Source organism: Bradyrhizobium sp. HKCCYLS3013 (assembly GCF_051167615.1).
In the GTDB taxonomy this organism is placed as follows: Bacteria; Pseudomonadota; Alphaproteobacteria; order Rhizobiales; family Xanthobacteraceae; genus Bradyrhizobium.
Window position 1 is genome coordinate 1 of sequence record NZ_JBNPTK010000002.1, and the last position, 115,343, is coordinate 115,343.

Below are 115,343 nucleotides of genomic sequence, written 5' to 3' on the forward strand. Positions count from 1 at the left end.
CTTGCCAAAAACCCACAACAGTTGAGCCTCGCAATATGCGGAAGCTGAACCGGACAGCCGTGGGCTTGTCCCGGGCACCCACGCTGCCTCCGCACGACGTGGATGGCCGGGACAAGCCCGGCCATGACGGGAGGAGGGGGCGGGGCGTCAAACGGCTGTTGGTGTGTACGCTCCTGTCGATCGTTGCAATCGTTCTCGCACTCACCGCCTACGCCATCTCCCTCGGCCCGCTGCCGTTGCGCGAGGCCGAGGCGCTGTCCACCACCGTCGTCGACCGCCACGGCAAGCTCTTGCGCGCCTATGCGATGGCGGACGGGCGCTGGCGGCTGCCGGTCAGCGCGAAGAAGGACGTCGATCCGACCTATCTGAAGCTGCTGTTCGCCTATGAGGACCAGCGCTTCTACGACCACCACGGCGTCGATCCACGCGCGCTGGCGCGGGCCGCGATCCAACTCGGCTCGCATGGCCATATCGTCTCCGGCGGCTCGACCATCACGATGCAGCTGGCGCGGCTGCTGGAGCCGCGACGGCAGCGTTCGCTGCACGCCAAGCTCAGGCAGATCGTGCGCGCGCTCGAGCTCGAGCATCAGAAGAGCAAGGACGAGATCCTTGATCTTTATCTGACGCTCGCGCCCTATGGCGGCAATCTCGAAGGCATCCGCGCCGCCTCGATCGCATATTTCGGCAAGGAGCCGAAGCGGCTGTCGCTGGCAGAAGCGGCCCTCTTGGTGGCGCTGCCGCAGTCACCGGAGACGCGCCGGCTCGACCGCCATCCCGAGGCCGCTCGACGCGGCCGGGACCGCGTGCTCGACCGCATGGTGTCGGAGAACGTGATCTCCGTCGAGGACGCGGCGCAGGCGAAGGCGCAAGCCGTGCCTACCTTCCGCAAGCCGATGCCGATCCTGGCGCCGCATGCCGCCGACCAGGCCTCGGCGGCCGTCAAGGGTCAGCCGATGATCCGCCTTACGCTGGATGCCTCGCTGCAGAAGGTGCTGGAGCCGCTGGCGCGCGATCGCGCCATCGCATTGGGACCAAACGTCTCGGTCGGCATCATCGTGGTCGACAATGACAGCGGCGACGTGCTCGCCCATGTCGGATCGGCCGACTATTTCGACGAGAAGCGGGCAGGGCAGGTCGACATGACTCGCGCGGTGCGCTCGCCCGGCTCGACCTTGAAGCCGTTCATCTACGGGCTCGCCTTCGAGGACGGCTTCGTGCACCCGGAGAGCCTGATCGAGGACCGTCCGGTGCGCTTCGGCTCCTATGCGCCGGAGAATTTCGACATGACGTTCCAGGGCACGGTGCCGGTGCGCAAGGCGCTGCAACTGTCGCTGAACGTACCGGCGATCGTGCTGCTGGACCGCGTCGGCGCCAGCCGGCTGTCGTCGCGGCTGAAGCAGGCGGGTGGCAATCTGGTGCTGCCGAAGGACGAGGCCCCGGGCCTCGCCATGGGCCTTGGCGGCGTCGGTGTGACCCTGCAGGACCTCGCCCAGCTCTATACCGGCTTTCCGCGGCTCGGCACCACCAGGCCGCTGCGCGAGATCATGACGGCTGACGGTGCGCAGGATAACGCCCGCGAGCCGATGCGGCTGATGGACTCGGCGGCCGCCTGGCAGGTCGGCAACGTGCTGCTGGGGACGCCGCCGCCGGAAAACGCAGCCCGGAACCGGATCGCCTTCAAGACCGGCACCAGCTACGGCTATCGTGACGCCTGGTCGGTCGGCTTCGACGGCCGCATCACGATCGGCGTCTGGGTCGGCCGGCCCGATGGCGCGCCGGTGCCCGGCCTGATCGGCCGCGTCGCCGCGGCGCCGATCCTGTTCGACGCTTTTGCCCGCAGCGGCAAGCTGCCGGCGACACTGCCAAAGGCGCCCAAGGGGGCGCTTGTCGCCAGCAATTCAAAGTTGCCAATGCCCCTTCGCCGGTTCCGGCCGGTCGGGGAATTGGTGCGGACCGGCGCAGAGCAGGCGCCGCACATTCAGTTCCCGCTGAATGGCTCCCGCATCGATGTCGACCGATCCGCGGGACGCGAGGCTTCGGTGATGCCGGTGAAAGTGTCCGGGGGCGTGCTGCCGCTGACCATGCTGGTCAATGGACTGGCCGTTGGCGAGATCGACAGCCGGCGCCAGCGCCTGATCGATCCGCCCGGGCCGGGCTTTGCCCGCCTCACCGTGATCGATGCCACGGGCGCTGCGGACACAGTTGTGGTCAGAATCCAGTGAGGGTTCGCTAAGCGGTTGTCGGCATGGCGGTTTCAGCGTATTCGGAACCCCATGGTCGAGACCTATGCCCGCCCCCGTTTTGGAGAGCCGCGCGAGCCGAAGAACCTGGTCAATCCAGGCAATCGGCTGGTGCGGATGATCGATGCCGTCACCGTGAGCCACACCAGGGCGGTGGCGTTCCTGCTCGTCTGCGGGCTGCTGTTGTTCCTGCCGGGCTTCTTCACCATCCCGCCGATCGATCGTGACGAGGCGCGCTTCGCCCAGGCGACCAAGCAGATGGTCGAGAGCGGCGATTACGTCGACATCCGCTTCCAGGACGACGTGCGCTACAAGAAGCCAGTCGGCATCTACTGGTTGCAATCGGCTGCGGTCGAGACGGCGTCGGCGATCGGGCTGCCGCGTGCGCAGCTCCGCATCTGGGTCTACCGCATTCCCTCGCTGATCGGCGCGATCGGCGCGGTGCTGCTGACCTATTGGACCGCGCTCTCCTTCGTGACACGGCGCGGCGCGGTGTTCTCCGCCCTGCTGATGTGCTGCTCGGTCCTGCTTGGGGTGGAAGCCCGGCTCGCCAAGACCGACGCGATGCTGCTGTTCACCGTGGTGGCCGCGATGGGCGCGCTGGCGCGCGTCTATCTGTCGTGGCAGCGCGGCGAGGATCCGGTGCATCCGCCGTGGGGACCGCCTGCAATCTTCTGGACGGCGCTCGCCGGCGGCATCCTGATCAAGGGCCCGCTGATCCTGATGTTCGCAGGACTGACGATCTTGGCGTTGGCGATCATGGATCGCGGCGCCGGCTGGCTGTCGCGTCTGCGCCCTCTGTGGGGGCTGATGTGGATGCTGGTGCTGGTGCTGCCCTGGTTCGTGCTGATCTTCCTGCGCGCCGGCGACACCTTCTTTGCCGATTCCGTCGGCGGCGACATGCTGAGCAAGATCGGCGCCCAGGAGTCGCATGGCGCACCGCCGGGACTTTATCTGCTGCTGCTGTTCATCACCTTCTGGCCGGGCGCGCCGCTGGCCGCAATGGCAGCCCCCGCCGTGTGGCGCGCGCGGCGCGAGCCCGGTGCGCAGTTCCTCCTGGCCTGGCTGGTACCGTCCTGGATCATTTTCGAGGCGGTGCTGACCAAGCTGCCGCACTACGTGCTGCCGCTGTATCCGGCGATCGCCATCCTGACCGTGGGCGCGCTGGAGCGGCGGGTGCTGTCGCGCTCGTGGCTGCGCCGCGGCGCCGCCTGGTGGTTCGCGATTCCCGCCATCACCTCGGTGGTGGCCGTGATCGGCGCCATCATCGTGACGCACCAGCCGGTGTTCCTGGCCTGGCCATTCGTGGCGGCGTCGCTGATCTTCGGCCTGTTCGCCTGGTGGCTCTATGACGACGGCCGTGCCGAGCGCTCGCTCTTGAATGCCGGCGTGGCGGCGATGTTCCTGGCGTTCGTGGTGTATGGCGCCGTGCTGCCGGCGCTGACGCCGCTGTTTCCCAGCGCGGAGATTGCGCGCGCGCTGCGCAACGTGGTCTGCGTCGGGCCAAAGGCGGCAGCGGCAGGTTTCCACGAGCCGAGCCTGGTGTTCATGACGGGAACCTCGACCCAGCTCACCGACGGCTCGGGGGCGGCCGACTTCCTCAACCAGGGCACGTGCCGCTTCGCGCTTGTCGAGCAGCGCACCGAGCGGGCGTTCGTGCAGCGCGCCGAGGCGATCGGGCTGCGCTACAACGTCGCCAAGCGGATCGACGGCTACAACATCTCGCAGGGCCGCCCGGTCTCGATCGCGATCTATCGCTCGGAGGGCACCGAATAGATGTCGGCGCCCGACACCTCTCCGTCTTCCTCAGGCTATGTCTCGCAGCTCGCGCTGGTCGGCAAATTCTCGCTGGGACGGCTGGTGCGCCGGCCTCAGACGGCGCCCGATGCAGCAAGCCGGCAGCGTCTGTGGCGCGAACTTCTCCTGCTGATTGGCATCGGTTTGGGCGCGATCGTGATCCTGATGGTTGCCTTCGATGCCTATGAGATCGGGTTGATGCCCGCCCGCGGCACCCCCAGCATGTGGCCATGGCGCATCGTCACCGAGTTCGGCCAGGATGAATACGTGCTGGGTCTGCTGGCAGTCGGCGTCATCGTGACGATCCTGATCGCGCCGCTATGGCCCGAGGCCACGCGCAGCCGCCTGCTGAATTTCGCCACCCACGTTCAGTACGCCTTCTTCGCGGTGCTGGGCTCGGTGCTCGTGGCTCAGGTGCTGAAATACATCATCGGCCGCGGCCGCCCCTTCGTCGGCGGCAAGGCGAATGCCTTCAACTTCGACCCGTTCAACGGCACACCTGCCTATTTCAGCATGCCCTCCGCGCATGCGGTGACGGCCTTTGCGCTGGCCTTCGCCGTTGCCGCCGTCTGGCCGCGATGGCGCGTTCCCGCGTTCATCTATGCCGTCGTGATCGCCCTAAGCCGGCTGGTGCTGCTGGCCCATCATCCAAGCGATGTGGTCGCCGGCGCCGTGGTCGGATTGGCCTGCGCCATGCTGGTCCGCTACTGGTTCGCAGCCCGGCGGCTGGGTTTCCGCCTGGGCAAGGACGGCCAAATCGTACCGCGCTAAAGGGGTTGATAGGCGGCCCCAAGCCCCATAAGAAGCCTCCGCCGCAGCGCCCGGGGCAGCAACCGGTCCAGTCACGCCATTACGAGTTCTCATCTTGTCGACCGAAACCCTCGTTGCCGTCTCCATCGTCGTTCCCGTGCGCAACGAGGCCGGCAATATCGTTCCGCTGATCACCGAGATCGCGGCGGCGCTCGATGGTCTGTGGTCCTACGAGATCATCTACGTCAACGATGGCTCGACCGATGACACCGCGCAGCGGCTCGCCGAGGAAATGGCACGGCGGCCGAACCTGCGTGTGCTGCGGCATGAGAAATCGACCGGCCAATCGGCTGCGGTTCGTAGCGGCATCCGCGCGGCCCATGGCGCCATGGTGGCCACGCTGGATGGTGATGGCCAGAACAATCCCGCGTTCTTGCCCGACCTCATTGCCGCGCTCGAAAAGGGCGGTGCAGGCGTCGGCCTCGTCGCAGGGCAGCGCGTCGGCCGCAAGGATACCGGCTTCAAGAAGCTACAGTCGCGGCTGGCCAACAAGATCCGCAATGCGGTGCTGCATGACGGCACCCGCGATACCGGCTGCGGCCTCAAGGCGGTCCGTCGCGACGTGTTCCTGATGATGCCGTATTTCGATGGTCTGCACCGCTTCCTTCCCGCCCTGGTGCGGCGCGAGGGCTACGACATCGCCTATATCGACGTGATCGATCGTCCCCGGCATTCGGGCGTGTCGAACTACGGGTTCTTCGACCGGCTGTGGATCGGGATCATGGATCTCGCCGGCGTGTGGTGGCTGATCCGCCGCAAGAAGCCGACGCCGGTTGCGATCGAGGTGAAGTCATGCTGATTCAATTCGGGCAGGCGTTCAGCAACTATCTCTATGACATCTTCGTCGCCAAATTCGATTTCTGGCTGGTGTTCGGCCTTGCCGCCCAGCTGGCCTTCGCCGCGCGCTTCGTTGTGCAGTGGATCGCCAGCGAGCGCGCGGGCAAGAGCGTGGTGCCGATCGCCTTCTGGTTCTTCTCGATCGGGGGAGGGCTGATGACGCTGATCTACGGTCTCGTGAAGCGCGAGCCGGTCATCATCTTCGGCCAGCTGCTGTCGAACATCATCTACGTCCGCAACGTGATGTTGATCTTCAAGAACCGCCAGCGGGAATCCCAGACGCTGAGCAATTGATCGGGGCCGTCTTCAGGTTCACAGGGCGGATGTTCGCTGGCGCAGGACAGGCATTGCCTCTCCCATCGCAGTTCGCGCCCAGCTCTCTCCGCGCCGAAGGCGCTTCGGCCCAGGCGCGGGCATGCGGAACAACCGGTTCGTAGCGCCGTCCTACGCTCAGCGCGGCAGCGGCTTTGCAGAGGATGCGGGCAGGGCGACGGTGGCCCCGCTGTCTGCCGCCTCGCTGCGGCGGCTGGCCGCTTCGCCGGCCGCGTCCAGGACGGGATAGGCGACCGAGCAGATGTGGGAGTGGATACGCCTGAGGTCACGCAGCACGTCGAGATGCAGTGAGGTGGTTTCGAGCGTCTCCGAGCGGCCCTCGCGCAGACGTTCGAGGTGCCGCTCGGTCGCGCCGAGCTCTGCGTTGCGGAGCTCGGCTTTCTGATCGAGCAGTTGGTGGGCTTGCTGCGCATCGCCGGACATGAAGATGCCGAACGCGACGCGGAGCGCCTCCATGATCTGGCGGTGAAAGGCCTGCAGCTCGTCGGCGCCCTCCGCAGAGAACTGGAACCTGCGCTTGATCTTCTTGGTCGCGAGCTCGCTCAGGTTCTTGTCGATGATGTCGCCGATGTGTTCGAGGTTGATCGCGAAGGAGATGATCTCCATCGCGCGCTTGCCCTCACGGTCGTCCAGGCTGCCCCGCGTCAGCTTGGTGATGTAGAGCTTGATGGCTTCGTCGAGCCGGTCGACGACATTGTCCGCGCGTGACACCTGATCCACGAGGCCACGGTCGTTGGTCATCATCGCGGTCATGACATTGCGCAACATGGTCTCGACCAGATCGCCCATTCGCAGCGCCTCGCGCGCGGCGTCCGCAAGCGCCAGCGACGGTGTCTCCAGCGCGGTCTCGTCGAGATAGCGCGGTTTGGCCGGATCGACCTCCGCCGGGCGGTCGGAGAACAGTCTGACGAGCAGCTTCTCCATGACGCCGAGCAGGCCGATGAACACCACGGCCGTGCCGAGATTGAAAGCCATGTGGAACTGGGCCGTCAGCTTCGACAGATCGGGCTGAAATTGCTGCAATTGCGCTGCGAGCGGATGCAGGAACGGCGCGATCAGCGCGACTCCGATGACACGGTTGAGGAGATTGCCGACGGGCAGGCGATAGCTCGCCGGGTTGTCACGGCGCGCGCCCTCGAACACCGGATTGACGGCGCTGCCGAGATTGGCGCCAAGCACGAGCGCCAACGCGGCATCGGCCGTGATGAAGTGCGCATAGGCCAGCGACATCACCAGCAGCACGCTGGCGACGCTGGAATGCACGATCCAGGTGACGACGGCGCCGAAGATGATGCACAGCGTGACATCGGCCGTGATCGCCTGCATGAACACGCGCATCGCCGGCGCTTCTTCAGCGGGCGCCAGGGTGTCGATCAGGATGTGCAGCGACAGCAGCATCAGGCCGAGGCCAATCGACACCCGCCCCAGGTCCTTGATGCGCGATCGCGGCCCGCTGCGGAACGCCACCAGGCCGAGCACGAACAGGATGGGGGCGACCGCCGCCACGTTGAACGACAGGACCTGCACGATCAGCGTGGTGCCGATATTGGCGCCGAGCATGATCGCCAGCGCCGGGATCAGGCCGACCAGGCCTTCCGCCGCGAAGGAGGTCGTGATCAGCGCGGTCGCCGTGCTGCTCTGGAGCAGAGCGGTCAGACCGAGTCCGGCGGCGAGCGCGCTGAAGCGGTTACGCAGCGCCCGCGATAGCAGCAGCCGGAGATCCGGGCCGAAGGCGCGAAGAATGCCGCTGTGGACCATGTGAAGGCCCCACAGCAGCAACGCCACGCCGCCCATCAGATCGAGCAGAACCATGATTTCCGTTCGTTCCAGCTTTCCTTGCCGCGCAGGCTACCCCCAATCGGCGGGACATCAACGCCAATTTGTCAGCCCAGGCTGCCCGATCGCGCGACGCTCCGCTTGCTGCGGGCGTGCTTAAGCTGCGTTGAACGCCGCAAAGCCTCGGTCGAGATCCTCCTTGAGATCCTCTACATTCTCCAGGCCAATATGCAGACGCAGCGTGGGGCCGCCGGGCGCCCAGGTGGTGGCCGTGCGATAGCTCGCGCAGTCGAACGGAATCGCCAGGCTCTCGAAGCCGCCCCAGGAATAGCCCATTCCGAACAGCGTCAGCGTGTCGAGCATCGCATCAACCGCGGCTTGCGGCTTTGGTTGCAGCACGATGCTGAACAGGCCGGAGGCGCCGGTGAAGTCCCGCTTCCAGATCGCATGCCCCGGATGGCTCTCCAGCGCAGGATGCAGGACCTCGATCACCTCGGGGCGGGCGGCGAGCCAGCGTGCCATCTCCAGGCCGGACCGATGATGCTGCGCCAGCCGCACGCCGAGCGTCCGCACGCCGCGCAGCGCCAGGAAGACGTCGTCCGGCCCGGCGCAGACGCCGAGCAGGCGGATGCCTTCGGAGATCAGCGGCCACGCCTTCGCATTGGCCGAAATCGTCCCGAACATGATGTCGGAGTGGCCGCCGATATATTTGGTGGCCGCCTGCATGCTGACGTCGACGCCCTGATCGAGGGAGCGGTGGTAGAGCGGCGTCGCCCAGGTGTTGTCGTCGATGACGAGTGCGCCATGCGCATGCGCAACCGCCGCAATGGCGGGGATGTCCGGCATTTCGAACGACTGCGAGCCGGGCGCCTCGACCACTACCGCGCGTGTATTTGGTTTGAGCAGTTGCTCAATTCCTGTGCCGATCAATGGGTCGAAATAGGTCGTCTCGACGCCGTAGCGCGCCAGCATGCCGTTGCAGAAATTGCGGGTCGGGCGATAGATGCTGTCGCAGACCAGCACGTGGTCGCCGGCCTTGAGCACCGACAGCAGGGTCGTCGAGATCGCCCCGAGACCTGACGGCGCGATGCCGACGCCGGCGCATTGCGGGCCCTCCAACGCCATCAGCGCCTGCTGCAATGCCTTGGTGGTCGGCGTGCCGTGGCGGCCATATTGGAATTCGCCGCGGTGTGCATGCAGATCTTCAGCCGTTGGATACAGGACCGTCGACCCATGAACGACCGGAGGATTCACGAATCCGTGCTGCGCTTTCGTGTCCCGCCCCGCCGTGACCAGCCGTGTCTCGACGTTTTGTCGCACCGCCGCAGCGGGGTCGTTCGATAATGCCATTCGCGTGTCTTTTCTCTTTGAGCCTGCCGGGATAGCTGGAAATCAGGCTGCACTGCGGTCGTTAATAACAGAATGCAGAACAGGCCCGTCAACCCCTTGACCCGGACCGCCAGTCGTTCTGTGATGCCGGCGCAATTCGATCGCTGCACGTTGAGGGGCTTGCCGCGATTCCCGCTTCATCTCGCATGCACGGCTCCGTTGTGCATTGCGTGCGCCATATTCTTGGTATGGCGTTTGCAAAGGCGGATTCAGGTCGGCCCCATCTTCGCGCTGAGATTTCATCGCTCCCCAAGGACGACCGCGAAAGGCTGTATTTATGAAACGCGTCACTCTGGCTCTCACTCTTGCTCTCGCCCCGATGCTGGCGAGCGTCGGCGCCCAGGCCGAAACGCTCAAGACCGTCAAGGATCGCGGCATGCTCGCCTGCGGCGTCAGCCAGGGCCTGCCCGGTTTCTCGAACCCGGACGACAAGGGCAACTGGACCGGGCTCGACGTCGACGTCTGCCGCGCCATTGCCGCCGCGATCTTCAACGATCCGACCAAGGTCAAGTTCGTGCCGCTCTCCGCCAAGGATCGCTTCACCGCGCTGCAATCGGGCGAAGTCGACGTGCTGTCGCGCAACACCACCTGGACCCTGTCGCGTGACACCTCGCTCGGCGCGAACTTCGCCGGAATTACCTATTATGACGGCCAGGGCTTCATGGTGAAGAAGGCCCTCAAGGTCAACTCGGCGCTGGAGCTGAACAGCGCTTCGGTCTGCGTGCAGACTGGCACCACGACCGAGCAAAACCTCGCCGACTACTTCAAGGCCAACAAGATGAAGTACGAGGTGATCGCGTTCGCCGGCGCCGACGAGACCGTGAAAGCCTATGAATCCGGCCGCTGCGACGTGTTCACCACCGACGTCTCCGGCCTCTATGCCGAGCGCCTGAAGCTCTCCAATCCGGCCGACCATGTTGTGCTGCCCGAGGTGATCTCGAAGGAACCGCTCGGCCCGATGGTGCGCCACGGCGACGACCAGTGGTTCGACATCGTGAAGTGGACGTTGTTTGGGCTGATCACGGCCGAGGAAATGGGCGTCACCCAGGCGAACGTGGACGAGATGGCCAAGTCGGACAAGCCTGATTTCAAGCGCGCCTTCGGCACCGATGGCAATCTCGGCGAGCAGCTCGGCCTCACCAAGGACTGGTTCTCCCGGATCGTGAAAGCGGTCGGAAACTACGGCGAGATGTATGACCGCAACGTCGGCGCGGGCTCCAAGCTGCAGATCGCGCGCGGTCTGAACCAGCTCTGGAACAAGGGCGGCCTGCAGTACGCGCCGCCGATCCGCTGATCACTGCACGATAGCGGGGCTGCGGCGAATGAGTATCGAAGCGAGGTTACCGCCTGCGCAATATGGGCTTCGGCTGAAGCGCATGCTGGGTGGCAAGGCAGGATGGAACGGCATCATCCTGCAGATCCTGTTCGTCGCAGTCCTGGTGTGGGTTGGCTACGAGATCGTGGCCAACGCACGCAGCAACCTCGCCGCCCAGCGCATCACGTCGGGCTTCGGCTTCCTCAACAACACGGCCGGCTTCGACGTCAACCAGACCCTGATCAGCTACTCCGGCTCCGACAGCTACAGCCGCGTGCTGATCGTCGGCGTGCTGAACACGCTGCTGGTCTCCGTCATCGGCATCGTGCTGGCGACCATCCTGGGCTTTCTGGTTGCGCTTGGCCGCCTGTCGCCGAACGCATTGCTGTCGCGGGTCTCCGGCGCCTATGTCGAGCTGATCCGCAACCTGCCGTTGCTGTTCCAGATCCTGTTCTGGTATCTCGCGGTGCTGGCGGCTCTGCCCGGACCGCGACAGAGCATCTCTCTTTTCTCGACCTTCTTTCTCAACAACCGCGGCTTCATCGTTCCGCGCCCGATCGAAGAAGCCGGCTTCGTGCCGTTCGTGATCGCGCTCGGTGTGGCGATCGTGCTCTCGGTCGGTCTGCACTATTACGCGCGGCGCGAGCTGTTCCTCCGCGGCCATGTGATGCGGATCTGGCCCTGGGTGCTGGGCCTGCTGATCGGCCTGCCGCTGATTGCAGCGCTCGTGTTCGGCGTGCCAATTTCTTTCGAGGTACCGGCGCTCAAGGGATTCAACTTCGCCGGCGGTTCGCGCATCATTCCTGAACTCGTCGCGCTGACCCTGGCGCTGACCATGTACACGGCGTCGTTCATCGCCGAGGTCGTGCGCGCCGGCATTCTCTCGGTCCATAAGGGACAGATGGAAGCGGGGCTCTCGCTTGGACTGAGCCGCGGCACCGTGCTGCGCCTGATCGTCGTGCCGCAAGCGCTCCGCGTCATCCTGCCGCCGCTGACGAACCAGTATTTGAACCTCACCAAGAACTCGTCGCTCGCGGTCGCCATCGGCTATCCCGATCTCGTGTCGGTGTTCGCGGGCACGACGATGAGCCAGACGGGTCAGGCCATCGAGATCATCGGAATTACGATGGGCGTCTATCTGGCGCTGTCGCTGATCACGAGCGCGATGATGAGCTTCTACAGCTGGCGGCTTGGGAAGAGACTTGGCGCATGAAGAGACCTGGCGCATGACCGACATCACGGCCTCAACCTTCATCCGTCAGGACATGGCCGGAGAACGCCCGGCGCCCATCAAGACGACCGGTTTCGTCGGCTTCGTCCGCACGAGGCTGTTGAACTCCCCGACCAATATCCTGCTTACCTTGGTGAGCGCGCTGTTGATCTGGTTCACCGTGATCCCGGCGGTCAAGTTCCTGCTGGTCGACGCAGTGTGGGTCGGCAAGGACCGCGAAGCATGCCTGGCGCAGAACGCCGGCCATCCGGTCGGCGCCTGTTGGCCCTACATCTCGGCGAAGTTCGGTCAGTTCATGTACGGCTTCTACCCGGAGGCCGACCGCTGGCGCGTCAATCTGACCTATGGGCTGGCGGTGGTGCTGCTGGTTCCGCTGCTGATTCCGCGCCTGCCGGCGAAGGGATTGAACGCGGGTCTGTTCTTCTTTGCGCTTCCGGTGGTCGCGTTCTTCCTGCTCTATGGCGGTGGGCTGGAAGGCTTCGGCGTGAGCTGGACTACAGGCGCCCTCCAGCTATTCGTCGAGAGCATCGATACGGCCGGTGACGCACTGGTCCGCGCCGGCGACAATTTGCCGGTGGTCGGCGTGCTGCTGTGGCTGCTCGGCAAGCTGGTCGTGCTGATCGGAACGCTCGCATCGCTCGTGATCTGGCCACTGGTCTGGATCCGCAACGAACTGCAGCAATCTCACCAGCCCGTGTGGAATGATCTCGCGCTCTCGGCGATCATTGTCACCGCGCTGGTGTTCATCGTCGGCGGCGGGAGCAGGGCGCTGCGCAGCGTCATCGCCACGGCCGCGACCTTCGCTGGCATTGCCGTCGTCATTGCGATCATGGGCCTCGATCGCGGCGGCCTTCCCATCGTCGACACAAGGCTGTGGGGCGGAATGCTGGTGACGCTGGTCGTCTCGGTGATCGGCATCGTTGCGTCGATGCCGATCGGCATTGCGCTTGCGCTCGGCCGCCGCTCGACCATTCCACTGATCCGCATCTTTTCGATCGCCTTCATCGAGCTGGTCCGCGGCGTGCCGCTGATCACCGTGCTGTTCTTCGCCACCTACATGCTGCCGCTGTTCCTGCCCGGCAATGCCAGGGTCGATGGCCTGGTACGGGCGCTGATCGGCGTTGCGCTGTTCTCCGGCGCCTACATGGCCGAGGTGATCCGCGGCGGCCTGCAGGCCATTCCGCGCGGCCAGGCGGAGGCGTCGAGCGCGCTCGGCCTGTCCTGGTGGAAGACGACGAGCTTCATCGTGCTGCCGCAGGCGCTGCGCCACGTGATCCCCGGCATCGTCAACAGCTTCATCTCGCTGTTCAAGGACACCTCGCTGGTGTCCATCGTGGCGCTGTTCGACCTGCTCGGCAGCCTCAAGGCCTCGTTTGCCGATCCGGTCTGGGCGACGCCGACCACGGCCTTCACCGGCTTTGCCTTCACGGGGCTGATCTACTTCGCCTTCTGCTTCGGCATGTCACGCTACTCCCTGCTGGTCGAGCGCCGCGTCAACGCGCACCGGCGCCATTGAGCCAGAGATCATCGAGAGATCCATGACTGCAAATTCGATCGTCAGCATTTCCGCCCTCAACAAGTGGTACGGCGAATTCCACGTCTTGCGCGACATCAATCTCTCGGTCGGGAAGGGTGAGCGCATCGTGATCTGCGGGCCTTCGGGCTCAGGCAAGTCGACCTTGATCCGCTGCATCAACGCGCTCGAGGAATTCCAGGAGGGCGAGATCAATGTCGACGGCATCGACCTCGGTCCGAACCTCAAGCGCGTGGACGAGGTTCGCCGCGAGGTCGGCATGGTGTTCCAGAGCTTCAACCTGTTTCCGCACCTGACCGTGCTGGAGAACTGCACCCTGGCGCCGATCTGGGTGCGCAACATCCCGCAGAAGGAAGCCGAGGCGACCGCGATGAAGTTCCTGGAGCGGGTCAAGATCCCGCATCAGGCGCAGAAATACCCGGGCCAGATGTCGGGCGGTCAGCAGCAGCGTGTCGCCATCGCGCGCGCGCTGACGATGAACCCCAAGGTCATGCTGTTCGACGAGCCGACCTCGGCGCTCGATCCGGAGATGGTGAAGGAGGTGCTCGACACCATGGTCGATCTCGCGAAGGAGGGCATGACCATGCTGGTCGTGACCCACGAGATGGGCTTCGCGCGCGAGGTCGCCAACCGCGTCGTGTTCATGGACGCCGGCCAGATCATCGAATCGAACACGCCGCAGGAGTTCTTCGCCAATCCGCAGCATGCGCGCAGCAAGCTGTTCCTGAGCCAGATCCTGCGGCATTGATGGGGCGAATTGGGAGATGCGAATAGCGAATAGAGGTCGTTTCTCGTTCGCTACTCGTCTTTCGCGTCCTACATGAACGGCGGCTTGATCCCGCTGCGCTTCTCGAGCCAAGCCGGCACCGGCAGGTTCTTCGAACGCATGAACTCTGGATTGTACAGCTTCGACTGATAGCGCGTGCCGGAGTCGCACAGGATGGTCACGATGGTGTGGCCGGGGCCGAGCTTCCGGGCGAGCTGCACCGCGCCGGCGACGTTGACGCCGGTCGAGCCGCCCAGGCACAGGCCTTCATGCTGCACGAGGTCGTAGATCGTGTTGACGGCATCCTCGTCGGACACCAGGAACGCGTCGTCGACCTTGGCGGTCTCGATCACGGGCGTCACGCGACCGATGCCGATGCCTTCGGTGATGGAGTCGCCGGGCGTCGACTTGACGACGCCGTTCTTGAACCATTCGTACATGGCGAAGCCGTGCGGATCGGCGCAGGCGGTGACGATATCCTTGTTCCTGTCCTTCAAATAGCGGCTGGTGCCGGCAATCGTGCCGCCGGTGCCGACCGCGCAGATGAAGCCGTCGACCTTGCCGTTGGTCTGCTCCCAGATCTCGGGTCCCGTGGACTCATAATGCGCCTTGGCGTTGTCGAGGTTGTTCCACTGGTCGGCGAACAGCACGCCGTTCGGCTCGGTCTTGCGCAGTTCGTCGGCGAGCCTGCGGCCGACATGCTGATAGTTGTTGGGATTGCTGAACGGCAACGCCGGCACCTCGACCAGCTCCGCGCCGCACAGCCGTAGCATGTCCTTCTTTTCCTGGCTCTGCGTCTCCGGAATCACGATCAGCGTGCGATAACCGCGCGCGCTGGCGACCACGGCCAGACCGATGCCGGTGTTGCCGGCAGTGGCCTCCACCACGAGGCCGCCCGGCTTGAGATCGCCACGTCTCTCGGCCTCCAGGATCATCCACTTGCCGGCACGGTCCTTGACCGACTGGCCCGGGTTCATGAACTCGGCCTTGCCGAGAATGGTGCAGCCCGTCGCCTCCGAGGCGCGCTTGAGCTTGATCAGCGGCGTGTTGCCGATCGCCGCGACGACGTCGTTATGAATGGTCATTTTGCAGATACCGTAGGAGTTTCCTCGAGCACACTTAAGAGGACCCTAGCCTGATATCCAGGGGAGCGTAAGCCGGCTGGATCAGCCCCCTGATTTCGCAAAGACCACCTGGCGAACATCGATGTTCCCAGAGAGGAAACCTGCTTCGCAGTAGGACAGATAATATTCCCAGAGCCGCCTGAAGCGCTCGTCGAATCCGGCGGGCGTGAGGTCAGGCCAAGCCTCTCGGAAGTTATTTCGCCAGATCGCCAGCGTCCTGGCATAATCTTCCCCGAAGATGCGCTCGCGGATGACGGGTATGCCAAAGCGGTCGCCGAGCGACTTCAGGATCTGCGGTGTTGGCAACATGCCCCCCGGGAAAACGTAGCGCTGGATGAAGTCGACCTCGCGGCGATAGTGCTGGAACAGGCTGTCCTGGATGGTAATGGCCTGGACACCGGCCAGTCCGCCCGGCAGCAGACGGTCTCGCAGTTGCGAGAAATACTTCGGCCAGAACTGCTCGCCGACCGCCTCGATCATCTCGATCGAGGCGATACGGTCGTAGCGGTCGCGCTCGTCGCGATAGTCCTGCAGGCGGATCTCGACTTTCTCGGCGAGCCCGGCCTCGTGGATGCGGCGCTGTGCAAAATCGCGTTGCTGCTGGCTGATCGTCAGCCCAACGACCTTGGTGCCGAACGTCTTGGCGGCATATTCGGCAAAGCCGCCCCAGCCGCAGCCGATCTCGAGCAGCTTCTGCCCGGGCTTGAGATCGATCGCCTCGGCCAGCCGCTTGTACTTGTTGGTCTGCGCAGCGGTGAGGTCGGTGGTGTGCTCCTCGAACAAGGCCGAGGAATAGGTCATGCTCGGATCGAGCCAGGCCGAGTAGAACGAATTCCCGATGTCGTAATGGGCGTAGATGTTGCGCTTCGCCTGACGTTTGGTGTTGCGGTTGAACCAGTGCCGGACCAGCTGGGCAAACCGGATCAGCGGCTTGTCTTCCAGCATCGACTGCAGCAGGTGCTGGTTGACGCAGAACAGATAGAGAAACTGCGTGAGGTCCGGCGTATCCCAGTCGCCGTTCAGATAGGCTTCGGCGATGCCGATGTCGCCGCCATTGAGAAGGCGCGATGCGAAGCCGTAATTGGCCAGGATCATTGCGGCGGCCGGCCCGGGCTCAACGCCGCCGAGCCGGATCACCCGTCCGTCCGGCAGGGTCACGTCGAGCGTGCCTTTTCGCAACCGCGATCCGAAGCCGAGGGCAAGGCGGGGCAGGCGGGGAAGATCGGCAAGCACCTTGTCGATGGTATCAGGGGTGACTGGGATGACGTCCGGCATGGCAGGTCCACTCACGCAAACGGCTCCAGCCCACGTCCCCGTCGGCTGGCCGGTGTGGCACCTGTGCGGGCAGGGAATCACGGACGCAGAGCGAGCCGGCCGTTTCCGGTCAGCGTCGTGATATATAAGCGTGGCTGCCGTTCCCCGCCAAGCCGGTATTGGTTCCAGGGCCTGCAATGATTTCGCCGCGCGGCACGAGCCGGACGCCTTTGGCCCACAGCCGCAGTGCCTCCCAATGGATCGCGGCGAAGATTTTGACAGTCACCAGCGGGAGCGAGACGAAGGCAGCGAGCAGGGAGCCGGACGTCATTCCGCGACGACGGCCGGAGAAGGTTGCAGCGAGCAGGGGCCCGTCGGCGCCAGTTTCCAGAATCCGCAACTTGACCTCGTCGCCCGGCGGCATGATGCGGAAATGGTAGCGCATCGCCATGTCGATGAACGGCGAGACGTAGAAGGTCTTGTCCTGCGTCTGGCGCAGCCCTGCCGCGGACAGCTCATTGGGCCTGACCGGCAGCACATAGGGCTTGATCTCGCCGAAGGTGTTGCGGACCTCGTAGATCATCAGCGCCAGGGTGCCGTTGCTGCGATAACAGAAATAGACCGACAGCGGATTGAACACGTAGCCGAGCAGCCGCGGATAGCACAGCAGCAGCACGCGTCCGCCGCTGAGATCGATCCCCTGATCCGCCGCACAGGTCTGCGCATAGGCCAGCAGCGATGAGCCGTCGCGCGGACCGTGGTCGGCCTCGTGGAAGCTGTAGAGCGCGCGCCGATTGACCCCGAACAGCGGTGTCTGCCGGTCCGCCTGGTCGAGCCGGCCGAGATCGATCAGCAGGCTCATCACGCGATACTGGAATCGATGCGTGGTGGGCCGCATGCGGGCATGCATGACATCTCCGACATAGAGCGCGGCCGCTTCCATTCGATCATCCGGTCCCGAGTGATCCATGCCCATATCGCGCCTATTCCGCAGCCTCGGCGAGCTCGGCTGGAAACCCGCGCCATGGCACGCTCGCGCCGAGCGCCTCTGCCACGGCGAGACCCGAGCGCAGCCCGTCCTCATGGAAGCCATAGCCGGTCCAGGCCCCGCAGAACCAAGTATGGCGCTGCCCCTGAATCGCTGCCAGACGCTTCTGCGCCGCAAAGGCGGCAGCCGTATATTGTGGGTGCTCACAGATATATTTGCCAAAGGTCAGCTCCGGAGCCGGAGCGAAGGGTGGGTTGAGGCTGACGAACAGCGGCCTGGCGTCGTCGATGTCCTGCAGGTTGTTCATCCAATAGGTGACGGCGACATCGTTCATGGGAACGCCCTCACGCTGCCAGCGCAGGAAATTCCACGAAGCCCAGGCGCGGCGTCGCTTCGGCATCAGCCTGCTGTCACGGTGCAGATAGATCGTGTTGGGCGAATATTTGATCGCACCGAGGATGCCGCGCTCCCGCTCGTCCGCGTCGGCGAGCATCGACAAAGCCTGGTCGCTGTGCGCGGCAATCACCACATGATCGTAGGTATCCCGACGTCCGCTGCTATCTTGGACGACGACGCCGTGGCCGGTGCGTTCGATGCTCGTCACAGCGCTGCCGAGCCTGATGTGGTTGCGGAAGCTCGACGTCAGCTTCTCCACGTAGCGGCGGCTGCCGCCCTTGACGGTGCGCCAGACCGGGCGATCATATTGCAGCAACCTGTGATTGCTGAAGAACGCGACGAAGTTCTCGGCCGGAAAGTCAAGCATCTCGGATGCCGGGGCCGACCAGATCGCGGCACCCATCGGCGCCAGATAGTCGGTCAGCAGGCGCGGCGCGAAATGGTTGCGGCGGAAATAGTCGCCAAGCGTCAGGCCCTCGAGACGACCGGCCTTGAAGTCCGCTGTACTCTGCTCGTTGAAGCTCAGGATGTCCCTGAGCATCCAGAGATAGGATGTCGACAGCAGGTTGCTCGGCTGCGCGAACAGCCCCTTGGCGGTGTCGAGCCAGGTGTTGCCGCCACCTTTCCATTCGAACCGGCCGGCATCCGCGGTGACGGCAAAGCTCATGCTGCTGTCGACCGTCTCGACCCCCAGATGATCGAACAAGGCGGTGAGCTCAGGATAGTTCAGCTCGTTGTAGACGATGAAGCCGATGTCGACGGAGACCGGAGCGCCGTCATAGTCGATCGTCACGGTGTGGCTGTGGCCGCCCGGACGGAGATCGCGCTCGTAGACGGTGATCGGATAACGCTTCGCCAGGGACCAGGCCGCGGCGTTACCCGCAATACCCGTTCCGACCACCGCAACTCGCATGAATGCCCCCTGAAGTTCACGTGCAAGTTACGGAGTCCCCGCCAAAGGGTTTCACGGGCGCGCTCGCCGCGTCACACCCCGCGCAAAACGGCATTCGGCAGATGAAATCTTGGTAAGGCGGCAGCCGGTGGCCCCTGGCCAGGCCTGCACGAAACTCCGCTGATTTACGGGAGATCTGTCGATTCGGCGGACTTTATCGGCACCATCGCTGCTGGGGGGGACGTGGGCTGCAGGGCTGTCCGGCGCCGTGGGCTGCGGCTAGAATGATTCCCCAAGACTACAGGGAAGCATCACGCCAGTGTCCACCGTGCCGATCGCCGTCGACGAGCTTTGCCGCGCGTCCGCTGACCCGCGGATCGTTGCCGGGAAGCGGGAGAATCGCGCTCCGGCGAGCCTGCGGCATTTCGTCCGCTGGATCGCCGCGATCGGCTTGGCGGTAAGCTCGGCCGGCTGCCTGCTGACGCAGGATATTCCCGACCCGGCCCTCGACATGCCCCGGCGCTACAAGGCGGCGTCCGGTTCCGAATTGGCGGCGCCACCGCCGCTCGATTGGTGGCGCGGCTTCGGATCACGCGAGCTGACCCAGTTGATGGAGGAGGCGCAGAGCGTCAACCTCGATATTGCCGCTGCTGTGGCCAGGTTCAGGCAGGCCGATGCGCTGGCGCGGCAGGCCGGCGCGGCGCTGCTGCCGAGCCTGTCGAGCACGGGGCAGGAGACCTATTCGCGCACGTCCGGGTCGAGCTCCAGCGGGCTCACCAATGGCGGCCGTGAGGTCGTCAATTACCAGGCCTCGCTTTCTGCGAGCTACCAGCTCGACTTCTTCGGCCAGAATCGTGACGCGCTGCAGGCGGCCGAGGAAACCGCATTGGCCAACCGCTTCGACCGCGACGTCACGCAGTTGACGACGCTCGCCACCGTCGCAAATGCCTATTTCCAGGTGCTGGCCGCGCAGGATCGGATTCGGACGGCGGAGCGCAACATCGCCAGCGCCACGCGTGTGCTCGATGCCATCCGCGAACGGCAGAAGGCGGGCACCGGCAATGATCTCGACGTCGCGCAGCAGGAGAGCGTGCTCGCCAATCAGAAGGCGGCGGTGCCGCCGCTGCGCCAGACGCTCGATCAGAACGTCAATGCCCTGGCTGTGCTGGTCGCGCGATCGCCCGAAGGCATTCGGGTCATTGGCGGCTCGCTCGACCAGATCAGGACTCCGCGGGTCACGCCTGGTCTGCCGTCGGAGATCCTGACGCAGCGTCCGGACATCCGCCGGCAGGAGGCCCAATTGGCGTCAGCCACCGCCAATGTCGGCAGCGCGCGGGCGCAATTCTTTCCGAGCATCCAGTTGACCGGAAACGGAGGCTATCAGAGTGCAGCGCTGACCTCGCTGTTTCAGCCGCATGCGGCGTTCTTCAGCCTGGCCGGCAGCCTGACCCAGCCGATCTTCGACGGCGGCCGCATTCTCGGCAATTTCGAGAATGCCAAAGCGCGCCAGGATGAGCTGCTGCAGACCTACCGCAAGACCGTGATCCAGGCCTTCACCGACGTCGACAATGCGCTGTTCTCGATCAAGCAGACCACGATCAGGCTTCAACTGCAGCGCCAGGTCGTTACCGCCTCGCGTCGTGCGTTCGAATTGTCCGAGCAGCAACTGCGCGCGGGAACTGCCGACATCGTGACAGTCTTGAATACGCAATTGACGCTGTTCCAGGCCGAGGACGCGCTATGGCAGGCGCAACTGGCGCGCCTGCAGGCGTTCGTGAGCCTCTATCAGGCGCTCGGCGGCGGCTGGGAGCCGCGCATGGAGAAGTCGGCCGATGCTCTTTAAACCGGACGAGAAGGGAGCAGGGGCAGTGAAGCGCGCGCGGTCCAGCGTGGCGCGGCGGCTGGTGTCGATCACGATCACGCTGCTGATCCTGGGCGGCCTCGGCTATATCGGCTGGTCGGCGATGCAGCAGAAGCAGCAGGCCAATAACCGCTTCGCGCGGCCCGACCTTCCCGTTCCGGTCCTGGCCGCCTCGCCTGCCATCAAGGACGTGCCGGTCTATCTCGACGGCGTCGGCTCGGTCCGCGCGCTCAATACCGTCACGGTTCGCTCCCAGGTCGACGGCAAGCTGATCGCGGTCAATTTCGTCGAAGGGCAGGACGTCAAGAAGGGCGACGTGCTCGCCGAGATCGATCCGGCGATCTATCAGGCGCAATACGACCAGGCCGTCGCCAAGAAGGCGCAGGACGAGGCGCAGCTCGCCAACCAGAAGCTCGACCTCGCCCGCTACGAGCAGCTCGCCGCCAGCAATGCCGGCACCAAGCAGCAGGCCGACACGCAGCGCGCGGTGGTGGCGCAGCAGCAGGCGCTGATCAAGGCGGATCAGGCCGCGATCGACAACGCGGCGACGACCTTGAGCTACACCAAGATCGTGGCGCCGCTCTCCGGCCGCGCCGGTCTGCGCCAGGTCGACCAGGGCAACGTCGTTCATGCCTCTGACGCGACCGGCCTCGTCGTCATCACGCAGCTGCAGCCGATTGCGGTTCAGTTCAGCCTGCCCCAACAGCAGATCATGCGCGTCAATGCGGCCGCCGCCAACGGACCGCTCGCCGTCGACGTGTTCGGCAATGACGGCGTCACCGTCATCGACACCGGCACGTTGCGGGGCATCGACAACCAGGTCGATCAGACGACGGGCACGCTGAAGCTGAAAGCCGAATTCCCCAACGGCAAATTCCAGCTCTGGCCAGGACAGTTCGTCAATGTCCGGCTCAAGGTCGAGACCCTGTCGCAGGCGATCACGGTGCCGACGTCGGCAGTACAGCGCGGGCCGGCAGGTACGTTCAGCTACGTGATTGGCGAGGGCGACATCGTCTCCGCGCATCCGGTGGCGGTCGTGCAGCAGAATGAGAGCGAGGCCGTGATCGCGAGCGGCTTGAGCCCCTCGGACCGTGTGGTGACGACAGGTTTTGCCAACCTCGCCGAGGGCGTCAAAGTGGTGGTCGGGCGCGCCGAGCAGACGCCGCAGGCCGATCTGGCGCCTCGCAAACGCGGCCGCAATCCGCAAGCAAAGGATCAAGGCAAGGACCAGGCGAAGGAGGGCGGAGCGCCGCCTGACGGCGCGCCGAAGGACGGCGAGCGGCGTCGCAGGCCTCAGGCCGCGGGCCAGACCGATGCCGGTGCAGCGCCCCAGGGAGGGAGTGAGGCAGGTCGCGGCGCGAAGGCGCAGCCATGACGCGACCGCAAGAGTGACGAGCAGTCGCGATGAGCGTCTCCGAACCCTTCATCCGCCGTCCTATCGCGACCTCGCTGCTCGGCGTCGCGCTGCTGATCGGCGGCCTGCTCGGCTATCTCGCGCTGCCGGTCTCGGCGCTGCCGCAGGTCGACTTCCCGACCGTCCAGGTGACGACGCAACTGCCGGGCGCCAGCCCGGATGTGATCGCCTCGCTGATCACGGCGCCGCTGGAGCGCCAGCTTGGGCAGATCCCGTCGCTCTCGGCGATGAACTCGACGAGCTCGTTCGGCGTCAGCCAGATCTCGTTGCAGTTCGATCTCGGACGCGACATCGATGGCGCCACGCAGGACGTCCAGGCGGCGATCAATGCCGCCGCCGGCGTCTTGCCGAAGTCGCTGCCCTATCCGCCGACCTATGCCAAGGTCAATCCGGCCGACGCACCGGTCATGACGCTCGCGCTGACCTCGGACACGATCTCCCTGCGCGCGATGAGCGACATGGCGGACACGATCATGGCCCAGCGGCTGAGCCAGGTCTCGGGCGTCGGCCGTGTCTCGGTGCTCGGCGGACTCAAGCCCGCGGTGCGCGTGCAGGCCGACCTGGCGCGGCTCGCCGCCTATGGCATCTCGATGGAGGACCTGCGCGCCGCCATCGCAGGCGCCAACGTCTCCGGTCCCAAGGGATCGCTCGACGGGGCGCAGCAGGCCTATCTGATCACGGCCAACGACCAGATCGCGGCCGCCGACGCCTATAAGCCGATCATCATTGCCTACCGCAACGGCTCGCCGGTCACGATCGGCGATGTCGCGACGATTATCGATGGTTTGGAGAACGATCGGACCGGCGGCTGGTACCAGGGTGTCCCTGCGGTCATCCTCGACATCCAGCGCCAGCCGGGTGCCAACGTCATCGAGGTCGTCAAGCAGATCCGTGCCGAGATCCCGAAGCTGCAGCGCACGCTTCCCGCCGGCGTGAAGCTCGCCTTCGTCAGCGATCGCACCGTGACCATCCGCGCCTCGGTGCACGACGTGCAATTCACGCTGGTGCTCAGCGTGGTCCTGGTGACGCTGGTCGTGCTGCTTTTTCTGCGCTCACTGCGGGCCACGATCATCGCTGGCGTCGCGCTGCCGCTGTCGCTGATCACGAGCTTCGGCGTGATGTACTTTGCCGGCTTCAGTCTCGACAATCTCTCGCTGATGGCACTCACCATCGGCACCGGCTTCGTCGTCGACGACGCCATCGTGATGATCGAGAACATCGTGCGCCACATGGAGAATGGCGAGAGCGCGATGAACGCCTCGTTGCGCGGCGCGCGCGAGATCGGCTTCACCGTGATCTCGCTGACCGTGTCGCTGATCGCGGTGTTCATTCCGCTGCTGTTCATGTCGGGGCTTGTCGGCCGCATGTTCCGCGAGTTCGCTTTGACCTTGACGATCGCAGTGGTGACGTCGGCGGTGGTCTCGCTGACCCTGACACCGATGATGTGCTCGCGGCTTTTGAAGCATGCCAGCGAGGAGTGGGTGCTGCCGGGGCTGAACGCTATCAGCCGCTTCATCGACCGCACGGTGGCGGTCTATCACCGCAGCCTGCTCTGGGTGCTCGACCGCCAGACCGAGACGCTCGTCGTGACCTTCGCGACCTTGGCGGCGACCTTGGCGCTCTACGTCGTCGCGCCCAAGGGCTTCCTGCCGCTGCAGGACACCGGCTCGATCACGGCGGTGACCGAAGCCGGCGCTGACGTGTCGTTCGCCGAAATGCAGAAGCGCCAGGCGGATGTCGCCGCCGCGATCCGGGCTGATCCCGACGTCGTCGGCGTCGTCTCGGTGATCGGCGCCGGATCGGTCAACCCGACCACCAATGTCGGCCGTCTCGTCATGACCTTGAAGCCGCTCGGCGAGCGGCAGGATGGCGTCGCCGAGGTGATCGACCGGCTGAAGCAGAAGACCTCGGGCGTGCCCGGCATGACCGTGTACTTCCAGCCGGTCCAGGATGTGCAGATCTCGACCCAGGCGAGCCGCTCGCAGTACCAATACACGCTGACCGGTGCCGATGCCGCGGAGGTGTCGAAATGGGCGAGGCAGCTTGTCGGAGAAATGCGCCGCGACCCTCTGTTCCGCGACGTCTCATCCGAAGCCCAGGAGGGCGGCCTGCGCGCTGAGCTGACCATCGACCGCCAGCGCGCCGGCCAGCTCGGCGTCAGCCTGCAGGGCGTCACCGACACGCTCAATGACGCCTTTGCGCAGCGGCAGATCTCGACGATCTATGGCCAGGCCAACCAGTACCGCGTCGTGCTGGAGGCGCTGCCGATGTATCAGCGCGATCCCTCGATCCTGTCGAAGCTCTATCTGCCTGGCGCCGGCGGCCAAGTGCCGCTCTCGGCGGTGGCAAGCCTGAAGCGCACCACCGCGCCGCTGGCAATCTCGCACGAGGCGCAGTTTCCGGCGGTGTCGCTGAGCTTCAATCTCGCGCCCGGCGTGGCCCTGAGCGAGGCGGTCGACGCGCTCCATGCGACCGAGAACCGCATCGGCATGCCCGGCAGCATCATCGGCGTGTACTCGGGTGATGCCGCCGAATTCGCCAAGTCGCTGGCCGGCCAGCCCTGGCTGCTGCTGGCGGCCGTGGTCACGATCTACATCGTGCTCGGCGTGCTCTATGAGAGCTACATCCATCCGATCACGATCCTGTCGACCTTGCCGTCGGCGGGCGTCGGCGCCATCCTGGCCCTGATGCTGTTCGGCCAGGATCTCTCGGTCATCGGCTTGATCGGCATCATCCTCCTGATGGGCATCGTCAAGAAGAACGCGATCATGATGATCGACTTCGCGCTCGAGGCGGAGCGTCACGAGAACCGCACGCCCTACGACGCGATCGTGCAGGCGTGTCTCCTGCGCTTCCGCCCGATCATGATGACGACCCTGGCCGCGCTGTTCGGTGCGCTGCCGCTGGCGATCGAGAGCGGCACCGGCTCGGAGCTGCGCTTTCCGCTCGGCATCTCCATCATCGGCGGCCTGCTGCTCAGCCAATTGCTGACCCTGTACACGACGCCGGTCATCTATCTCGCGCTCGACCGCATCAATCGTCGCTTCGAGCGCGCGCTGCCGCCGGCGCCGAACCTGCCGTCGCCGCCGATTGCAGGTGCGACCGAAGGCGTCCAGTGATGGCCTCGATCTCCGAGCCGTTCATTCGCCGGCCGGTCGGCACCACACTGCTCTCGATCGGCCTGTTCCTGGTCGGGATCGTCGCCTACATCTTCCTTCCGGTCGCGCCGGTGCCGAACGTCGATTTCCCGGCGATCTTCGTCAGCGCGTCGCGCCCGGGCGCGGACCCGTCCGTCATGGCGGGGACCGTCGCGGCGCCGCTGGAGCGGCGACTCGGCGAGATCGCGGGCGTCAACCAGATCACCTCGACGAGCTCGCTCGGCACCACCAACATCCAGATCCAATTCTCGATCGGCCGCGACATCGACAAGGCCGCGCGCGACGTGCAGGCGGCCATCAATGCCTCGCTGTCGGACCTTCCGAGCGACCTTCCGGCGCTGCCGCGGTTCCGCAAGGCGAACACGGCCGCGGCTCCCGTATTCGTTCTGGCGCTGACCTCGAAGACGATGACGACGAGCGCGATGTATGACGTCGCCGACACCGTGCTCGCGCAGCGGCTGTTCCAGGTACCCGGCGTCGGTAACGTCACGGTCAGCGGCGCCGATCAACCCGCCGTGCGCATCGCGCTCAATCCGGTCTCGCTCGCCAATGCCGGCATCTCGACCGACGATGTCCGGACGGCGATCATCAATGCCAATCCGATCGGGCCTGTCGGCATCTTCGAGGGCGGCCGCCAGAGCGAGACCATCGCCATCAACCGGCAGATGCGCAGCGCGGCCGAATTCCGCGACATCCTGATCAAGAGCAGCAATGGCAGCTTCGTACGGCTGTCGGATGTCGCCGACGTCGAGGATTCCGTGCGCAACGTGCGTTCGATCGCCTGGTTCAACAAGCAGCCGGCGGTGCTGATCCAGATCGCCAAGCAGGGCGATGCCAACGTGATCGAGACGGTCGACCGGGTGAAGGCGCTGATCCCGGAGCTCAAGCAATGGCTGCCGGCGGGGATCGAGATCTCCACGCTGGTCGACCGCACCGGGACCATTCGCGCCTCGGTCGATGACATGCAGTGGACCTTGCTCGCGACCGCCGTGCTGGTGATGATCGTCGTGTTCCTGTTCCTTCGCCGTCTGGTGCCGACGGTCGCGGCCGGCGTCTCGGTGCCGCTGGCGCTTGCCGGTACCTGCGCGGCGATGTGGCTCGCAGGCTTCTCGATCGACAATCTGTCACTGATGGCGCTCGCGATCTCCGTCGGCTTCGTCGTCGACGACGCCATCGTCATGATCGAGAACATGTACCGCAATCTCGAGCATGGCCTGTCGCCGATGCGCGCCGCGCTCGATGGCGCCCGCCAGATCGGCTTTACCGTGTTGTCGATCAGCCTTTCTCTGATTGCAGCCTTCGTGCCCTTGATCTTCATGGACGGCGTCGTCGGCCGTCTCCTGCGTGAGTTCTCGCTGACGCTGACCTTCGCGATCGTCGTGTCGACATTGGTATCGCTGACGGTGACGCCGATGATCTGCGCGCATTACATCAAGGAGACGCTGTCCGATCGTGCCACCTGGTTCGACCGTATCGTCGAAGGCGCGCTGTCCGGCATGGTCCGCTTCTATGCCTGGACGCTGCGCGGCGTGCTGGTTTATCCGTTTCTCACCCTGATCGTGTTCTTCGCCACCATCGCGCTCACGGTGACGCTCTACATCAAGGTGCCCAAGGGCTACTTCCCGACCGACGATTCCGGCTTCGTCATCGGTGCGACGCGCGCCTCGGCCGACATTTCGTTCCAGTCCATGCTGGGCCTGCAGCAGCGGCTTGCCGACATCGTGATGGCCGATCCCGCCGTGGCCGGCATCGGCTCGACGGTCGGGGGTGGCGGCGGGCCGGGCGGCGCGACGTCCAACCGCGGCACCATGTTCATCAACCTCAAGCCCCCGGCGGAGCGCGAGGGCGTCTCGACTGAGCTCGTGATCAACCGCCTCAGGCGGAGCCTCGCGATGGTCCCCGGCATTCGGCTCTTCATGTTCGCCGCGCAGGACGTTCGCACCGGCGGCCGCCAGAGCGATTCCGACTACCAGTACACGTTGAGCAGTCCCGATCTCGACCTTCTGCAGAAATGGGCGCCGATTGTCGCCAAGCGCCTGGAGTCGGTCGACGGCATCACCGACATTTCAAGCGACCGCGATCCCGGTGGCCTGCAGCTTGCGCTGCGGATCGACCGACAAACGGCGGCGAGCCTCGGCGTCCGCGTCCAGGATATCGACAACGCGCTCAACAACGCCTTCGCGCAACGCCAGATCTCGATCGTCTACAGCCAGCGCAACCAATACATGGTCGTGCTGGAGATCGACCCGAAGTTCCAGACCGATCCCTCCAATCTCGACCGCATCTATGTGGCCGGGGCAGGGGACGCGCAGGTGCCGTTGTCGGCGCTGGTCAAGGCCGAGCGCGGTCTGTCACCGCTGGCGGTGTATCATTCACAATCGTTCCCTTCGACCACCGTCTCGTTCAACCTGCTGCCGGACGTGCCCTTGCAGACCGCGACCGCCAACATCCAGCGCGCCGTCGACGAGCTGCACATGCCGGAGGGCATCCGCGGCAGCTTCGACGGCAATGCCGGGGACTTCAACAAGAGCAGCGGCCGCCAGCCTCTCTTGATCCTGTTCGCCCTGGCCGCGATGTATATCGTGCTCGGCGTGCTCTATGAGAGCCTGGCGCATCCGCTGACGATCATCTCGACCTTGCCGTCGGCCGGGCTCGGCGCGCTGCTCGCCTTGCAGGTTACCAACACGCCGCTGACGGTGATCGCCTTCGTCGGCATCATCCTGCTGATCGGGATCGTCAAGAAGAACGGCATCATGCTGGTCGATTTCGCGCTGGAAGCCGAGCGGCAGCGAGGCATGTCATCGGCCGATGCGATCTTCGAGGCCTGCCGGGTGCGATTCCGCCCGATCCTGATGACGACCCTCGCCGCGCTGTTCGCCGGCCTGCCTCTGGTGATCGCGACCGGTCCCGGCACCGAGCTGCGCCGCCCGCTCGGCATCACCATCATCGGCGGGCTGCTGGTGTCGCAGATCCTCACCCTCTACACCACGCCGGTGATCTATCTGCTGATCGACCGGCTGCGCCGCCGCTCGGCGCCGGAGCCGCTCGCAGCTCCTGCCGAATGAGCCGTTGTCGCGACGTTCAGCGGCGCGTATAGGCGCGCCATGCCAGAGATACACAACCATCCGCCGCTCGCCACCGAGGCGCCACCCGACTGCCCGCGCTGCCAGAAGCCGCTGCCGCTGTGCATCTGCGACAGCGTCACGCCGCTGGAAAGCCGGCTGGGGCTCCTGATCCTCCAGCACCCGCAGGAGCAGGACCGCGCGCTCGGCACCGCGCGGCTCGCCGCCCAGCATTTCAAGAACGCGGTGGTCAAGGTCGGGCTGTCCTGGCCGAGCCTCGCCAGGGCGCTGGGACGGCCGGTTGCCGATCCCGCGCGCTGGGCCATTCTCTATCTCGGCTCGGCCAAGGCGGCCGAGCTCGATCCTGAGACCGAGGTGGTCGCGCTGACCCGCAAGGGCGAGGTGGCCGACAACCAGCGCGCCATCCTCAAGTCGATCGAGGGCGTGATCCTGCTCGACGGCACCTGGAGCCAGGCCAAGGCGCTGTGGTGGCGCAATCCGTGGATGCTGAAGTGCCAGCGCGTGATCCTCGGGCCGCGGCAGCCGTCGCGCTACGGCCGGCTGCGCCGCGAGCCGCGCCGCGACGGGCTGTCGACCATCGAGGCGGCGGGGATGCTGATGGCCGCGCTGGAACGCCGGCCGGAGATCGCCACGACCCTCGACGCCAGCTTCGAGCGCATGCTGGCGCGGTATCGGGAGGTGGAAAAAGAGCAACCGGAGCTCACGCCCCGCCCAAAGGCCCGCAAGCCGGATTGGCGCGGCCGTAAACGCCGGGTTTAGGAACCGGGGGTACGCTTCTTGCATTGCAGCATGGAACGAGGATCAGAGCCATGCAGGAAGCAGAAAAATCCAATGTGGTGCAGTTCAGGGATTACGCGCCCCGGCTGGCCGGCAGGTCCGGCTCGGATCGGGGCGGCGTCTCGGCCGGTGAACGAGGGGCAATTCTGACCTGGCCGCGCGCGCAGGTCAGCTATCCTGGCGGCATCGACGATCTGCCCATCTAGCGCCGGCCGCGGCCAATGGGTGGTCCAACCCGCTTGATCTTGATTGAGTGGAGGCCACGACCAGAATTGAACTGGTGTAAACGGTTTTGCAGACCGCTGCGTAACCACTCCGCCACGTGGCCCCTGTGGGCGGAGCAATATAGGCAATCGGTCGCTTAGGCAACCACTCTCGTCGCGAAGCCGACTCCATCGATCCGGGCCCTCAGCCAGCCGGACGTTCGATCCGCCGAGCCGCGTTTCGATCGGGTCGGCACCCGGCACGGCAGCACGTAGGGGTGTTGTCGCGCTGCTCTCATCCCGACCCTGGCGCACACCTTGCGTGGTCGAAATTCCAGACGGAGCTGGCGACACCGTCGCTGCCGATCACCAGCAGCTTTCGCCGAACTGTTGCATCGGCAATGACGCGCAGCAGCGACGATAGTTGAAAACATCGCGGCGAAATCGCGCAACGCGCCTTGATTTCGTCAGGTTGTGTTGTTCTAATTGTTCTATGTCAGGGTGCGCTGCGGGACGCCGGACTTTAGAGCAGCATTCCCACGACTCACGCACACAACTTCACACGCAAAGATCTGTCATGGATGATCACCCGACACGCCGCTCGGTGGTTTTCGGCACGCTTGCCGCATGCGCAACAGTCGCCGGCGCAGCGGCCGACGACGATGATCCTCGCAAGGAGAAGCGGCCGCAGAAAGGCGACCTGATCGTGTTCTCGGAAGGGGAGCGCGAAGGGCAGACGATCACGCCTGACGACTTGAAGCTCGGTGAGCCACCGGTTCACGCGTGGCCGAAGGATCCAGCGAATGCGATCGTGCGTGACGGATCGCGATTGAACGAGGTGGTGCTCGTCAGGCTCGATCCGAACGAACTCGACGACGATACGCGTCAGCGCGCGGCCGAAGGCATCGTGGCCTACTCGGCCATCTGCTCGCATGCGGGATGCCCGGTCACGGCCTGGATCAAGGCGACCGAGGGCAACGACGATGTCTTCAAATGCATGTGCCACAATTCCGAGTACGACCCGAGGCGCGGGGCGCAGGTCGTGTTCGGCCCCGCGCCGCGGCGGCTTGCCGCGCTTCCCCTCGCGATCAAGGACGGCACGCTCCTGATCGCCGGGCCCTTCATTGGGAAGGTCGGTGGCCAACAGGGCTGATGAGATCCCATGTCCTTATCGGAACTCGCATCGTCTCGACACCCGTCACGACAACAAGTGAATCGAAAAACGAAGCAGGGGAGGTTTGTCCATGTCCATCACGTCCAACGCGATCAAGCAATGGCTGCTATCGAGCACCGTGGCGTTCACCTGTCTCGCCGCACCGGCAGCCTTGGCCGGCACGATCGACAACTATAGTCCCGTCACGCCCGCGCGGCTCGAAAATCCCGAACCGGGCAACTGGATGCTCTACCGCCGGACCTATGATGGCCAGGGGTATAGTCCGCTCGACCAGATCAACACCGCGAACGTCAAGGACATGGTGCCGGTCTGGACCTTTGCCACCGGCGTGGTCGAGGGGCACGAGGCGCCGCCGCTGGTCAACAACGGCGTCATGTTCATCACGACGCCGATGGGGCAGGTCATCGCGCTGAATGCCAAGACCGGCGATCAGTACTGGCGCTACAAGCGCGAGCTCCCCGAGGATCTGTTCCAGCTGCATCCGACCAATCGCGGCGTCGGCCTCTGGCAGGACAAGCTCTACCTTGCCACGACGGACGATCATCTGGTCGCGCTCGACGCCAAGACCGGCAAGGTGCTGTGGGACAAGAAGGTCCAGGACTACAGGAAGGGACAATATCTCACGCTGATGCCGCTGATCGTCGACGGCAAGGTGATGGTCGGCGGCTCCGGCGGCGAGTTCGGCGTCCGCGGCTACGTTGCCGCTTATGACGCCGAGGACGGCAAGGAGCTTTGGCGCACCTTCACGATCCCGGCCGAAGGCGAGCCCGGGCATGACACCTGGAGCGGCGACGACTGGAAGAACGGCGGCGGCTCGGCCTGGATGACCGGCACCTACGACAAGGACACCAAGACGGTGTATTGGGGCGTCGGCAACGCCGCGCCCTGGCCAGGGGGCCTGCACCCCGGTGACAATCTCTACACCAGCTCGGTGATCGCGCTGGATCCTGCGACCGGAAAGATCAAGACGCATTTCCAGTATCACCAGAACGACTCGTGGGACTGGGACGAGGTCGATGCGCCGATGCTGGTCGACCTGCAGCGCGACGGCCGCAGCTTCAAGAGCCTGATCCATCCCGGACGCGACGCCATCTTCTGGGTGCTCGAGCGCACGCCGGAGCGCATCAACTACGTCAATGGCTGGAACTTCGTCCACACCGATGTCTGGAAGGGCATCGAGCCCGAGACGGGACGGCCGATCGTTGATCCCGCGCACAAGCCGACGCTCGGCAAGCGTGTCGACTTCTGTCCCTCGTTGTGGGGCGGCAAGGACTGGCCGTCCGCGGCCTACAGCCAGAAGACGCGCTTCGTCTACGTGCCGGCGAACGAGAATTTCTGCGGCGGCTTCACCGGGGAAAAGCTGCCGCTCGTTCCCGGCCAGCTCTGGCTCGGCACCAAGGCCGAGGACATCGGGCTCACGGTGCGGCCCGGTGCCGACCATTTCGGGGAGCTGCAGGCCTGGGATCCCGCGACAGGCAAGAAGGTGTGGTCGCACAATTTCCCGAAATCCCAGCTGTTCGGGTCGGTGACCGCGACGGCGGGCGATCTCGTTCTGGTCGGCGGCACCAACGACCGGATGTTCCGGGCCTTCCATGCCAAGACCGGCGAGCTGCTGTGGGAGCAGAAGACGAACTCGGGGATCATGGGCATGCCCGTCGCCTATGAGGTCGATGGCACGCAGTACATCGCGGTGCAGTCTGGCTGGGGCGTCGATGCGCAACGCATTCAGGATGCGCTATCGAAAGGCAACATCGGTCTGGAGGACAACGTCCCGCAAGGCGGCGTCGTCTGGGTATTCGCAGTCAAGAAGTAGCGCCGGCGATCTGAAGGGCGGCGGCCTCGGCCGTCGCCATCTCAGAAGATGACGACCGCAGCAGTGTTCCGGCGAAGACGGGCCGATCCCCCGGCTTGCATGACGACAGACGATCGCACGTCAGCAGGCCGCGAACCAGCCGTCGGGAAACGGGATCAGCGGCCAGGCGCCCTGGTTGTCGTTGGCTGCCGTGGGGACATGCAGAATTGCGAACAAGCGGGCCATGGAATCGGTCTCGGTCTCGGGCGCAATAGCGGTTCTCACAACGTCCATCAACAGCTCGTATTCCGCTTCGCTCATCTCGCCCTCGCACAAACTGCGAGCCAGGATGGCAAAATTCCACTTTGTTCAAATTGAGCGGATCGCTCAAATTCTAACGATCGGGCACGACGGACCCAATTGGTTACCGGTGCCCTTCGTTCCAAAGATACCGCGGTCCACGCCGTTCCAGTGTGAACGGGCTCACATCCCAAGGCTTCTCGTCATCCCTCGACCGGTCTGCCCGCGCGGCAGGTGTGCCGTTCAGCGATCACGAGGCCGCCCGTAGCCGACCCTGAGCAAGAGATCCACAACGCCTGCTGCGCGTCGCAGGCTGCCTCGCCTACCAAGGCCACAGAGGCGACCCGCTCCAAACGCCCGGCTCGACGCAAGCAGCAGAATCGCTGGCGGTCAGACCGCCACGGCGAGAAGCTCGGTGTCCTGCGCCAGAATGTCACGCATCAGCTGCGACAGGTCTTTCGGCTTGAACGGCTTCGCCAAACGATGAAGGCCGACCACTTTGGGCGAGGGGGAGAGCAAGTCAGGCGCCCCCTGTCCTGACTCGAGCACCATGCCCGACATCATCACGATCGGCATCGTGGGCCGGGCCGCGCGCGCAGCCCGGATGACGTCGTTGCCGTCCATGTCGGCCAGGTTGAGATCGATCAGGGCCGCAGCGAAATCGTCGCGGGACACGGCATCCATGGCCAGCCGACCGTCGGTGACGGCCGTGACCGCGTAGCCCTCGCGAACCAGAAGATGCTGGATGACACAGCAAACGCCGACTTCGTCATCAACGACCAGGATGTTCATCATGAGCCCTTCCTGACAGACGTGGATGAGGAGCCACGCGCCGCGCCTCGGTCAGAAGTCGTTGCCGCACCTCGATCGCACGATCGACCGCTTCGAGCAGATCGAGGATGTCGAACGGCTTCTGCAACGCTGCCGTTGCTCCGAGCTTGATTGCCATACCGAGGAAGTCTGGAGCTCCCAGTTTCTTATCGGTGAACGCGTAGCCGGAGATTGCGATGAACGGGACCGTGGGATCGAGCTTGATGAGCTCGCGAATGGTTGCGATGCCGTCCATGCCCGGCATGAACATGTCGATCACGACGGCATCGAAGGACACGCTGCCGATCAATCGAATGCCGGTCGGACCATCCGGCGCGAGAAACACGCAGAACCGCTTCTTCTTCAATAATGTTTCCAGCGCAGCGCGCGTGGCACAATCATCGTCAATAATGAGGACAGTAGGCATGGGCCACCTCAGTATCAGCGGGACTGAAGGACTCTCACGCTACAAGGACAATAGGCTGAGGCTCAAAAATGGCAAAGTAGTTAACACTGAATTAGTTGCTGCGATTCTGCAACCAGGAGTTTTACGGAACTTCCCTGTCCGGACCGCAGGCAGATCTTCTGTTGTGCATCATGCGATGAAGATGGAACTATGATGTCCGGGTCGATGGCTCCGGCTGTTTGACGAATCTCAATCCGGCTTGAGCAAGGCGACGATGACCAGCCCGACTGCGATCAGCGCCGCGCAGCAAAGCCGTTGCGGCGTTGCACGCTCTTTCAGGAACAGCACGCCGATCAGCGTCGCAAACAGGACGCTGCATTCGCGAAACGCGACCACATTGGCGATCGGATTGCGGCTCAAGGCCCAAAGGAATACCACGAATGACGTCAGCCCCAGGGTGCCTGCGATCAGCACCGGAGTCCGGGCGTCTCGGATCTCCAACACCAGCGCAGGTCCTCGCAACATCATTGCGACGAGAAAGAACACGACACTGTCGAGCACGATCATCCAGACCGTGAACGAAGCCCAGCCTTCGGTCTGCCGAGTGCCTGCCGCATCGACGACCGAATAGCCGGCGACCAGTGCGGCGGCGCAGACCGCAGCCCAGAACGCGCGGCGGTCGATCGGACCGTGGATGCGGTCGCGCGCCAGGCCGGTGATTCCGAGGACGATGACGGCAATTCCGATCAACTGCCCGCTCCGTGGCAGTTGCTGCAGACCCAGCGAGGCAAATAGCGTTGCGAACAGCGGAACGGTGCCACGCGCGATCGGGTAGGAACGTCCAAGCTCGGCCGAACGGTAGGCCATTGCGAGGCTCGCCTTGTAGCCCGCGTGCAAGACCAGCGAGGCCACGATGAGCGGCCAGGTCGAGAGCGCCGGAATGGGAACGAGAAACATGAAGGGCAGGATCAGGGCGCTGCTCACCAGACCCATGCCAGCCAGAAGGGAGAGGCTGCTGCCGGTCTTGACGATGGCATGCCAGCTCGCATGAAGCAGACCGGCCATCAGCATGAGAATTGCGGCGACAGGATCCAAGGACTCGAGTCCGGTTCAGCTCTCGGGCCGCCAGCTCGCGGCAGCGAAGTAGGGGACCGGGTCGTGCTGGAGCGCCTGACGCGAGATGATCCGGCTCGATGGCGACACCGGGAGCTGGTCCCATTCCCCACGATCGACGAATCGGAGGCTCGCGATCTCCTCGCCGTCAGGCGCAAGCGCGCCGCCTTCGATGACGGCTTCGAAGGCGATGACCGTATAGTAGGTCAGATCACCGTTGGGATAGCGGATGAGGAACTCCGGGCCGCCGAACACCCCGAGCAGACGTTTCGGGCGGACCACGAGGCCGGTCTCCTCAAAGCATTCGCGGGTGGCGGCGTCGGCCGGATGCTCATTCGGATCGATGGCGCCGCCGGGCAACGTCCAGAGGCCCGTCTCCGCGTCGCGCCCGAGCAGAATGCGGCCCTGGTCGTCGAACACGGAGATGGAAACCGCCGTGGTCGCCAACAGATCATGGCCGATCTTGCTGCGGACGGCTCTCAGATGATCGGAAATCGGCATCGCTGGTCGTCACTGCAGAAGGAGTGCCCCCGCTTGCCCGACGCCCCATGCGCGGTCAAGGGAAGACAGTGAAGATCGGCGAACGTTCGCCGCCAATCGGCGGATGTCCCGCGTCACAAGAAAGAAGGATTGGGAGGATAAAGAACCATTCGGCATGGCCAGAATGGCTCCCCGGGCTGGATTCGAACCAGCGACCATTCGATTAACAGTCGAATGCTCTACCGCTGAGCTACCGAGGAACAGGCGAAGCAATGTTCGCGAATGCGGCTGCGTATAACAAAGCCGTTTCGCCTTGCATAGAACGAAATCGCATCTTTGCGACGATTGCGGGCTCAGGGATAAAATACCGAAATTTCATATGGTTAGATTGATTTTGAACGCTTGCTGGGCAGCGGCCGCCCACAGTTCGATGACAGGAAATTCACTTGGAGGGGAGCAAACCGGCCCCGATAGTTTGCTGGAACCGGCCAGTCCCCCGCGGTCATGGAGTGTCGTAGATGCCAAACACCGTCATCCCATTCGCTGAAGAAGTCTCCGCGCCCTCGTTGATTCCCGACCAGGTCGAGCGTCTCAGCGACGACGAATGTCTCACGCGGTTGGCCGACATGATGACGCGCGGTGATTCTGAACATATTGACGAGATCGTGCAGTTGCTCGGGCGACTGGCCGTGGTGATCGAGTAGCCGGCGGTCGGCGTCCTCACAGGCGGTGTCCCAGCGGCTCCGTTGAAACCCGCATGTTGCCTTTTCGAGGGCCTTGTACCAAAAGATTGCGCAGATCGTCCGCGGTCCATCCGCTTTGCTTGCAGGTCTGCTCATGTCTTCATTCGCGACGGCGCGCCAGAAAATGGTCGATGGTCAGGTCCGGACCAACGACGTCACCGATCACCGCGTGCTGGATGCGTTGTTGACCGTGCCGCGGGAAGCCTACGTTCCCACAGATCGGCAGGCGCTGGCCTATCTCGACCTGGATCTCGACGTCTCCGAATCCGCTTCGACCAAGCGGTATCTGATCAAACCGATGCTGACGGGAAAACTGCTGCAGGCTGCCGAGATCAAGCCGACCGACAGCGTGCTGGTGGTCGGATGTGCGACGGGCTATCTCGCTGCGTTGGCCGCCCGGCTTGCGGGCAGCGTGACGGCGACCGAGGTCGATTCGGCGGTCGAAGGTCGCGCCAAGCAGGTGCTTGCCGCCGTCGATGGCTGCCCGGTTACGATTCGAGTCGCGCCGGCTGCGGAGGGTGATCCGGCGGACGGCCGCTTCGACGTGATTCTCCTCAATGGAGCGACCGAGGTCGCTGTTGACGGTCTTTGCCGTCAATTGAAAGAGGGCGGCCGCCTGGTCGGCGTCTTCGCCACCTCGCGACCCGCCCGCGCCATGATCTTTACGCGATCGCATGGTGATATCGGCAGCAGGGTTCTGTTCGATGCCGCGGCGCCGGTCATTTCCGGCCTCGAACGGGTCCCCGAGTTCGTTTTTTAAGTCGTCAGACGAAGTTCTTGGCGACCCCTCTGAACTGCCGGCATCCCGTCGCGCAGTACGGCTTGGTGCGTTGTCTTCGCGGCTGCGGGCGGGCAAAATTCTGTTTTAAATCAGAAGTGTGGCCTGGATGCTGCACGTTGACAGTTTTCGATACGGGTTCCAGGCTTGGGTGGTTCCGTTGCGCTTGCATGGGGAATAAGGTGCGAGGTGCGCGGGAGTCTCTTCAACAGGTTACGGCCCGGCTCTGGCGTTCGAGCCGGTAACAAATGAATGGAACAGGGATGTTTGGGGTGAAGCTCGTCACCGCAGCGGCGGCTGTGGTCCTCGTGATGGCTTGTGCAGGCCCGACGCCTGCGCTGGCCGACACGATCGAGGCTGCGCTGGTGCGCGCCTATCAGAACAACCCGCAACTGAACGCGTCGCGGGCTCAGGCTCGTGCGGTCGACGAAGGCGTTCCGCAGGCACTCTCGGGGTATCGGCCGAAGGTCAATCTGACTGCGACGGCGGGCATTCAGTATACGGATTTGCAAGCGGCACCCGCGACGCCGGCCGTCAGCGGCGTGCAGAGGCCGCGAAGCGTCGGCCTGACGGTCAACCAGAATCTGTATAACGGTCAGCAGACGGCAAACGGCGTGCGCAAGGCCGAGGCGAACGTCTCGGCGCAACGAGAGGCTCTCCGCATTCTTGAGCAGCAGGTGCTGCTAGCCGCGGCCACGATCTATATGGACTATCTGCGCGATGCGGCGATCGTCGAGGTCCAGCGCAGCAACACGCGAGTGCTGGAGCAGACGCTCAAGCAGACTCGGGATCGGTTCAACGTCGGCGAGGTCACCCGCACCGACGTCGCGCAATCTGAGGCTCAGCTCGCCGCCGGCCGCACGCAGCAGCTCACAGCAGAGGCCCAGCTGACGGCGACCCGCTCGAACTTCCGCCGAATCATCGGCAACGATCCCCAGAATCTGGCGCCGGGCTCTCCTGTTGATCGTTACTTGCCGCCGAGCCTCCAGCAGTCGGTCGAAACGGCCCTGACGGAAAACCCGAGCGTGACCGCGGCGATGTACGGCATCGACGTCCAGTATCTTGACACGAAGATCAAGGAAGGTGCGCTGCTGCCGTCCGTAAACGTCCAGGCTCAGGCTCAGCAGGGCTATGAGTCGAGCCTGCAATCCTATCGTGGGTTCAGCGCGTCGGCTGTCGCCTCGCTGAACGTCCCAATCTACAACGGAGGGGCGGAATATTCGCTGATCCGGCAGTCCAAGGAGTCGCTGGCACAGCAGCGTCTGGTCCTGGAGCAGACGCGTGATCAGGCTCGCTCCGACGTGGTATCTGCCTGGGGCAAGCTGCTCGCGGGCAAGGCTCAGGTGCAGTCGGCGCAGGCCCAGGTGGCGGCCTCCGAGATCGCCTTGAACGGCGTGCGCGAGGAAGCCAAGGCGGGCCAGCGGACCACGCTGGATGTCCTCAACGCTCAGCAGGCGCTGGTCAATGCGCGGAACTCGCTGGTGAACGCACAGCACGATCGTGTGGTGGCGTCCTACTCGGTGCTTCAGACCGTCGGTCGGCTGTCGCCGCAGGTGCTGAACCTGCCGACGACCACCTACGATCCCAGCGTTCACTACCAGCAGGTCCGGGATAACTGGGCGGGTGTACGGACGCCGGATGGTCGTTAGTATATTCTTAATATCGACCCTGATCCCTCGGTCCTTGGCCGGGGGATTTTTTTGTGGCACATGCTGTGGTTGTGACGAATGGGCGACGCTTGACAGGCGACCTCCGTGCTCCACCGGGTTCGCGGCCGGCGTTGCTTGCATTCATTTGTTGCCATGACATAGCCTCAAAATGGCCGCCGAACGATTCGGACTGCGTCGGAAGTTCTTCCAAGAATAGTCTCCGACATGGGCAGTATCGTTCTGTTGTTTTGCATCGATCAGGCCTTGTCCGGAGACAAGTTGGCATGTCCGTTGAGAAGTCCAAGCCTCTTGGATCCGGCGCCCGGGACTTTTGCGCCGCGCCGATACGTAGGGCGGCGTTGCTGATTTGGAGTCGGAAATGACGCAGCCTGCGAAGGTCCAAGAACCCTCCATGGAGGAGATTCTGGCGTCGATCCGGCGTATCATTGCCGACGACGAGGGCAAGCCGCCGGCGGCGGACAAGGCTGCCGCGCCGGAGCCGGTGAAGGCCGAGAAGCCGGCGGCCCCGGCCGCGAAGCCGGTGATGAACGACATCCCGCCTTCGAAGATCGCTGCTGCGGCCCCCGCCAAGCCCGCGCCACCACCACCTGCGCCGCCGCCCGCGGCGGCTGCGGCGCCCAACAGTCAGGATGACATTGACGCATTGCTGGCGGGTTTGGATGAAACGACTCCGGCGGCAGAGGTCCGGCCGGCCGAACCCGAGCCGGATCCAGAACCTGAAGTACTTGAGTTGACGGACGACATGGCAGTGGCCCCACCGACTCCCGCTCCAGCGCCAGCCCCCGCCGCGGCATCCTTCCGAAAGGTGGATCCGCAGAACGATATCGAGTTCATCGAGTCCGGGCGGCTCAACCAGAAGGCCGCGAGCTTCGAGTCGTCTTTCGAGCAGGCCACGCCGAAACAGCCGATCCTGGCGCCGTCCACGGTCAACGCCGTCGAATCGGCATTCAATGCGCTGGCCAACACGGTGCTGAGCAACAACGCCCGGACGCTTGAGGACCTCGTCAAGGAGATGCTGCGTCCGATGCTGAAATCGTGGTTGGATGACAATCTTCCGGCCCTGGTGGAGCGCATCGTCAAGGCCGAGATCGAGCGCGTCTCGCGCGGCCGCTGACGCCGAGAGGGGGCACGAACTCGCATTCCGTTCTGGAGCGAGCCGCGGCGGGCGGGCGGCCCTTTCCGCCAATGTTCGTCGCTGCTGTTGACTTGGCGCGCCGCCGCGGCTTTCTAGCCCTGTCAAGCTGATCCCTGCCGGACGGATCGAGAGGGCTCCTCCGGGAGCACGGTCCGCGGTCGGACATCAGTCCGAAAACAGCCCAAGCACCAACAGCTTGCGTGAGCTTTTTCAGGTCATGTCACAAAAGGCCCGGACGAGTTCCGCGACATCCCGAATTGGACAGCCGGCCCCACGCCGCTGGAAATGCCATGATCGATAAGAATTATCAGCCCACCGATCTCGAAGGTCGCATGTCCCTGGTCTGGGAGGATGCCCGGGCGTTCTCCGCCGGTCGCCCCGATCGCCGAGATGCCGATCCTTTCACCATCGTGATCCCGCCGCCGAACGTGACCGGATCGCTGCACATGGGGCACGCGCTCAACAACACGCTTCAGGACATCCTGTGCCGGTTCGAGCGCATGCGCGGCCGCGACGTGCTGTGGCAGCCCGGCACCGACCATGCCGGCATCGCCACGCAGATGGTGGTCGAGCGCCAACTGATGGAGCGCCAGCAGCCCGGTCGCCGCGAGATGGGCCGCGAGAAGTTCCTCGCGCGCGTCTGGCAGTGGAAGGACGAGAGCGGCGGCACCATCATCAACCAGTTGAAGCGTCTCGGCGCCTCCTGCGACTGGGGCCGCGAGCGCTTCACGATGGACGAGGGCCTGTCCAAGGCCGTCGTCAAGGTGTTCGTCGAGCTGCACCGCGCGGGTCTGATCTACAAGGACAAGCGGCTGGTCAACTGGGACCCGAAGCTGCTGACGGCGATCTCGGACCTCGAGGTCCAGCAGATCGAGGTCAAGGGCAACCTCTGGTACCTGCGCTATCCGATCGAGGGCAGGACGTTCAGCCCGGAGGATCCGGCCAGCTTCATCGTCGTCGCCACGACTCGTCCCGAGACCATGCTCGGCGACAGCGCGGTCGCCGTCCACCCCGATGACGAGCGCTACCAGCACCTCGTCGGCAAGCGCGTGATCCTGCCGCTGGTCGGCCGCGAGATCCCGATCGTGGCCGATAGCTATTCCGATCCGGAGAAGGGCACCGGCGCGGTCAAGATCACGCCGGCGCACGACTTCAACGACTTCGAGGTCGGCCGCCGCCACGGCCTGCCGCAGATCAGCATCCTCGACCGCGAGGGCTGCATCGCGCTGGTCGACAACGAGGACTATCTGCGCGGGCTGCCCGAGGGCTCCGAGGAGTTCGCCAAGGAATTCCACGGCGTCGAGCGCTTCGCCGCGCGCAAGAAGATCCTGGAGCGGCTGGAGACGTTCGGCTTCCTCGAGCGCGTCGAGCCCAACACCCACATGGTGCCGCATGGCGACCGCTCCGGCGTCGTCATCGAGCCCTATCTGACCGACCAGTGGTATGTCGACGCCAAGACCCTGGCGCAGCCGGCGATCGCCGCCGTTCGCTCGGGCGCGACGACGTTCGTGCCGCGCAACTGGGAGAAGACCTATTTCGAGTGGATGGAGAACATCCAGCCCTGGTGCATCTCGCGCCAGCTGTGGTGGGGCCATCAGATCCCGGCCTGGTACGGCCCGGACGGCAAGGCCTTCGTCGCCGAGACCGAGGAGGAGGCCGTCGGCCACGCCATCGGCTACTACGTCGAACAGGAGGTCATCACGGCCGAGCAGGGTCGCGAGATGGCGCTCGACCGCAACAAGCGCGAGGGCTTCATCACGCGCGACGAGGACGTGCTCGACACCTGGTTCTCCTCCGCGCTGTGGCCGTTCTCGACGCTCGGCTGGCCCGACGACACGCCCGAGGTGAAGCGCTACTACCCCACCAACGTGCTGGTCACCGGCTTCGACATCATCTTCTTCTGGGTCGCCCGCATGATGATGATGGGCCTGCACTTCATGAAGGAGGTGCCGTTCTCGACCGTCTACATCCATGCGCTCGTCCGCGACGAGAAGGGCGCCAAGATGTCGAAGTCGAAGGGCAACGTCATCGATCCCCTCGCGCTGATCGACGAGCACGGCGCCGACGCGCTGCGCTTCACCCTGGCGGCGATGGCAGCCCAAGGCCGCGACATCAAGCTGTCTACGCAGCGCGTCGACGGCTACCGCAAGTTCGCAAACAAGCTCTGGAACGCCAGCCGCTTCGCCGAGATGAACGGTTGCACCGTGCCGGATGGCTTCGACCCGGCCTCCGCCAAGGAGACGCTCAACCGCTGGATCGCGCATGAGGCGGCCGCGGCGACGCGCGAGGTCACCGAGGCGCTCGATGCCTATCGCTTCAACGACGCGGCCAACGCGATCTACCGTTTCGTCTGGGACGTCTATTGCGACTGGTATGTCGAGCTCTCCAAGCCGACCCTGCTCGGCGAGGACGGCCCCGCCAAGGCCGAGACCCGCGCGATGGTGGCCTGGGCGCGCGACGAGATCCTCAAGCTCCTGCATCCCTTCATGCCCTTCATCACCGAGGCGCTGTGGGAGTCCACCGCCAAGCGCGACAGTCTGCTGACCCTGTCACCCTGGCCGCACCGCACCGACAGGCCGACGGTGGCCGAGATCGCCGCGCTGTCCGCGGCCAGCTTCGGCGATCCCCTGGTGCCGCCGCTGCTGATCTCGTTCGACGCCGCCAGCTTCAAGGACGAGGCGGCCGAGGCCGAGATCGGCTGGGTGGTCGATCTCGTTACCGCGATCCGCTCGGTCCGCGCCGAGATGAACATTCCGCCGGCGACTCTGATGCCGCTCGCGCTGGTCGGGGCCTCCGCCGAGACGAGGGAGCGCGCACCGCGCTGGACCGAGGTCATCAAGCGCCTCGCGCGGCTCTCCGACATCAGCTTCGCCGACGCCGCGCCTGACGGCTCCGCCCAGCTCGTCGTGCGCGGCGAGGTCGCCGCGCTGCCGCTCAAGGGCGTCGTCGATCTCGCCGCCGAGCGCACCCGCCTGGGCAAGGAGATCGCCAAGGCCGAGGCCGACATCGAGCGCGTCGACAAGAAGCTCGGCAACGAGAAGTTCGTCGCCAACGCACCGGAGGAGCTCGTCGAGGAGGAGAAGGAGAAGCGCGAGGCGGCGCTGGCGCGCAAGGCCAAGTTCCAAGAGGCGCTGTCGCGGCTGCAGGGCGTCTGACACGACGCTCTCTCCTCCGTCATTGCGAGCGAAGCGAAGCAATCCAGAGTCCCAGCGAAGCCCCCTGGATCGCTTCGTCGCTTACGTTCCTCGCGATGACGGCGGAAATGGCTTGCTCAGGAACCGCGAGCCCTTCAGGCCGAAACGCCACGGCAGCTCGACGGCCTTGGTGATGCCGATGCGGATGCCTGTGACGACCTCGACATCGCCTGTCCGCGCGAACAGCTCGATCGGCGGAGCATCGAGCGGCAGTGCGTTATGCGCGATCGTGATGCCCATCGCCTGGGTCAGCTTGCCCGGTCCGGAGCACAGCATCCGGACATCCTCCAGCCCGCGCCGCCGCTGCATCTCGCCAATCCCCAGCGTCGGCTCCATCGCCCGGATCAGCACAGCGCTCGCCGAGCCCTCGGCCTCGCAGACGAAGTTCACGCACCAGTGAATGCCGTAGGAGCGGTAGACATAGGCGAAGCCGGGCGGGCCGAACATCACCTGGTTGCGCGGTGTCGGTCCCCGGAAGGAATGTGCCGCCGGATCGGTGTGGTGATACGCCTCGACCTCGACGATGATCCCGCCGACGCCGTCGACCAGAAACGTCGCCCCGATCAGCTCCGGCGCCACGGCAAGCACCTCGCGGGCAAAGAACGCCCGCGTCAGCCGCTTGGCCGCAGCATTGCGCCGGAGCCGTGAAACCCCGGGGATTTTTGCCGGTTTTTGCGCCATTCTCAAGGAAATCCGCCGTGGTGCGCGCTGTTCCGCGCTGCCCATATCTGCCATGCCCTGGTATCCTCGGCCAGCCGGTTGCGGTGCGCCGCGCCACGGAATAGCTAGGGCGCAACAGAGGTTTGTGCGAATCCCATGGTCACCATCGTCGACATCAACGCGAACACGCCGCTGCGCCCCCGCCACCCCGAGAAGGTGAACCGTCCGGACTCCGTCTCGCCGGCCAAGCCGGCCTGGATCCGGGTCAAGGCGCCGACCACCCGCGGCTATGCCGACACCCGCAACATCGTGCGCGAGAACGGCCTCGTCACCGTATGCGAGGAGGCCGGCTGCCCGAACATCGGCGAGTGCTGGGACAAGAAGCACGCCACCTTCATGATCATGGGCGACACCTGCACGCGGGCCTGCGCCTTCTGCAACGTCAAGACCGGCCTTCCCGCCGCCCTCGACGCCGGCGAGCCCGAGCACGTGGCGGAGGCGACCTTCAAGCTCGGCCTGACCCATGTCGTGGTCACCTCGGTCGATCGCGACGATCTCGCCGACGGCGGCGCCGCCCATATCGCCGCGACCATCCGCGCCATCCGCGCGAAATGCCCGACCACCACGATCGAGGTGCTGACGCCCGACTTCCTGCGCAAGGACGGCGCGCTGGAGCAGGTCGTCGCGGCCAAGCCCGACGTCTTCAACCACAATCTCGAGACCGTGCCGTCGCGCTACCTCTCGGTCCGCCCCGGCGCGCGCTACTTCCACTCGATCCGGCTGCTGCAGCGGGTCAAGGAGATCGATCCCACCATCTTCACCAAGTCCGGCATCATGGTCGGCCTCGGCGAGGAGCGCCACGAGGTGCTGCAGGTGATGGACGACCTGCGTTCGGCCGAGGTCGATTTCCTCACCATCGGCCAGTATCTGCAGCCGACCAGGAAGCATCACGCCGTGATGCGCTTCGTCACGCCGGAGGAATTCTCCGGCTATGAGACCGTCGCCTACACCAAGGGCTTCCTGATGGTGTCGGCGAGCCCGCTCACGCGCTCCTCGCACCATGCCGGCGAGGATTTCGCCAGACTGAAGGCCGCGCGCGACGCGCTCGCGCGCTGATCGAGACCAGATGCCGAGATTTTCCAACAAGCGCCGCGTCGCGCACACGGCCGACCAGATGTTCGACCTCGTCGCCGATGTCGAGCGCTATCCGGAGTTCGTGCCGCTGTGCGAGAAGCTGGTGGTGCGCCAGCGCAATCCGAAGCCTGACGGCACCGAGGTCGTCGTCGCCGACATGACGGTGTCGTTCAAGCTGGTCAAGGAGACCTTCACCAGCCGCGTCACGCTCGACCGCGCCGGGCGCAAGATCCTGGTCGAATATGTCAGCGGACCGTTCTCAAGCCTGGAGAACCGCTGGAGCTTCGAGTCACGCGAGCAGGGCGCCTGCGAGGTGACGTTCTTCATCGCCTACGAGTTCAAGAGCCGCATGCTGGCGATGCTGATGGGCTCGATGTTCGACACGATCTTCGCGCGCATGTCGGCGGCGTTCGAGAAGCGCGCCGACGCGATCTACGGCCGCAAGCCAGCGGTGTCGTCGACGTAAAGCTCATCATTGGTGGCCGACTGCCGCCTCATGCTCAGCTGTCGTCCCCGCGAACGCGGGGATCCATAACCACAGGGCGTCGTGTGGTGGCACGCCCGGAACTCCGATCTCCTCTCGTCACATCCGCCGCGGAGTATGGGTCCCGGGTCGGCGCCTGCACGGCGCTTCGCGCCGTTCCGGCTTGCCCGGGACGACAGCGGAGGGTGAGGGCGCGCCTCGCATCTCACTGCGCGCGTTCCGACCACAAGCGCGCTCCGGCCGCAGGCCCACACGCGTTCCGTTCCTATCCACGTCTTCAAACAGCTGCTCCACGGCATCATCCGTGGAGCCATCCTGATCGCCGACGTCAGTCGCGGACGATCAAAACCTACGCCGCCTGCACGGCGGTCAAAAAGTCCTTCACCTTGCCGCGCAGCTCGTCCGCATGCTTGGCGAGCTGGCCGGCTGCACCCAGCATCTGCCGCGCGGCGCCGCCGGCCGATTCCACCGTCTGGCTGACGGAGCCGATGTTGGTGGCGACCTCGCGGGTGCCGCTGGCGGCCTGGCTGACCGAGCGGGCGATCTCCTGCGTCGCATGGCCCTGCTGGTCGACCGCGGTGGCGATCGTCTTGGCGATCTCGCTGATCTGGCCGATGGTGCCGCCGATGCCCTGGATGGCCGCGACCGTATCGCTGGTGGCGCGCTGCATCGCGCTGATGTGGGCGCTGATCTCGTCGGTCGCTTTCGCGGTCTGGCTCGACAGGCTCTTCACCTCCGAGGCGACCACGGCAAAGCCGCGGCCGGCATCGCCGGCGCGGGCGGCCTCGATGGTCGCGTTCAGCGCCAGCAGGTTGGTCTGGCTCGCGATCGCGTTGATCATGTCGGTGACGGCGCCGATCTTGGCCGCAGCGTCCGCCAGGCTGTTGACGAGGTCGTTGGTGCGCGAGGACGCCTCGACGGCCTCGGCGGCGATGGTGGAGGAGGTTGCGACCTGGCGGTTGATCTCGCTGACCGAGGTCGAAAGCTCCTCGGTCGCGCCGGCCACCGACTGCACGTTGGAGGAGGCGGAGTTGGACGCCGACGCCACCAGCGCCACGCGCTGCGCGGCCTGATCCGCGGTCGTGGTCAGCGAGGCGGCCGTGGTCTCGACCTCGCGCGAGGCGCCGGAGATCGCATTGGCGATGGCGCCGACCGAGGTCTCGAAATCCTTGGCGATCCGGTCGAGCGCGCGCTTCTTCTCCTCGCGCGCGGCAATGAGGTCGGAGAGATCGCGGCGGAAGCTGATGACATAGGTCTGGCCCTCGACCTGGGTCGGCACCAGCGTGATCTGCACCAGCGCCGGGCTGCCGTCGGCGCGCTTGGTGGTCCACTCGAACGTCGCGTGGCCCTCGCGCCTCGCCTTGGCATCCATCTCCTTCACGACATCGGCGGAACGCTTGCCGCTGGGCTGGAACTCCGGCGCCATGGTCGCCGGCGAACGCGACAGCAGGTCCTGCTTGCTGCGGAAGCCGCCGAAGCGGACCGCGGTCTCGTTGCAGGCGATGATCTTGCCGTCGGACATCACCAGGATGGCGTCGCGATGGCGTTCGAACAGCTCCGTCATCAGGAGGTTATGCGTGCGATCAGCCGACTTGCCGGAGAAGAAAGCCATGGGGTCCCGAATCCACTGTCAGAGAAGAATGCGCGAGAGGTAGCAGGACAAAATTAACCAAAACCTTTAGGCCGTGGCGGCGCGTGCGATAATCGTCGGCGATCGCGATCCGGACGGTGAGGGACGGCATCGAGCGGACGAGCAGCCGCATCCTCCGCGGCGCAATCGCGCCCGGGCTGTGCCTGTCGATCGCCCCTCTGAAATCACGAGGGCGCAGGGAATGCCGGGAGCTCGCCGCCCCCATGGCCCGCCTGCGGAAAAAAATGCAGGCGGCAGGTACCACAGGTGCAGCCGAGACATCCCGGCATTCCCCGCGCGACGGTCTTCACGCTTATACGCAGTCTCCCCGGGGACCGGCTGTCTTGCCCCCGTGACCGGCGGATCATCATCTCCACCGGCGTGACACCAGCTTCGGGGTGTCAGGACGCTGCGACTTCACGTCCGCCAGGAGCCGTTCGTCCGCACGTCCAAGACGCGCTGCGGCAATCAGCGGCCATCGCCTCCCCACCTCGCGTGTCGTGACGATCGCGAAACGCCCCTCGTGTCGAGGCGGGATGAGCGGAGGGAAACATGAATTTCGGGAAAATGGAAGAAGGATATTTTTGCGGGAGGGACTGGACAGTGAGTCGGGCGTTGAAAGCACTCGGGAAATTCGTCGCGTGGCGCACGGGGTGGAATGCGATTTCGGCGGCTGGAAGGATTCAGCACCCGGCCGGGCACAAACCGCGAGAGGGCTGATTTGCCCGACGGGTCGGCTATCGTGATGCTCAAGGGACAATCTGAAGAGGAAAGCAGGCTGATGTCACTCTCTCATCTCTATGACGACGCGCTGGTCTATGCGGCGAAGTTGCACCGGACCCAATTGCGCAAGGGCAGCATGGTGCCCTACATCGCGCACTTGCTCAGCGTCTCCAGCCGCGTGCTGTCGGCGGGCGGCAGCGAGGTGCAGGCCATCGCCGGCCTGCTGCACGACGCCGCCGAGGATCAGGGCGGACAGGCCACGCTGGACGAGATCCGGCGGCGATTCGGTGATGGCGTCGCAGAGATCGTCGCGGACTGCACGGATTCCTGGGTCGATCCGAAGCCCGCATGGCGCCCGCGGAAGGAAGCCTATCTCGCCAAGCTGCCGCTCAAGCCGGCGTCATCGCTGCTGGTGTCGCTCGCCGACAAGGTCGACAATGCCGAGGCGATCGCGCGCGATCTTGATGAGGTCGGCGACGCGGTGTGGCAGCGCTTCACCGGCGGAAAGGATGGGACGATCTGGTACTACCGCACGCTGAGCAGCATCTTCGATCAGGCGTTGCCGGGATCGTTGGCGCGGCAGCTAGCGCAGACGGTGGGCGCTTTTCCGTCCTGACACTTTGGACAGCGCGGGCGCTGATCTTTCACCGGATTGGCAGATGACAACTTCAGATCTATCAGCTATAGACCAGCCATGATCACCGTCGCCACCCATCGTTTTGGTCGTTGGACGCACCGTAGCTTGCGGGCGGCGGGAGGATCACGCGCAATCTGATGATGTGCAGTCTTTGATCCGAACAGCCGCCAGGAACCTGGCGGCTTTTTTATTGCCGGCAGGTTCTTTCTTTTCAAGGGAGCCCGCCATGCCGAGCACGACCGACGAGCAGAGTGTCAGCGCCATCGGGACGCGTGGATTGCGTGGTGTCGCGCATGCGCCGCGGATCTTCGAGCGCGGTCGCGATCACTCGGCGCGACGTCCTGCTCCGCCGAAGCCTGGGGCAAACGTCTACTACTTGCCGCAGTCAATTACCGAGCGCGGCGGCGTTGCGCCCGAATCAAAATCGCTGCTTCGGCTCTGGTGGGCGCGCTGGCGCGAGCGGCGCAGCTTCGCCAGGGAGCTGCCCTGGCTCGCCGACGAAGTGCTGGAGGACTACGGCCTCACGCGCGACGAAGCGCGACGGTCGTGCCGTCGGCCGTTCTGGCGGGCATGAAGACTATTGGGACCGAGGCGTCGGCCCACCCACAACTGTCATCCCGGGCAAGCCGGAACGGCGCAAGGCGCCGTGGAGGCGCCGACCCGGGATCCATACTCCGCAGCAGGTGTGGTGGAATGAGATCTGAGCCACCGACGTGCCGCTACACGACGTGCTGTGGTTATGGATCCCCGCTTTCGCGGGGATGACGACTGAGGGTGAGGCGGCGAGGGAGCTTGAAAATGCTCTCGACTATATCCGCCGCTCAGTCTCCAAGTGGCGCTCGGAGGGGTGACGTTCGGATCAGATCCGTTCTTGGATTTGCCGCGTAGTATTGTCTGGCGTTGAGCAGTGCCCGCCGCTCGTCAGCCGTCAACCGACCCGCCTCAGAATCCGCGGACGTGCGGCAGCGTCGATCGTAGCTGAGCAACGTGTCGCAAATGCTCTCCGGAAGCGGTGCGACCGAGTCGATCGTGCAGACGGCGCCATCGGCTTCAGGAGGGATGCTCACACCGCTGCTCCGGTCGAAGCGGAATACTTCCTGGGTCGTCAGCGCTCGTGCCGTCAGGCTGCTGTCATCCAGCGATGTCACGATGCAAATGCGGACAGCGTCGTTCGGAAACGCTGCGTGGAATAAATCGTTGACCACCAGGTCGGAGGACAGATGTCCTGCGCTCTTTCATTATGATTAGGCCGGGACGTTCATTTGAATGAGATCTATCACTTTATCTCAGACTGCATCCATTCGCTCGCGGTGTGGTGAGAGCAGAAGCATCGAGATCAATTACGTCGGCGGCCGGCGTGGCGGCCTTTTCACCGGATGCAGCCTTGGCGCCCGTACCGCGCGCGGGCGCAATCGCGTCGCCGCCGCGCGCTTCGGCTTGGCCGGCACTTGCGGCCTTGCCAGCTCCATCAGCATCCGCAACGCCTCCAGCACCGACCGTGTCCGCACCGTGCTGCGGCCGATGGCGCCGAAGCGGTGTTCGCGATGGGTGATGCGGCCGTCGCGGGCGGCGACGGCGAAGTGGACAAGGCCGACGGGCTTGCCGGGCGTGGCGCCGCCGGGGCCGGCGATGCCGGTGATGGCGACGGCGAGGTCGACGTCGGCGCGTTCGAGGGCGCCGACGGCCATCTGGATCGCGGTCTCCTTGGAGACGGCGCCGAAGGTCTGCAAGGTCGAGGCTTCGACGCCGAGCATCGCGCGCTTGGCCTCGTTGGAGTAGGTGACGAAGCCGCGGTCGATGACGTCGGACGAGCCGGGGATCTCCGTCAGCGCGGCGGCGACCAAGCCGCCGGTGCAGGACTCGGCGGTCGCGATCATCAGCTTGCGCGACCGGCAGAGGTCGAGCAGCGAGCGGGCCAGCGCGCTGGTGGAGCCGATTTGACGTTCGCTCGCCATCTGCAGCGTTTCCTCGATGCCGATCGAGACCTCAGGAAGCACCACCAAAGCGATGGCGTTCGAAAAGTTCGAGGTGGCGCCGCGAGCTTCGCCTCTCCCCACCCTAGCGAAGCTTCGCTTCGCCCTGACGGGGCGAGGGAGCGCACCGCGCTCGCGGTGACAACTCGATTCCAAGGTCCAGAGATCAGTTTGATCTCGTGTCTCAACTCAGCAGTCGATGTCTTCTTCGGGCATCGACTGCTTCCATCACTTGCTCGCCGGGACTCCCGTCAAACATTCCACGGCAGCCGGATCGTCGCGCTTGCCGTGGCCGCGATGCCTTCCTCGCGGCCGGTGAAGCCGAGCCGCTCGCTGGTGGTGGCCTTCACGGCGATGCGCGAGAGGTCGACGCCGGTGATCTCGGCGATGCGGGCGCGCATCTGGTCACGCAGCGGGCCGATCTTCGGCCGCTCGCAGATCATCGTGACCTCGAGATTGGCGACGCGGCCGCCGCGCGCGGTGACGCGCTCGATGGCGTATTTCAGGAACTGATCGGAGGCCGCGCCCTTCCACTTCATGTCCGAGGGCGGAAAGTGCGAGCCGATGTCGCCATCGGCCAGGGCGCCCAAAATTGCATCAACCAGAGCGTGCAAACCGACGTCGCCGTCGGAGTGGGCCAGGAAGCCCTTGCTATGCGGCACACGCAGGCCGCACAGCCAGACATGGTCGCCTTCGCCGAAGGCGTGCACATCGTAGCCGGTGCCGGTCCTGATGTCGCCGAGGGTGGCAGCGAGGCGCGCTTCCTCGCGCACGAAATCTTCCGGTGTGGTGAGCTTCATGTTGGCAACATCGCCCTCAAAGGTCGCGACGGTCAATCCCGCCCATTCCGCAATCGCCGCATCATCTGTGAACTCGGTGAGGCCCTCGCGCGCGGCGCGGCGATGCGCCTCGAGGATCGTCTCGAACTTGAAGGTCTGTGGCGTCTGCGCGATGCGCAGCTTCGCGCGCTCCGGCGTCGCGGTGATGTCGCCGCCCGTTCCGACCTCCTTGATGGTGTCGGTCACCGGCACGACGGGAATCGCCGCACCGGTCTTGCCGGCCGCGACAATCGCGCGCGAGATCACGGCCGGCGTGACGAACGGACGCGCGGCATCGTGGATCAGCACGATGTCGGGCTTGTGCGGCGCCAGCGCTTCCAGGCCTGCCAGCACCGAGGCCTGGCGCGTTGCACCACCATGTGCGGGGACCTCGTGGCGCAGGCCTGATACGGCAGCATTGAAGATGTCGATGTCATCGGGATTCACCACCGGCTGGACCACCGCCACCTCGGGATGATCGGCGAAGGCGGCGAGCGCGCGATGGATGACGGTACGGCCGCCAATCGTGCGGTACTGCTTCGGACCACCGGCGCCGGCGCGCAGGCCGCGTCCGGCCGCGACGAGGATGGCTGCAGTCCGCTGAGAAGTCGTCATGGGAACAGGATATCGATGCTGATGAAAGACCAGGGTGAGGAGATTTGCCGGCTTCTTACATCTGCAGAGGATGTTAAGCGAGCAGGATCACACATGACTTGAGCGGCGACTGCGACCGCGACGCGTTCGTAAGGCGCCGTGAGGCACTTGAAGGCCGATCCGCTGCTGCGAACCGCCGTGGAGCCATGCAAAAATCCGGCGGCTCAAGGGTTTACCATGACTGCCGAACAAGCATATTTTGCTGCACTGCACTTGAAATACTGATCGTTTTGGCTAAAGTGTAGGCATGACGCTTGACTGCCCAAGATTTGTGCTTGAGAGTGCAGCGCAGACGCGATGATGCGTCCAAAGAGCTTTAAGAGTCGTTCGTGACCGGTCCGGCCAAACCACCAGCCAAAGCCTTGAAGATAGGCGACGTTTCGCTCGCCAACCGGGCCATTCTGGCGCCGATGTCGGGCATCACCGACGCGCCGTTCCGCCGACTCGCGGCCGAGCTCGGCGCCGGGCTGGTGGTGTCCGAAATGACCGCGAGCGACGATCTCGTGCGCGGGCGGTGGATATCCCGGTTGCGCTGCGAGGCCAGCGGCATCGGGCCACATGTCGTGCAGCTCGCCGGTTGCGAGGCGCATTGGATGGCGGAGGGCGCCAGGGTGGCCGAGGACGGCGGCGCCGATATCATCGACATCAACATGGGTTGCCCGGCGCGGCATGTCACCGGCGGCCAGTCCGGCTCGGCCCTGATGCGCGATCTCGATCATGCGCTGACCTTGATCGAGGCGACGGTCGAGGCCGTCGATGTGCCCGTGACCCTGAAGATGCGGCTCGGCTGGGACGAGCGCAGCCTGAACTCGCCGGAGCTGGCGCGCCGCGCGCAGGCCGCGGGCGTGCAGCTGATCACGGTGCATGGCCGCACCCGGCAGCAGTTCTACAAGGGCGAGGCCGACTGGAGCGCGGTGCGCGCGGTGAAGGACGCCGTCGATCTGCCGGTCGTCGTCAACGGCGACATCACCACCTACGAAGACGCGCGCGAGGCGCTCGACGCCTCCGGCGCGGATGCCGTGATGATCGGGCGCGGCGCGCAAGGCGCCCCCTGGCTGCCCGGTCAGATCGGCCGCCAGCTCAATGGCGGGGCGGAGGAGGGCGCGCCGGAGCTGGCGCAGCAGCTCGCACTGCTCACGGCGCTCTATGACGAGATCTGCCGCCATTACGGCGAGCGTGTCGGCCTGCGCCACGCCCGCAAGCATCTCAGCTGGGGGCTCGACGTCGCCGCCGAGCACGCCCGCGCGCCGGCCGAAAAACTGAAGGCCTGGCGCGACCGCATCCTCACGTCCGAGCAGCCGTCTTTGGTGCATCGGGCGCTGCGTGACGCTTTCGACGATTTTGCCTGGAGTGCAGCCGCATGAGCTCAGCCGCAGAACAGCGCAAGCGACTTCCGTCGGATGGCGATGCCATCCTCAACGCGTTGCCCAATCCGGTTCTCGTCATCGGCCCGGACGGCATGATCATGGACGCCAACATGGCGGCGGAATCGTTCTTCGATTCCTCGACGCAGTTTTTGCAGCGGCAATCGCTGAAGAAGCTGGTGCCGTTCGGCAGCCCCTTGCTGGCGCTGATCGACCAGGTCCGAACCACGAGCGCGCCGGTCAACGAGTACAAGGTCGATCTGGGCACGCCGCGCACCGGCGCCGATCGCCTCGTCGACCTCCACGTCGCGCCGCTGCCGGAGCGGCCCGGCCACATCGTGGTGATGCTGCAGGAGCGCACCATCGCCGACAAGATGGACCGCCAGCTTACCCATCGCAGCGCCGCGCGCTCGGTGATCGCGCTGGCCGCGATGCTGGCGCACGAGATCAAGAATCCGCTGTCGGGCATCCGCGGCGCCGCGCAGCTCCTGGAGCAGCAGGCCTCCTCGGAGGACCGCATGCTGACCCGGCTGATCTGCGACGAGGCCGACCGCATCGTCACTTTGGTCGACCGCATGGAGGTGTTCGGCGACGACCGCCCGGTGGCGCGCGGGCCGGTGAACATCCACTCCGTGCTCGACCACGTGAAGCGGCTGGCGCAATCCGGCTTTGCCCGCAACATCCGCTTCGTCGAGGATTACGATCCGTCGCTGCCGCCGGTGCTCGCCAACCAGGATCAATTGATCCAGGTCTTTCTCAACCTGGTCAAGAATGCCGCCGAGGCGGTCGTCGACCTCGGCTCGGATGCGGAGATCCAGCTCACCACCGCGTTCCGCCCGGGCGTGCGGCTGTCGGTGCCCGGCAAGAAGTCGCGGGTGTCGCTGCCGCTGGAGTTCTGCGTCAGGGACAACGGCCCCGGCGTGCCGGAAGACCTGATGCCCAACCTGTTCGATCCGTTCGTGACCACCAAGCCGACCGGAAGCGGCCTCGGACTTGCATTGGTCGCGAAGATCGTCGGCGACCATGGCGGGATCATCGAGTGCGAGTCGCAGCCGCGCAAGACGACCTTCCGGGTGCTGATGCCGATGTACAGCGCAACCAAACAACCAGACCAAAGCAATCGCGATGACGTTTCGGGGACGCCGTTGCATGCCTCACAGGGATCAAATTGAGGACCACCTATGCCTGCAGGTAGCATTCTCGTTGCCGATGACGATACGGCCATCCGCACGGTCCTGAACCAGGCGCTGTCACGCGCCGGCTATGAGGTGCGGCTGACCGGCAATGCCGCCACCTTGTGGCGCTGGGTGAGCCAGGGCGAGGGCGATCTCGTCATCACCGACGTGGTGATGCCGGACGAGAACGCGTTCGACCTCTTGCCGCGCATCAAGAAGATGCGGCCGAACCTGCCGGTCATCGTGATGAGCGCGCAGAACACCTTCATGACCGCGATCAAGGCCTCGGAGCGCGGCGCCTATGAGTATCTGCCGAAGCCGTTCGACCTGAAGGAGCTGATCGCGATCGTCGGCCGCGCCCTGGCCGAGCCGAAGGAGCGGGCGGCGAGCCAGCCCGACGATGGCGAGTTCGAATCGATCCCGCTGGTCGGCCGCTCGCCGGCAATGCAGGACATCTACCGCGTGCTGGCGCGGCTGATGCAGACCGATCTGACCGTGATGATCTCTGGCGAGAGCGGCACCGGCAAGGAGCTGGTGGCGCGCGCGCTGCACGACTACGGCAAGCGCCGCAACGGCCCGTTCGTCGCGGTCAACATGGCGGCGATCCCGCGCGACCTCATCGAGTCCGAGTTGTTCGGCCATGAGCGCGGCGCCTTCACCGGCGCCAACACCCGCGCCTCGGGCCGCTTCGAGCAGGCCGAGGGCGGCACCTTGTTCCTCGACGAAATCGGCGACATGCCGATGGAGGCCCAGACGCGGCTTTTGCGCGTGCTGCAGCAGGGCGAGTACACCACCGTCGGCGGCCGCACCCCGATCAAGACCGACGTGCGCATCGTCGCGGCCTCCAACAAGGATCTGCGCATCCTGATCCAGCAGGGGCTGTTCCGCGAGGACCTGTTCTTCCGCCTCAACGTCGTGCCGCTGCGGCTGCCGCCATTGCGCGAGCGCATTGAGGACCTGCCGGATCTGGTCCGGCACTTCTTCGCGCTGGCCGAGAAGGACGGGCTGCCGCCGAAGAAGCTCGATGCCGCCGCGTTGGAGCGGCTCAAGCAGCACCGCTGGCCGGGCAACGTCCGCGAGCTGGAGAACCTCGCGCGGCGCCTGGCGGCGCTGTATCCGCAGGACGTCATCACCGCCTCGGTCATCGACGGCGAACTGGCCCCGCCGGCGGTGACCACCGGCTCCAACGCGCCGACCTCGATCGACAATCTGGGTGGTGCCGTGGAGGCCTATCTGTCCTCGCACTTCCAGGGATTTCCGAACGGCGTGCCGCCGCCGGGGCTGTACCACCGCATTCTCAAGGAGATCGAGATTCCGCTGCTGACGGCGGCGCTCGCAGCGACGCGCGGCAACCAGATCCGCGCCGCCGATCTGCTCGGCCTCAACCGCAACACGCTGCGGAAGAAGATTCGCGACCTCGACATCCAGGTGTACCGCAGCGGCGGCTGACAGTGCTTTGATACCTTCGCGGCTGGCTCAAGCCCGCCTCAGGTGAGAATTATTGTAGACAAATCCGCGTCGCGCTTCCGCGCCGCGGATTTGTCGCAATTTGGCAACAGCGTGGTAGGAATGCATCAGTCCGATTCCCGGACGTGCCGCGTTCAGCATCACCCACCTTGCCGGAATGACCAGCGCAGAGACCTCGGCCACCCCCTTCGATTCCTCGTCCGCCGACCGCCGACGCTGGACCTGGCGCACCTGGCTCGCGCCGGTCGCGGTCGCGCTCGCGCTGCTGTCGGCCTTCCTCACCTTCATCGTGCTGGTCGGGCTGACCCCGGTCGAGCCGACGACGGACGTGGTCAAGACCTTCTATCTGATCGACGCCGGAACGATCCTGGTCCTGGTCGGGATCATCATCCGCGAGGTCTGGCAGGTGGTGCAGGCCCGCCGGCGCGGCCGGGCGGCGGCGCGGCTGCACGTCCAGATCGTCAGCCTGTTCTCGGTGATCGCGGTCCTGCCGGCGGTGCTGGTCGCGGTGGCCGCCAACGTCACCATCGATCGCGGCCTCGACCGGCTGTTCTCCGGACCGGCCAAGGTCGCGATCCAGAACTCGCTGACCATCGCGCGCGCCTACATGCAGGAGCACGCGCAGTTCATCCGCGGCGACATCATCGGCATGGCCAATGACATCGCCCGTGCGCGGCCGCTGTTCGATCAGGATCGCGCCAGCTTCCGCGATCTGCTGACCACCAGCGCCGCCTCGCGCAATCTGCCGGGCGCGATGATCATCGACAAGAACACCAATCCGATCGTCTGGGCCGAGTCCGGCGGGGTGCAACTGGCCTATTCGCCGCCGGCACCCGACTTCCTGAACAATGTCCGGGAGGAGGAACCCGAGATCGCGGTGCTGCCGGAGTCGAACTACGTCGCTGCGGTGATCCGGCTGCGCGCGTTCAACGACACCTTCCTCTACGTCGCGCGTCCGCTCGATCCGCAGGTCGTCGAGCAGCTCAAGCAGACCGAGCTGTCGGTCGCCGAATATGCCCAGGTCGAGGCGCGGCGCTTCGGCATCCAGATCGCCTTCGCGCTGATGTTCGCGGTCATCGCGCTGACCATCCTGATGGCCTCGGTGCTGATCGGGCTGAACTTCGCCAACTGGCTGGTGGCGCCGATCCGGCAACTGATGAATGCCGCCAACACCGTGTCGACCGGTGATCTCAACGTCCAGGTCCCGGTGCATCGCTCGGAGGGCGATCTCGCGCAGCTCGGCCAGACCTTCAACAAGATGACGCAGGAGCTGCGCACGCAGCGCGACGAGCTGGTCAGCGCCAGCGATTTGATCGACAGCCGGCGCCGCTTCATCGAGGCGGTGCTGTCGTCGGCCTCCGCCGGCATCATCGGTGTCGATGCCTCCGGCAGCGTCGGCATCCTCAACCGCTCGGCCGAGAAGCTGATCGGACATGCCGAGCAGGAGGTGCTCGATCATCCGCTCTCCGACGTGCTGCCCGAGCTCGACGACATGATGAAGACCGCGCGCGAGGGCAAGCAGCGGCTGGTGCAGGGCCAGATCACGATCCAGCGCGACGGCCATGAGCGCAATCTGTCGGTGCGCGTCACCGCCGAGCAGACCAACCAGGCGCGCGACAGCTACATCATCACGCTCGACGACATCACCGAGCTGGTGTCGGCGCAGCGCACCTCGGCGTGGGGCGACGTCGCGCGCCGCATCGCACACGAGATCAAGAATCCGCTGACGCCGATTCAACTCTCGGCTGAACGCATCCGCCGCAAATTCGGCAAGGTCATCACCGAGGACAAGGCGGTATTTGAGCAATGTACCGAGACGATCGTGCGGCAGGTCGACGACATCAGGCGAATGGTCGACGAGTTCTCGCGGTTCGCGCGGATGCCGAAGCCGGTGATGGAAGGCGAGGACGTCGCCGACACCGTGCGGCAGGCCGTGTTCCTGATGAAGGTCGCGCATCCCGAGATCGACATCGAGACCGAGATCAAGCAGGACCCCTTGCGCGCGCAGTTCGATCGCCGCCTGATCTCGCAGGCGCTGACCAACATCATCAAGAACGCCACCGAGGCGATCGAGGTGGTGCCCGAGGCGGAGCTCGGCAAGGGCCGAATCGATGTCGTCGCCTCGCGCGAGGGTGAGGACGTGCTGATCGACGTCATCGACAACGGCATCGGCCTGCCGAAGGTGGCGCGGCAGCGGCTGCTCGAGCCCTACGTCACGACGCGCGCCAAGGGCACCGGCCTCGGGCTCGCGATCGTCGGCCGCGTGCTGGAAGACCATGGCGGCAAGCTCGAGCTGAAGGACGCATCCGATTTTCGTCCCGGCCAGCGTGGCGCCTGGATGCGGCTGCGCTTTGCCGTCTCCGGCCAGGCCGCCAAGACGGGCGCGAAGGAGCAGGCGGCGGCGTCTGACAATGCGCAGAAGACCGAGGCCGGCGGCGAAACCGCCGACACGGTTCAAACGACCAATGATGAACCAAAAATCCAAGCCGCGACCGGCAGCTGACGAGACAGGCGTGACCCATGGCGAGTGATATTCTGATTGTCGACGATGAAGCCGATATCCGGGAGCTGGTCGCCGGCATCCTGGACGACGAAGGCTTCACGACGCGAACCGCGCGCGACAGCGATTCGGCGCTCGCGGAGATCACGAGCCGCCGTCCCAACCTGGTGTTCCTGGACATCTGGCTGCAAGGCTCCAAGCTGGACGGTCTGCAGCTGCTCGAGCAGATCAAGAAGGACCACCCCGACCTGCCGGTGGTGATGATCTCCGGCCACGGCAACATCGAAACGGCGGTCGCCGCGATCAAGCGCGGCGCCTATGACTTCATCGAGAAGCCGTTCAAGTCCGACCGCCTGATTCTGGTCGCGACGCGTGCGCTGGAGAATTCGCGGCTCAAGCGCGAGGTGCGCGAGCTGAAGCAGCTGGCGCCGACCGCGAGCACCATGACCGGTCGCTCGCCATCGATGAACCAGCTGCGCCAGACCATCGAGCGCGCCGCCAAGGCCAACAGCCGGATCCTGATCGTCGGCCCTCCCGGCTCGGGCAAGGAGCTCGCCGCGCGGTCGCTGCACGCGCAGTCGCCGCGCTCCGAAGGCCCGTTCGTCGTCATCAACGCCGCCGCGATCACGCCGGAGCGGATGGAGGAGGAGCTGTTCGGCATCGAGCAGTCCAATGGCGAGCAGGCGCGCAAGACCGGCGCGCTCGAAGAGGCCCACGGCGGCACGCTGTTCGTCGACGAGATCGCCGACATGCCGCGCGAAACGCAGAACAAGATCCTGCGCGTGCTGGTCGACCAGACGTTCCAGCGCGCCGGCGGCACCACCAAGGTGCACGTCGACGTGCGCATCATCTCCTCGACCGCTCGGAATCTCGAGGAGGAGATTGCCGCCGGCCGTTTCCGCGAGGATCTGTATCACCGTCTGTCGGTGGTGCCGATCCGGGTTCCGCCGCTGTCGGAGCGCCGCGAGGACATTCCCGAGCTGATCGACTATTTCATGGACCAGATCTCGGTCACGACCGGCCTGCCGAAGCGGCAGATCGGGCAGGACGCCATGGCCGTGCTGCAGTCGCATGTGTGGCCCGGCAACGTCCGCCAGCTCCGCAACAACGTCGAGCGCGTGATGATTCTGGCCGCCGGTGGACCGGAGGTGATCATCACCGCGGACATGCTGCCGCCGGATGTGGGATCGATGGTGCCGGCGATGCCGACCAGCAACAATGGCGAGCACATCATGGGACTGCCGTTGCGCGAGGCACGCGAGGTGTTCGAGCGGGACTATCTGATCGCCCAGATCAGCCGCTTTTCCGGCAATATCTCGCGCACCGCCGAGTTCGTGGGCATGGAGCGGTCTGCCCTGCATCGCAAGCTGAAGGCGCTCGGCGTCGGCTGAGGCCTTCGGCTCGGCCAAACTTGCCGACTGGACGAATTTACATTGGAAAATTCGGCGAGTTCCGGAATTTTACGGATGAATCCGGGTCTTTTGGAACCGGCTTCCCTGCAAGCGGCTTGCCTAATATGCTCGCCTGTCTTCTAATCCGGCATCCCGTGGTCCCTCGAGGGGGATCTCAATGGACCATGGGTCACCTCGATGAATCCGGGGCCTGCGATCGGGTCATCGAAGGTTCAATAAGAAAAAGCACAAGACTGCGAGATAACAACAATGGCGGCCGACCGCGCACAAAACCTACAAGACACCTTTCTCAACCATGTCCGCAAAACCAAGACGCCGCTCACGATCTTCCTGGTCAATGGCGTGAAACTGCAGGGGATTGTCACATGGTTCGACAATTTCTGCCTGCTGCTCCGGCGCGACGGTCACTCGCAGCTCGTCTACAAGCATGCGATCTCCACCATCATGCCGGGAGCGCCGATCCAGCTGTTCGAGGGTGGCGAGGACGCGTCTGCGTGAGTCTGACCTGACGTGAGAGTGACCTGATTGGAACCCCGCGATCGCGAAGGGACCATCGGCCTGTCGAGGCCGGATGACAACAAGGGGACCGGGCTCGTCATCGTGGTCGGCCCCTACTTGCGAGCGCGCCGCGGCGACGATGGCGCGCAAGCAGGCCAATCCGACATGCGTGATTTCGAGGCGCGGATCGACGAGGCCGCCGGCCTCGCGCGGGCCATCGAGCTGACCGTGGCCGAGGCCATTCTCGCGCCGATCGGGCAGATTCGCCCCGCGACCTATCTCGGCAAGGGCAAGGTCGAAGAGATTGCCGGCGTGATCGCCGGCCATGGCGTCGAGCTGGTGGTGATGGATTGCGCGCTCTCGCCGATCCAGCAGCGCAACCTGGAGAAGGCCTGGAACACCAAGGTGCTCGATCGCACCGGCCTGATCCTCGAGATCTTCGGCCGCCGCGCCAAGACGAAGGAGGGCGCGCTGCAGGTCGAGCTCGCGCATCTCAACTATCAGCGCAGCCGTCTGGTGCGGTCCTGGACCCATCTCGAACGCCAGCGCGGCGGCTTCGGCTTCATGGGCGGTCCCGGCGAGACCCAGATCGAGGCCGACCGCCGGCTGATCGGCGACCGCATCACGCGGCTCGAGAACGAGCTGAAGAAGGTCCAGGCGACGCGGCGGCTGCATCGCGCCGGACGCCAGCGTGTGCCGTATCGCGTCGTGGCGCTGGTCGGCTACACCAATGCCGGCAAGTCGACGCTGTTCAATCGCCTGACGCGCGCCGACGTCCAGGCCGCCGACATGCTGTTCGCGACGCTCGATCCGACCTTGCGCGCGATCACGCTGCCGCATGGCGGCAAGGCAATGCTGTCGGACACCGTGGGCTTCATCTCCAACCTGCCGACGCAGCTCGTCGCCGCCTTCCGCGCCACGCTCGAGGAGGTGCTGGAGGCCGACGTGATCCTGCACGTCCGCGACATGTCGCACGAGGATGCCGAGGCGCAGCAGCACGATGTCGAACTGGTGCTGAGCCAGCTCGGCATCGATCCCGAAGCCACCGACACCATCATCGAGGTCTGGAACAAGATCGATCAGCTCGACGCGGCTGCGCGCGAGAACCTCGCCAACATCGCCGCGCGGCGTCCGCCGGAGCGGCCTTGCCTGCTGGTCTCGGCCGAAACCGGGGAGGGCGTCGACGCGCTGCTGCAGACTATCGAGGACCGGCTCGCGGCGGCGCGCACCACGTTGGACCTCACCATCGACGCCGCCGACGGCGCCGGCATCTCCTGGCTGCACCGCAATGCCGAGGTGCTGGCCAAGGAGCTGCACGAGGGCCATTACGACATGACCGTGCGCGTCGACGCCACCAAGCGCGACATCGTGGTGGAGCGCTATCACGGCGTGCCCCGGGTTGCGTAGAATAGTAAAGGTATCCAACCACTATCGATTGCCACTCGATCGAGTGCGCAACCATCCAAATCAACTGATTTGAGCGCTTATTCGCTATATTCTTTGAGCGTCTCCGGCGGCCGCTTAGTGGGCCACCATCAGCTTCATCGCGCAGCAAAATCAAACAGATGCAGCTGATTCAACGGCTCTAACAGCCATCTCGGCTCACAGATGCGGATGACTTTACAGACAAAAAACTTACAACTAAAACGTGTCAATCATAATATTGATTTGTATCAATAGCGGCCGACGGCCACGCCGTTCAGAAGTGCCTTTCGTTCAAATGAGATTATTTTGTCGAGCGACATGCGGGTTGCGCGTATGGCCTCAAGAGAAAAAATCCGACAGAGTGTCCGAACCTCGATCTTTATGAGATCGATTGGTCACTGTGAATACGGTGCTTGTGGGGAAATCGCTGCAAGATGGTCCAATGGGCACATCGAGATGATCGGCGAACTCTGCCACATCCTGCCGGTGAATGATGGCAGTCGATCCGAATTCAAAGCATCGTTTCCGCACGTCGATCTCGATTCTGAAAACAACTTGATGCTGCTTTGCCGAAAGCACCATCACCTGATCGATCAGGAAAAACCGAGCGAATACCCGCCGGCGATCCTCTTCCAGATGGTCATGAACAAAGCTCGTCACGTCGCTAGATTCGTAGATGACTTGTTTCAGAGCAGTCCATTCAGGTTCGACCACCACGAGTTGGCGCAAGATGTCAGGGTCGGTCGAATCTATGACCTGATGAATGAGGCGACCCTGAGCGGACCAAAAGAGGGGCGCAGTCTTCTCCGGGAGGCAGAGCGTGTTCTAGGCGATATTGCGCTCAACCCGTTGGTCGAAACTGCCGTGCAATGGGTGGAGTTGGCGCGACTTGAACTCAAGACGACGTCGTTGGAGAACGACTATTCTTCGTCTCGATGGGAGAAGGGTCTGCAGGCGAGCACCGCTCTGCTGAGAAAGATAGCAGACGCGCGAAAGGTGCCCGTCGCGGTTTCGCTTATGCTGCTTTTCTTAAGGGATGAGTACAGCGTATTCGATACGCAAAAGAAGCTCACATTGGCAAAGGCTCTGAACGACAAGCTCGATTCAGTTAGTGCTTCAGCTGAGGATCAGGACGCCTTGGCCTATATCTTAATAGTGAAGTCAGCCGTCGTCAGGTGGCGAGGCCGCTTGCAGCGACTTCAATCACACCAAGAGAGTTCGTTCAGCGAAGCTGAACGCTGCGCGAAACGTAGCCTGTCTCTCGTCAGATCCTCGTCGGCGTTGCTGCAGTCTTTGCTCGTGGAATACTCGAAGGCAAGATTGCTCCCGCTGAGGTCGGTTGCGGAGTATGATGAACGGATAGCCGCTATAGGCCAGAGTTTGGAGGGCCCCGAACTTCTAGAATACGGCGCGTCTGCAAAATATCGTCCAATCTTCTATCGGCAGACATTTCAATATACCAAGTCGATAGACGCATTTTGGAAGGGCATCGATTTCGGATTTCGTCCTGCGTTGAGCCGAGTGGCGTACATCATAGGCGAGGCGTCGACTGCTGCATATTCGCAGGATCGAAGCAGGGGATTGACCATTGTGAATGACGCGCTCTCGTTTCTTTCGGAGTCATTGCGTCAGGGCTTCGACCATGCCCACAATTTCAAGGCTTGGATTGCTTGCAGGTCCATCGTGGATGAAGAGTGGTTCGATGTTAACCTGTTATCTAAGTTTGAGACTGACCTCGAAGCTCCAAACCAACTCGCAAACATCTTGACTGATGCGCGACGGCGTTTTTTCGGGCAAGACGCATTCGGCCACGACGTGCTCTTCGGTGTTGATGAAGCGGAGTTCTGGACGATGCTAGGTACCTTAACTGCTCGTTGTAGATCTGATCTGGATCTCGCAATGCGGTTTTTCGAACGCGCCAATCGCTATGGAGGGCATAAGTTTCCGATACATGCTGCACGTGTGCGGGCCTGCTTGCATGTAAAGCGTCTGGAGGAAGCACGGGCGCACCTAGTGAGGGCACGGAGCGTGGCAGGCGCGCGATATGGGAGCGCGATCGCTGATCTGGAAGCGTCCCTCGCCAGATTGGAAGATTTACCGGGTCTGTCCCGAAGCTCGGCATGATTCATTTCATACCTCATGTTCAACTGGCCTTCTCCGTGTCGTTCCATAGTTGTCGACATCTTCAGGCAAGGACCACTTCCAGAGTGGCCCCGTCAGCAGGGACGAGCTCGATGTAGGCAAAGAGAACTGATCGCCGCGCCGGGGCAGACCGCGCCGTTTGGTCGCGCCCGATCGAACTAAAGCGGCGTGATGTCCACATGCAGCACCGCGGCGCGACCGCCATCGACGGCTGCGACGCAGCGCTCGATCGCCGCATCGAGGGCATCGGGATCGTCGACCCGCTCGCCATGGGCCCCAAATGCGCTGGCGATGTCGGCGAGACGGCGCTGCTCGTCCTGACGGCCGGTGCAGAGCCGGGACAGAAACGAGTCCGTCCGCTGGGCCGTGCCATCGGGATAGACGCGCTGAACCGACGCCTTCACCGCCTGCCATCCGTTGTTGTCGAGGATCACGGTCAGGATCGGGAGCTGGTATTGCTGCGCTACGGCGTAGACGGAATCCGGTGCGGCGAAATGGTAGGCGCCGTCGCCGACGATCTGCACCACGCGCGTCGAGGGATCGGCGAGCTTGAGCCCGAGCGCCATGCCGCCGCTGAAGCCGAGGCCGCCGCCAGCGAGGCCCACATAGGTCATCGGCCTGGTGCGGCGAAGCTGCTGCTGCAGGAGCGGCGCATTGCGGACCGCCTCGTTGACGACGATGTCGTCCTCCGACAGATGCGCCTGCAGCCGCGCGAACAGATAGGCCGGGTTGATCGCGCCGGTCCAGCCCTTCTGGCCCGCCGCGGCGGTGCGTTTCGCCTGTGCCGCCTCGCGGGCCGGCTGCCAGCTCGCGATCCGATCGCGCACTTTTCTCAGATACGCATCGTCGGCACGGGCGACGACGATCTCCAGGACTTGGCGGAGAATGACGGCCGAATCGCCCTGAATGCGAAGGTCGGTGGCAAATCCCCACATCGGGATGTCCGCCTTCAGGGCGTCGATGTCGATCTGGATCCAGCGCAGCCGATCGGCCGCCTTCAGCATCTGTGGAATGAAGGGCACGTCGATGTCGATGAGCAGTCCGAGGTCGGCGCCTGCGATGAGCGCGGCGGGGTCGGCGCCCGCAAAGCAGGGGGAGTCCTGGCAGATGTTCATCGTGACGGGATTGAACTCGGCGACGCGGATGCCGCACACCAGCGCCAGCCGCTCCATGACGGAAACCGCCTCGGCGCTGCGGCCGAGATAGGCGGTCAGCGCGATCGGATTGTCCGCCTTCATCAGCGCGTCCGCGATCGCCTGCGCCCGTTCCGGCTCGATGCCTCCCGCTTTGACGCTGCCATAGCGCGCGGCCGGGTAGGCCGGCATCGCCTGCTCGTCCCAGGTCTCGGCCAGGGTTTCCCGCGGCAGCATCATGTAGACCGGGCCGGGCGGATCACTGTGCATGAATGCGGCGGCGCGGGCCACCGCCTCCTTGACGACGACGCCCGACGGCAGCGTGTATTCCCATTTGACATAGGGCCTGATGACGCTGCCCTGATCGAAACTCTCCTGCACGAAGTGGACGTAGGTGTCACGTCCTCCCGGCAGCTCGCCATGCAGCGCGAACGGAGCCCGCCCCGCGAACAGCAGCACAGGAAGCCGGTAGCGAAAGGCATTCTGAATGGCCATGCACGCGTTCGCCGTGCCGGCATCGACGTGGACGAACACGGCCTGGCCGCGGCCGGTCGCACTCGCATAGCCCATCGCCATGTGCACCGCGACCACCTCGTGGGGGCACAGGATCACCTCTGGGTGCCGTCGGCCTTCGCTGTCCCAGCGCGCAAGTTCCTCGATCAGCGAGACATGATCGGTGCCGAGATTGGCAAAGATGTAGTCGACGCCGATCTCGACGAGCGCCTCGAGGAAGTAGTGCGCGGTGGTGTGGCGGGTCATGGCGCGGTGGCAAGGATCAGGCGACGACGGCATTGTCACGGCGCACGGCCTCAGGCTGGGTTGTGAGGCCGCGCAGGCGGCCCAACAGGTCGTCGGGCTCTTTCGGTGCGGCCATGCCACGCCAGGCGATGTGGGAATCCGGCCGCACCAGCAGCAGGCTTTCGGCAAAGCCATAGCCGGCCGCGGCCCGGTCGACGTCGACCACAGTTAGGGGAACGCCATGCCGAGCTGCGGCCTCGACGAGCGCCGTGACATCGACGGCCGGATCGAACCGGACCAGCGTGTAGGCCGGGCCGAGCGCATCCAGCAGCGATCGGCCATCGGCGAGCCACACATGAGGGGCGCGTGCGCCCGGCACCGTGGACGCAGTGAAATGGCCCATGCCGTAGGGCGGCGGCGTCTCGCCATCGTACGAAATGGCCGGTGACCGGTCATAGTAGTAGCCGAAGTTCAAGCCGGCGCAGCAATATTGCTGCACGTTGAGATCGTAGGCGGCCTTGCCGACCTTGCTACGCGCCGCGTCGCCGACGGGGCCCTCCATTTCGACCTCGGCAGGCACGGCGCGCCGCTGGCTCATCACGGCGAGCGCATGGTTCATCGCGAAGTGCGACACCTGCTCGGTAATCGGCTGACGCTCCGCCTCATAGGCGTCCAGCAGGGCGGGGGCAGCCCAGCCGTGCAGCACGCCGGCGAGCATCCAACACAGGTCGACCGCATCGGCGATCCCCGCATTCATGCCGTAGCCGGCATAGGGAATCCACAGATGCGCGGCATCGCCACAGATGAAGGTGCGGCGATCGCGGAAGCGGTCCGCCACCAGGCGGCGTCCGATCCAGTCCTCCTTGCTGATGATCTCATACTGGAAACGGTCGTCGACGCCGAGAATGGTGCGCAGCGCCCAGTCGCGATCGACACTGTCGAATTCGACTTCCTCGGCCGCGAGGTGGTTGTGGATCAGCCAGTTGTCGCGGCCGTCGATGGAGACGGTAGTGCCGCAGCGCCGCGGGTTGAGCGACATCGTCATCCAGGCCGGCTTCTGGGTGATCAGGTCCTTCAGCGCGGGGGCACGGATGTAGGTCGACTGCACCCGCTGTACGACATCGGTGCCGCCGAGCCGTGCGCCGATCAGCTTGCGCACCGCGGAGCGGCCGCCATCGCAGCCGATCAGATAATCGGCCGAAATGGTGATGTCCTGGCCGGTGTCGAGATCGCGCGCCCGCGCGACCACGCCGTCTTCATCCTGGTCGAACCGATCGACCTCGACGCGGTTGAGAATCGTGATGCCGCGTTGCGCCTCGGCGCAAGCGAACAGGATGGGCTCGAGATAGATCTGGTTGATGCGATGGGGCGGCTCGGGCGTCGGCCAATCGGTGTCGGGTCCACCGGTCGCCGTATAGCGATCCTGGCGGGACGGAATCGGAATGCGGGTCAGCTCGCGGCCGACGACCGCGGTGCGATAGGCGCAGTCGTTGGGAAAGTCGGCCGGCAGGCCGCCTTCGCGCACGTGTTGGACGATACCAAGGCGGCGGAACACCTCCATGGACCGCGCGGAAACGTGGTTGCACTTCACGTTGGGCGGCTCTCCGGCGCGCCTGATCTCGGCGACGACGACGTCGATGCCGCGCGAGGCAAGGTCCATGGCGGCGGTCAGCCCGACCGGGCCGGCACCCACGATGAGCACCTGGGTTTGAATCGTCTTCATGTCAGTTCTCTTTTTAATTTGAACCTAGGCACGCTCGGCTGTCGAAAGCGTGTCCCGCTGCGCGTCGCCGGCGCTCGGAAGACTGCCGCGCATGCCAAGGACGGCAAGGCCGAGGATCACCAGTGCCGAAAACAGCTGCGGCACCGCGCTCGCCTGAAACAGCGACGACACGTCCCATTTCGCCGCGAGCATCAGCCCGCCGAGCGTGACGCCGAGGATCGAGCCGAAGCGGCCGATGCCGAGCGCCCAGCCGATGCCGGTGCCACGGATGTAGGTCGGATAGATCCGCGCCGCGTAGGCGTTGCAGCCGATCTGTCCGCCGATCACGGCGACGCCGGCGATGAAGACCGCGGGCACCAGGATCGGCAACGAGGCGCCGGCGATGCCGATGGTGATGATCGAGAGGAAGCCGGCGACGTAGGTCGCGAACAGGACGCGATCGAAGCCGAACTTTTCGATCAGCAGGCCGAGCCCGACGGTGCCAAGCATGCCGCCGAGCTGGAAGGCGATGCCGACGGCGATCGCCGCCTGGACGTCAAGCCCGACACCATGTGTGAGCGTCGGCAGCCAGCTGTTGAGGAAATAGATGTCCATCATGTTCATGAAGAACATCACCCACAGCAGCAGGGTCGGGAGCAGGCGCCGCTTGGTGAACAACTGCGGCAGCAGGAAGCCCTTGCCGCTCTCCTCGACGATCGTGAACCGCGCATCGGCCGGAAGCTGGGCCGTGGGATCGATGCGCGCCAGCAACGTGCGCACGCGTTCGCTCCTGCGCGGATCGAGCGCCATCAGCGAGAGCGATTCCGGCAGCCAGACGATCAGGACCGGACAGAGGATGAGCGGCAGAGCGCCGCCAATGAGAAAGATGATCTGCCAGCCATAGGCGGTGATGAGCTTGGCCGCGACCGCTCCGCCGATCGCCGACCCCAGCGACACGGTCATGAACATCAGCATGATCAGCAAGGTTCGGCGACGCTGCGGGGAATATTCGCCGGTCAGCGCGATGGTGTTGGGCAGGACGCCGCCGAGCCCGATTCCGGTCGCGAAGCGGAGGACGACGAGGTCGGATATGCTGGTGGCCTGCGTCGTCGCCAGCGAGCCGAGCGCGAATACGAGAACGCCGGCCACCACCAGCCATTTGCGTCCGAGATAGTCGGCCAGCGCGCCGAACACCAGCGAGCCGATCATCACGCCGAACAGGGACGCACCGAACACGGGCCCCAACGCGCCCGGCGCCAGATGCAAATCCTTGCTGAGGGCAGGGGCGACGAAGCCGAGCGCCTGGGCATCGAAGCCGTCGAGCCCGACGACCAGCGCGCACAGGCAGATCACCCGGATCTGGAATCCCGACAGCGGCCGCTCGTCGACGTAGCGCGTGAGATTGATCGCCTGCGTCAAATGTCCCTCCCCATGTGCTTGTTGTTGCCGGGCCGCTTCGCCGCTCCGGCTGTTTGCAAATATGTTGCATGATCAAACTCTTTCGATTAGCCACAAAATTCTCATTCATTCATAAGGAAAGCTAATGCCCCCGACCCTGCGGCAACTGGAGGCCCTGGTCCTGGTGTATCGGCTCGGCAGCATCACCAGGGCGGCCGCCGAGCTGCGCGTCACGCAGTCGGCGATCAGCCTCTTGATCCGGCAGATCGAGGAGAACTTTCAGCTCAAGCTGTTCGATCGCACGACGCGGGCGCTGCATCCGACGGCGGCCTGCCGCGAGGCGATCACCGCCGCGGAACGCATCCTGGCGGGGACGCAGGGGCTGTCGCAGCGGATGCGCGACCTTGCCGAGATCAAGGCCGGCCGGATTTCCATCGCGGTCTCAGCGGGCGTCGCGTCGGCGCTGCTGCCACGCGTGTTCGCGACCTTCCGGTCGCGCCATCCCGAGGTGAGGATCGACCTGCGTGATGTCGCCCCCGACGAACTCCTCGCGATCGTGATGGCCGGGCAGGCGGAGTTCGGCCTCGGCAGCGTCGAGGACGAGGGCGTGCCGGAGGTCCGGATCGACACACTGATGCAAAGTCCGCTGTCGGCCATCGGCATCAAGGACGGCCGGTTCGAGAAGCACCGCCGCCTGACGTGGGACGGCATCATGAGCTCCGACCTGATCACGATGCGTCACGGCACGCGGATCCGCAGTCAGATCGACGAGGCGCTGGCGCAGACAGGGCGGGCGCTGAAGCCGGCCTGGGAGGTGTCGCTGATCACCACCGCGCTGGCGCTCACGGCGGAGGGCGCAGGCCTGAGCATCCTCCCCGCGCACATGCTGCCGAAGGCACAATTTCCGACGCTCGTTGCCATACCGCTGTCGCAGCCGACGATCCATCGGCACGTCTCGCTGCTGAGCCGCGCCGATTTCGGATTGTCGCCAGCCGCGCAGCGCTTCGTCGAGATCGCGAAGGCCGTGCTGTCGGGCAAGGGCGGCTGATCTCGGCCTCGGTGCAGCAGGCGCTATTTCTCCAGCCGCTTCGCCTCGTTCCACAGCTCGTCCATCTCGTCGAGCGACGCTTCTTCGAGGCTGCGGCCCTTGGCCGTCAGCGCCTGCTCGATGTGCGCGAAGCGGCGCTCGAACTTGGCGTTGGTGCCGCGCAACGCGGTCTCCGGATCGACATCGGCATGGCGGGCGAGATTGACCAGCGCGAACAGGAGATCGCCGGTCTCCTCGGTCAGCTCGGTCGCGTCCTTGTTGTCGAGCGCGGCCTCGATCTCATCGGCCTCCTCGCGGATCTTCTGCAACACCGCGCGCGGATCGTTCCAGTCGAAGCCGACGGTCGCAGCCTTGCGCTGCAGCTCCATCGCGCGCACCAGCGCCGGCTGTCCGGCCTTGATGCCCGACAGCAGCGGGGACTTGACCGTCTGCGCCTCGGGCGACCGCCGCGCGGCGCGCTCGGCCTTCTCCTCGGCCTTGATGCGGTCCCAGGTGCCTTTGGTGGGCTGGGTGACGTTGCCGTCCTTGTCCGGGAACACATGCGGATGGCGGCGGATCATCTTCTTCGTGATGCCCTCGACGACGTCGCCGAACGCGAACGCGCCTTGCTCCTCGGCGATGCGGGCGTGATAGACCACCTGCAGCAGGAGATCGCCGAGCTCCTCGCGCAGATCGTCGATGTCGTCGCGCGTGATCGCGTCGGCCACCTCATAGGCTTCCTCGATGGTGTAGGGCGCGATCGTCTGGAAGGTCTGCTCGACGTCCCAAGGACACCCGGTGACCGGCGTGCGCAGCGCCGCCATGATCTCGATCAGGCGGGAGATGTCGCGGGAAGGGATCATGGGCAGGTCCTGACAGCATCGTTCGATCCTGTCCTGTATGCCCCAAGCGGCGCGCGGCTCCCAGCAAAAAGGCCATGACGCGGGATCGCTCCGCAGGTTGGCCCGACCCGTCGATGATGCTAAGCGGGAGCCATGAATGAGCAGGACACGACGGCCCTGGTGCTGTTCTCGGGCGGGCAGGATTCCACGACGTGCCTGGCCTGGGCGCTCGACCGCTTCGCGCGCGTCGAGACGATCGGATTCGCCTACGGCCAGCGCCATGCGATCGAGCTCGCCTGTCGCGACCGGCTGGTCGAGGGCATCGCGCGCCTGCGTCCCGACTGGGCGGTCAAGCTCGGTGACAGCCACACGCTGGACATTCCGACGCTGGCTGCGATCTCGGAGACGGCGCTGACGCGCGACGTCGCGATCGAGATGGGCGCCGACGGCCTGCCCAACACCTTCGTGCCGGGCCGCAACCTGGTGTTCCTGACCTTCGCCGCGGCGCTCGCCTATCGCCGCGGCATCCGCCACATCGTCGGCGGCATGTGCGAGACGGACTATTCGGGCTATCCGGACTGCCGCGACGAAACCATCAAGGCGCTGCAGAACGCGCTGAGCCTGGGCATGGCGCGCGCGTTCGAGCTGCATACGCCGTTGATGTGGCTGTCGAAGGCCGCGACCTGGCAGCTGGCGCACGATCTCGGCGGCACCGGCCTCGTCGACCTGATCCGCGACCAGTCGCACACCTGCTATCTCGGCGAGCGGGGGGCGCGGCACGATTGGGGCCATGGCTGCGGGCAGTGTCCCGCCTGCGAGCTGCGCGCCAAGGGATGGCGCGAATACATCGCGGTGGGCGGGCCATCCTGAATCGGAAGCGGGGCCCTCGAGCCCCGCGGAGAGTTGCGCGACAGACGAGCGCTCAGGCGGCTTCGGTGTCCGACGGCTCGCGCTGGCTGACGATGACGAGATCGGCATCGGCGACGTCGTGGCCGTCATCGGCCTGGTTGGCGGCAGCGGAGGCCGCCTGCGCAACGAGACGCGCGGTGATCTCGTCCTTGGCGTCCTTGCCGCTCTTCTCCCAGGCGGGTGCGTTCAGCACCACGATGTCGTCGTCCTCCGCGGCATCATCCTGATCGGCGGGCACGATCGATGGCGACTTCGCCGGAGTATCGACGACACGCAGGGTGGGGGCCCCGGCTTCGACCGGCTCGTCCTCGGCTGAAGCCGTTTCGTCTTCGGCCATTTCGGGCTGGGCCGGCTCGACGGGCGCGGTCTCTTCGGCGGAGGCGTCGGTTTCGGCGCTCGCCATTGCCTCAGCAGCTTCGGCGGGCTGCTCGGCGGCCGCGGCGGGGCTCTCTGCGGCAGGCGCCTCATCAGCCGGCGTGAGGCCGAGATGCTGCGAGATCTCCTTGATCACGCGGTCGATCGCCACCAGCACGCGATATTCCGGGATCGAGGCCATGTGCTGCTCGAACCGGTTGCGCGCATATTGCAGCGAGTCGATCACGTCGGTGGCGATGGAGGAGCCCGACGCCTCGGTGCCGTGCAGGGCGCCCGCGGCCTTCTCGGTCGAGCTTTCGATCAGCAGGAAGGCCTCGTATTGCGGAATCGATTTGAGCTTCTCGTGATAGTCCTGGCGCACGCCGGCGAGCGTGTCGACGATGGTGGCGAACTCTGGCGCGGGCATTTCGACGTCCCCCTCAACTTCAGCAAAGAAGATGCGGGACGCTACGGACGCACTGATGAATGTTCAATTTCGAACGAATACGGCTGTTCGCGGCATGAATAGCCGGCCGTTAAGACCGGCCCACCAAAAGCAGGATCGCCCGCTCACCGGGCATTAAGCATTCTTACGACGCGCACGAAGGGCTCAACCGACGAAATCCTCGGGCTTGAGCTCGATCGGCCTGCCATGCGGGGTGCGATCGGCAGCGTGATCCCAGGCATCGCGGTAACGCGTCAGCGCGTCCGCGGAGGTGACGCCCTTCTCGGCGACGAGCCGCTCGAGCGTCGCCAGCCAGTGCCGGTAATAGGTATCGCCGCAATCGGGATCACCAGACGCTTGCGCGCGCGAAATCTCCTCGGCGAGCGCAGCCGCCCATTCGGGCCAGGTGAAGAGGCCGCGGGCGTGCAGCGTGACGGCCATCGCGAAGGCGTGCGCTTCCCACGGCTCGCGAAACACGGGCCCACTGTCATCGACGGGAATGCCGGGCAGGGCGCGCGTCGCCGCGACCGCCGCCTCACGGTCCGGTGTCATCGGGCTGGCTCCAGATAGGGCTCGAAGGCGTCGACCGTCACCTCCAGCAGCGGATCGGGCGCGTCGGCCCACAGCTCGGCGCCGCTGAACGACACCGTGTAGAGCCATTGCGGGTCTTCGCCGCCGCCATGGGCGTTGCTGTCGGGAAACACGTGCACGCCCCGGATCGCCTCGATGCGGCCGAGATGGCCGCGCACATAGCGCGGCAGCCGCGTATGCGTCGCCGGATGGATGTCCTTGGCGCGCACGCGGTCGCCGACGGCGAACCGCGCCGGCTTGGTTTCCGCGCGTTCGGTCGGACCGCCGCGACGCAGGGTCGCCGCGACGGCATCTGCAGTGAGGATCCTGGCGACGGGCCTGGCCGGATGCAGCGCCTCGCCGGCGGCGATCTCATCGGCGTCGACCAGATGCCGCTCCTGCATCAGCCGTTCGATGCCCGCGAGCCAGATCTGGTAGTAGCTCATGCCGAGGTAATCGTCCGGCGGACGGTTCTCGCGCGCGAAGCGCGACATGTCGATGTTCCAGCCGCCGGGCGTCGCCATTGCCAGCGTCATGGCGAACGCACGACGCTCCCATTCGGCGTGAAACACCGGCTCGTTCGGCTCGGGGCGGACCGGACCGAAGCCGGCGACGCCGCCCATGTCATGCGCGCCATCCATCAGCTACCGACCTCATGCGGTTGCTTCGGCAGCCCGGTGCCGATCATGCTGTCGCGCGTGACGAGTTCGGCGAGCTGCTCCGCGCTCCAGCCGTCGGTCCCCGCGGGACGCATCGGCAACACGAAATAGCGGACCTCGGCGGTCGAATCCCACACCCGGATCTTCGTCGTCGGCGGCAGCTCGAAGCCGAAATCCTTCAGGACGCCGCGCGGATCCTTCACCGCCTTGGCGCGATAGGGCGCCGATTTGTACCAGACCGGCGGCAGGCCGAGCACGGGCCACGGGTAGCAGGAGCACAGCGTGCACACGACCATGTTGTGCAGATCCGGCGTGTTCTCGACCGCCACGATGTGCTCGCCCTGGCGGCCGGCATAGCCGAGCTCACCGATCGCCGGCGTGGCCTCGGCAAGAAGGCGCGCCCGATAGGCGGGATCGGTCCAGGCCCGCGCCACGACCTGGGCGCCGTTGCGGGGACCGACCTTGCTCTCATAGGTCTCGATGAGCACGTCGAGCGCAGCAGGATCGATATACCCCTTCTCGGTCAGGATGCTTTCGAGCGCGCGAACGCGCAGATCGGTCTCGGACAGGTCCGAGTGATCGTGCGGATGGTCGTGATGGTGATCGTGATCCGTCATGACTCAACCATAGGCGTAATCGGGCACCGCTGTCGAGCCGAGGTGGCTCCCTCGGTGCGTGCCGCCGTGTTCAACGGCCGCCGCAGCCGTGCGGCGGTCAAAATGCCGAGCGTTGCGTCCTCGGCCGTTGACGCGACGGGGCGGGACGCAGATGTGATCGGGGTCGCTCCATTGCCGCCATCCCGGGCTGTTCAAATCGGGGCCCAGATATGGTTCGTAGGGCCTTCGTTGTCCCAATCGGGCGCGAAAGCGACAGAGGTTTGAGGTTCATCAATGCCGAACGACGTCTCCCGCCGTGATCTTGCAAAGCTGGCCGGGCTGGCTGCCCTTGGGGCGGCCAATGGCCCGGCGCAGGCGGAGGAGAGCGCGGTGAAGGAGGATGCCGGGCGGCGGTTTCCCGCCGATTTCGTGTGGGGGACGGCGACGTCGTCGTATCAGATCGAGGGCGGGGCCACGGCCGATGGCCGCGGACCGTCGATCTGGGATGTGTTCACGCATCTGCAGGGCAACATCGAGGACGGCAGCACCGGCGACGTCGCCTGTGATCACTACAACCGCTACAAGGGCGACGTGCGGCTGATCAAGGAGCTCGGCTGCCGGGCCTATCGGTTCTCGATCGCCTGGCCCCGGCTGTTTCCCGACGGCGGGCTGACGCCCAATCTGAAGGGCCTCGACTTCTACAACCGCCTCGTCGACGAGCTCCTGGCCAACGGCATCACGCCGTACGCAACGCTGTATCATTGGGATCTGCCGCAGGCGCTGCAGGACCGGGTCGGCGGCTGGCTCTCGGCCGACACGGCCAGGGCCTTTGCGCATTATGCGGGCTACGTCGCGCAGCATCTCGGCGACCGTGTGAAGACCATCTTCACGATCAACGAATGCGGCCGCTTCATCCCGTTCGGCTATGGCCTCGGCGTCGACGCGCCCGGGCTGAAGCTGCCGCAGCAGCAGGTCAACCAGGCGCGCCATCACGTGGCTCTGGCGCACGGTCTCGCCGTCCAGGCCATCCGCGCCGGCGGGCAAACCGGCATGCGCGTCGGCGTAGCCGAGAACATCACGGCCTGCCTGCCGGCGATCGACACGCCGGAGAACATCCGCGCCGCCGAGATCGCGACGCGCGAATTGAATGCGGGCTTCCTCAACGTCATCCTCGAGGGGCGCTACACGGACGGTTTCCTGGCGTGGTCCGGCAAGGATGCGCCGAAATTCACCGCCGACGAACTGAAGATCATTTCGGCGCCGGTCGATTTCGTCGGCCTCAACATCTACGCGCCGCAAGCCTATGTCGTCGCGTCGGACCGCGCGGCCGGCTTCGACGTGCTGCCGATGCCGTCCTCGTTCCCGCATATGAGCTCCCCCTGGCTGCAGGTCGGTCCGGAGACGGCCTATTGGGTGCCGAAGCTCGCCGCCAAGATCTGGAATCTCCAGACCATCTACATCACCGAGAACGGCACCTCATCGGACGACAAGCTGACCGCCGACGGCAAGGTCCACGACCTCGACCGCGTGATGTATCTGCGCAATTATCTCGCCCAGCTCCAGCGCGCAACGTCCGAGGGCGTGCCCGTGAAGGGCTACTTCCTGTGGAGCCTGCTGGACAATTTCGAGTGGGTGTTCGGCTACAAGCAGCGTTTCGGCATCTATTACGTCGACTTCGACACCCAGGTGCGCACGCCCAAGCTCAGCGCGTCGTACTACCATCACGTGATCAGCCGCAACGCCGTGAGCGCGTGAAGCGCCGCGACGTCACCCGGGGGTCCAGCCGGACCCAGTCCACGCCATTCAGGCGGCCAATGTACCCTCGGCACCCGACGCATTGAGTGTCGGCGCGCCGGACTTCACGCCGCGATTGCAAATCCATGATGCGGAAAGCACACCTTGTGCGACTCTTTTGCGCGCACGCAGTTTTCGTGGCGAAAGCTGGCTGCAGATGACTTAAACCGGCAATCTGCCGGCCCCTCAAGCGAGTTTTCCAGCATGCAAGTTTCCGTTGTCTGTCCGCCAGCCGTCCGCGCGGGCGTTCTGTTGTGCGTCCTCGGAGTGATCGCTGGCTCCAGCGCCTGGGCCCAGGGAGCCGCGAACGATGCGGCCAAGCCCGCCACGGAGCAGTCTGCCGCGCCGACGGCCGGCAAGCCGGCGGCTGCGGCCGAGCCTGAGAAGACGGCCGAGAAGCCCGCCGAGCCGGCCGCTGTGGACACCAAGCCCGTTCAGTCCACTGACAGCGCCAGCCCGCAGCCGGCGGACAAAGTATCGACCGAAAAAACCGCGACGGATGTTGCGGCCGAGAGCAAGCCGGCCGAGGCCGAATCCGAGACCAAGGTCGAACCGAACTCCGCCACCGACGTCGGCCAGAAGCCGGCCGTGACCGAGTCGAAACCGGCAGAGCCCGCTCCGGCCGTTCAGCCCGCCGCCGTCGCCAAGGACGCGCCCGTACCGGAGAAGCTCGAAGGGAAGGCCGAGGAGAAGGCGGCGGAGAGCAAGCCGGCGGCCGCTGCGCCGGCGGAACAGCCGGCCACCGCTGCCGAGGCGAAGCCTGCGGTAGCGCCGGCCGAGCCCAAGACATCCGAGCCGCCGGCCACGGCGCCTTCAGCGGCGGTACCGCAGAAGGCGGCTGTGAAGCAGGATACCGCAGCCCCGTCAGCCAAGCCCGAACGGCACGGCAAAGCGAACGCGCATGCTCATCACGCCGAGGACGACGCCAAGCCGGCCAAGCGGAAGCTCCGCGCCCGCAGCAAGCCCGAGAGCGAAGCGAAGAGGGGTGGTGTCAATTGCAAGAGCTTCCGTACCTACGATGCGGAGAAGGGCACCTATCGCGGCTACGACGGGCGCGTTCACACCTGCTCGTAAGGACCGGTCGGCAAATGGGCGCATCGGCAGCGCAAAGGCCGCTACCGATGGCCGCTGCCGATCACACCATCAACGCGGCATCGGCGGCTGAATGCCCGAGGTGTTGCGGGTAAAGAGTGTCCCGAACGTCGAACCCTGCGGCTGCGCCGGCTGCGGCCGGGCCATTCCCGTCGTGGTCCGCTGCTGCGGCGTGACGATGATCTGCTGGGGCGGGCCTGGGGGGACCGTGCCGCGTGCCTGCACCGCCTGGTTGGACATTCGTGACACCAGTCGCATCAGCTGATCCTGGCCGGCCTGTAGCTGCTCGATGGCGCGGGTGTGATCGCGGCTGGCCTGATCCTGTGTGGACTTGATCTGTTCGATGCCCTGCTGCAGATCGGCGATGTCGCGCGCCATCCTCTGCATCAACGTCGCGGGCTCGCGGGAGCCGGTGGTGTCTTCCGCTCCCCTCAGCGAGGCATTCGACATCATGGCATCCTCGCTGCCCTGCTGAGCCGTCGCCTCGTCCTGCGTCGCTTCGCTGGCGCCCGGCATCCAGCGGTCCATCAGTGACGTGCCGACGTCGCGCTGCGACCAGGCGACCGAGCCGCCGACCAGCACGACCAGCAGCGCGAGACCCACGGCGTTGCGCCCGCGCAGCCTGCCGAGGGGGGCCTTCACCCGCGCCCAGCGGCTGGCCCCGGCGTTTGCCGCCCCGCTCGTGCTCGCTGCCGCCGCGGCATCCGCCGCCATGCCGGGTTTCTCGATCGCCGCAAGCCGCGTATCGATCCGGGTCAGCACCTCGCGCAGGACCCGCCGGTACAGTTGATCGTAGCCTGCCTTCTCGGGCTTCTCAGGGGCGAGGCCGATCTCGCTCTGATCAATCTGTTGCACGTTCTGTGTGGACTGCATTGCTGATCCCCAAACCCTTGGCCCGCCGCCGACGCCGATGTTCTCTTTGAATTTTCAAACGTGACTCGACCCGCCGCTTTGGCCGAAAGCAAGACAGCGTCGTGACGAGGAGGGGGCCTTTTCGGACCATCTCTCCCTCGCTGCAGCGCCAGTCGATCGCTTCGAGAGGCCTCAATCGGCCTTTGGTTGCGCGCTGCCGAGCCTTCGAGGTACTATCCGACCGATGTTTTTGGGGGATTGGGGCCGGTGCAAAGCTTGATTGTCATTGCGCGCGCAGTGTTGTGCGCAGCGTTCGTCGTCCTGTCTGCTCACGCGCAGGCCGTGCCCTTGGATGAGGCCACGCGCAAGGCTGAACTGATGGCCGCCTGGCAGGCAGCGAGCCAAGCGGGCACCGACGGACCAAGCGACATCGTGCTGATCGACCAGGGCAAGCTGAAGCTTCCGGCCGACTACTTCTACGTCCCGAAGAACGAAGGCCTGCGGGTCCTTCGCGCGCTCGGCAACGTCGTCAACGACGCGACCTTCGTCGGGCTGGTCGTCGGCAGGCGCCAGAACGACGACTGGATGGTGGTCATCAAGCACATCAAGGAAGGCTACATCAAAGACGACGACGCCAAGAGCTGGAACGCGGACGATCTCCTGAGCAACCTCCGCGCCGGCGCCGAAGAGGCGAACAAGGACCGTGCGGCGCGCGGATTTCCGGAAATGGCCGTGGTCGGCTGGGTCGAGCCGCCGGCCTACGATGCCACGACGCATCGTCTCGTCTGGTCGCTGCTCGCCAAGGAGAAGGGTCAGCCCGACGACGCGCCGAAGAACGTCAACTACAACACCTACGCGCTCGGGCGTGACGGCTATTTCAGCCTGAACCTGCTGTCCGGCTCGGAGCGGATCGCGGGCGACAAGGCTGTCGCGCACGAGCTGCTGTCCGATCTCTCCTACAATGCCGGCAAGCGCTATGAGGATTTCAGCGCCGGCACGGATCGGATCGCCGAATATGGCTTGCTGGCGCTGGTCGGCGGCGTTGCCGCGAAGAAGCTCGGGCTGCTGGCGCTGGCCGGTGCGTTCGTCCTGAAGTTCGCCAAGATCATCATCTTCGCCGTCGTCGGCGCCGGGGCCGCGGTCATGAACTTCCTGCGCCGCAAGCCGCGCGGCGACAACGCGGGCGGGCCCGCGTGAAGGCACTCCTGCTGATCCTGTTCTCCGGCCTGAAATGGGGGAAGCTCGCCATGAGCGGCGGCACGATGCTGCTGTCGCTGGTCGTGTATGCGGGCATCTGGGGCTGGCGCTACGCGGCGGGTTTCATCGCTCTGCTGTTTGCTCATGAGATGGGGCACTACGTCGCCGCGCGCCAGCGCGGTCTCGACGTCGGCGCTCCCGCCTTCATCCCGTTCGTCGGCGCCTGGATCGCGCTCAAGGAGCAGCCGGTCGACGTCGAGACGGAGGCCTATGTGGCACTCGCCGGTCCGCTGGTCGGGACCGCCGCGGCGCTCGCGGTCTATTTGTTGGCAAGATCGGAAGACAGCAATCTGCTGCTCGCGATCGCCTATTCCGGCCTGTTCCTCAACCTGTTCAACCTGCTGCCGATCTCGCCGCTGGACGGCGGCCGCATCACCAGCGTGCTGAGCCCGCGCATCTGGCTGCTCGGCGTTCCCTTGCTGCTGGCCTTGATGCTCTATCGGCCGAGCCCGATGCTGTTCATCATCGCCATCCTCGCAGCCCCGCAACTGATGAAGGCCTGGCGCTTCGATCCCGGCGCGCCCGAGAACGTTGCTTATTACGGCACGACGCTGCAGACGAAGCTCGAATATGCCGGGACTTATCTCGCGCTCGCGGCGCTGCTCGCCGTCATGACCTACGACGTGCACGAGATGCTTGGACACTTGCGCCAGTTTGGCTGAGTTGAGGTCGCCGCTTCAGACGAGAAGCTTCATGTAGATCGAGGGCACCGGCACCGCCTGGTCGTAAGGACGTGGGCCTTCTGCGACTCGGAATATCCGTTGCTGCAATGCAGCGGATGTGTCTGGGCGGCGCGCAGGAATGAGGCAGTCTTGTACGATGTTCCATCAGCCATGAGCGCGGCGCGCTATCACAATGCGCTGAGCGCAGAGCACGTTGCCGGATGTTCCCTTGCCCACTGGCATATCGGAGACCAAAGTTGGGCCTGCCCGTCAGAGGCATAAGGATTCGGGAGGTTTCATGATTTCGCTCAAGTCCATCTTGCTTGCGAGCTGCGCAACTGCGCTCGTCTCCTCGGCCGCCATGGCCGCCGATCCCATCAAGATCGGCGTCATCGCCGAAGCCCAGGCCGTCGCAGGCTCGTCGATCGCTCCCGCGGCGCAATTGGCCGCCGAGGAGATCAATGCTAAGGGCGGCGTCGACGGGCGCAAGATCGAGATCGTCGTCTACGACAATCACTCCTCCTCGGCGGAATCGGTGCGTGCCTTCCAGCGCGCCGTCAGCGAGGACAAGGTCAACGCCGTCATTGCGAGCTACATCTCCGAGGTCGTGCTGGCGCTGGAGCCGTGGGCAGGGCGCCTCAAGACGCTGATGATCACGCCAGGCGCCGCATCCGACGTCATCACCCAGAACATCGCCAAGAACTACGACCAGCTCAAATACACCTTCCATGGCTATCTGACCTCGACCTCGTTGGCCGGCCTCGTCTGCGACGCGGCCAAGGATCTGCTGGTCGAACCCTACAAGATGAAGACCGCGGTAATCATGAGCGAGGATGCAGCGTGGACGACGCCGCTCGACGCCGGCTACGAGAAGTGCCTGCCGGAGATCGGGCTGAAGGTCGTCGACCATATCCGCATGTCGCCTGATACCACCGACTTCACACCGATCTTCAACAAGATCGAAGGCCTGAAGCCGGACGTCATGATCACCGGCATCTCGCATGTCGGCACCCAGCCGACCGTGCAGTGGAAGAGCCAGCAGGTGCCGATCCCGATGTTCGGCATCTCCTCGCAGGCGACCAACTCGACCTTCTGGAAGGACACCAACGGCGCCGTCGAGGGCGTCATGTACAATGCCGTATCGGGGCCGGGCGTCGCGGTGACGCCGAAGACACTGCCGTTCGTGGATGCCTATCAGAAGAAGTTCGGAAACTTCCCATCCTATGCCGGCTACACCTCCTACGACGAAGTCTACATGATCGCGGACGCGATCCATCGGGCCGGCGGCACCGATCCCGACAAGATGGTCGAGGCGATGGAAGCGACCGACTATGTCGGCACGATTGGCCGCATCGCCTTCAAGCCGAAGGGCGATCCGAACCCGCACGCGCTGCGGACCGGCAAGGGCTACATCACCGGACTGATGCTGCAGTGGCAGAACGGCAAGCAGGTCAATGTCTGGCCCAAGGAGCTCGCCTCCGGCACCGCAACCTGGCCGTCCTTCATCAAGCTCAAGGCGGCCAGCAACTGACGCATCGCGGGGCCGCTCCTTCAAGGAGCGGCCCATTTTCTTGGTGCCTCAGTCTGACGTTGCAGGTCGATTTTCAATGCTTTTCTGGCAGATCTTGATCGATGGCTTTGCCATCAGCGCGCTGTATGCCCTGGGCGCAACCGGCTTCACGCTCATCTTCGGTGTCTCCGGCGTTCTCAACCTTTCTCACGGCGCCATCATGGTCGGCGCCGCGGTCGCCGCCTGGGCCGCCGCCAGCGAGCTCGGCGTCGGGCCCTACACGGGGGCGCTGATCGGCGTCATCGCCGGTTTCATCCTGGCGTTCGCCACCTACTTCATCGCCGTCAGGCCGATCCAGCGATCGAAGATCATCGCCGAATCCGAGAAGGAGATCTTCATCCTGACCGCGACGCTGCTGTGGGGCATCATCATCCAGGAGGCGATCGCGTATCTGTTCACCAACAACGCCAAGACAGTGCTGCCCATCGTCGAGGGCGTGACCACGGTGTTCGGCGTGCGTACGCCGAAGAACGAGTATTTCACCGCCGTGATCTGCTGGGTCGCGATCGGGCTGCTGTGGTTCCTGGTCAACCGCACCAGGCGCGGCAAGGCCGTGATGGCGGCGTCGATGAACCCGCGCGGCGTCACCTTGCTCGGCATCGAGCTGTCGTCGATCTATCTCACCGTCTGGGCGATCTACGGCTTGCTGGCGGGCGTTGCCGGCATCCTGCTCGGCATGTTCCTGGGCGTCAGCTCCTACAGCGTCGGACCGCTGACGGCGAGCGCGTTCTCGATCGTCGTGCTCGGCGGCCTCGGCAGCGTGTCAGGCTCGCTGATCGCGGCCTATGTCGTCGGCTATCTCGAGACCGGAACGGCCTATCTGATCTCGCCGGCCTACCGGACGATCCCGGCGCTGCTGCTGCTCGTCATCGTCATGTATCTGCGCCCGCAAGGGCTGTTCGGACGGAGGTGAGCATGCCTGCATTCGTTATGTCGCGGCTGTTCTGGATCGCGCTCCTGACGGTGATCGTGGCTCTGATCCTGCCAACCTACGTCTCAGGCTACGTCCTCGGGCTGCTGACGGTCGCGTACTACACGGCCGTGTTCGCGATGTCCTGGGATCTGCTGTTCGGCTTCGCCGGCGAGGTCAATTTCGGACCGACCTTCCTGATCGGCGTCGGCGCCTATACGGCCGGCATTCTCGATGCGCACTTCTCGCCGGGCCTGTCGATCTGGCTGTGCATCGCCGCCGGCGCACTGGCGGCGGTCGTCGGCGGCGTCGTGCTGGCGCTGCCGGCGCTGCGCGTCAGCGGGCCTTATTTCGGCCTGACCACGCTGGTGGCCGTGCTGATGTTGCAGAACTTCATCGTCGTTGCCGCAGGGCTGACCGGCGGCGAGATCGGCCTCGCCGTGCCGGACGTGATCTCGATCGATGCCAGGACCAACTACTGGATCGCGCTCGGCTTCATGCTGGTGAGCGGAGCGATCCTGTTCGGCTTGTCGCGCAGCGCCATCGGGCTGATCCTGCAGGCGAGTGGCCAAGACAAGATCCAGGCCGGCGCGCTCGGCTTCAATGTCACCAAGCACAAGCTCGCCGCCTTCGTCGTCAGCGCGTTCTTCTCCGGGCTCGCCGGCGCGCTGATGGTGTTCTACATGGGCACGGCCTCGGTCTCGACCTTTGTCGATGTCGGCGTCGGCGTGCAGATCATCATCGCCGCGGTGCTCGGCGGCCGGCGCACCGTCATCGGCGCCGCGATCGGCGCGATCTTCCTGATCGGCATGGGCGAGCTGCTGCGGCCGCTCGGCGAGCTCGCGACCCTCATCGTCTCCGTGATTGCGCTCGTGGTCATCCTTTTCTTCCCCGACGGCTTCCTCGGCATGATCAGGGGAGGGGCCAAGGCATGAGTGGCGCTCCGATGCTGGAGGTCAACGGCCTCACCAAACGGTTCGGCGGCCTCGTCGCCGTCAAAAATTTGAGCTTCTCGATCCGGCCCGGTGAGATCCTCGGCCTGATCGGGCCGAACGGCTCGGGCAAATCGACCGCGATGAAGAGCGTCATGGGCGTCGAGCGGCCGACCGCGGGCTCGGTCAGGCTCGACGGCGTCGAGCTCGCGGGCCTGCCGTCGCACCGCATCGCGCGCATGGGCGTCGGGCTGGTGTTCCAGCATTCGCGACCGCTGGCGCGCCAGACCGTGCTGGAGAACATCAAGGTCGCGCTGCTGCCGGACAAGCTGACGCGGCTGTTCGCCGACAAGGACGTCGATGCGCGCGCACGGGCCATTGCGGAGCGCGTCGGCCTCGGCGGCGTCATCGACCGGCGGCCGCCGACACTGGCGTTTGCCGATCTGCGCCGGCTCGAGCTTGCGAAGGCGGTGGCGCGCAGCCCGAAGCTGGTGCTGGTGGACGAGCCTTTCGCCGGCCTCACGGCGTCCGAGGTCGCCGACTTCTCCGAGCTCATCCGCGAATTCCGCGACGACGGCCACGCCGTGCTGCTGGTCGACCACAACGTCAAGAGCGTGTCGGCGCTGGTCGACCGCGTGCTGGCGATGTATCTCGGCGAGAAGATCGCCGAGGGCAGGGCGACCGAGGTGATGCAGGACGAGACGGTCCGGCGCGTCTATCTCGGCGGCGCGCTGGTCTCGACCGCGCGGCCGGAGGCGAGCTTCAAGGACGTCACGCCGGCGCTACAGGTCGACAAGGTCGGCGTGCTCTACGGCAAGGCGCAGGCGCTCCAGGACGTGTCGCTGCACGTCCATGAGGGCGAGTTCGTCTCGGTCGTCGGCCTCAACGGCGCCGGCAAGACGACGCTGTTCAACGCCATCTCGGGCCTGGTGCCATATTCGGGTGAGGTGAAGTGGGCAGGGCGCAGCCTTGCCGGCGGCACGGCGGCGCAGATCGCCCGCTCAGGCATCGTGCAATGTCCGGAGACGCGCGAGTTGTTCGGCGACATGAGCGTGCGCGAAAATCTCGAGCTCGGCGGCAATGCGCTGGCCGACACCGAGCGTGCCGAGCGGCTCGAATGGCTGTTCGGGCTGTTTCCGATCCTCAAGTCGCGGCAGCCGCAGCTGGCGCGCACGCTGTCCGGCGGCGAGCAGCAGATGCTGGCGATCGCGCGGGCGCTGATGATGAAGCCGAAGCTCCTGATCCTCGACGAGCCGACGCTCGGGCTCGCGCCGGTCATCCTGGAGACGCTCTCGAAGGCGCTCGACCGACTGCGCGAGACCACCAAGATCACGGTGCTGCTCGGCGAGCAGAACGTCACCTTCGCGCTCCCGCACGCCGACCGCGTCTACGTGCTGGATCATGCCAAGATCGTCTGGGAAGGCCCGCCGGACCGCTTCGAGGCCGAGGCCGCTGCGAACTATCTGTGAGGGTTGAGCGGAGAGCGTGGGGAAGGGGAGCCAATTGAAGGGGAATGGCCACGCACCCGTTTCCGACGTTGCGGCCTGTCGCGCCGTCGAGTTGATCTATCACTCCTACCTGACCGGCCTCATCCTGATGTTGTCGTCGCGGGCGGGTCCGCAGCGCGCTGCGGAGATCGTGTTCCGGACGTTTCGGCGGCAGCAACTGGCTCGCTTCCTTCCGGGGTTGAAGAAGCTCGGTCTCGACGGTCTGCCGCATGCGGTCGCGTGTGCGCAGTACCATTACCTGTCCAATCAGGTCGGCGGCGTGAAGGTCGAATACGTCTACGAAAACGATCGCAAGGCGTGGGTGCGCTATCCGCCGCCGCGCTGGATCTGGTCGGGGACGGCGATCTGCGGCATTCCCTCGGAGGTGTCGCGCGCGATGCTGCGCGGATGGCACGCCAACAATGGCGTCGTCCTCGGCAATCCCAGGCTCGGCTTCGTCTGCACCGGGCAGACCGTCGACGGCCAGCCCGGCCTCGAAGGCTACTACAAGGAATGGGATCACGATCTCGTGCCGGACGAACGCCTTCAGTTCTCGCCGGGCGAGCGTTGCCCGGCTTTCGATCCGGCCCGCGCTCCCAAGCTCGCGGAGAATGCCTGGCCCGAAGAACGGCTCCTCAAGGTGCTCCGCAACTATGCGATGGAGTATATCACCTCGATCGTGCCGGAGACGGTGGCCGTGCTCGGCCCGGAGGAAGGCGGCCATCTGGCCGGCGCCGCGGCGAGGCTGATCGGCATGCATACGTTCGACGAGGTCGCAGCGCTTCTTGGCGGCGTCGAGCCTGGCGCCGCAGGGTTCGCAAAGGCGTTCGCGCGACTGGCCCGCGGCCAAGGCGACGACGCAGAGCTGTTGCCGGATCGCGACTCGATCCTCGTACGCCAGACGTCCTGGCGTCTGATGTCCGAGCGGGACAACCTCCCGCCAGCCGTGTTCGAGGCCTGGAGCGAACTCTGGGTCGGCACGGCGCTCGCGCACGACCGATTCATGAGGATCGACATCGTCGAGCGGCGCGACCGGGGCGACGCGCACTGGGCCTGGCGATTTCGCTGATCGCAAAGTCCGCACATGCCTGCGCGTCCGGGAGAACCGTGCCGGAACTTCTTAGAAGCGAGGCGGGCGGGCCTGAGGCGGCCGGGGTGGGAGGCGCACGGCTGCGCCAACCGTCGTGGCCTCGGTCTTCGCCCCCCGGACCGCGCGCACCAGCTGGTCCTGGCTTGCCTGCAGCTGTTCGATCGCCCTGGCCTGATCGCGGTTGGCTTGCTCCTGGCTGGACTTGAACTCCTGGAACCCGCTCTGCAGTTCGGCGACATCATGCGCGATCTTCTCGATCAGTGGCATAACGTCCCGGTCGGGAGCGGGCGGCATGTCACGCTCCGACGTTGCCTCCGCCATCGCGGAGGATGGATCGCTGGAGCGCGTTGATGATGCTGACGGTGACGTCTCCGGTGTTGGCGAAACGGATGGTGAAACGGATGGTGATGGTGAGGCAGGAGCCGGCTCGGCCACACTCGATCCGTTCGCCGCCGTCTCCAGCGTCACGGCTGGATTCGCCGTCTGAGCGTTCTCGCGCCGGATGGATTGAACCGCCGCTTCGATCCGGTCGGTGACGGAGGTGATGGTCTCGGTATGGTCCCGCGCCAGGGTGATGGCCGCGCCGACGAGCCCGGCCGACGCCATCAGCGTGATCATGGCCCGCAATACGGGCCGGCGCCGGGCCGGAGGAGGCGTTTCCAGGTGCTCGATGCCTGCAGCGGGTTCGGCAGCCTCGACAGCATCTGCGGCGGCCTGGGCCTCGATGGCGGCGATCCGCTGATCGATACGTGCGCGCACCTCGGCCAGCACCCGCTGATAGATCTCCTCGCAGACAGCGTCGTCAGGCGGCAGCGCGACATCACCCGGATCAACTTCCTTCGACGTCGACTGAACTGGCATGTCTTCGGATCCCATTCACGATACGCCCGTGCCCAATCCTGAAGGATGCGGTTTTGACCTCTGGGCTTTGACCAAACGAAGACTGCGCCGTGACGAGGCGGGGGCGATTTCGCACAGGCGCCGACGTGCGCTGGGCGGGCCGATGTGCGGCTTCCACCGTCAGGCAACCGCCCACAGCCAATTCGCATAAGGTATATTATGGAATATTTATATGCTGAGGGAGTTCAATGGCTTGGCGCCGAATCCTCGAATTTACGGCAGCCGCGGGCCCTTCAGACCCCCCGGCCAGCCCAAGCTGATGGGCGCTCGCCATCGCCGAGACTCGCGCTGCGCATGGGGCCTGCTGCGAACGCCGATATTGCTGCTGCGGCCCATCGCTGCAATAAGCGCAGGCGACGTCGCTGATGTCGCAGGATTCGTCCGGCGATGCTTGCGGCGGCGCGATGCAACGAGAAGAAGCTTCTCCAGGGAGAAACGAGAATGAGCCTGTCACGACGCGCGCTGTTGAAGGCCTCCGCGGCGTCAGCCGTACTGGGTGGAATTGGCACCGTCGCAGCGCCGCATGTGGCGCGCGCTGAGAGCGCCGAGTTCACGTACAAATACGCCAACAACCTCCCCGACTCCCATCCGCTCAACGTCCGCGCCAAGGAGATGGCGGCGGCGATCAAGGCCGAGACCAACGGCAAGTTCGACCTGCAGATATTCCCGAACAACCAGCTCGGTTCCGACACGGACATGCTGAGCCAGATCCGCTCCGGCGGCGTCGAGTTCTTCACGCTCTCGGGCCTGATCCTCGCGACCTTGGTGCCAGCCGCGTCGATCAATGGCATCGGCTTCGCGTTCCCGGACTACGACACGGTCTGGAAGGCCATGGACGGCGATCTCGGCGCCTATGTGCGCGGCCAGATCAACAAGGCCGGCCTGGTGGTCATGGACAAGATCTGGGACAACGGCTTCCGCCAGACGACGTCGTCGACCAAGCCGATCAACGGTCCGGATGACCTCAAGGGCTTCAAGATCCGCGTGCCGGTGTCACCGCTGTGGACCTCGATGTTCAAGGCATTCGAGGCGGCGCCCGCCTCGATCAATTTCAGCGAGGTCTATTCGGCGCTGCAGACCAAGGTGGTCGAGGGCCAGGAAAACCCACTGGCGATCATCTCCACCGCCAAGCTCTACGAGGTGCAGAAGTACTGCTCGCTGACCAATCACATGTGGGACGGCTTCTGGTTCCTGGCGAACCGCCGTGCCTGGGAGGCCGTGCCGGCCGACATGCGCACGATCGTCGCCAAGCACATCAACGCGGCGGCCGTGAAGGAGCGCGAGGACGTCGCCAAGCTCAATGCCGGCCTGCAGGCAGAGCTCGCGTCGAAGGGCCTGACGTTCAATCAGCCGACCGTCGCGCCGTTCCGCGACAAGCTGCGCACCGCCGGCTTCTATGCCGAGTGGAAGGGCAAATACGGCGACGAGGCCTGGGCGCTGCTCGAAAAGGCCGTCGGCAAGCTGTCGTAGCCCCCCGAGCATGATCCGGAAAAGTGGAGACCCGGTTTTCCGAAAGGATCATGCTCAAAACAAGAATGGCGTAGGGCGCGTTCGGGTGACGTCATGGCGCATGCCGAGTTCACGGAAATTGCGATCAGCGAGGTGATCATCGAGACCCCTCGCCGCCGGTCCTGGCTCGACGGCCTGGAGGCCCTGCTCGGCCTCCTCGTCGAGATCCCCGCCGCGCTGCTCGTCGTGGCCGAGATCGTCATCCTGTTCGCGGGCGTCGTGGCGCGCTACGTCCTGCACCAGCCGCTGATCTGGTCGGACGAGCTGGCCTCGATCCTGTTCCTGTGGCTCGCAATGCTCGGCGCCGCGGTGGCGTTCCGCCGCGGCGAGCACATGCGGATGACGGCAATGGTGGCGCGCGCCAGCCCCGGCTTACGCGCCTATCTCGATCTGGTCGCGACGAGCGCGGCGCTGGCGTTTCTGGTCATGATCGCCTGGCCGTCCTGGGAGTACGCCTACGAGGAAAGCTTCATCACCACGCCGGCGCTGCAGATCGAAAACATCTGGCGCGCCGCCGCACTGCCGGTCGGCGTCGGACTGATGGCGCTGTTCGCCCTCATCCGTCTCGCCCGCACGGCCAGCGTCAGGACGATGCTGCTGGCCGTCGTCTCCGTCGTAGCCATCATCGCGCTGTTCTGGGTGGCGCAGCCGTTGCTGAAGCCGCTCGGCAACATCAACCTCGTGATCTTCTTCGTCGGCGTGGTCGGCTTGTGCGTCTTCGCCGGCGTGCCGATCGCGTTCGCTTTCGGGCTCGCGATCTTCGGCTATCTGGCGCTGACGACGCGCACGCCGCTGATGGTGCTGGTCGGGCGTATGGACGAGGGCATGAGCCACCTCATCCTGCTGTCGGTGCCGCTGTTCGTCTTTCTCGGATTGCTGATCGAGATGACCGGCATGGCCCGCGCCATGGTCGCGTTCCTGGCAAGCCTCTTGGGGCACGTCCGCGGCGGGCTGCATTACGTGCTGGTCGGCGCGATGTACCTCGTCTCGGGCATTTCCGGCGCCAAGGCCGCCGATATGGCCGCGGTCGCGCCGGTGCTGTTTCCGGAGATGAAGGCGCGCGGCGCCAGGCCCGGCGATCTCGTCGCCCTGCTCGCCGCCACCGGCGCGCAAACCGAGACCATTCCGCCGAGCCTGGTGCTGATCACGATCGGCTCGGTCACCGGCGTGTCGATCGCGGCGCTGTTCACCGGCGGCCTGCTGCCGGGCGTGGTGCTGGCGATCACGCTGTGCACGCTGGTGTGGTGGCGCTACCGCAACGAGGACATGAGCGGCGTCCGCCGCGCCAGCGGAGCCGAGATCGGCAAGGCCTTCATCGTCTCGCTCCCTGCCCTGGCCCTGCCCTTCGTGATCCGCGCGGCCGTCGTCGAGGGCGTCGCGACGGCGACGGAGGTCTCGACCATCGGCATCGTCTATGGCGTGCTGGCGGGCCTCCTGGTCTATCGCCGCTTCGACTGGCGCCGGCTGATGCCGATGCTGATTGAGACGGCGGCGCTGTCCGGCGCCATCCTGCTGATCATCGGCACCGCCACCGGCATGGCCTGGGGCCTGACGCAGTCCGGCTTCTCACGCGCGCTGGCGGCCGCCATGACCGGGCTGCCGGGCGGCCCGGCGACGTTCATCGCGGTCTCGATCGTCGCCTTCACGATCCTCGGCAGCGTGCTCGAGGGCATTCCGGCAATCGTGCTGTTCGGGCCGCTGCTGTTTCCGATCGCGCGTGCCGTCGGCGTGCACGAGGTGCATTATGCCATGGTGATCATCCTGGCGATGGGCATTGGCCTGTTCGCACCGCCGTTCGGGGTTGGATATTACGCCGCCTGCGCGATCGGTCGGGTCGATCCCGCCGAGGGCATCCGCCCGATCTGGGGCTACCTGCTGGCGCTTCTCATCGGCCTCATCGTGGTTGCGATTTTTCCGTGGATTTCGATCGGGTTCCTGTAAACTCTTCAGATGACGAGGGAGGGTGGTGATGAGCACGAACCAGTACAAGCTCGGCCTGGACAAGACGCCGGCCAACTACGTGCCGCTGACCCCGCTCAGCTTCCTGGCGCGCAGCGCGGCCGTCTATCCCGACCACGTCAGCACGGTCTATGAAGGCCGCAGCTTCACCTGGCGCCAGACCTATGAGCGCTGCCGGCGCTTCGCGTCCTATCTCGCGGGACGCGGCATCGGCGAGGGCGACACCGTGGCTGCGATGCTGCCGAACATCCCGGCGATGAACGAGGCGCATTTCGCCGTGCCGATGGCCGGCGCGGTGCTCAACACCCTCAACATCCGCCTCGATGCATCCTCGATCGCGTTTCAGCTCGATCACGGCCAGGCCAGGATCATCCTGGTCGATCCCGAATTCTCTGCCGTGATCAGCGAGGCGCTGAAGCTGATGAGCGGCGCCAAGCCGTTCGTGATCGACGTCGATGACGCCTCCTATGCCGGCGGCAGCCGCATCGGCGAGATCGAGTACGAGGCCGCCGTTGCCGCGGGCGATCCCTCATTCGAGCCGCGCCGTCCCACTGATGAGTGGGACGCGATCGCGATGAGCTACACCTCGGGCACCACGGGTAATCCCAAGGGCGTCGTGACGCATCATCGCGGCGCCTATCTGAATGCCGTCAGCAACATTCTCGCCGGCGGCCTCGGCCAGCATCCGGTCTATCTCTGGACTCTGCCGATGTTCCACTGCAACGGCTGGTGCTTCCCCTGGACCATGGCGGCCGCCGCCGGCGTCAATGTCTGCCTGCGCAAGGTCGAGCCGACCAAGATCTTTGAGCTGATCAAGACCCACGGCGTCACCCACATGTGCGGCGCGCCGATCGTGTACAACGTGCTGATCAACGCGCCGGACGCGCCCAAGGGCAAGCGCGACAAGCCGGTCGTCGGCCTGATCGCCGGCGCCGCGCCGCCGGTTGCCGTGCTCGAAGGCGCCGAGAGCATCGGCATCAAGCTGACGCATGTCTACGGCCTCACCGAGGTCTACGGCCCCGCCTCCGTCTGCGCCGAGCAGCCCGGCTGGGATGACCTGCCGGCGCCGGAGCGCGCGCGGCTGAAGCGTCGGCAGGGCGTGCCTTATCCGTTGCAGGAAGCCGTCACGGTGCTCAATCCCGAGACGATGCAGGAGGTGCCGCGCGATGGCGAGACCATCGGCGAGGTCATGTTCCGCGGCAACATCGTGATGAAGGGCTATCTCAAGAACGAGAAGGCGACGCAGGAAGCCTTCGCCGGCGGCTGGTTCCATACCGGCGACCTCGGCGTGCTCGACGAGCACGGCTACGTCATCATCAAGGACCGCTCCAAGGACATCATCATCTCCGGCGGCGAGAACATCTCCTCGGTCGAGGTCGAGGACATCCTCTACAAGCACCCCGCCGTTTTGTTTGCCGCCGTCGTCGCCAAGCCCGATCCGAAATGGGGCGAGGTGCCCTGCGCCTTCATCGAGCTCAAGGACGGTGCTGAAGCCACCGAAGCCGAGATCATCGCCTATTGCCGCAGCCACATGTCCGGCTTCAAGACGCCGAAGGTCGTCGTGTTCGGCCCGATCCCGAAGACGTCCACCGGCAAGATCCAGAAGTTTTTGCTGCGCAACGAGGTCAACTCGGCCAAGGCGATCTCGGCGTAGGTGCCTCTGAGTAGGGCGGGTTAGCCGCAGGCGTAACCCGCCGCGCCAGTGCTGGAGGCTATGGCGGATTACGCTGCGCTAATCCGCCCTACGCGCGGCCAATGAACTGATGAGCTGCATCGACACGCGCGGTGCACCCTCTCCCCTTGTGGGAGAGGGTGGTTTCGATGCAAAGCATCGAAACCGGGTGAGGGGTTGCCACGAACTCAGAGCGGAATGTGCGGCACGAACCCCTCACCCGAGTGAGGACGTAGTCAGCACCTTTGAGCCCTCTCCCACAAGGGGCGAGGGCGCATTCATGAGCACCGCGATGACGATGGTCTTTCCTCGCTCGGGCGTCGAAGGTCAGTTTGCCGCCGCGTCGCCCCTGCTCTTCTCCGGATAATACTGCGGCGCTTCGCGGCGATCGTACATGCCGTAGTCTCTGCTGACTTCGACGACGCGGATGTTGTCGGCGCCGGGTTCGGCGAGCAGGCGCACACTCAGCGCCACGCCGGTCGCCTCGTCCGGCAAGTCGATCAGATGCGCGAAGCGGCCCTTGCGATAGACGCTGGAGAAGGTCGCGACCGGCAGATCCGTCGCGATGCTCAGCTGCGGCGCAGCCGTCTCCACCGCCAGCACATAGGTCGGCGCACGCCGTTTCGGATCGTTGTACGTCCCCCGCCGCTCCGGCTGCCAAGCCGCCTGCCCCGGCCTGACCTCGTGCACCAGCTCGGCGACGCGCAGGCGATAGTCGGAGAACACTTTGTCGCGGCCGAGCGTCTGGATGTCGTGGTGATGGGCGTGCACGCGCCAGGCGGTCATGGCGCCCTCGTCCTGCCAGATCTGGTAGGACAGAATCAGGTTGTCGCGCGACAGGCTCCTGAAGCGGTCGAGGAACAGGCAGCCGCCGAGGGCGTCGAGCTCGGGCCGCAGCGCGGCAGCGAGCTGCAGATACTGGTCGAGATGGCCGGGCTTGACCTCGACCTCGAAGAACAGCGACAGCATGGTAGCATCTCCATGTATTCGGCCGCAGGCTGCTACAGCTTCGTGGCCCTTGCGGTCGCCCGCCCCTGCCCGTCAACGCGAGCGAAGCGAAGCAATCCAGAGTCATTGCTATAACTCTGGATTGCTTCGTCGCCTTCGGCTCCACGCAATGACGGCCTTAGCCGGCCAACGAACAATCAGCCGACCTCCAGCCGCATGCCATCATACGCCGGCACCACGCCGGCCGGCAGGCTCTGGCGCAGCACCTCGTAGTCGAGATCGGCGGTCATGTTGGTGATGACGGCGCGTCGGGGCTTGAAGCGCTCGATCCAGGCCAGCGCGTCGTTGACCGAGAAATGGCTCGGGTGTGACGCCGGGCGCAGGCCGTCGACAATCCAGAGGTCGAGATCCTCCAGTGCGCCCCAGCTCTCCTCTGGGATGTCGTTGAGGTCAGGCGTGTAGGCGGCATTGCCGATGCGGTAGCCGAGCGCGGGGATGTTGCCGTGCTGGACGAGGAACGCGGTCAGCCTCAGCTCGCCGCCCTTGCCTTCCACCGCCTGGGTCTCGCCGGCCTCGATCGCGTGCTGGGTCAGGATCGGCGGATAGTCGCTTCCCGGTGGCGAGATGAAGCAATAGGAGAACCGGTGCATGATGTCCTTGGCGGTCGACTGGTTCAAATAGACCGGAATCCGCCGCCGCTGATGCATGACCACCGAGCGCAGGTCGTCGATGCCGTGGGTCTGGTCGGCGTGCTCATGCGTCAGGAACACCGCGTCGATGTGGTCGACATTGGTATCGATCAGTTGTTCGCGTAGATCCGGCGAGGTGTCGATCACGACGCGCGTCACGCCGTGCGTGGCGCGGCGCTCCACCAGCAGCGAGCAGCGCCGGCGACGATTTTTCGGGTTGTTCGGATCGCAGGCGCCCCACCCCAGCGCCGGGCGCGGCACGCCGGCCGAGGAGCCGCAGCCGAGAATGGTCAGCGTCAGCGTCATGCAGCCTCCCTTGGCCGCGGCACCTTCGAGAACAGCTTGAAGAAGGTCTCGGTGGTCTGCTGCGAGAATTCCTCGAGCGAGACGCCGCGGGTCTCCGCCAGAACCTTCGCGGTCTCGACGACATAGGCCGGCTCGTTGCGCTTGCCGCGGAACTTGCCGGGCGCGAGATATGGCGCGTCGGTCTCGACCATGATGCGGTCGGCCGGCACCTCGGCGGCGAGCGCGCGCAAGGCCTCGGACTTCTTGAAGGTCACGATGCCCGTGAACGAGATGTGCAGTCCGAGATCGATCGCCTTCATCGCCAGCTCGCGTCCGCCGGTGTAGCAATGCAGCACGGCGTTGAAAGGTCCGCGCGCCATCTCCTCCTCGAGGATGCGGCTGCACTGCGCGTCGGCCTCGCGGGTGTGGATCACCAGCGGCAGACCAGTGTCACGGGCGGCGGCGATATGCGCGCGGAACCCGCGCTCCTGGGCGTCTTTCGAGCCGTGATCGTAGAAATTGTCGAGCCCGGCCTCGCCGAGCGCGACCACCTTCGGATGGCGGGTCAGCGCGATCAGCTCCGCGGCCGGAATACCATCCTCCTCGTCGGCATTGTGCGGATGGGTGCCGACCGAGCAGTAGACGTTGTCGAAGCGCTCGGCGATGGCGAGCAGCTCGGGCAAGCGCCGCACTCGCGTCGAGATCGTCACCATGCGACCGACGCCGGCGGCCGCGGCGCGCGTGACGATGCCATCCAGATCCTCGGCGAAATCCGGAAAGTCGAGATGGCAATGGCTGTCGACCAGCATCACGCGGCCGTCGGCTCGATGTAGCGCGGGAACACCGCCTGTGGCGCTGGCAGCTGCGTGCCCGCAGCAATCCGGAGCTCGCCGCCAAGCCGCGCGAACGTTCGCTCGTCCTCGGGAATGCCGAGGCTGTCGAGCAGCTTTGCCGACGCGGCCGGCATCACCGGCTGGGTCAGGATCGCGACCTGACGGATCACCTCGGCGGTGACGTAGAGCACGGTGTGCTGGCGCGCCGGATCGGTCTTGGCCAGCGCCCAGGGCGCCTCGCCCGCGAAATAGCGGTTGGCCTCGGCCACGACCGACCACACGGCGTTGAGCCATTGGTGGATCTGCTGCGTCGCCATGGCTTTGCGCGCCGCGCCGATCATCGCGTCGGCCTCGGCCAGAATCGCCTTGTCATTGGCCGAGAACTCGCCGGGCTCCGGGAGCACGCCGCCGAGCTGTTTCGAGATCATCGACAGCGAGCGCTGTGCGAGATTGCCGAGGTCGTTGGCGAGATCGGCGTTGATGCGCGCGACGATCGCCTCGTGATTGTAGTTACCGTCCTGGCCGAATGGCACCTCGCGCAGGAAGAAGTAGCGGAGCTGGTCGACGCCATACTGGTCGGCGAGATTGAACGGATCGACGACGTTGCCGACCGACTTCGACATCTTCTCGCCCCTGTTGAACAGGAAGCCGTGGGCATAGACCCGCTTCGGCACAGGGACGCCGGCCGACAGCAGGAACGCCGGCCAGTACACCGCATGGAAGCGGATGATGTCCTTGCCGATGACGTGGACGTCGGCCGGCCAATACTTCCAGTTCGGATCCCTCTCGTCGGGAAAGCCGACGCCGGTGATGTAGTTGGTGAGCGCGTCGACCCAGACATACATCACGTGCTCGTCGTCGTGGGGCACGCGGACGCCCCAGTCGAACGTGGTGCGCGAGATCGAGAGGTCCTTCAGACCGCCCTTGACGAAGCTGATGATCTCGTTGCGCCGCGCATCCGGCCCGATGAAATCCGGCTGGCTCTCATAGAGCGCGAGCAGCCTGTCCTGATAGGCCGACAGGCGGAAGAAATAGCTCTTCTCCTCGACCCACTCCACCGGAGTGCCCTGCGGTCCGCGGCGGACATTGTCCTCGCCGACGACGGTCTCGTCCTCGGCGTAATAGGCCTCGTCGCGCACCGAGTACCACCCCGCATAGGTGTCGGCGTAGATGTCGCCGTTCTCGCGCATGCGAGTCCAGATCGCCTGCACCGAGTTGTGATGCGCGGGCTCGGTGGTGCGGATGAAGCGGTCGAACGAGACGTTCAGCCGCTCGTCCATCTCGCGGAAGCGGCCGGCATTGCGGGTCGCGAGCTCCGACGGCGTCAGGCCCTCGTTCTGCGCGGTCTGCACCATCTTCAGGCCGTGCTCGTCGGTGCCGGTGAGGAAGAAGACGTCCTTGCCGTCGAGCCGCGCAAAGCGTGCGATGGCGTCGGTCGCGATCGCCTCATAGGCGTGGCCGATATGTGGGTTGCCGTTGGGATAGGCGATCGCCGTCGTGACGTAGAAGGTGTTCTTGTCGGCCGGAGGTGCGGCGACCTGCGCTACGATCTCGTCGATTTCGACGACGACAGCGGCCTCGACCTTCGGCTTGCGCGGCGCCTTCGGCTTGGCGGCGCGCGGCGGCTTCGGGGCTTCAACGATGGCCGGCGCGACCTTCTTCGGTGCGGCCGGCTGTTTCGGAGCGGCGGGCTTCCTCGCTGCCGCAGGCTTTTTCGTTGCTGCCGCAGGCTTGGCGGCGGTCTTCTTGGCCGGCGGTGTGGCGGGCTTTGCCACGGCCTTCCTGGCTGGCGCCTTCACAGCTTTCTTGACCGCTTTCTTGGCGGCGCTCTTCGAAGCTTTCTTGGCCGCGGTCGCCGCCGGAGCTTTGCTCTTGGCTTTCGCGGGGGCCGTCTTGGATGTGGCGGTCTTTTTCTTGGCGTCCTTGTCCTTCGCCGCCTTCGCCTTGGCCGCGCTGACCTTGCCCTTCGCGGGCGCGTTGCGGGCAGCCTTCTTCGCGCCGCTCTTGCTCGCGGGCTTGCCCTTTTTCACGGTTGTCTTGCTGGCCTTAGCCACGGCAGATTCCTCTTTGACGACGTCGGTCGACGGATTGATCCTGATGATCCCGGGATGATGGTCGCGCGGTTACCGCGTGGCTTCGGCAAGCATCCCGAACACCGAGAAAACCAGCGGTTTTCGTTCCAGATTATAGGATTCGGTGTCGCGCGCGGCGCGGACGATCTTTTCCCATACCTCCGCCAGCCGTGCAAGGCGCGGCAGTTCCGCGTTGGCATCGCCGGCGCGCAGCCGCTCCGCCACCCAGCGCTCGATGCTGTCGAGGAAGCTCGCCAGCGCGACGCGGTCGCTGGTGCCGAGCGCATCACCCAGGGCATGCAGCTCGCCGGCGTCGATTCGCGGCAGGCTCGCGAGCAGCGCCGCGGTCCGGGTCTGCAGCTGCAGCCCGTCGCCGCCCAGCAGCATCAGGGTGCGCGCGACGCTGCCCTCGGAGGCCCTGGCCGCCTCGCGCAGCGCCGGCTCGGCTACGTTCATGCCGGTGGCCTCGGCCGCGGCGCTGATGACGTCGTCGGTCGCCAAGGCCCGCAGCGCCAGCCGGCGGCAGCGCGATTTGATGGTGGCCAGCACCCGCGCCGGCGCGTGGCTGACCAGCAGGAACAGCGACTGCTGCGGCGGCTCCTCGAGGATCTTCAGCAGCGCGTTGGCGGCGTTGGGATTGAGCTCGTCGACGGTGTCGACGATGCACACCCGCCAGCCCTCGACCGCCGCCGTCGAGCCGAAGAACGAGATCGTCTCGCGGGTTTCGTCCACGGTGATGACGGTGCGCAGCACGCCCTTGTCGTTGGCCGAGCGCTCCAAGGTGAGCAGCCCGCCATGGGCCTCGGAGGCGATCAGCCGGGCCACGTGATCATCCGGGTCCACGTACAGCGAGCCGGCGGTACGTACCGCGTCCGACGCAGGATCACGGTGGGTCAGCACGAAGCGCGCCATGCGGTAGGCCAAGGTGGCCTTGCCGATGCCTTGCGGGCCGCCGATCAGCCAGGCATGCGCCATCCGGCCGCTGCGATAGGCTGACAGCAGCGCGGCCTCGGCCTCGCGATGGCCGAACAAGGCGCTGGTCTCGCGGGGATGGCGGACCGCGATCTCCGGCTCGACCTTGCGTGCGCTCATGAGGCGGCCGCCACTTCCGCGAACAGCCGCTCGCGCACGGCGTCCCAAACGAGTTGCGAGACCGTATCCGCGCTCGCCGTGGCGTCGACCAGCACGCAGCGCCGGGGATCCTCGGCGGCGATCTTGTGAAAGGCGTCGCGCAGCCCCTTGTGGAACTTGATGTCCTCGCCTTCGAACCGGTCCGGCGCGCCGCTGCCGCGCCGCGCCGCGGCTCGCTGCAGGCCGACCTCGACGGGCACGTCGAGGATCAGCGTCAGGTCCGGCTTGAGGTCGCCGATCGTGACCCGCTGCATCGCATTGAGCACATCAGGCGCGACCTTGCCCTGGCTGCCCTGGTAGGCCCGGGTCGAATCGAAGAAGCGATCGCACAACACCCAGCTTCCCTGGTTCAGCGCCGGGAGAATCACGTTGCGCACATGGTCGTCGCGTGCGGCGGCGAACAGCAGCGTCTCGGCCTCCGGCCCCAGCAGCTTGCCCATGCCCGACAGCACGAGGTGGCGCATGATCTCCGCGCCCGGCGATCCCCCGGGCTCGCGAGTCAGGACGACGCGCACACCCTCCTTCTGCAGACGGTCCGCCAACATCTTGATCTGCGTGGATTTTCCGGCGCCCTCGCCACCCTCGAAGGTGACGAATCGGCCGCGGCCCGGACCACGTTTCAAAGCTGAATCCGCCATGTCTCTAGAGCTTCTCGGCCCCGGCGCGGAACATCCCGATCACGAGCTCGCTGACCCCATCGATCGCACGCCGCATCGTGGATCCCCTGCCCACCGCCTCCGCAGCATAGACAGGGGCCTCCATGGCGATATTGGGGCCGCGCCAGACCCTGACAACCCCGACCTTCTGCCCGGGCTCGATGGGAGCCCTGACCGGGCCACTGTAGATGATGCGGGCGATCAGCTTGTCGCCGCCATTCTTCTGCACCATGACCTTGACCGGCACCGGGCTCGACAGCTTGACCGAGCGGCTCTCGCCGCCGAACACCTTGGCGTAGCCGATCGGCTGCTCCGCCGCGAACAGGGTGCGGGTCTCGAAATTGCGGAAGCCCCATTCCAGCATCTTCTTGGCCTCGGTGGCGCGGTCCTCGGAGTCCTCCAGGCCATTGACGACCACGATCAGCCGTGTGCCGTTCTGCACGGCCGAGCCGACCATGCCGTAGCCGCCTTCCTTGGTGTAGCCGGTCTTGAGGCCGTCGGCGCCCTCCATCGCGTTCAGCAGCGGGTTGCGGTTCTGCTGCCGGATCTTGTTCCAGGTGAATTCCTTCTCGCCGAAGATCTTATAGAACTCCGGGAAATCCAGGATGATGTGCCGGGCGAGCATGGCGAGCTCGCGCACCGTCATCTTGTTGCCGGGATCCGGCAGCCCGTTGGAATTGGCGAAGGTCGATCTGGTGAGGCCGAGCTCGCGCGCCCGCTTGGTCATGTAGTCGGCGGCGAAGATCTTCTCGTTGCCGGCCATGCCCTCGGCGAGCGCAATGCAGGCGTCGTTGCCGCTCTGGATGATCGCGCCGTGCAGGAGGTCGCTCACCGACACCTTGCTGTTGAGCGCGGCGAACATCGTCGAGGTGCCGGAGGGCGCCCCGCCCCGGCGCCAGGCGTTCTCGCTGATGCGGTATTCGTCGTTGAGCTTGATCGTGCCGTCCTTGACCGCGTTGAAGACCACCTCGGCGGTCATCAGCTTCATCATGCTGGAAGGCGCCCGCAGCTCGTCCGCATTCTTCTCGAACAGCACGCTGCCGCTGTTGGCCTCCACCAGGATCGCGGTCGGCGCATCGCCGTCGAAGCCGCCATCCTCCTTGCGCGCGCCCTGGACGCTCTGGTTGGCGGCGTAGAGCACGCCGCTCCAGCCGACGGCGAACGCCGCGGCCAAGGCGATGAGCGCACGCGTCACCCGTCCGGACGTGAAACCGGAGCGACGCGGCGGTAAGGTCATGACATTCATCGGCTAAGCTCTGGAGCGCACTGGGATTCTAGCAGTTGCGGGGGGTGCAAACAACTCGGCAATCCGCGGATCCGTCCGCTGTCCCGGGATTTGCACGGCTCATCGCGCGGTGCGATACGTCCAGGGCCGGCAATCACAAGTCGAGCAACCAAGGGGGAAACGGTGTCATCGACGCGGACCATCAAGGCCAACGGAATCGAGCTGTTCGTGCGCGAACAGGGCGAAGGCCCGCTTGTCGTGCTGTGCCACGGCTGGCCCGAACTGTCCTATTCGTGGCGGCACCAGATCGTGGCGCTGGCCGAGGCCGGCTATCGGGTGGTCGCGCCCGACATGCGCGGGTTCGGCCGCTCGCAGGCGCCAGCAGACATCGCCGCCTACTCGATCTTCGACACCGTCGGCGACATGGTGGCACTGGTCGAGGCGCTCGGCGAGGACACCGCCGTCATCATCGGCCACGACTGGGGCGCGCCGGTGGCCTGGCATGCGGCGCTGTTCCGGCCGGACCTGTTCACGGCCGTCGCCGGACTGAGCGTGCCGCCGCCGCTTCGCGGCCGCGGCCGGCCGCTCGACACGCTCCGCGCCGGCGGCATCGAGAACTTCTACTGGCAGTATTTTCAGACGCCGGGCGTCGCCGAGGCCGAACTCGAGCGTGACGTCGCGCTGACGATGCGCACGATGCTGGCGCGTGGCTTCTCCGACCCGCAGTCGCTGTTCGTCGCGCCGGACAAGGGGTTTCTCGGCGACGTAACGCCCGATCTGCCTCTGCCGGCGTGGTTGAGCGAGGCAGATCTCGCCGAGTTCATCGCAGCCTATCGCACCTCCGGCTTTCGCGGCGGCCTGAACTGGTATCGCAACATCGACCGCAACTGGGAGCTGACCGCGCCCTGGCAGGACGCCCAGATCCGCCAGCCGTCGCTGTTCATCGCCGGCAGCGACGACGCGGTGGTGACCGGGCTGATCGGCGCCAAGCGCGTTCAGGACATGGCGCGCGTGCTGCCGGATCTCCGGCGCAAGCTGATCATCGACGGCGCCGGCCACTGGATTCAGCAGGAACGCGCCGCCGAGGTGAACGCGGCGCTGATCGCGTTCCTGCGCGAGGTGGCTCCGGCTCGCTAGCGCGCGAGCGGCAGCTCCATCATGCGATGCGACGCTGTCGCGTTGTCCGCCGCGTCGCGGAAGCCCAGTCGGACGTAGAACCTTATCGCGTCGTCATTCGTGGTTGCGACCGCGAGCGAAAGCACCGCGGCGCCGTGCTCCCGTGCGGCGGTGGCGACCGCCTGCATGATCTCGCGCCCGACACCCGCGTTGCGCGCGCCAGGCAGCAGCGCGAGATCCACCACGTGCCATTGTGACGCCGCGCGGTCGAGCAGCAGCCGCCCGACCGGCGCGGCGTCGCGGAGAATGATCAGCGACTGCGCCGCCGGACACTGCGCCGCATGGCTTGCGAGCTGGGCGCGATACTGCTGCGCCAGCACGAGATCGAGCATCGCCGGCGGCAGACCGGCCGCGGCGAGCTGCGCACCTTTGACGAAACCAAAGAGGTCACGCAGGAACGGCTCGTCGGCGGTCTCGGCCGGCCGCAGCCGCAAGCGAACGTCCGGTGAGACGACGTCGATCCCGAGCGTCACTCCGAGCCTGCTCGGCTCAGGAGTTGTTGAATGACGGGAAGATGCCCGCATAGCAGATGCACCAGATCAGCGCCTGGGTCGGCTGCATGTTGTCGTGCGGAATGCTCTGCCCGTTCGATGTGACCGCATTGACCGCCAGCGTCGTATTGCCCGGCGGCGCCAGGAACCCGTTGAAGCTGGGATCGATCGCCACGATGCCCACGCCCGTGCCCGGCCCCGGCGTGGCATTCGCCGCCGCCTTGCTGCCGAGCTGCAAGGTATGGGTGTGCGCGGGCATCTCGGCCGTGGTCAGAAAGGCGGTGCTGGTCCCCATCGCCTCACCGATGACGCGCGGCTGCAGACCGGGGCCGTTGCCCTGCCCGTTGGTGATCGCGCCGCTCAGATTCGGCAGCGCGAAATTCGTGGTGCCGTTGCCGCCGTAATAGGTGCCGATCAGCGCGAACAGCGGCGTATAGCGCTGGATCGGGAGCAACTGGCCGAAGCACGGCAGCCAGGCGTTGTTGAAGCCGTCGCTCGCAAAGGTGAACGGAAAGGCCTGGATTTCGCCGACGAAGGGGTCTGACACGACGTCTCTCCTGAGGAATGCGCAATAGAGCCGATCGAACGCGAAGGCGTCAGCCCGGCGACGGGAAGATGCCGTTGATGCAGATGCAGTAATTGCCGACGACGGTCGGCATGATGTTGTTGTGAGCAACGCTCTGCCCCGACGGCCCGACGCAGGCCGCCATCACTTCGTAAGTCCCGGCGTCAGCACTGGGCGCGTAGAGATTGCCCGCTGTCGCGGTTCCCAGGAGGGTGCTGGTCCCCGGCTGTGCCGTGTCGGCGACGGTGGTCGACGCCAACAAAGCGTGGCTGTGCGTGGGCATCTCGGTCGTGATCAAGGTGTGTTCGTCTTCGCCGTCGAGTTGCCCAAGCACATAGGATGCGCCGCCGGGCGGCGTGCCCTGCCCGATCGGAACGCGGCCGCGCAGATCCGGCAGATTGAAGGTCTGGACACCGTCGCCGCCAAACGTCGTCCCGATGACCGCATAGAGCGCATCATAGTTGGCGATGGACAATGCGCTTCCGTCGCAGGCGAGCCAGCCATCCGGTATGCGCGGAAAGCCAAACAGCCTGATCTCGCCGAGAAACGGGTCTGACATCCCGACATCCTTTCAAGTGCGGTGGGCGCCGCGAAGCGGGCGCGATGCGGCGGATTGCGACGATGGTGAGAAACGTGAGCGCCGAGCCGTCTCAGTTGCGCGAAGGGAAAACCCCATTCAGGGCGATCAGATAATTGATCACGAGGTAGGGCTGCATGTTGTTGTGGGGCTGCCCGCCGCCGATGTCGACGATGTTGGTGCTGAGCGACAGCGGCACCGCGTTCGTCCCGGCGGTGGTGAAGATCAGCTTGGGATTGTCTGGCGGGAGCTTGTTGGTCGCGAACACGTTGTTGGCCGCCGACGCTCCACGCCCCGCACCATCGTTGCTGGACGCCTGGATCTGGTGATTGTGGGTCGGCATCTGCGCCGTCGTGAGCGTGACCGTGGTCTCGCCGCTGACCATGCCAGCGGGAAACTGGCCGCTGCCGCCGGTCGAGCCGAGGATAGCCCGTCCGCGAAGATCAGGCAGCGCGAACGTCGTGATACCATTGCCGCCGTAATAGGTGCCGAGCAGGGAGAACAATGCCTGGTTCGTCTGGATCGCCAACAGCGCGCCATTGCAGAACGCCCACCCCCTCGGTGGCTGGCTGCCAGCAAATGGCATGATTTGCCCGAGCACAGGCGTAACCGGCATGCGTTCCTCCAAATGATTTTGTGCAATTCAACCAGACAACAAAGCGCGTCACGACGAAACGCGGACAACCGACGCGTCCAGTATTCGTCATGTGCAATTCGAAAGTGTCACGCATCCAACGGGAACAGTCAAGCATGAACCCGCAGGGGATGTGGGGGCGTTTCGCGAGACCTGCCCCGAATCAGCACGCGGAGAGGTCGCAGTGTTGCGGGCGCGCAACTAAGTTCGGGAAAGGCCGCGCGAGTGCGGCGGTTCCGTGCATCACTGGCTTGCGGCACAGGGGAAACAAAGCTTAATCAACGGTAAGTTTTCCGTAATCTTTATTGCAGTCGCAGAATATTTGGGACCGCGGCCGAGGTCGACCCGCGGTCGCGGGGAAGCGCAGGGGCAAGGTGCAGTTTTTCGCGATCATCATTGGCGCGTGGACGACGTCGTTCCAGCGGTTTCTGACTCGCTGGTCGTCGGCCGTCAGCAACCTGAGAACGTTGGCGGTGACGACCTTTGTCGTTCTCGCGGCCATGGGCGCGTCGATCTCATCGGCACAGGCGGTCTGCGATCTGACCGTCAATTCGACCACCGGGGCCACGATCACATTCAATTCCGTGTCACAGGTCTATCACCTGTGTCTCACCGTGGTGGGCACTCCCAACACCGGAGACGATGCCGTTGTCTACGGCTTGTACTCCGTATCCGGCACGAATGCGAACACCCAGCTGCCCATCGCCGGCACGAGCTCGAGTGCTTATTCCGACTACAGCCCGACCACGAGCAAGGCCAATTACACCCTGCATCCAAGCAGTGGAAACGACAATGGGCAGAGTGCGAATACCGGTCAGGCTCAGATCAACATCACTCTGAACAGCCTGACAGGCGGCGGTCAGGATACGATCACGCTGTTTTATGCGTCAGACTGTAGCGACTTTCTCGTAACCTGCTCAGGCTCCGGAACGGCGCTCACCTCTTGGACCATTACGGTCAACCTGCCCGGCCCCACCGCGACACAGTCCATCGCGTCGAAAGCGCTGACCGTCAACACCGCGACGACCTCGTTCACGCCGGTCACCGGCTCCGGCGGCACCGCGCCGCTCGGCTATGGCATCGCGCCGTCGCTGCCGACCGGTCTTTCGTTCAACACGTCCACGGGTGCGATCACCGGCACGCCCACGATCACCAGCACCGCGACCACCTATACGGTCACCGTCACCGATGCCAACAGCGCCACCGCCAGCAACACGTTCAGCCTGACGGTCAACGGCGCGGTCACGGCGACGCAGGCGGTCGCCTCGAAGACGCTGACGCAGAACCACGCGACGACCTCGTTCACACCGGTCACCGGCGGCGGCGGCACGACGCCCTACACCTATAGCATCTTGCCGTCGCTGCCCTCCGGTCTCTCGCTCAATACGTCGACCGGCGCGATCACGGGCACGCCGACGGCCACGAGCGGATCGACGACGTACACGGTCACCGTCACGGACGCGAACAGCGCGACGGCCTCGAACACGTTCAGTCTCGCCGTCAATGCGGCCGTGACCGCGACCCAGTCGGTCGCATCGAAGATATTGACGCAGAATGCGGCTGCGACCTCCTTCACGCCCGTGACCGGCGGCAACGGCACCCCGCCGCTCACCTACGGCGTGTCGCCGGCGCTGCCCTCGGGCCTCACGCTCGACACCAACACCGGCGCGATCACTGGCACGCCGACCGTGAGCAGCGGTGCAACCACCTATACGGTCACCGTCACCGACGCCAACAGCGCCACGGCCAGCAATACCTTCAGCCTCACGGTGAACACCGCCGTCACCGCGACGCAGTCGGTGAGCTCGGCCACCGTCACCGTGAACACGGCCATCACGCCATTCACACCGGTCACCGGCGGCGGCGGCACGACGCCGCGGACCTATGCGATCGCGCCGACCTTGCCGACCGGTCTCAGCTTCAACACCGGCACCGGCCAAGTCAGCGGCACGCCGACCGTGACCAGCAGCACGACCACCTATACGGTGACCGTGACGGATGCCAACAACGGGACCGCCACCAACACCTTCCAGCTGACCGTCAACGGTCCCGTGAGCGCGACGCAGGCAATCGCCTCCAAGACGCTGACGCAGAACGCTGCGGCGACGTCGTTCACGCCGGTCACCGGATCGGGCGGCACGCCACCGCTCTCCTACGCCGTTGCCCCCGGTCTGCCGACGGGCCTGACGCTCAACACCTCGAGCGGCGCGATCACGGGCACGCCAACCGTGACCAGCGGCGCGACCACCTACACGGTCACGGTGACCGACGCCAACAGCGCCACGGCCAGCAACACGTTCAGCCTCACGGTGAACAGCGCGGTGACCGCGACGCAGGCGGTCGCCTCGCGGACCTTCACCGCCAACCAGGCGATCACCGCCTTCACGCCGGTCACCGGCGGCGGCGGCACGGCGCCCCTGGGCTACACGATCTCGCCGAGCCTGCCGGCCGGGCTGAGCATCAGCCCATCCACGGGTGCGATCTCGGGCACGCCTTCGACGAGCGCGGCGACCACGACCTACACCGTGACCGTCACCGACGCCAACAACGCGACCGCGACCAACACCTTCAGCCTGACCGTCAACGGCGCCGTCAGCGCGACGCAGTCGATTCCGGCGAAGTCCCTGACCGTCAATGTCGCTGCGACATCCTTCACCCCGGTGACCGGGGGCGGCGGCACGTCGCCGCTGACTTATGCCATCGCACCGACCCTGCCCGCCGGTCTCAGCTTCAACACCTCGACCGGTGCGATCACGGGAACGCCGACGGCGATCAGCTCGGCCACGACCTATACGGTCACCGTGAGCGATGCCAACAGCGCCAGCGCCAGCAACACGTTCAGCCTCACGATCAATGGCGCGGTGACCGCGACGCAGGCCATCGCGTCCAAAGGCCTGACCGTGAATACGCCGGTGGCGTCCTTCACGCCGGTGACCGGCGCCGGGGGCACCTCGCCGCTGAGCTATGGCATCGCGCCGGCGCTGCCCGCGGGTCTCACCTTCAATACGTCCTCGGGCGCGATCACCGGCACGCCGACCGCGACCAGCGGCGCGACGACCTATACGGTCACGGTGACCGACGCCAACAGCGCCACGGCGACCAACACGTTCAGCCTCGCGGTCAACGGCGCCGTCAGCGCGACGCAGGCGATCGCCGCGACGACGCTGACCGCGAACCACGCCGTCACGCCATTCACGCCGGTCACGGGCGGCGGCGGCACCGCGCCGCTCACCTACTCCGTCGCGCCGACGCTTCCGGCCGGACTGACCCTCAACACGGCCAACGGCAGCATCTCCGGAACGCCCACGGTGACCATTGCCGCGACGACCTTCACCGTGACCGTGACCGACGCCGCCAACGCGACCGCGACCAACACATTCAGCCTGACCATCAACGGCGCGGTGACGGCGACGACGGCGGTGCCGTCGAGCGCGCTGCCCATCAACCAGGCGGTGACGCCGTTCACGCCGGTAGCCGGCTCGGGCGGCACGGGTGCGCTGGTCTTCGCCGTTTCGCCGGCCCTGCCCGCCGGCCTCAGCTTCAACACCAGCAATGGCCAGATCACCGGCACGCCGACGGCGCCGGCGGCAATGACCACCTATACGGTCACCGTGACCGACACCAACAGCGCCTCGGCCACTGCCACCTTCAACCTGTCGGTGGGCCAGCTGGTCACGACCGTCGGGCTGACCTCGTCGCAGAACCCGAGCCAGTTCGGCCAGCCCGTGACGTTCACGGCCACCGTCTCAGCGTCGAGCGGCACGCCGACGGGAACGGTCACCTTCAACGACAACGGCTCGCCGATCGGCACGGCGACGCTGGCTGGAGGCATTACGACGTTCGCCACCTCGACGCTCGCCGTCGGCAGCCACACCATCACGGCGAGCTATTCCGGCAACGCGTTGTTCACGGCGAGCACCTCGGCCGCGCTCGCCCAGACCGTCAACGTGCCCGTCGACAGCGTGCGGCTGCGCTCGCTGCAACAGACGGTCAGCAAGCTGGTGGCACAGAATTCCGGCCAGGCGATCTCCGGCGCGATCGATGACGCGATTGCCGACGGCTTCAGTGATGGCGGTCCGTTCATGTCGCCGGGCAATGCGCGCATGCGCTTCAACTTCTCAGCCGATCCACGCGACCAGGACGAGCCGGCGCCGACCTCGGACCGTGCCGCGGCCGGCGGCAGCGACGCCTATTCCTCCATGCTGCCCGGTGCGTCGCAGCCGCGAGGCCGCAGCCGCGGGCGAATCGATGATGCCTTCGCGGCCATCGACCGGGGCGACAAGAAGCAGGCTGCGCCGAGATGGCACGAGCAGAAGGAGTGGCTGCTGTGGGCTGATGTCCGCGGCACCGGTGTCGATCGCTTCGGCACGACCAACAACGGCGGCATCACCCAGGCCAACCAGGTCTCGCTGTACGGGCAGCAGCTCAACGCGATGATGGGGCTGACCTACCGGGCGACGCCGAGCTTCCTGGTCGGCGTGCTCGGCGGCTACGAGACGTTCAGCTACACCCAGCAGGAGATCAACGGAAAGCTCAAGGGCGATGGCTGGACCACCGGCGCCTATCTCGGCTGGAAGATCGTCCCCACCCTGCGCTTCGACGCCGCCGTCGCCTATTCCGGCATCGGCTATGACGGCAGCGCGGGGACGGCCCAGGGCAATTTCAGCGGTCAGCGCTGGATGCTGTCGACCGGCCTGACCGGCAGCTACAAATTGGCCGGCGTGGTGCTCGAGCCCTCGACCAAGGTCTATGCGCTGTGGGAGCATCAGAACGCCTATACCGACTCGCTGGGCACGCGGCAGGGCACCAACGACTTCGCCAGCGGCCGCGCCTCGGGCGGCCTGCGTGCCGCCTACCCTGTCGCCTGGCTCGACAGCGGCGTTCTGCTGACGCCGTTTCTCGGCATGTACGGCGACTACTACTTCAACAAGGAGGACGCCAATACGCTCGCCGCCGGCGCGCTCGCCTCGACGCCGCTGCTGCAGGGCTGGTCGGCCCGGTTCACCGGCGGGCTCGGCATCCAGACGGAGGGTGGTGCCGGCGTCGGCCTCGGTGCCGAGTATGGCGGGATCGGCGGCAACACCCGGGTCTGGACCTTCTCGGCCAGGGCGCGCGTGCCATTCACCGCCCGATAGGCCCCTCCCGGCAGGACTTTTCCCAACAGGACTTTTCGCGCCAGGTCTTTTCGCAAAAGGTCTTGGCGGCTCGGTCGAATCGAAACCGCCCCGGCGAGGGACGGCTGGTTCGACGTGCGAGATCGTATTCCGTGAGCGTATTGCGTGGATCAGTACAGGCCGCGGCCGCCGAGGATCTCGCGGGCCTCATCCGCGCCGTCGGACGCGCTGGTCGGCGTCACGTAACGGCCGGCCTGATCGTAGGACACGGCACGCGGATTATCGAGGCTGCGTCCGCGGCTCCGGCTGGACGCCGACATCTCCGACGTCGCCGCGACCGACGCCAGGTCGGCGGAGGTGTTGCCGAGTGTGTAGGGACGCCCCTCGGGCAGTGGGACTTCGCCGCGAATCGGACGACCTGCGCCGATCTCGGGAACGAACGGCTTGGCGGAGGCGACACGGACCAGGGACGGCGCCGGCGCCGGGATGCCGGTGCGCAGGGTCGCCATCAGCTGGGTATCGTCGGATCCTTCGAGAGGCGCCCGGCCGACATATTCGACGCGGACGCGGGCGATGCCGCTGCCCTTGAACTCGAGCAGATCGGCGGCCTTGTTCGAGACGTCGATCAGCCGGTTGCCGTGGTACGGGCCGCGATCGTTGATGCGGACGATGAGCGATTTGCCGTTGGCGAGATTGGTGACGCGGGCGTAGCTCGGCAGCGGCAGGGTCGGATGGGCGGCCGTCAGCGACGTCATGTCGAAGACCTCGCCATTGGCGGTCAGCCGGCCGTGAAAATCATCGCCATACCAGGAGGCCAAGCCCTCGGCGCGGTAGTTGGTGTCCTCTTCGGGAACATAGGTCTTGCCGGCCACGGTATAGGGCTTGCCGACGCGGTAGACGCCGCCGCCCTTCGGCACCGGCTCGCCGAATCCGACGACGCGCGGGCTCGACGATACGCCGTATTTCGGATCGACCTTGCTGGCGAACTTGTTGGACGAGGCGCAGTTCGCGACCATCAGGCAGGCGAGGACGGCAACGGCACTGCGCACCGCTCTCTCGACCGGATCTGTTTGACCAATCCCCATCGACCCCAATTACCAATGAGCCGGTCGCAGCCGAGCCATCCCATCAGGCCCCCGCGTCCCGGCTTGTCCCCGAGTCGCATCCCCGCAACTCAATACACAAGGATAACGCAACCCGAACACGGCGGAAATGGGGTGGGCCCCGCCGTGGTTAACCGGAGCTTTCCAGCGGTTGTGACGCGGACGATGGCCGCCCAGGCGTGCACTCCGCTGCGCCACTGTGTTGCGAGTGCACCTTTTGGGACACATATGTTGCGTGAAATCCTCACTTGGGAGTGTTCTCATTTCGCGGGACCTGAATCATTTTGACTGTGCGGGGCTGCACGTCGTTTGCTTCACGTGGGGCGCAACAGGGTGTGTTCGCTATGATCGAAGCAATGACGGCAGTGATGGGCTTGGTTGGCGCCGGGATCTTCCTTGCTCATGCGTTTGAAGGGGTCCGCTCGCGGGCCTGATTCCGGACGGATCGGACAGCCGACGCCATGGTCGGCTCTCGTCCGTTTCAATGTTTGCGTCCGCTTCAATAACGACACTTCAGGAGCATCCCTGAAGCCGGAAGTTTCGACCAGAAGATCATCCAGACCGTTCGTCGCCCGGCCCTTGGTTTTCTCCGGCCGGTGTGAGATCGGACCGGTAGCGCAGCCGCAGCAGGTGGCCCATGCGACACCAAGATCTACGACATCAAGCGTTGCGACATCAGGACTTGCTCTCGGGCAGCTTTCTCGCCCTGGCAGCGCTGAGCACCGCAGTCTTGTGCTCCGGCCTGATGGCCTTTGCGCTCAGGTGAGCGCGGGCTTTGAGCTGAGGCCGTCCTGGCAGGCGTGAATGCGCCGTTGACGAGCCGCAAGCCCGCACCCTAAACAAGGATCGCGTCGATCCCGCGCCGCCGTGGCGTGGACGTCGCCGACGTCCAGGACACGACGCCGGATGGAAGGGTGGCCGAGTGGTTTAAGGCACCGGTCTTGAAAACCGGCGTGCCCGCAAGGGTACCGTGGGTTCGAATCCCACCCCTTCCGCCATTCCCGTATTTGCTGGCAGCAAACTGCAGGCAGCCGGATTCGCCCGGCGATGCACTGTTCCATACTGGCAGACGCGAGAGGCTGAGAAATCCGGCCGCTGAGGCGTTGAGCCTGCCCGCAGGGTCGCGCGCGCCCCCCCCCCGATCAGTGGCTGACGTGCGCGCCGTTGATCGCTCGCGGCGCACCGTGAACGTCGGCAGCTTCCGGCGTCACGCCGACCCGCTCCATCAGTTCGCGAACGTCGCGGATGCGGCTGTCGAGAAGGCCGTGCACCTCGGTCAGCGTCCAGCGCAGCTCATCCACCGCGCCAGGTGCTGCGTCGGGAAAATGCGAGAGATGATAGATCATCTCGTTGAGCACCTGCCGCAGCCCGTACAGGTCGTCATGGGCGAGCTTCTGGACATCGAGCTGCCCGAGCAGCCGCTGCACGAAGCTGCGGCGATCGGGCGGCACATGGCGCAGATCGACGAACCGGTTGACGTGGAAGGCGCGCGGCGCCTCGGCGCTGCCGGCCGCGTGCGCCAGCGCAAGGCGCACGCTGTCCGCGTTGAGGTCCTCGGTATCGACGGAGAGCGTGTTCGGGAACAGGCTCTTGTGCCGTTCGATCAAGGCGTGGGTCTTGTCGTAGTACCAGCCGAACTTGTCGGCCAGCGACAGCTCCATCCATTGCTGCTTCGACATCTCTCCGAAGTGGACAGCGGTCGGACGCTTGCGCTGCGCGGCCGGCGAGTCGGCGTAGTAGAGGTGGTTCTGCGGCGACAGCTCCGCATTCTCAACCAGGCTTGCGATGCACGCCGCCCGGTCGCGCCGGCGCAGATGCACCAGCGTGACCTGGTCGCCGAGGAGCTCGGCGATGATCGGCAGCACGGCCGCATAACCGTTGCCGACGACGCAGGCATGGGGGCAATCGAGGATCGTCTGACGAATCTGATCCGCGAAGCTGGGATCGTTGGTTTCCTTGAGCTGGCAGAACAGGTCGTTGAGCTCGCTCGACGCCCATTCGTGCACAGCCCTGTCGCCGTTGCCCTGGTTGTCGAACACCTCCTGCATCATCCGCGCCAGCGACGTCGTGCCGTCCCGGCCGGTGCCGACGCACAGCACCCGCAGCGCGGAAGGCGGAGAATTCCTCAAGGCCACGTCACGGCGATTGCCGGAGGGGCGCGTCGCTCCATTGTCCGAGACCACGGCCGGACGCTGGCGCGTCAGCCGGCGAAGCTCCGCGGATGCCGCCTCCCACTCCAGCCTGTAGCCGTCGCGCTCGTCGCGCAGGCGGCCCATGATCACGCCCCTCTCTTCGGTGATGCGCCTGTACCGCTCGCACTCGTCCTTCGCGGCGATCAACTCCGCTTGCAGCGCGTCGACGAAGCGTTTCACATCCTCATCGAGGCGGCTTTCGGTGCTGGCGGTGCCAATCCCCAACCGGCCCTCGATCCATCGGCGCAGTCGCACTCTCGACAACAATCATCCTCCAAGACATCGAGCCGAACGGCCTGCTGATCGTCTGCCGTGCGATCGCTGCTGCGAATCAGCACGCCTGCGAAGACCGCCTTGCCGGCTCCGGCTCTCTACGTAATACAATTGCAATGTACATCAAAATGCGTCGCAGTTCGGTTGCAGAAGCAGCGCTGATGGGCCGGGACGTTGCGCGAGCACCCCGCTCGTGCTCGATAAATGTGCACGCCGCTGGAGCCTGCTTTCTCCCGGTCAGGCCGTCAACGCGACCAATCGTCATTCTTGGGGTATTAAAATACCGTAGCGCGGTGCGGCCGCGGTGATCATGCGTCACGGCATGCCGCAGGCGCCGCTGCTGCCAACGGACACAGCCGCGGCGACGCCAACTCCGTCGAGCTAGTCCAGTCCACGCTCGCGACTGAGCCGCACCATCTCGTCGATGAAGATCTGCTTCTGCCTGTCGTCGAGGCTGGTGAAGAGCGGCTCCGACGCGTCGGCCACGGCGCGCTGGTCGGCGGCGCGGTCGACCAGGAACTGAGCCTCGTTGCGCATCTGCTCGACGATGTCATCCGGCGGGTCGCGCTTCGACCGCGCGATGCGCAGATCGAGCCTGTCAGCGCCGTTGCGGCCGAGCGCGTGCATCGCATTCGCGAACGGACCCCAGTTCTTCGCCTGCTCTTCCGTCAGGTTCAGCCCGGTCTTCAGCCGCTCGACATTGCTGTCGCTGTTGGCGACGATCTGTTCGGCCGTGAGTTGCGGGGCGCCTGGCTGCGTCAGCATCGGCGTCGCCTTGGCGACCTTGCTCGTCTTCGCCGCCTTGGAAGGCTTCGCCTTCCTGGCCTCGGCCGGCGGTGCCGCGGGCTGCGCACTCTGCTGGTCGTTGTTGCCGGTGAACGCCCCGGTCACGCCGGTGACCACGCCGACGACACCGCCGATCGCGCCACCGAGCACACCGCCGACCGGGCCTGCCGCCTTGTTGCCTTCGCGCGCGCCCTGCTCGACGCCCCTGAACAGGCCCTGCGCGGCAGACTGACGCGGCAGGCCCGCGAGGCCGACGAGGCCCACTGACACTCCTATTGCGATGCATCCGAAAGACCGGCGCCAGATGCCGGCGGGGCTCGTCATCATCAGTTCATGCTCCGTGCAACACGTCCGACCGTCTCGCGCGTTGCCGGTCGTGACGGCCATGATTCCAACGAATTCTATCGTTGCCGCACCGCGCAAGTCCATCTGCCGCACGCAGTGCGATGCATCCAACGCGTCCAGCTACATCGATTCCTGTTCTGCCGTGACGCGCTTTGCGCTGCAACGCTCATCGTTGCGATGCAATCAGTTGCGAGACCTGCGACGATTGTGCCCGCCATTAGTTCTAGGATTCGCTCCACCTGCTTTCTCGACAGCCGCTCGCAATTCTGCTCTGATTGCACCCAAGCGAAATCCATGCGTCGCATGACGCGACGCAACAACTAACAAATCGGATTCGCACCCAAACGCTTGGCTCACCAGGGAGGGAACGCCATGTCACGGAGGAAGCTGAACCGCCGACAATTCGTTGCTGCGACCGCTGCCACCTCGGCGGTCATGATTGCCGCGCCCTATGTGCGCGGCGCCTACGCCGCCGGCAAGCTCTCGATGGGATTCTGGGACCATTGGGTTCCTGGCGCCAATCAGGCTTCGACCGATCTCGTCAACGAATGGGCTGCCAAGGAGAAGGTCGAGGTCCAGATCGACTACATCACCAGCCAGGGCAAGAAGCTCGAGCTCACCATCGCTGCCGAGGCGGCGGCCGGTTCGGGCCACGACATTCTCGCCCATCCCACCTGGTGGCCGCAGGCCTATGCCAATCAGCTCGAGCCCGTCAACGACATCATGGAGCCGATCGTCAAGGAGAATGGCTCCGTCAACGGCACGGTCAAATATCTCGGCCAGGCTGGCGGCAAATGGCTCGCGGTGCCGGCCTGCGTCGGCAGCCAGATCAAGGGCCCTTGCACCCGCATCGATCTGATGAAGAAGCACGCAGGGATCGACGTCCAGGAATTGTATCCCGCCGGCAGCCCGCCGAAGGCCGACAGTTGGACCACCGAGACGTTCCTGAAGGCGGCGGAGGCATGCCACAAGGCCGGCGTGCCGTTCGGCATCGGTCTCGGCGAGACGACCGACAGCGTCGATTCCGCCGGCGCTTTCTTCCAGGCGTTCGGCGCCGATCTCGTCAACGCCAAGGGTGACGTGACGGTCAAGACCGATGAAGTCCGTCAGGCGCTGGAGTTCTACAAGCGGCTGATTGCCGTGCTGCCGCCCGACGTCGCGGCGTGGGACGACGCGTCCAACAACAAATGGCTGGTGTCCGGCAAGGGCGCGATGATCATGAATCCGCCGAGCGCCTGGGCGGTCGCCAAGCGCGATGCGCCGCAGGTCGCCGAGCAATGCTGGACGCACGGGTTCCCGGCGGGCCCGAAGGGACGCTTCGCACCCTTCCTGCCGTACTTCTGGGGCATCTGGGCGTTCTCGAAGAACAAGGAAGCGGCCAAGAGCCTGATCGTCCACCTCTCGAAACCGTCTTCGATCGAAAAGATGGTGGTGGCCAGCGGTGGCTACGACCTGCCGGCCTACGAGAAGCTGACGACGCTGAAGGTGTGGGCCGAGGCGGCGCCGCCAAAGGGGACGCTGTTTCACTATCCCAACCCCTATAATCACCAGACGCTGTCGATCGCAGCCTCCCCTGCTCCGCCCAAGATCGCGCAGCAGATCTATGCACAGGCGACGATGACCAAGATGTGCCTGCGCTACGCCCAGGGCGAGAAGATGGAATCGACCCTCGCCTGGGCCGAAGGCGAGTGCGAAGGCTTCATGCGCAGCTGAGGCATGCTCGAAGCAACGCCGGCGGTCCGCCTCGGCAGGCGGGCCGCCCCCTTTCACCTCGTCAGTGTTTCCCATCCAGTGAGGACCCCGCCGTCGCAGGGGACATCACGAGGAGCCCTTTCTCATGGTTGATGCCGCCATCGGTGAAAACGCCGTCGCCCGCCCCCGTGCGGCCCGCCGCAATGGTCTGCACAGGGCGCTGAAGCGGAAATCGACCGCCGCTTTCCTGATGACGCTGCCGCTGATCCTGCTGATCGTGCTCCTGGTCGTCTATCCCGCCCTGTATTCGGTGCATCTGGCGACCCTGAACAAGTCGATGCAGCGCTTCGTCGGCTTCAACAATTTCGAGTTCCTGTTCAAGCGCGACACGTTCTGGCTGGTCGTCAAGCAATCCTGCATCTTCGCGATCACCGCCGTCGTCTTCAAGGCGCTGATCGGCTTCATCGTCGCGCATTTCGTCCACAACATCCCGGCCAAGGGCCAGCGCAAATGGCGCGGCATGCTGCTGGTGCCCTGGGTGATTCCGCCGGCGATGAGCACGCTGGCCTGGCTGTGGCTGTTCGACCCGTCCTACAGCGCCTTCAACTATACGCTGTCGTTCTTCGGCATCGGCCCGATCCCGTGGACCGGTGATGCCGCCTGGGCGCGATTCTCGGTGATCCTGGTCAACGTCTGGTACGGCGCGCCGTTCTTCATGATCATGTACCTGGCCTCGCTGAAATCCGTCCCGGACCAGCTCTATGAGGCCGCGGCGATCGACGGCGCCAATTGGTGGCAGCGGATCTGGTACGTGACCCTGCCGATGATGCGCAACATCATCGCCATCACGACGCTGTTCTCGCTGATCGTGACGTTCGCCAACTTCGACATCGTCCGCATCCTCACCGCCGGCGGCCCGCTCGACAAGACGCACATCTTCGCGACCTGGGCGTTCCGCGTCGGCATCGAGGGCAGCGACATTCCGCTCGGCGCCAGCGTCTCGCTGTTCATGGTGCCGATCCTCGCGG

General features: G+C 65.4%; 91 protein-coding genes and 3 tRNA genes (1 of these 94 running past the window's edge). 53 read left to right on the top strand and 41 right to left on the bottom strand.

Annotated features, from left to right (window positions below):
* Window positions 1-98: 98 nt before the first annotated feature.
* The 5 genes from pbpC to ACQR1F_RS04140 all read left to right on the top strand — a co-directional run bounded on the left by pbpC (window position 99) and on the right by ACQR1F_RS04140 (window position 5,978).
* A complete protein-coding gene (pbpC, locus tag ACQR1F_RS04120; protein WP_434912714.1) occupies window positions 99-2,222 on the top strand; it encodes a penicillin-binding protein 1C in 2,124 nt (707 codons plus the stop codon).
* 51 nt (window positions 2,223-2,273) lie between these two features.
* Window positions 2,274-4,016 carry an ArnT family glycosyltransferase gene (locus tag ACQR1F_RS04125; RefSeq protein ID WP_434839872.1) on the top strand — a complete coding sequence of 581 codons (1,743 nt, stop codon included), beginning with the start codon at window positions 2,274-2,276 and terminating at the stop codon, window positions 4,014-4,016.
* A complete protein-coding gene (locus ACQR1F_RS04130) occupies window positions 4,017-4,808 on the top strand; it encodes a phosphatase PAP2 family protein (RefSeq protein ID WP_315799906.1) in 792 nt (263 codons plus the stop codon). It begins immediately after the preceding gene.
* Window positions 4,809-4,902: 94 nt separating this feature from the next.
* Window positions 4,903-5,646 carry a glycosyltransferase family 2 protein gene (locus ACQR1F_RS04135; protein ID WP_434839873.1) on the top strand — a complete coding sequence of 248 codons (744 nt, stop codon included), beginning with the start codon at window positions 4,903-4,905 and terminating at the stop codon, window positions 5,644-5,646.
* A complete protein-coding gene (locus tag ACQR1F_RS04140; protein WP_434839874.1) occupies window positions 5,640-5,978 on the top strand; it encodes a lipid-A-disaccharide synthase N-terminal domain-containing protein in 339 nt (112 codons plus the stop codon). Before ACQR1F_RS04135 ends, ACQR1F_RS04140 begins: the two co-directional genes overlap by 7 nt.
* Before the next feature lie 156 nt (window positions 5,979-6,134).
* Here ACQR1F_RS04140 and ACQR1F_RS04145 read toward each other — a convergent pair whose 3' ends face one another.
* Window positions 6,135-7,829 carry a Na/Pi cotransporter family protein gene (locus ACQR1F_RS04145; protein WP_434912565.1) on the bottom strand — a complete coding sequence of 565 codons (1,695 nt, stop codon included), beginning with the start codon at window positions 7,827-7,829 and terminating at the stop codon, window positions 6,135-6,137.
* 120 nt (window positions 7,830-7,949) lie between these two features.
* Window positions 7,950-9,143 (bottom strand): cystathionine beta-lyase, encoded by a 1,194-nt coding sequence (gene metC / locus ACQR1F_RS04150; protein WP_316178668.1) that lies wholly within the window; start codon window positions 9,141-9,143, stop codon window positions 7,950-7,952.
* 316 nt (window positions 9,144-9,459) lie between these two features.
* Between metC and ACQR1F_RS04155 the strand changes: the two genes are divergently transcribed.
* Genes ACQR1F_RS04155 through ACQR1F_RS04170 form a run of 4 tightly spaced genes read left to right on the top strand, consistent with a single transcriptional unit; the run spans window position 9,460 to window position 14,010 of the window.
* Window positions 9,460-10,476 carry an amino acid ABC transporter substrate-binding protein gene (locus ACQR1F_RS04155; RefSeq protein ID WP_315799911.1) on the top strand — a complete coding sequence of 339 codons (1,017 nt, stop codon included), beginning with the start codon at window positions 9,460-9,462 and terminating at the stop codon, window positions 10,474-10,476.
* A 28-nt stretch (window positions 10,477-10,504) separates the two neighbouring features.
* Window positions 10,505-11,710 (top strand): amino acid ABC transporter permease, encoded by a 1,206-nt coding sequence (locus ACQR1F_RS04160; protein WP_434912566.1) that lies wholly within the window; start codon window positions 10,505-10,507, stop codon window positions 11,708-11,710.
* 13 nt (window positions 11,711-11,723) lie between these two features.
* A complete protein-coding gene (locus tag ACQR1F_RS04165) occupies window positions 11,724-13,244 on the top strand; it encodes an amino acid ABC transporter permease (protein ID WP_434912567.1) in 1,521 nt (506 codons plus the stop codon).
* A 22-nt stretch (window positions 13,245-13,266) separates the two neighbouring features.
* Complete coding sequence (locus ACQR1F_RS04170; protein WP_315799914.1) at window positions 13,267-14,010, top strand: amino acid ABC transporter ATP-binding protein; 744 nt, start codon at window positions 13,267-13,269, stop codon at window positions 14,008-14,010.
* A 68-nt stretch (window positions 14,011-14,078) separates the two neighbouring features.
* Here the strand turns inward: ACQR1F_RS04170 and ACQR1F_RS04175 are convergent, their stop codons facing one another.
* The 4 genes from ACQR1F_RS04175 to ACQR1F_RS04190 form a co-directional block, all read right to left on the bottom strand.
* Window positions 14,079-15,113, bottom strand: coding sequence for a cysteine synthase A (locus tag ACQR1F_RS04175; protein ID WP_316178672.1), 1,035 nt, complete (start codon window positions 15,111-15,113; stop codon window positions 14,079-14,081).
* An 81-nt stretch (window positions 15,114-15,194) separates the two neighbouring features.
* Entirely contained in the window at window positions 15,195-16,427 is a 1,233-nt protein-coding gene (locus ACQR1F_RS04180) for a cyclopropane-fatty-acyl-phospholipid synthase family protein (protein WP_316178952.1), read from the bottom strand.
* Window positions 16,428-16,536: 109 nt separating this feature from the next.
* Window positions 16,537-17,382, bottom strand: coding sequence for a DUF1365 domain-containing protein (locus tag ACQR1F_RS04185; RefSeq protein WP_434912568.1), 846 nt, complete (start codon window positions 17,380-17,382; stop codon window positions 16,537-16,539).
* Window positions 17,383-17,389: 7 nt separating this feature from the next.
* Entirely contained in the window at window positions 17,390-18,703 is a 1,314-nt protein-coding gene (locus tag ACQR1F_RS04190) for an NAD(P)/FAD-dependent oxidoreductase (RefSeq protein WP_434912569.1), read from the bottom strand.
* 298 nt (window positions 18,704-19,001) lie between these two features.
* Here ACQR1F_RS04190 and ACQR1F_RS04195 point away from each other — a divergent pair, with 298 nt between their 5' ends.
* From ACQR1F_RS04195 to ACQR1F_RS04220, 6 genes are read left to right on the top strand one after another with little or no spacing between them, the layout of a single operon-like run.
* Window positions 19,002-20,525 (top strand): efflux transporter outer membrane subunit, encoded by a 1,524-nt coding sequence (locus ACQR1F_RS04195; RefSeq protein WP_434846838.1) that lies wholly within the window; start codon window positions 19,002-19,004, stop codon window positions 20,523-20,525.
* Window positions 20,515-21,918: an efflux RND transporter periplasmic adaptor subunit gene (locus ACQR1F_RS04200; protein ID WP_434886136.1), complete on the top strand. Its 1,404-nt coding sequence runs from the start codon at window positions 20,515-20,517 to the stop codon at window positions 21,916-21,918. Before ACQR1F_RS04195 ends, ACQR1F_RS04200 begins: the two co-directional genes overlap by 11 nt.
* Before the next feature lie 29 nt (window positions 21,919-21,947).
* Complete coding sequence (locus ACQR1F_RS04205; protein ID WP_434912570.1) at window positions 21,948-25,076, top strand: efflux RND transporter permease subunit; 3,129 nt, start codon at window positions 21,948-21,950, stop codon at window positions 25,074-25,076.
* A complete protein-coding gene (locus ACQR1F_RS04210) occupies window positions 25,076-28,180 on the top strand; it encodes an efflux RND transporter permease subunit (protein WP_316236452.1) in 3,105 nt (1,034 codons plus the stop codon). The genes ACQR1F_RS04205 and ACQR1F_RS04210 overlap by 1 nt, the downstream gene beginning before the upstream one ends.
* A 39-nt stretch (window positions 28,181-28,219) precedes the next feature.
* The gene (locus ACQR1F_RS04215) at window positions 28,220-28,957 is read left to right on the top strand and encodes a tRNA-uridine aminocarboxypropyltransferase (protein ID WP_434846841.1); all 738 of its coding nucleotides are present in this window, start codon (window positions 28,220-28,222) and stop codon (window positions 28,955-28,957) included.
* Between the two features lie 50 nt (window positions 28,958-29,007).
* Window positions 29,008-29,181, top strand: coding sequence for a hypothetical protein (locus ACQR1F_RS04220; RefSeq protein ID WP_315799923.1), 174 nt, complete (start codon window positions 29,008-29,010; stop codon window positions 29,179-29,181).
* A gap of 48 nt (window positions 29,182-29,229) precedes the next feature.
* On the opposite strand, the gene ACQR1F_RS04225 is transcribed toward ACQR1F_RS04220, so the two are convergent.
* A tRNA-Cys gene (locus tag ACQR1F_RS04225) sits at window positions 29,230-29,303 on the bottom strand.
* Window positions 29,304-29,755: 452 nt separating this feature from the next.
* Here ACQR1F_RS04225 and ACQR1F_RS04230 point away from each other — a divergent pair.
* Together ACQR1F_RS04230 and ACQR1F_RS04235 are read left to right on the top strand one after the other, a co-directional pair.
* Window positions 29,756-30,331 carry a ubiquinol-cytochrome c reductase iron-sulfur subunit gene (locus ACQR1F_RS04230; protein WP_315800424.1) on the top strand — a complete coding sequence of 192 codons (576 nt, stop codon included), beginning with the start codon at window positions 29,756-29,758 and terminating at the stop codon, window positions 30,329-30,331.
* A gap of 91 nt (window positions 30,332-30,422) precedes the next feature.
* Complete coding sequence (locus ACQR1F_RS04235; protein WP_434883032.1) at window positions 30,423-32,165, top strand: methanol/ethanol family PQQ-dependent dehydrogenase; 1,743 nt, start codon at window positions 30,423-30,425, stop codon at window positions 32,163-32,165.
* Between the two features lie 120 nt (window positions 32,166-32,285).
* Here the strand turns inward: ACQR1F_RS04235 and ACQR1F_RS04240 are convergent, their stop codons facing one another.
* From ACQR1F_RS04240 to ACQR1F_RS04265, 6 genes are all read right to left on the bottom strand, one after another.
* Entirely contained in the window at window positions 32,286-32,465 is a 180-nt protein-coding gene (locus tag ACQR1F_RS04240) for a hypothetical protein (RefSeq protein ID WP_434912571.1), read from the bottom strand.
* 369 nt (window positions 32,466-32,834) lie between these two features.
* A complete protein-coding gene (locus ACQR1F_RS04245; RefSeq protein WP_315799926.1) occupies window positions 32,835-33,239 on the bottom strand; it encodes a response regulator in 405 nt (134 codons plus the stop codon).
* Window positions 33,217-33,681 (bottom strand): response regulator, encoded by a 465-nt coding sequence (locus ACQR1F_RS04250; protein ID WP_315799927.1) that lies wholly within the window; start codon window positions 33,679-33,681, stop codon window positions 33,217-33,219. The genes ACQR1F_RS04245 and ACQR1F_RS04250 overlap by 23 nt, the downstream gene beginning before the upstream one ends.
* Window positions 33,682-33,909: 228 nt before the next feature.
* On the bottom strand, window positions 33,910-34,755 hold the full coding sequence (locus ACQR1F_RS04255) for an EamA family transporter (RefSeq protein WP_434912572.1): 846 nt from the start codon (window positions 34,753-34,755) through the stop codon (window positions 33,910-33,912).
* 15 nt (window positions 34,756-34,770) lie between these two features.
* Window positions 34,771-35,274, bottom strand: a complete 504-nt coding sequence (locus tag ACQR1F_RS04260) for an NUDIX domain-containing protein (RefSeq protein WP_315799929.1) — start codon at window positions 35,272-35,274, stop codon at window positions 34,771-34,773.
* A 164-nt stretch (window positions 35,275-35,438) separates the two neighbouring features.
* Window positions 35,439-35,513: transfer RNA gene (locus tag ACQR1F_RS04265), tRNA-Asn, on the bottom strand.
* 258 nt (window positions 35,514-35,771) lie between these two features.
* On the opposite strand from ACQR1F_RS04265, the gene ACQR1F_RS04270 reads away from it, so the two are divergent.
* The 5 genes from ACQR1F_RS04270 to ACQR1F_RS04290 all read left to right on the top strand — a co-directional run bounded on the left by ACQR1F_RS04270 (window position 35,772) and on the right by ACQR1F_RS04290 (window position 42,734).
* On the top strand, window positions 35,772-35,957 hold the full coding sequence (locus ACQR1F_RS04270; RefSeq protein ID WP_315799930.1) for a hypothetical protein: 186 nt from the start codon (window positions 35,772-35,774) through the stop codon (window positions 35,955-35,957).
* A gap of 133 nt (window positions 35,958-36,090) precedes the next feature.
* Window positions 36,091-36,756, top strand: coding sequence for a protein-L-isoaspartate O-methyltransferase family protein (locus tag ACQR1F_RS04275; RefSeq protein WP_434872897.1), 666 nt, complete (start codon window positions 36,091-36,093; stop codon window positions 36,754-36,756).
* Window positions 36,757-37,037: 281 nt separating this feature from the next.
* Window positions 37,038-38,423, top strand: a complete 1,386-nt coding sequence (locus ACQR1F_RS04280; RefSeq protein ID WP_315799932.1) for a TolC family outer membrane protein — start codon at window positions 37,038-37,040, stop codon at window positions 38,421-38,423.
* Between the two features lie 379 nt (window positions 38,424-38,802).
* The gene (locus ACQR1F_RS04285; protein WP_315799933.1) at window positions 38,803-39,558 is read left to right on the top strand and encodes a PopZ family protein; all 756 of its coding nucleotides are present in this window, start codon (window positions 38,803-38,805) and stop codon (window positions 39,556-39,558) included.
* Between the two features lie 311 nt (window positions 39,559-39,869).
* The gene (locus tag ACQR1F_RS04290; protein WP_434912573.1) at window positions 39,870-42,734 is read left to right on the top strand and encodes a valine--tRNA ligase; all 2,865 of its coding nucleotides are present in this window, start codon (window positions 39,870-39,872) and stop codon (window positions 42,732-42,734) included.
* Between the two features lie 81 nt (window positions 42,735-42,815).
* On the opposite strand, the gene ACQR1F_RS04295 is transcribed toward ACQR1F_RS04290, so the two are convergent.
* Window positions 42,816-43,454, bottom strand: coding sequence for a DNA-3-methyladenine glycosylase (locus tag ACQR1F_RS04295; protein WP_434912574.1), 639 nt, complete (start codon window positions 43,452-43,454; stop codon window positions 42,816-42,818).
* Between the two features lie 135 nt (window positions 43,455-43,589).
* On the opposite strand from ACQR1F_RS04295, the gene lipA reads away from it, so the two are divergent.
* Both lipA and ACQR1F_RS04305 read left to right on the top strand, forming a co-directional pair.
* Window positions 43,590-44,549 carry a lipoyl synthase gene (gene lipA / locus ACQR1F_RS04300; RefSeq protein ID WP_434872816.1) on the top strand — a complete coding sequence of 320 codons (960 nt, stop codon included), beginning with the start codon at window positions 43,590-43,592 and terminating at the stop codon, window positions 44,547-44,549.
* A gap of 10 nt (window positions 44,550-44,559) precedes the next feature.
* Entirely contained in the window at window positions 44,560-45,033 is a 474-nt protein-coding gene (locus ACQR1F_RS04305; protein ID WP_316236459.1) for a type II toxin-antitoxin system RatA family toxin, read from the top strand.
* Between the two features lie 367 nt (window positions 45,034-45,400).
* On the opposite strand, the gene ACQR1F_RS04310 is transcribed toward ACQR1F_RS04305, so the two are convergent.
* Window positions 45,401-46,663 carry a methyl-accepting chemotaxis protein gene (locus ACQR1F_RS04310; RefSeq protein ID WP_315799938.1) on the bottom strand — a complete coding sequence of 421 codons (1,263 nt, stop codon included), beginning with the start codon at window positions 46,661-46,663 and terminating at the stop codon, window positions 45,401-45,403.
* A gap of 799 nt (window positions 46,664-47,462) precedes the next feature.
* Between ACQR1F_RS04310 and ACQR1F_RS04315 the strand changes: the two genes are divergently transcribed.
* Together ACQR1F_RS04315 and ACQR1F_RS04320 are read left to right on the top strand one after the other, a co-directional pair.
* A complete protein-coding gene (locus tag ACQR1F_RS04315) occupies window positions 47,463-48,020 on the top strand; it encodes an HD domain-containing protein (protein WP_434846847.1) in 558 nt (185 codons plus the stop codon).
* A gap of 247 nt (window positions 48,021-48,267) precedes the next feature.
* Window positions 48,268-48,615: a DUF1127 domain-containing protein gene (locus ACQR1F_RS04320; RefSeq protein WP_434912575.1), complete on the top strand. Its 348-nt coding sequence runs from the start codon at window positions 48,268-48,270 to the stop codon at window positions 48,613-48,615.
* 766 nt (window positions 48,616-49,381) lie between these two features.
* On the opposite strand, the gene ACQR1F_RS04325 is transcribed toward ACQR1F_RS04320, so the two are convergent.
* Together ACQR1F_RS04325 and ACQR1F_RS04330 are read right to left on the bottom strand one after the other, a co-directional pair.
* Window positions 49,382-49,996 carry a CinA family protein gene (locus ACQR1F_RS04325; RefSeq protein ID WP_434912576.1) on the bottom strand — a complete coding sequence of 205 codons (615 nt, stop codon included), beginning with the start codon at window positions 49,994-49,996 and terminating at the stop codon, window positions 49,382-49,384.
* A 269-nt stretch (window positions 49,997-50,265) separates the two neighbouring features.
* A complete protein-coding gene (locus tag ACQR1F_RS04330; RefSeq protein ID WP_315799942.1) occupies window positions 50,266-51,447 on the bottom strand; it encodes a bifunctional 2-C-methyl-D-erythritol 4-phosphate cytidylyltransferase/2-C-methyl-D-erythritol 2,4-cyclodiphosphate synthase in 1,182 nt (393 codons plus the stop codon).
* Window positions 51,448-51,896: 449 nt separating this feature from the next.
* Here ACQR1F_RS04330 and dusB point away from each other — a divergent pair, with 449 nt between their 5' ends.
* The 8 genes from dusB to ACQR1F_RS04370 all read left to right on the top strand — a co-directional run bounded on the left by dusB (window position 51,897) and on the right by ACQR1F_RS04370 (window position 63,451).
* Window positions 51,897-52,850: a tRNA dihydrouridine synthase DusB gene (gene dusB / locus ACQR1F_RS04335; protein WP_434912715.1), complete on the top strand. Its 954-nt coding sequence runs from the start codon at window positions 51,897-51,899 to the stop codon at window positions 52,848-52,850.
* Window positions 52,847-54,022: a two-component system sensor histidine kinase NtrB gene (locus ACQR1F_RS04340; protein WP_315799943.1), complete on the top strand. Its 1,176-nt coding sequence runs from the start codon at window positions 52,847-52,849 to the stop codon at window positions 54,020-54,022. The genes dusB and ACQR1F_RS04340 overlap by 4 nt, the downstream gene beginning before the upstream one ends.
* A gap of 9 nt (window positions 54,023-54,031) precedes the next feature.
* Window positions 54,032-55,474: a nitrogen regulation protein NR(I) gene (ntrC, locus tag ACQR1F_RS04345; RefSeq protein ID WP_315799944.1), complete on the top strand. Its 1,443-nt coding sequence runs from the start codon at window positions 54,032-54,034 to the stop codon at window positions 55,472-55,474.
* A gap of 175 nt (window positions 55,475-55,649) precedes the next feature.
* The gene (locus tag ACQR1F_RS04350) at window positions 55,650-57,995 is read left to right on the top strand and encodes a sensor histidine kinase NtrY-like (protein WP_316236467.1); all 2,346 of its coding nucleotides are present in this window, start codon (window positions 55,650-55,652) and stop codon (window positions 57,993-57,995) included.
* A gap of 17 nt (window positions 57,996-58,012) precedes the next feature.
* On the top strand, window positions 58,013-59,383 hold the full coding sequence (locus ACQR1F_RS04355; RefSeq protein ID WP_315799946.1) for a sigma-54-dependent transcriptional regulator: 1,371 nt from the start codon (window positions 58,013-58,015) through the stop codon (window positions 59,381-59,383).
* A gap of 270 nt (window positions 59,384-59,653) precedes the next feature.
* Window positions 59,654-59,902, top strand: a complete 249-nt coding sequence (gene hfq / locus ACQR1F_RS04360; protein WP_006613906.1) for an RNA chaperone Hfq — start codon at window positions 59,654-59,656, stop codon at window positions 59,900-59,902.
* A 27-nt stretch (window positions 59,903-59,929) separates the two neighbouring features.
* The gene (gene hflX / locus ACQR1F_RS04365) at window positions 59,930-61,309 is read left to right on the top strand and encodes a GTPase HflX (protein ID WP_434898743.1); all 1,380 of its coding nucleotides are present in this window, start codon (window positions 59,930-59,932) and stop codon (window positions 61,307-61,309) included.
* A gap of 474 nt (window positions 61,310-61,783) precedes the next feature.
* Window positions 61,784-63,451, top strand: coding sequence for an HNH endonuclease signature motif containing protein (locus ACQR1F_RS04370; protein WP_316178708.1), 1,668 nt, complete (start codon window positions 61,784-61,786; stop codon window positions 63,449-63,451).
* A 176-nt stretch (window positions 63,452-63,627) separates the two neighbouring features.
* Here ACQR1F_RS04370 and ACQR1F_RS04375 read toward each other — a convergent pair whose 3' ends face one another.
* The 3 genes from ACQR1F_RS04375 to ACQR1F_RS04385 are packed head-to-tail and all read right to left on the bottom strand — an operon-like array spanning window position 63,628 to window position 68,461.
* A complete protein-coding gene (locus tag ACQR1F_RS04375; protein ID WP_434898742.1) occupies window positions 63,628-65,361 on the bottom strand; it encodes a thiamine pyrophosphate-requiring protein in 1,734 nt (577 codons plus the stop codon).
* 16 nt (window positions 65,362-65,377) lie between these two features.
* Window positions 65,378-67,063: an FAD-dependent oxidoreductase gene (locus ACQR1F_RS04380; RefSeq protein WP_434898741.1), complete on the bottom strand. Its 1,686-nt coding sequence runs from the start codon at window positions 67,061-67,063 to the stop codon at window positions 65,378-65,380.
* A 24-nt stretch (window positions 67,064-67,087) separates the two neighbouring features.
* Window positions 67,088-68,461: an MFS transporter gene (locus ACQR1F_RS04385; RefSeq protein WP_434912577.1), complete on the bottom strand. Its 1,374-nt coding sequence runs from the start codon at window positions 68,459-68,461 to the stop codon at window positions 67,088-67,090.
* Between the two features lie 124 nt (window positions 68,462-68,585).
* On the opposite strand from ACQR1F_RS04385, the gene ACQR1F_RS04390 reads away from it, so the two are divergent.
* Window positions 68,586-69,488, top strand: a complete 903-nt coding sequence (locus tag ACQR1F_RS04390; protein WP_434912578.1) for a LysR family transcriptional regulator — start codon at window positions 68,586-68,588, stop codon at window positions 69,486-69,488.
* 23 nt (window positions 69,489-69,511) lie between these two features.
* Here the strand turns inward: ACQR1F_RS04390 and mazG are convergent, their stop codons facing one another.
* Entirely contained in the window at window positions 69,512-70,330 is an 819-nt protein-coding gene (gene mazG, locus ACQR1F_RS04395; RefSeq protein ID WP_434912579.1) for a nucleoside triphosphate pyrophosphohydrolase, read from the bottom strand.
* 132 nt (window positions 70,331-70,462) lie between these two features.
* Between mazG and queC the strand changes: the two genes are divergently transcribed.
* Entirely contained in the window at window positions 70,463-71,179 is a 717-nt protein-coding gene (gene queC / locus ACQR1F_RS04400) for a 7-cyano-7-deazaguanine synthase QueC (RefSeq protein ID WP_434912580.1), read from the top strand.
* Window positions 71,180-71,231: 52 nt separating this feature from the next.
* Here queC and ACQR1F_RS04405 read toward each other — a convergent pair whose 3' ends face one another.
* The 4 genes from ACQR1F_RS04405 to nthA form a co-directional block, all read right to left on the bottom strand.
* Window positions 71,232-71,999, bottom strand: a complete 768-nt coding sequence (locus ACQR1F_RS04405; RefSeq protein WP_316178719.1) for a hypothetical protein — start codon at window positions 71,997-71,999, stop codon at window positions 71,232-71,234.
* 183 nt (window positions 72,000-72,182) lie between these two features.
* Window positions 72,183-72,569, bottom strand: a complete 387-nt coding sequence (locus tag ACQR1F_RS04410) for a nitrile hydratase accessory protein (RefSeq protein ID WP_315799956.1) — start codon at window positions 72,567-72,569, stop codon at window positions 72,183-72,185.
* On the bottom strand, window positions 72,566-73,228 hold the full coding sequence (nthB, locus tag ACQR1F_RS04415; protein WP_315799957.1) for a nitrile hydratase subunit beta: 663 nt from the start codon (window positions 73,226-73,228) through the stop codon (window positions 72,566-72,568). The genes ACQR1F_RS04410 and nthB overlap by 4 nt, the downstream gene beginning before the upstream one ends.
* Window positions 73,228-73,863 carry a nitrile hydratase subunit alpha gene (gene nthA, locus ACQR1F_RS04420; RefSeq protein WP_315799958.1) on the bottom strand — a complete coding sequence of 212 codons (636 nt, stop codon included), beginning with the start codon at window positions 73,861-73,863 and terminating at the stop codon, window positions 73,228-73,230. Before nthA ends, nthB begins: the two co-directional genes overlap by 1 nt.
* Window positions 73,864-74,136: 273 nt before the next feature.
* Here nthA and ACQR1F_RS04425 point away from each other — a divergent pair, with 273 nt between their 5' ends.
* Window positions 74,137-75,597, top strand: a complete 1,461-nt coding sequence (locus ACQR1F_RS04425; RefSeq protein WP_434912581.1) for a GH1 family beta-glucosidase — start codon at window positions 74,137-74,139, stop codon at window positions 75,595-75,597.
* Window positions 75,598-75,840: 243 nt separating this feature from the next.
* On the top strand, window positions 75,841-76,710 hold the full coding sequence (locus ACQR1F_RS04430) for a hypothetical protein (RefSeq protein ID WP_434912582.1): 870 nt from the start codon (window positions 75,841-75,843) through the stop codon (window positions 76,708-76,710).
* A 69-nt stretch (window positions 76,711-76,779) separates the two neighbouring features.
* Here the strand turns inward: ACQR1F_RS04430 and ACQR1F_RS04435 are convergent, their stop codons facing one another.
* Window positions 76,780-77,601, bottom strand: coding sequence for a hypothetical protein (locus ACQR1F_RS04435; RefSeq protein WP_434881536.1), 822 nt, complete (start codon window positions 77,599-77,601; stop codon window positions 76,780-76,782).
* Between the two features lie 321 nt (window positions 77,602-77,922).
* On the opposite strand from ACQR1F_RS04435, the gene ACQR1F_RS04440 reads away from it, so the two are divergent.
* The 7 genes from ACQR1F_RS04440 (at window position 77,923) to ACQR1F_RS04470 (ending at window position 85,467) form a co-directional block, all read left to right on the top strand.
* Complete coding sequence (locus tag ACQR1F_RS04440) at window positions 77,923-78,777, top strand: DUF2167 domain-containing protein (protein ID WP_434895224.1); 855 nt, start codon at window positions 77,923-77,925, stop codon at window positions 78,775-78,777.
* A complete protein-coding gene (locus tag ACQR1F_RS04445; protein WP_434912583.1) occupies window positions 78,774-79,499 on the top strand; it encodes a site-2 protease family protein in 726 nt (241 codons plus the stop codon). Before ACQR1F_RS04440 ends, ACQR1F_RS04445 begins: the two co-directional genes overlap by 4 nt.
* Before the next feature lie 298 nt (window positions 79,500-79,797).
* Complete coding sequence (locus ACQR1F_RS04450; protein ID WP_316215819.1) at window positions 79,798-81,030, top strand: ABC transporter substrate-binding protein; 1,233 nt, start codon at window positions 79,798-79,800, stop codon at window positions 81,028-81,030.
* Window positions 81,031-81,106: 76 nt separating this feature from the next.
* On the top strand, window positions 81,107-81,982 hold the full coding sequence (locus ACQR1F_RS04455; RefSeq protein ID WP_316215818.1) for a branched-chain amino acid ABC transporter permease: 876 nt from the start codon (window positions 81,107-81,109) through the stop codon (window positions 81,980-81,982).
* Between the two features lie 2 nt (window positions 81,983-81,984).
* Window positions 81,985-82,914, top strand: a complete 930-nt coding sequence (locus ACQR1F_RS04460) for a branched-chain amino acid ABC transporter permease (protein WP_315799965.1) — start codon at window positions 81,985-81,987, stop codon at window positions 82,912-82,914.
* On the top strand, window positions 82,911-84,380 hold the full coding sequence (locus tag ACQR1F_RS04465) for an ATP-binding cassette domain-containing protein (protein ID WP_409997866.1): 1,470 nt from the start codon (window positions 82,911-82,913) through the stop codon (window positions 84,378-84,380). Before ACQR1F_RS04460 ends, ACQR1F_RS04465 begins: the two co-directional genes overlap by 4 nt.
* 34 nt (window positions 84,381-84,414) lie before the next feature.
* Window positions 84,415-85,467: a hypothetical protein gene (locus ACQR1F_RS04470; protein ID WP_434912584.1), complete on the top strand. Its 1,053-nt coding sequence runs from the start codon at window positions 84,415-84,417 to the stop codon at window positions 85,465-85,467.
* A 51-nt stretch (window positions 85,468-85,518) separates the two neighbouring features.
* Here the strand turns inward: ACQR1F_RS04470 and ACQR1F_RS04475 are convergent, their stop codons facing one another.
* Complete coding sequence (locus ACQR1F_RS04475; protein WP_434912585.1) at window positions 85,519-86,349, bottom strand: hypothetical protein; 831 nt, start codon at window positions 86,347-86,349, stop codon at window positions 85,519-85,521.
* Window positions 86,350-86,829: 480 nt separating this feature from the next.
* On the opposite strand from ACQR1F_RS04475, the gene ACQR1F_RS04480 reads away from it, so the two are divergent.
* The 3 genes from ACQR1F_RS04480 (at window position 86,830) to ACQR1F_RS04490 (ending at window position 91,510) form a co-directional block, all read left to right on the top strand.
* Window positions 86,830-87,858 carry a TRAP transporter substrate-binding protein gene (locus ACQR1F_RS04480; RefSeq protein WP_316236482.1) on the top strand — a complete coding sequence of 343 codons (1,029 nt, stop codon included), beginning with the start codon at window positions 86,830-86,832 and terminating at the stop codon, window positions 87,856-87,858.
* A gap of 93 nt (window positions 87,859-87,951) precedes the next feature.
* Complete coding sequence (locus tag ACQR1F_RS04485) at window positions 87,952-89,838, top strand: TRAP transporter large permease (RefSeq protein ID WP_434839897.1); 1,887 nt, start codon at window positions 87,952-87,954, stop codon at window positions 89,836-89,838.
* Between the two features lie 28 nt (window positions 89,839-89,866).
* The gene (locus ACQR1F_RS04490; protein WP_434912586.1) at window positions 89,867-91,510 is read left to right on the top strand and encodes an acyl-CoA synthetase; all 1,644 of its coding nucleotides are present in this window, start codon (window positions 89,867-89,869) and stop codon (window positions 91,508-91,510) included.
* Window positions 91,511-91,855: 345 nt separating this feature from the next.
* On the opposite strand, the gene ACQR1F_RS04495 is transcribed toward ACQR1F_RS04490, so the two are convergent.
* From ACQR1F_RS04495 to ACQR1F_RS04525, 7 genes are all read right to left on the bottom strand, one after another.
* The gene (locus ACQR1F_RS04495) at window positions 91,856-92,497 is read right to left on the bottom strand and encodes an antibiotic biosynthesis monooxygenase family protein (RefSeq protein ID WP_316215812.1); all 642 of its coding nucleotides are present in this window, start codon (window positions 92,495-92,497) and stop codon (window positions 91,856-91,858) included.
* Window positions 92,498-92,673: 176 nt separating this feature from the next.
* Window positions 92,674-93,471, bottom strand: a complete 798-nt coding sequence (locus tag ACQR1F_RS04500) for an MBL fold metallo-hydrolase (protein ID WP_434839563.1) — start codon at window positions 93,469-93,471, stop codon at window positions 92,674-92,676.
* Window positions 93,468-94,259 (bottom strand): TatD family hydrolase, encoded by a 792-nt coding sequence (locus ACQR1F_RS04505; RefSeq protein WP_434912587.1) that lies wholly within the window; start codon window positions 94,257-94,259, stop codon window positions 93,468-93,470. The genes ACQR1F_RS04500 and ACQR1F_RS04505 overlap by 4 nt, the downstream gene beginning before the upstream one ends.
* Window positions 94,259-96,337, bottom strand: coding sequence for a methionine--tRNA ligase (gene metG / locus ACQR1F_RS04510; protein WP_434912588.1), 2,079 nt, complete (start codon window positions 96,335-96,337; stop codon window positions 94,259-94,261). The genes ACQR1F_RS04505 and metG overlap by 1 nt, the downstream gene beginning before the upstream one ends.
* Window positions 96,338-96,406: 69 nt before the next feature.
* On the bottom strand, window positions 96,407-97,447 hold the full coding sequence (locus ACQR1F_RS04515) for a DNA polymerase III subunit delta' (RefSeq protein WP_434907617.1): 1,041 nt from the start codon (window positions 97,445-97,447) through the stop codon (window positions 96,407-96,409).
* Complete coding sequence (tmk, locus tag ACQR1F_RS04520; protein WP_315799977.1) at window positions 97,444-98,124, bottom strand: dTMP kinase; 681 nt, start codon at window positions 98,122-98,124, stop codon at window positions 97,444-97,446. Before tmk ends, ACQR1F_RS04515 begins: the two co-directional genes overlap by 4 nt.
* Before the next feature lie 4 nt (window positions 98,125-98,128).
* Window positions 98,129-99,388 carry a D-alanyl-D-alanine carboxypeptidase family protein gene (locus ACQR1F_RS04525; RefSeq protein WP_316178747.1) on the bottom strand — a complete coding sequence of 420 codons (1,260 nt, stop codon included), beginning with the start codon at window positions 99,386-99,388 and terminating at the stop codon, window positions 98,129-98,131.
* Between the two features lie 162 nt (window positions 99,389-99,550).
* On the opposite strand from ACQR1F_RS04525, the gene ACQR1F_RS04530 reads away from it, so the two are divergent.
* Window positions 99,551-100,504 carry an alpha/beta fold hydrolase gene (locus ACQR1F_RS04530; RefSeq protein WP_434912589.1) on the top strand — a complete coding sequence of 318 codons (954 nt, stop codon included), beginning with the start codon at window positions 99,551-99,553 and terminating at the stop codon, window positions 100,502-100,504.
* Here ACQR1F_RS04530 and ACQR1F_RS04535 read toward each other — a convergent pair.
* The 4 genes from ACQR1F_RS04535 to ACQR1F_RS04550 all read right to left on the bottom strand — a co-directional run bounded on the left by ACQR1F_RS04535 (window position 100,501) and on the right by ACQR1F_RS04550 (window position 102,792).
* Entirely contained in the window at window positions 100,501-101,016 is a 516-nt protein-coding gene (locus tag ACQR1F_RS04535; protein ID WP_434912590.1) for a GNAT family N-acetyltransferase, read from the bottom strand. The genes ACQR1F_RS04530 and ACQR1F_RS04535 overlap by 4 nt on opposite strands.
* Window positions 101,017-101,032: 16 nt before the next feature.
* A complete protein-coding gene (locus tag ACQR1F_RS04540) occupies window positions 101,033-101,581 on the bottom strand; it encodes a phage tail protein (protein WP_434912591.1) in 549 nt (182 codons plus the stop codon).
* Window positions 101,582-101,630: 49 nt separating this feature from the next.
* On the bottom strand, window positions 101,631-102,158 hold the full coding sequence (locus tag ACQR1F_RS04545) for a phage tail protein (protein WP_434912592.1): 528 nt from the start codon (window positions 102,156-102,158) through the stop codon (window positions 101,631-101,633).
* Window positions 102,159-102,249: 91 nt separating this feature from the next.
* On the bottom strand, window positions 102,250-102,792 hold the full coding sequence (locus tag ACQR1F_RS04550; protein WP_434912716.1) for a phage tail protein: 543 nt from the start codon (window positions 102,790-102,792) through the stop codon (window positions 102,250-102,252).
* 491 nt (window positions 102,793-103,283) lie between these two features.
* Here ACQR1F_RS04550 and ACQR1F_RS04555 point away from each other — a divergent pair, with 491 nt between their 5' ends.
* On the top strand, window positions 103,284-107,945 hold the full coding sequence (locus ACQR1F_RS04555) for a beta strand repeat-containing protein (protein WP_434912593.1): 4,662 nt from the start codon (window positions 103,284-103,286) through the stop codon (window positions 107,943-107,945).
* Between the two features lie 149 nt (window positions 107,946-108,094).
* On the opposite strand, the gene ACQR1F_RS04560 is transcribed toward ACQR1F_RS04555, so the two are convergent.
* Window positions 108,095-109,009 carry a septal ring lytic transglycosylase RlpA family protein gene (locus tag ACQR1F_RS04560; protein WP_434912594.1) on the bottom strand — a complete coding sequence of 305 codons (915 nt, stop codon included), beginning with the start codon at window positions 109,007-109,009 and terminating at the stop codon, window positions 108,095-108,097.
* Between the two features lie 926 nt (window positions 109,010-109,935).
* Here ACQR1F_RS04560 and ACQR1F_RS04565 point away from each other — a divergent pair.
* Window positions 109,936-110,025 (top strand) — tRNA-Ser (locus ACQR1F_RS04565).
* A gap of 144 nt (window positions 110,026-110,169) precedes the next feature.
* On the opposite strand, the gene ACQR1F_RS04570 is transcribed toward ACQR1F_RS04565, so the two are convergent.
* Window positions 110,170-111,399 (bottom strand): hypothetical protein, encoded by a 1,230-nt coding sequence (locus tag ACQR1F_RS04570; protein ID WP_434912595.1) that lies wholly within the window; start codon window positions 111,397-111,399, stop codon window positions 110,170-110,172.
* Between the two features lie 474 nt (window positions 111,400-111,873).
* A complete protein-coding gene (locus ACQR1F_RS04575) occupies window positions 111,874-112,518 on the bottom strand; it encodes a Spy/CpxP family protein refolding chaperone (protein ID WP_434892270.1) in 645 nt (214 codons plus the stop codon).
* Between the two features lie 477 nt (window positions 112,519-112,995).
* On the opposite strand from ACQR1F_RS04575, the gene ACQR1F_RS04580 reads away from it, so the two are divergent.
* Window positions 112,996-114,336 carry an ABC transporter substrate-binding protein gene (locus ACQR1F_RS04580; protein WP_315799987.1) on the top strand — a complete coding sequence of 447 codons (1,341 nt, stop codon included), beginning with the start codon at window positions 112,996-112,998 and terminating at the stop codon, window positions 114,334-114,336.
* Between the two features lie 124 nt (window positions 114,337-114,460).
* A protein-coding gene (locus ACQR1F_RS04585; RefSeq protein ID WP_434912596.1) for a carbohydrate ABC transporter permease crosses the window boundary here: on the top strand, window positions 114,461-115,343 show its 5' portion. Its footprint extends 53 nt past the window's final position; the window shows 883 of its 936 coding nt (coding positions 1-883); the start codon lies at window positions 114,461-114,463; its stop codon lies beyond the right edge, outside the window.

Bases quoted from the DNA above. Each gene is read 5' to 3' on its own strand.
- ACQR1F_RS04125 (WP_434839872.1), top strand. From the start codon at position 2,274: ATGGTCGAGACCTATGCCCGCCCCCGTTTTGGAGAGCCGCGCGAGCCG.
- ACQR1F_RS04130 (WP_315799906.1), top strand. From the start codon at position 4,017: ATGTCGGCGCCCGACACCTCTCCGTCTTCCTCAGGCTATGTCTCGCAG.
- ACQR1F_RS04140 (WP_434839874.1), top strand. From the start codon at position 5,640: ATGCTGATTCAATTCGGGCAGGCGTTCAGCAACTATCTCTATGACATC.
- ACQR1F_RS04145 (WP_434912565.1), bottom strand. From the start codon at position 7,829: ATGGTTCTGCTCGATCTGATGGGCGGCGTGGCGTTGCTGCTGTGGGGC.
- metC (WP_316178668.1), bottom strand. From the start codon at position 9,143: ATGGCATTATCGAACGACCCCGCTGCGGCGGTGCGACAAAACGTCGAG.
- ACQR1F_RS04155 (WP_315799911.1), top strand. From the start codon at position 9,460: ATGAAACGCGTCACTCTGGCTCTCACTCTTGCTCTCGCCCCGATGCTG.
- ACQR1F_RS04160 (WP_434912566.1), top strand. From the start codon at position 10,505: ATGAGTATCGAAGCGAGGTTACCGCCTGCGCAATATGGGCTTCGGCTG.
- ACQR1F_RS04165 (WP_434912567.1), top strand. From the start codon at position 11,724: ATGACCGACATCACGGCCTCAACCTTCATCCGTCAGGACATGGCCGGA.
- ACQR1F_RS04170 (WP_315799914.1), top strand. From the start codon at position 13,267: ATGACTGCAAATTCGATCGTCAGCATTTCCGCCCTCAACAAGTGGTAC.
- ACQR1F_RS04175 (WP_316178672.1), bottom strand. From the start codon at position 15,113: ATGACCATTCATAACGACGTCGTCGCGGCGATCGGCAACACGCCGCTG.
- ACQR1F_RS04180 (WP_316178952.1), bottom strand. From the start codon at position 16,427: ATGCCGGACGTCATCCCAGTCACCCCTGATACCATCGACAAGGTGCTT.
- ACQR1F_RS04185 (WP_434912568.1), bottom strand. From the start codon at position 17,382: ATGGGCATGGATCACTCGGGACCGGATGATCGAATGGAAGCGGCCGCG.
- ACQR1F_RS04190 (WP_434912569.1), bottom strand. From the start codon at position 18,703: ATGCGAGTTGCGGTGGTCGGAACGGGTATTGCGGGTAACGCCGCGGCC.
- ACQR1F_RS04200 (WP_434886136.1), top strand. From the start codon at position 20,515: ATGCTCTTTAAACCGGACGAGAAGGGAGCAGGGGCAGTGAAGCGCGCG.
- ACQR1F_RS04205 (WP_434912570.1), top strand. From the start codon at position 21,948: ATGAGCGTCTCCGAACCCTTCATCCGCCGTCCTATCGCGACCTCGCTG.
- ACQR1F_RS04210 (WP_316236452.1), top strand. From the start codon at position 25,076: ATGGCCTCGATCTCCGAGCCGTTCATTCGCCGGCCGGTCGGCACCACA.
- ACQR1F_RS04215 (WP_434846841.1), top strand. From the start codon at position 28,220: ATGCCAGAGATACACAACCATCCGCCGCTCGCCACCGAGGCGCCACCC.
- ACQR1F_RS04220 (WP_315799923.1), top strand. From the start codon at position 29,008: ATGCAGGAAGCAGAAAAATCCAATGTGGTGCAGTTCAGGGATTACGCG.
- ACQR1F_RS04230 (WP_315800424.1), top strand. From the start codon at position 29,756: ATGGATGATCACCCGACACGCCGCTCGGTGGTTTTCGGCACGCTTGCC.
- ACQR1F_RS04235 (WP_434883032.1), top strand. From the start codon at position 30,423: ATGTCCATCACGTCCAACGCGATCAAGCAATGGCTGCTATCGAGCACC.
- ACQR1F_RS04240 (WP_434912571.1), bottom strand. From the start codon at position 32,465: ATGAGCGAAGCGGAATACGAGCTGTTGATGGACGTTGTGAGAACCGCT.
- ACQR1F_RS04245 (WP_315799926.1), bottom strand. From the start codon at position 33,239: ATGATGAACATCCTGGTCGTTGATGACGAAGTCGGCGTTTGCTGTGTC.
- ACQR1F_RS04250 (WP_315799927.1), bottom strand. From the start codon at position 33,681: ATGCCTACTGTCCTCATTATTGACGATGATTGTGCCACGCGCGCTGCG.
- ACQR1F_RS04260 (WP_315799929.1), bottom strand. From the start codon at position 35,274: ATGCCGATTTCCGATCATCTGAGAGCCGTCCGCAGCAAGATCGGCCAT.
- ACQR1F_RS04270 (WP_315799930.1), top strand. From the start codon at position 35,772: ATGCCAAACACCGTCATCCCATTCGCTGAAGAAGTCTCCGCGCCCTCG.
- ACQR1F_RS04275 (WP_434872897.1), top strand. From the start codon at position 36,091: ATGTCTTCATTCGCGACGGCGCGCCAGAAAATGGTCGATGGTCAGGTC.
- ACQR1F_RS04280 (WP_315799932.1), top strand. From the start codon at position 37,038: ATGTTTGGGGTGAAGCTCGTCACCGCAGCGGCGGCTGTGGTCCTCGTG.
- ACQR1F_RS04285 (WP_315799933.1), top strand. From the start codon at position 38,803: ATGACGCAGCCTGCGAAGGTCCAAGAACCCTCCATGGAGGAGATTCTG.
- ACQR1F_RS04290 (WP_434912573.1), top strand. From the start codon at position 39,870: ATGATCGATAAGAATTATCAGCCCACCGATCTCGAAGGTCGCATGTCC.
- ACQR1F_RS04295 (WP_434912574.1), bottom strand. From the start codon at position 43,454: ATGGCGCAAAAACCGGCAAAAATCCCCGGGGTTTCACGGCTCCGGCGC.
- lipA (WP_434872816.1), top strand. From the start codon at position 43,590: ATGGTCACCATCGTCGACATCAACGCGAACACGCCGCTGCGCCCCCGC.
- ACQR1F_RS04305 (WP_316236459.1), top strand. From the start codon at position 44,560: ATGCCGAGATTTTCCAACAAGCGCCGCGTCGCGCACACGGCCGACCAG.
- ACQR1F_RS04310 (WP_315799938.1), bottom strand. From the start codon at position 46,663: ATGGCTTTCTTCTCCGGCAAGTCGGCTGATCGCACGCATAACCTCCTG.
- ACQR1F_RS04315 (WP_434846847.1), top strand. From the start codon at position 47,463: ATGTCACTCTCTCATCTCTATGACGACGCGCTGGTCTATGCGGCGAAG.
- ACQR1F_RS04320 (WP_434912575.1), top strand. From the start codon at position 48,268: ATGCCGAGCACGACCGACGAGCAGAGTGTCAGCGCCATCGGGACGCGT.
- ACQR1F_RS04325 (WP_434912576.1), bottom strand. From the start codon at position 49,996: ATGGCGAGCGAACGTCAAATCGGCTCCACCAGCGCGCTGGCCCGCTCG.
- ACQR1F_RS04330 (WP_315799942.1), bottom strand. From the start codon at position 51,447: ATGACGACTTCTCAGCGGACTGCAGCCATCCTCGTCGCGGCCGGACGC.
- dusB (WP_434912715.1), top strand. From the start codon at position 51,897: ATGTCGGGCATCACCGACGCGCCGTTCCGCCGACTCGCGGCCGAGCTC.
- ACQR1F_RS04340 (WP_315799943.1), top strand. From the start codon at position 52,847: ATGAGCTCAGCCGCAGAACAGCGCAAGCGACTTCCGTCGGATGGCGAT.
- ntrC (WP_315799944.1), top strand. From the start codon at position 54,032: ATGCCTGCAGGTAGCATTCTCGTTGCCGATGACGATACGGCCATCCGC.
- ACQR1F_RS04350 (WP_316236467.1), top strand. From the start codon at position 55,650: ATGACCAGCGCAGAGACCTCGGCCACCCCCTTCGATTCCTCGTCCGCC.
- ACQR1F_RS04355 (WP_315799946.1), top strand. From the start codon at position 58,013: ATGGCGAGTGATATTCTGATTGTCGACGATGAAGCCGATATCCGGGAG.
- hfq (WP_006613906.1), top strand. From the start codon at position 59,654: ATGGCGGCCGACCGCGCACAAAACCTACAAGACACCTTTCTCAACCAT.
- ACQR1F_RS04370 (WP_316178708.1), top strand. From the start codon at position 61,784: ATGATCGGCGAACTCTGCCACATCCTGCCGGTGAATGATGGCAGTCGA.
- ACQR1F_RS04375 (WP_434898742.1), bottom strand. From the start codon at position 65,361: ATGACCCGCCACACCACCGCGCACTACTTCCTCGAGGCGCTCGTCGAG.
- ACQR1F_RS04380 (WP_434898741.1), bottom strand. From the start codon at position 67,063: ATGAAGACGATTCAAACCCAGGTGCTCATCGTGGGTGCCGGCCCGGTC.
- ACQR1F_RS04390 (WP_434912578.1), top strand. From the start codon at position 68,586: ATGCCCCCGACCCTGCGGCAACTGGAGGCCCTGGTCCTGGTGTATCGG.
- mazG (WP_434912579.1), bottom strand. From the start codon at position 70,330: ATGATCCCTTCCCGCGACATCTCCCGCCTGATCGAGATCATGGCGGCG.
- queC (WP_434912580.1), top strand. From the start codon at position 70,463: ATGAATGAGCAGGACACGACGGCCCTGGTGCTGTTCTCGGGCGGGCAG.
- ACQR1F_RS04405 (WP_316178719.1), bottom strand. From the start codon at position 71,999: ATGCCCGCGCCAGAGTTCGCCACCATCGTCGACACGCTCGCCGGCGTG.
- ACQR1F_RS04410 (WP_315799956.1), bottom strand. From the start codon at position 72,569: ATGACACCGGACCGTGAGGCGGCGGTCGCGGCGACGCGCGCCCTGCCC.
- nthB (WP_315799957.1), bottom strand. From the start codon at position 73,228: ATGGATGGCGCGCATGACATGGGCGGCGTCGCCGGCTTCGGTCCGGTC.
- nthA (WP_315799958.1), bottom strand. From the start codon at position 73,863: ATGACGGATCACGATCACCATCACGACCATCCGCACGATCACTCGGAC.
- ACQR1F_RS04425 (WP_434912581.1), top strand. From the start codon at position 74,137: ATGCCGAACGACGTCTCCCGCCGTGATCTTGCAAAGCTGGCCGGGCTG.
- ACQR1F_RS04430 (WP_434912582.1), top strand. From the start codon at position 75,841: ATGCAAGTTTCCGTTGTCTGTCCGCCAGCCGTCCGCGCGGGCGTTCTG.
- ACQR1F_RS04435 (WP_434881536.1), bottom strand. From the start codon at position 77,601: ATGCAGTCCACACAGAACGTGCAACAGATTGATCAGAGCGAGATCGGC.
- ACQR1F_RS04450 (WP_316215819.1), top strand. From the start codon at position 79,798: ATGATTTCGCTCAAGTCCATCTTGCTTGCGAGCTGCGCAACTGCGCTC.
- ACQR1F_RS04455 (WP_316215818.1), top strand. From the start codon at position 81,107: ATGCTTTTCTGGCAGATCTTGATCGATGGCTTTGCCATCAGCGCGCTG.
- ACQR1F_RS04460 (WP_315799965.1), top strand. From the start codon at position 81,985: ATGCCTGCATTCGTTATGTCGCGGCTGTTCTGGATCGCGCTCCTGACG.
- ACQR1F_RS04465 (WP_409997866.1), top strand. From the start codon at position 82,911: ATGAGTGGCGCTCCGATGCTGGAGGTCAACGGCCTCACCAAACGGTTC.
- ACQR1F_RS04475 (WP_434912585.1), bottom strand. From the start codon at position 86,349: ATGCCAGTTCAGTCGACGTCGAAGGAAGTTGATCCGGGTGATGTCGCG.
- ACQR1F_RS04480 (WP_316236482.1), top strand. From the start codon at position 86,830: ATGAGCCTGTCACGACGCGCGCTGTTGAAGGCCTCCGCGGCGTCAGCC.
- ACQR1F_RS04485 (WP_434839897.1), top strand. From the start codon at position 87,952: ATGGCGCATGCCGAGTTCACGGAAATTGCGATCAGCGAGGTGATCATC.
- ACQR1F_RS04490 (WP_434912586.1), top strand. From the start codon at position 89,867: ATGAGCACGAACCAGTACAAGCTCGGCCTGGACAAGACGCCGGCCAAC.
- ACQR1F_RS04495 (WP_316215812.1), bottom strand. From the start codon at position 92,497: ATGCTGTCGCTGTTCTTCGAGGTCGAGGTCAAGCCCGGCCATCTCGAC.
- ACQR1F_RS04500 (WP_434839563.1), bottom strand. From the start codon at position 93,471: ATGACGCTGACGCTGACCATTCTCGGCTGCGGCTCCTCGGCCGGCGTG.
- ACQR1F_RS04505 (WP_434912587.1), bottom strand. From the start codon at position 94,259: ATGCTGGTCGACAGCCATTGCCATCTCGACTTTCCGGATTTCGCCGAG.
- ACQR1F_RS04515 (WP_434907617.1), bottom strand. From the start codon at position 97,447: ATGAGCGCACGCAAGGTCGAGCCGGAGATCGCGGTCCGCCATCCCCGC.
- tmk (WP_315799977.1), bottom strand. From the start codon at position 98,124: ATGGCGGATTCAGCTTTGAAACGTGGTCCGGGCCGCGGCCGATTCGTC.
- ACQR1F_RS04525 (WP_316178747.1), bottom strand. From the start codon at position 99,388: ATGAATGTCATGACCTTACCGCCGCGTCGCTCCGGTTTCACGTCCGGA.
- ACQR1F_RS04545 (WP_434912592.1), bottom strand. From the start codon at position 102,158: ATGTCAGACCCGTTTCTCGGCGAGATCAGGCTGTTTGGCTTTCCGCGC.
- ACQR1F_RS04550 (WP_434912716.1), bottom strand. From the start codon at position 102,792: ATGCCGGTTACGCCTGTGCTCGGGCAAATCATGCCATTTGCTGGCAGC.
- ACQR1F_RS04560 (WP_434912594.1), bottom strand. From the start codon at position 109,009: ATGGGGATTGGTCAAACAGATCCGGTCGAGAGAGCGGTGCGCAGTGCC.
- ACQR1F_RS04580 (WP_315799987.1), top strand. From the start codon at position 112,996: ATGTCACGGAGGAAGCTGAACCGCCGACAATTCGTTGCTGCGACCGCT.